The organism is Sphingomonas tabacisoli, assembly GCF_042678385.1.
Lineage (GTDB): Bacteria > Pseudomonadota > Alphaproteobacteria > Sphingomonadales > Sphingomonadaceae > Sphingomonas_B > Sphingomonas_B tabacisoli.
The window spans coordinates 756,105-867,034 of sequence record NZ_JBHUDY010000001.1; the positions used below are offsets into that span (position 1 = coordinate 756,105).

General features: G+C 66.5%; 108 protein-coding genes, 1 tRNA gene and 1 other RNA gene (2 of these 110 cut by a window edge). 54 read left to right on the plus strand and 56 right to left on the minus strand.

The features are described from left to right. Positions 1-247 carry the 5' end (the start) of an NUDIX hydrolase gene (locus tag ACFSCW_RS04240; RefSeq protein ID WP_380887223.1) on the minus strand. It extends 458 nt beyond the left edge of the window, so 247 of the gene's 705 nt are visible here — the first part of the coding sequence; the start codon lies at positions 245-247; its stop codon lies off the left edge, out of view. 117 nt (positions 248-364) lie between these two features. Here ACFSCW_RS04240 and ACFSCW_RS04245 point away from each other — a divergent pair, with 117 nt between their 5' ends. Further along, positions 365-493: a hypothetical protein gene (locus ACFSCW_RS04245; protein ID WP_380887225.1), complete on the plus strand. Its 129-nt coding sequence runs from the start codon at positions 365-367 to the stop codon at positions 491-493. A 357-nt stretch (positions 494-850) separates the two neighbouring features. Here ACFSCW_RS04245 and ACFSCW_RS04250 read toward each other — a convergent pair whose 3' ends face one another. Continuing rightward, positions 851-1,267, minus strand: a complete 417-nt coding sequence (locus tag ACFSCW_RS04250) for a hypothetical protein (RefSeq protein WP_380887227.1) — start codon at positions 1,265-1,267, stop codon at positions 851-853. 539 nt (positions 1,268-1,806) lie between these two features. Then, positions 1,807-1,896 (minus strand) — tRNA-Ser (locus tag ACFSCW_RS04255). 120 nt (positions 1,897-2,016) lie between these two features. On the opposite strand from ACFSCW_RS04255, the gene hspQ reads away from it, so the two are divergent. Beyond that, complete coding sequence (gene hspQ / locus ACFSCW_RS04260; protein WP_380887229.1) at positions 2,017-2,388, plus strand: heat shock protein HspQ; 372 nt, start codon at positions 2,017-2,019, stop codon at positions 2,386-2,388. 9 nt (positions 2,389-2,397) lie between these two features. Here hspQ and ACFSCW_RS04265 read toward each other — a convergent pair whose 3' ends face one another. The 3 genes from ACFSCW_RS04265 to thrB all read right to left on the minus strand — a co-directional run bounded on the left by ACFSCW_RS04265 (position 2,398) and on the right by thrB (position 4,732). Further along, the gene (locus ACFSCW_RS04265; RefSeq protein ID WP_380887231.1) at positions 2,398-3,186 is read right to left on the minus strand and encodes a Crp/Fnr family transcriptional regulator; all 789 of its coding nucleotides are present in this window, start codon (positions 3,184-3,186) and stop codon (positions 2,398-2,400) included. 164 nt (positions 3,187-3,350) lie between these two features. Continuing rightward, positions 3,351-3,797 carry a ribonuclease HI gene (rnhA, locus tag ACFSCW_RS04270; RefSeq protein ID WP_380887233.1) on the minus strand — a complete coding sequence of 149 codons (447 nt, stop codon included), beginning with the start codon at positions 3,795-3,797 and terminating at the stop codon, positions 3,351-3,353. Further along, positions 3,794-4,732 carry a homoserine kinase gene (thrB, locus tag ACFSCW_RS04275; protein WP_380887235.1) on the minus strand — a complete coding sequence of 313 codons (939 nt, stop codon included), beginning with the start codon at positions 4,730-4,732 and terminating at the stop codon, positions 3,794-3,796. The genes rnhA and thrB overlap by 4 nt, the downstream gene beginning before the upstream one ends. 98 nt (positions 4,733-4,830) lie before the next feature. On the opposite strand from thrB, the gene ACFSCW_RS04280 reads away from it, so the two are divergent. Beyond that, complete coding sequence (locus ACFSCW_RS04280; protein WP_380887237.1) at positions 4,831-6,903, plus strand: hypothetical protein; 2,073 nt, start codon at positions 4,831-4,833, stop codon at positions 6,901-6,903. A gap of 128 nt (positions 6,904-7,031) precedes the next feature. Next, positions 7,032-8,360, plus strand: a complete 1,329-nt coding sequence (locus ACFSCW_RS04285; protein WP_380887239.1) for a PEPxxWA-CTERM sorting domain-containing protein — start codon at positions 7,032-7,034, stop codon at positions 8,358-8,360. 61 nt (positions 8,361-8,421) lie between these two features. Here ACFSCW_RS04285 and rplL read toward each other — a convergent pair whose 3' ends face one another. Then, positions 8,422-8,805 (minus strand): 50S ribosomal protein L7/L12, encoded by a 384-nt coding sequence (rplL, locus tag ACFSCW_RS04290; protein WP_380887240.1) that lies wholly within the window; start codon positions 8,803-8,805, stop codon positions 8,422-8,424. A gap of 25 nt (positions 8,806-8,830) precedes the next feature. Then, positions 8,831-9,346: a 50S ribosomal protein L10 gene (gene rplJ, locus ACFSCW_RS04295; protein ID WP_380887242.1), complete on the minus strand. Its 516-nt coding sequence runs from the start codon at positions 9,344-9,346 to the stop codon at positions 8,831-8,833. A gap of 312 nt (positions 9,347-9,658) precedes the next feature. On the opposite strand from rplJ, the gene ACFSCW_RS04300 reads away from it, so the two are divergent. Continuing rightward, positions 9,659-10,660: a heme-binding protein gene (locus ACFSCW_RS04300; protein WP_380887244.1), complete on the plus strand. Its 1,002-nt coding sequence runs from the start codon at positions 9,659-9,661 to the stop codon at positions 10,658-10,660. 21 nt (positions 10,661-10,681) lie between these two features. Here ACFSCW_RS04300 and ACFSCW_RS04305 read toward each other — a convergent pair whose 3' ends face one another. From ACFSCW_RS04305 to rplK, 3 genes are all read right to left on the minus strand, one after another. Beyond that, a complete protein-coding gene (locus ACFSCW_RS04305; protein ID WP_380887246.1) occupies positions 10,682-10,930 on the minus strand; it encodes a hypothetical protein in 249 nt (82 codons plus the stop codon). Between the two features lie 142 nt (positions 10,931-11,072). Continuing rightward, positions 11,073-11,765: a 50S ribosomal protein L1 gene (gene rplA / locus ACFSCW_RS04310; protein ID WP_380887248.1), complete on the minus strand. Its 693-nt coding sequence runs from the start codon at positions 11,763-11,765 to the stop codon at positions 11,073-11,075. A 4-nt stretch (positions 11,766-11,769) separates the two neighbouring features. Further along, positions 11,770-12,201, minus strand: coding sequence for a 50S ribosomal protein L11 (gene rplK / locus ACFSCW_RS04315; protein WP_380887250.1), 432 nt, complete (start codon positions 12,199-12,201; stop codon positions 11,770-11,772). Positions 12,202-12,918: 717 nt separating this feature from the next. On the opposite strand from rplK, the gene ACFSCW_RS04320 reads away from it, so the two are divergent. Both ACFSCW_RS04320 and ACFSCW_RS04325 read left to right on the plus strand, forming a co-directional pair. Further along, entirely contained in the window at positions 12,919-13,278 is a 360-nt protein-coding gene (locus tag ACFSCW_RS04320; protein ID WP_380887252.1) for a DUF4440 domain-containing protein, read from the plus strand. Between the two features lie 257 nt (positions 13,279-13,535). Continuing rightward, positions 13,536-14,336 carry a phosphatase PAP2 family protein gene (locus ACFSCW_RS04325; protein ID WP_380887254.1) on the plus strand — a complete coding sequence of 267 codons (801 nt, stop codon included), beginning with the start codon at positions 13,536-13,538 and terminating at the stop codon, positions 14,334-14,336. On the opposite strand, the gene ACFSCW_RS04330 is transcribed toward ACFSCW_RS04325, so the two are convergent. The 7 genes from ACFSCW_RS04330 to ACFSCW_RS04360 form a co-directional block, all read right to left on the minus strand. Beyond that, positions 14,320-16,812, minus strand: a complete 2,493-nt coding sequence (locus ACFSCW_RS04330) for a TonB-dependent receptor (protein WP_380887256.1) — start codon at positions 16,810-16,812, stop codon at positions 14,320-14,322. The genes ACFSCW_RS04325 and ACFSCW_RS04330 overlap by 17 nt on opposite strands. Positions 16,813-16,916: 104 nt before the next feature. Beyond that, positions 16,917-17,897 carry an SGNH/GDSL hydrolase family protein gene (locus ACFSCW_RS04335; RefSeq protein WP_380887258.1) on the minus strand — a complete coding sequence of 327 codons (981 nt, stop codon included), beginning with the start codon at positions 17,895-17,897 and terminating at the stop codon, positions 16,917-16,919. A 71-nt stretch (positions 17,898-17,968) separates the two neighbouring features. Beyond that, positions 17,969-18,223, minus strand: a complete 255-nt coding sequence (locus ACFSCW_RS04340; protein ID WP_380887260.1) for an ATP synthase F1 subunit epsilon — start codon at positions 18,221-18,223, stop codon at positions 17,969-17,971. Between the two features lie 132 nt (positions 18,224-18,355). Next, entirely contained in the window at positions 18,356-19,825 is a 1,470-nt protein-coding gene (gene atpD / locus ACFSCW_RS04345; protein ID WP_380887262.1) for a F0F1 ATP synthase subunit beta, read from the minus strand. Between the two features lie 21 nt (positions 19,826-19,846). Then, positions 19,847-20,728 (minus strand): F0F1 ATP synthase subunit gamma, encoded by an 882-nt coding sequence (locus tag ACFSCW_RS04350; protein WP_380887264.1) that lies wholly within the window; start codon positions 20,726-20,728, stop codon positions 19,847-19,849. A 96-nt stretch (positions 20,729-20,824) separates the two neighbouring features. Next, the gene (atpA, locus tag ACFSCW_RS04355; RefSeq protein WP_380887266.1) at positions 20,825-22,354 is read right to left on the minus strand and encodes a F0F1 ATP synthase subunit alpha; all 1,530 of its coding nucleotides are present in this window, start codon (positions 22,352-22,354) and stop codon (positions 20,825-20,827) included. Positions 22,355-22,356: 2 nt separating this feature from the next. Further along, positions 22,357-22,911 (minus strand): F0F1 ATP synthase subunit delta, encoded by a 555-nt coding sequence (locus ACFSCW_RS04360; RefSeq protein WP_380890006.1) that lies wholly within the window; start codon positions 22,909-22,911, stop codon positions 22,357-22,359. A 340-nt stretch (positions 22,912-23,251) separates the two neighbouring features. Between ACFSCW_RS04360 and ada the strand changes: the two genes are divergently transcribed. After that, positions 23,252-24,319, plus strand: coding sequence for a bifunctional DNA-binding transcriptional regulator/O6-methylguanine-DNA methyltransferase Ada (gene ada, locus ACFSCW_RS04365; RefSeq protein WP_380887268.1), 1,068 nt, complete (start codon positions 23,252-23,254; stop codon positions 24,317-24,319). Between the two features lie 97 nt (positions 24,320-24,416). Here the strand turns inward: ada and ACFSCW_RS04370 are convergent, their stop codons facing one another. From ACFSCW_RS04370 to ACFSCW_RS04420, 11 genes are all read right to left on the minus strand, one after another. Then, entirely contained in the window at positions 24,417-25,955 is a 1,539-nt protein-coding gene (locus ACFSCW_RS04370; RefSeq protein WP_380887270.1) for a hypothetical protein, read from the minus strand. Positions 25,956-25,966: 11 nt separating this feature from the next. Continuing rightward, positions 25,967-27,469, minus strand: coding sequence for a S1C family serine protease (locus tag ACFSCW_RS04375; protein ID WP_380887272.1), 1,503 nt, complete (start codon positions 27,467-27,469; stop codon positions 25,967-25,969). A 121-nt stretch (positions 27,470-27,590) separates the two neighbouring features. Continuing rightward, on the minus strand, positions 27,591-28,457 hold the full coding sequence (locus ACFSCW_RS04380; RefSeq protein WP_380887274.1) for an alpha/beta fold hydrolase: 867 nt from the start codon (positions 28,455-28,457) through the stop codon (positions 27,591-27,593). A gap of 50 nt (positions 28,458-28,507) precedes the next feature. After that, entirely contained in the window at positions 28,508-30,676 is a 2,169-nt protein-coding gene (locus ACFSCW_RS04385; RefSeq protein ID WP_380887276.1) for a primosomal protein N', read from the minus strand. A gap of 46 nt (positions 30,677-30,722) precedes the next feature. Beyond that, positions 30,723-31,475 carry a phosphoadenylyl-sulfate reductase gene (locus ACFSCW_RS04390; protein ID WP_380887278.1) on the minus strand — a complete coding sequence of 251 codons (753 nt, stop codon included), beginning with the start codon at positions 31,473-31,475 and terminating at the stop codon, positions 30,723-30,725. After that, the gene (locus ACFSCW_RS04395; RefSeq protein WP_380887280.1) at positions 31,468-31,890 is read right to left on the minus strand and encodes a DUF934 domain-containing protein; all 423 of its coding nucleotides are present in this window, start codon (positions 31,888-31,890) and stop codon (positions 31,468-31,470) included. Before ACFSCW_RS04395 ends, ACFSCW_RS04390 begins: the two co-directional genes overlap by 8 nt. Continuing rightward, on the minus strand, positions 31,883-33,517 hold the full coding sequence (locus tag ACFSCW_RS04400) for a nitrite/sulfite reductase (protein ID WP_380887282.1): 1,635 nt from the start codon (positions 33,515-33,517) through the stop codon (positions 31,883-31,885). Before ACFSCW_RS04400 ends, ACFSCW_RS04395 begins: the two co-directional genes overlap by 8 nt. 1 nt (position 33,518) lies before the next feature. Further along, positions 33,519-33,815, minus strand: coding sequence for a DUF2849 domain-containing protein (locus tag ACFSCW_RS04405; RefSeq protein ID WP_380887284.1), 297 nt, complete (start codon positions 33,813-33,815; stop codon positions 33,519-33,521). Next, a complete protein-coding gene (gene cobA / locus ACFSCW_RS04410; RefSeq protein ID WP_380887286.1) occupies positions 33,812-34,573 on the minus strand; it encodes a uroporphyrinogen-III C-methyltransferase in 762 nt (253 codons plus the stop codon). The genes ACFSCW_RS04405 and cobA overlap by 4 nt, the downstream gene beginning before the upstream one ends. Before the next feature lie 94 nt (positions 34,574-34,667). After that, on the minus strand, positions 34,668-36,059 hold the full coding sequence (astD, locus tag ACFSCW_RS04415) for a succinylglutamate-semialdehyde dehydrogenase (protein ID WP_380887288.1): 1,392 nt from the start codon (positions 36,057-36,059) through the stop codon (positions 34,668-34,670). Positions 36,060-36,163: 104 nt separating this feature from the next. Continuing rightward, complete coding sequence (locus tag ACFSCW_RS04420) at positions 36,164-37,549, minus strand: protein adenylyltransferase SelO family protein (protein ID WP_380887290.1); 1,386 nt, start codon at positions 37,547-37,549, stop codon at positions 36,164-36,166. Positions 37,550-37,585: 36 nt separating this feature from the next. Between ACFSCW_RS04420 and ACFSCW_RS04425 the strand changes: the two genes are divergently transcribed. The 7 genes from ACFSCW_RS04425 (at position 37,586) to ACFSCW_RS04455 (ending at position 44,883) form a co-directional block, all read left to right on the plus strand. Continuing rightward, positions 37,586-38,449 carry an alpha/beta fold hydrolase gene (locus tag ACFSCW_RS04425; RefSeq protein ID WP_380887292.1) on the plus strand — a complete coding sequence of 288 codons (864 nt, stop codon included), beginning with the start codon at positions 37,586-37,588 and terminating at the stop codon, positions 38,447-38,449. A gap of 211 nt (positions 38,450-38,660) precedes the next feature. Then, positions 38,661-40,082 (plus strand): NAD(P)H-dependent flavin oxidoreductase, encoded by a 1,422-nt coding sequence (locus ACFSCW_RS04430; RefSeq protein ID WP_380887294.1) that lies wholly within the window; start codon positions 38,661-38,663, stop codon positions 40,080-40,082. A 171-nt stretch (positions 40,083-40,253) separates the two neighbouring features. Continuing rightward, a complete protein-coding gene (locus ACFSCW_RS04435) occupies positions 40,254-41,966 on the plus strand; it encodes a DEAD/DEAH box helicase (RefSeq protein ID WP_380887296.1) in 1,713 nt (570 codons plus the stop codon). Continuing rightward, positions 41,963-42,145: a hypothetical protein gene (locus tag ACFSCW_RS04440; RefSeq protein WP_380887298.1), complete on the plus strand. Its 183-nt coding sequence runs from the start codon at positions 41,963-41,965 to the stop codon at positions 42,143-42,145. The genes ACFSCW_RS04435 and ACFSCW_RS04440 overlap by 4 nt, the downstream gene beginning before the upstream one ends. 139 nt (positions 42,146-42,284) lie before the next feature. Further along, positions 42,285-42,689, plus strand: a complete 405-nt coding sequence (locus ACFSCW_RS04445) for a hypothetical protein (protein WP_380887300.1) — start codon at positions 42,285-42,287, stop codon at positions 42,687-42,689. Positions 42,690-42,720: 31 nt separating this feature from the next. Beyond that, positions 42,721-43,974 (plus strand): hypothetical protein, encoded by a 1,254-nt coding sequence (locus ACFSCW_RS04450; RefSeq protein WP_380887302.1) that lies wholly within the window; start codon positions 42,721-42,723, stop codon positions 43,972-43,974. Between the two features lie 36 nt (positions 43,975-44,010). Further along, positions 44,011-44,883 (plus strand): EamA family transporter, encoded by an 873-nt coding sequence (locus ACFSCW_RS04455; protein WP_380887304.1) that lies wholly within the window; start codon positions 44,011-44,013, stop codon positions 44,881-44,883. Positions 44,884-44,890: 7 nt separating this feature from the next. On the opposite strand, the gene ACFSCW_RS04460 is transcribed toward ACFSCW_RS04455, so the two are convergent. From ACFSCW_RS04460 to ACFSCW_RS04480, 5 genes are all read right to left on the minus strand, one after another. Further along, positions 44,891-45,178: a hypothetical protein gene (locus ACFSCW_RS04460; RefSeq protein WP_380887306.1), complete on the minus strand. Its 288-nt coding sequence runs from the start codon at positions 45,176-45,178 to the stop codon at positions 44,891-44,893. A 106-nt stretch (positions 45,179-45,284) separates the two neighbouring features. Continuing rightward, positions 45,285-45,677, minus strand: coding sequence for a 50S ribosomal protein L19 (gene rplS, locus ACFSCW_RS04465; RefSeq protein WP_380887308.1), 393 nt, complete (start codon positions 45,675-45,677; stop codon positions 45,285-45,287). Position 45,678: 1 nt separating this feature from the next. Further along, the gene (gene trmD, locus ACFSCW_RS04470) at positions 45,679-46,419 is read right to left on the minus strand and encodes a tRNA (guanosine(37)-N1)-methyltransferase TrmD (RefSeq protein ID WP_380887310.1); all 741 of its coding nucleotides are present in this window, start codon (positions 46,417-46,419) and stop codon (positions 45,679-45,681) included. Next, positions 46,416-46,790, minus strand: a complete 375-nt coding sequence (locus ACFSCW_RS04475) for a type II toxin-antitoxin system VapC family toxin (protein WP_380887312.1) — start codon at positions 46,788-46,790, stop codon at positions 46,416-46,418. Before ACFSCW_RS04475 ends, trmD begins: the two co-directional genes overlap by 4 nt. Next, positions 46,787-47,083 (minus strand): AbrB/MazE/SpoVT family DNA-binding domain-containing protein, encoded by a 297-nt coding sequence (locus ACFSCW_RS04480; protein ID WP_380887314.1) that lies wholly within the window; start codon positions 47,081-47,083, stop codon positions 46,787-46,789. The genes ACFSCW_RS04475 and ACFSCW_RS04480 overlap by 4 nt, the downstream gene beginning before the upstream one ends. A gap of 86 nt (positions 47,084-47,169) precedes the next feature. On the opposite strand from ACFSCW_RS04480, the gene ACFSCW_RS04485 reads away from it, so the two are divergent. Next, positions 47,170-48,087 carry an NAD(P)/FAD-dependent oxidoreductase gene (locus ACFSCW_RS04485; protein WP_380887316.1) on the plus strand — a complete coding sequence of 306 codons (918 nt, stop codon included), beginning with the start codon at positions 47,170-47,172 and terminating at the stop codon, positions 48,085-48,087. 140 nt (positions 48,088-48,227) lie between these two features. Further along, complete coding sequence (locus ACFSCW_RS04490) at positions 48,228-49,433, plus strand: L,D-transpeptidase family protein (protein ID WP_380887318.1); 1,206 nt, start codon at positions 48,228-48,230, stop codon at positions 49,431-49,433. Between the two features lie 4 nt (positions 49,434-49,437). On the opposite strand, the gene ACFSCW_RS04495 is transcribed toward ACFSCW_RS04490, so the two are convergent. After that, positions 49,438-50,160: a S8 family peptidase gene (locus ACFSCW_RS04495; protein WP_380887320.1), complete on the minus strand. Its 723-nt coding sequence runs from the start codon at positions 50,158-50,160 to the stop codon at positions 49,438-49,440. Positions 50,161-50,304: 144 nt separating this feature from the next. Between ACFSCW_RS04495 and eda the strand changes: the two genes are divergently transcribed. Further along, positions 50,305-50,916 (plus strand): bifunctional 4-hydroxy-2-oxoglutarate aldolase/2-dehydro-3-deoxy-phosphogluconate aldolase, encoded by a 612-nt coding sequence (eda, locus tag ACFSCW_RS04500; RefSeq protein ID WP_380887322.1) that lies wholly within the window; start codon positions 50,305-50,307, stop codon positions 50,914-50,916. Between the two features lie 97 nt (positions 50,917-51,013). Here eda and ACFSCW_RS04505 read toward each other — a convergent pair whose 3' ends face one another. After that, on the minus strand, positions 51,014-51,760 hold the full coding sequence (locus ACFSCW_RS04505; protein ID WP_380890008.1) for a prepilin peptidase: 747 nt from the start codon (positions 51,758-51,760) through the stop codon (positions 51,014-51,016). A 126-nt stretch (positions 51,761-51,886) separates the two neighbouring features. On the opposite strand from ACFSCW_RS04505, the gene ACFSCW_RS04510 reads away from it, so the two are divergent. From ACFSCW_RS04510 to ACFSCW_RS04520, 3 genes are read left to right on the plus strand one after another with little or no spacing between them, the layout of a single operon-like run. Next, positions 51,887-53,074 carry an acetyl-CoA C-acyltransferase gene (locus tag ACFSCW_RS04510; protein WP_380887324.1) on the plus strand — a complete coding sequence of 396 codons (1,188 nt, stop codon included), beginning with the start codon at positions 51,887-51,889 and terminating at the stop codon, positions 53,072-53,074. 2 nt (positions 53,075-53,076) lie between these two features. Beyond that, positions 53,077-53,595: a CinA family protein gene (locus ACFSCW_RS04515; protein ID WP_380887326.1), complete on the plus strand. Its 519-nt coding sequence runs from the start codon at positions 53,077-53,079 to the stop codon at positions 53,593-53,595. A gap of 4 nt (positions 53,596-53,599) precedes the next feature. Beyond that, the gene (locus tag ACFSCW_RS04520) at positions 53,600-54,991 is read left to right on the plus strand and encodes an RNB domain-containing ribonuclease (RefSeq protein WP_380887328.1); all 1,392 of its coding nucleotides are present in this window, start codon (positions 53,600-53,602) and stop codon (positions 54,989-54,991) included. Here ACFSCW_RS04520 and ACFSCW_RS04525 read toward each other — a convergent pair. Continuing rightward, positions 54,988-55,461 carry an SH3 domain-containing protein gene (locus ACFSCW_RS04525; RefSeq protein WP_380887330.1) on the minus strand — a complete coding sequence of 158 codons (474 nt, stop codon included), beginning with the start codon at positions 55,459-55,461 and terminating at the stop codon, positions 54,988-54,990. The two genes, ACFSCW_RS04520 and ACFSCW_RS04525, sit on opposite strands and share 4 nt — an antisense overlap. Before the next feature lie 77 nt (positions 55,462-55,538). On the opposite strand from ACFSCW_RS04525, the gene ACFSCW_RS04530 reads away from it, so the two are divergent. The 7 genes from ACFSCW_RS04530 (at position 55,539) to ACFSCW_RS04560 (ending at position 65,555) form a co-directional block, all read left to right on the plus strand. Continuing rightward, positions 55,539-56,507, plus strand: coding sequence for a 2-hydroxyacid dehydrogenase (locus ACFSCW_RS04530; protein WP_380887332.1), 969 nt, complete (start codon positions 55,539-55,541; stop codon positions 56,505-56,507). Next, positions 56,504-56,905 carry a GFA family protein gene (locus tag ACFSCW_RS04535; RefSeq protein ID WP_380887334.1) on the plus strand — a complete coding sequence of 134 codons (402 nt, stop codon included), beginning with the start codon at positions 56,504-56,506 and terminating at the stop codon, positions 56,903-56,905. The genes ACFSCW_RS04530 and ACFSCW_RS04535 overlap by 4 nt, the downstream gene beginning before the upstream one ends. A gap of 4 nt (positions 56,906-56,909) precedes the next feature. Further along, positions 56,910-57,596 (plus strand): dienelactone hydrolase family protein, encoded by a 687-nt coding sequence (locus tag ACFSCW_RS04540; protein WP_380887336.1) that lies wholly within the window; start codon positions 56,910-56,912, stop codon positions 57,594-57,596. Further along, complete coding sequence (locus ACFSCW_RS04545) at positions 57,586-59,262, plus strand: sulfotransferase (protein ID WP_380887338.1); 1,677 nt, start codon at positions 57,586-57,588, stop codon at positions 59,260-59,262. The genes ACFSCW_RS04540 and ACFSCW_RS04545 overlap by 11 nt, the downstream gene beginning before the upstream one ends. 110 nt (positions 59,263-59,372) lie before the next feature. Beyond that, positions 59,373-61,967 carry a TonB-dependent receptor gene (locus ACFSCW_RS04550; protein WP_417766386.1) on the plus strand — a complete coding sequence of 865 codons (2,595 nt, stop codon included), beginning with the start codon at positions 59,373-59,375 and terminating at the stop codon, positions 61,965-61,967. Between the two features lie 976 nt (positions 61,968-62,943). Beyond that, positions 62,944-65,157: a S9 family peptidase gene (locus tag ACFSCW_RS04555; RefSeq protein ID WP_380887340.1), complete on the plus strand. Its 2,214-nt coding sequence runs from the start codon at positions 62,944-62,946 to the stop codon at positions 65,155-65,157. Beyond that, positions 65,154-65,555 (plus strand): dihydroneopterin aldolase, encoded by a 402-nt coding sequence (locus ACFSCW_RS04560; protein ID WP_380887341.1) that lies wholly within the window; start codon positions 65,154-65,156, stop codon positions 65,553-65,555. Before ACFSCW_RS04555 ends, ACFSCW_RS04560 begins: the two co-directional genes overlap by 4 nt. On the opposite strand, the gene ACFSCW_RS04565 is transcribed toward ACFSCW_RS04560, so the two are convergent. Further along, entirely contained in the window at positions 65,542-66,321 is a 780-nt protein-coding gene (locus tag ACFSCW_RS04565) for a hypothetical protein (RefSeq protein WP_380887343.1), read from the minus strand. The genes ACFSCW_RS04560 and ACFSCW_RS04565 overlap by 14 nt on opposite strands. Before the next feature lie 287 nt (positions 66,322-66,608). Here ACFSCW_RS04565 and ACFSCW_RS04570 point away from each other — a divergent pair, with 287 nt between their 5' ends. The 6 genes from ACFSCW_RS04570 to ACFSCW_RS04595 all read left to right on the plus strand — a co-directional run bounded on the left by ACFSCW_RS04570 (position 66,609) and on the right by ACFSCW_RS04595 (position 72,206). Continuing rightward, positions 66,609-67,268 carry an energy transducer TonB gene (locus ACFSCW_RS04570; protein WP_380887345.1) on the plus strand — a complete coding sequence of 220 codons (660 nt, stop codon included), beginning with the start codon at positions 66,609-66,611 and terminating at the stop codon, positions 67,266-67,268. Between the two features lie 52 nt (positions 67,269-67,320). Further along, positions 67,321-68,151 (plus strand): MotA/TolQ/ExbB proton channel family protein, encoded by an 831-nt coding sequence (locus ACFSCW_RS04575; protein ID WP_380887347.1) that lies wholly within the window; start codon positions 67,321-67,323, stop codon positions 68,149-68,151. A gap of 84 nt (positions 68,152-68,235) precedes the next feature. Then, a complete protein-coding gene (locus tag ACFSCW_RS04580; protein ID WP_380887349.1) occupies positions 68,236-68,715 on the plus strand; it encodes an ExbD/TolR family protein in 480 nt (159 codons plus the stop codon). A gap of 14 nt (positions 68,716-68,729) precedes the next feature. After that, positions 68,730-69,155 carry an ExbD/TolR family protein gene (locus ACFSCW_RS04585; protein ID WP_380887351.1) on the plus strand — a complete coding sequence of 142 codons (426 nt, stop codon included), beginning with the start codon at positions 68,730-68,732 and terminating at the stop codon, positions 69,153-69,155. Between the two features lie 208 nt (positions 69,156-69,363). Next, the gene (gene hrpB, locus ACFSCW_RS04590; protein ID WP_380887353.1) at positions 69,364-71,892 is read left to right on the plus strand and encodes an ATP-dependent helicase HrpB; all 2,529 of its coding nucleotides are present in this window, start codon (positions 69,364-69,366) and stop codon (positions 71,890-71,892) included. A gap of 32 nt (positions 71,893-71,924) precedes the next feature. Beyond that, positions 71,925-72,206 (plus strand): ETC complex I subunit, encoded by a 282-nt coding sequence (locus tag ACFSCW_RS04595; protein ID WP_380887356.1) that lies wholly within the window; start codon positions 71,925-71,927, stop codon positions 72,204-72,206. A gap of 106 nt (positions 72,207-72,312) precedes the next feature. Here ACFSCW_RS04595 and ACFSCW_RS04600 read toward each other — a convergent pair whose 3' ends face one another. The 4 genes from ACFSCW_RS04600 to ACFSCW_RS04615 all read right to left on the minus strand — a co-directional run bounded on the left by ACFSCW_RS04600 (position 72,313) and on the right by ACFSCW_RS04615 (position 75,110). After that, on the minus strand, positions 72,313-72,864 hold the full coding sequence (locus tag ACFSCW_RS04600) for an NUDIX hydrolase (protein ID WP_380887358.1): 552 nt from the start codon (positions 72,862-72,864) through the stop codon (positions 72,313-72,315). Continuing rightward, positions 72,861-73,532, minus strand: a complete 672-nt coding sequence (locus ACFSCW_RS04605; RefSeq protein WP_380887360.1) for a TPM domain-containing protein — start codon at positions 73,530-73,532, stop codon at positions 72,861-72,863. Before ACFSCW_RS04605 ends, ACFSCW_RS04600 begins: the two co-directional genes overlap by 4 nt. After that, positions 73,532-74,395, minus strand: coding sequence for a TPM domain-containing protein (locus ACFSCW_RS04610; RefSeq protein ID WP_380887362.1), 864 nt, complete (start codon positions 74,393-74,395; stop codon positions 73,532-73,534). The genes ACFSCW_RS04605 and ACFSCW_RS04610 overlap by 1 nt, the downstream gene beginning before the upstream one ends. A 118-nt stretch (positions 74,396-74,513) precedes the next feature. Continuing rightward, positions 74,514-75,110: a LemA family protein gene (locus ACFSCW_RS04615; protein ID WP_380887364.1), complete on the minus strand. Its 597-nt coding sequence runs from the start codon at positions 75,108-75,110 to the stop codon at positions 74,514-74,516. Between the two features lie 127 nt (positions 75,111-75,237). On the opposite strand from ACFSCW_RS04615, the gene mscL reads away from it, so the two are divergent. From mscL to ACFSCW_RS04630, 3 genes are all read left to right on the plus strand, one after another. Then, complete coding sequence (gene mscL / locus ACFSCW_RS04620; RefSeq protein ID WP_380887366.1) at positions 75,238-75,666, plus strand: large conductance mechanosensitive channel protein MscL; 429 nt, start codon at positions 75,238-75,240, stop codon at positions 75,664-75,666. After that, positions 75,645-75,986: a transfer-messenger RNA gene (gene ssrA / locus ACFSCW_RS04625) on the plus strand. Before mscL ends, ssrA begins: the two co-directional genes overlap by 22 nt. 107 nt (positions 75,987-76,093) lie before the next feature. Continuing rightward, positions 76,094-76,414 (plus strand): hypothetical protein, encoded by a 321-nt coding sequence (locus ACFSCW_RS04630; protein WP_380887368.1) that lies wholly within the window; start codon positions 76,094-76,096, stop codon positions 76,412-76,414. Positions 76,415-76,504: 90 nt separating this feature from the next. On the opposite strand, the gene ACFSCW_RS04635 is transcribed toward ACFSCW_RS04630, so the two are convergent. Beyond that, entirely contained in the window at positions 76,505-77,932 is a 1,428-nt protein-coding gene (locus tag ACFSCW_RS04635) for a glycoside hydrolase family 28 protein (RefSeq protein ID WP_380887370.1), read from the minus strand. Positions 77,933-78,051: 119 nt separating this feature from the next. Between ACFSCW_RS04635 and katG the strand changes: the two genes are divergently transcribed. From katG to ACFSCW_RS04655, 4 genes are all read left to right on the plus strand, one after another. Then, positions 78,052-80,259, plus strand: a complete 2,208-nt coding sequence (katG, locus tag ACFSCW_RS04640) for a catalase/peroxidase HPI (protein ID WP_380887372.1) — start codon at positions 78,052-78,054, stop codon at positions 80,257-80,259. A 50-nt stretch (positions 80,260-80,309) separates the two neighbouring features. Continuing rightward, the gene (locus tag ACFSCW_RS04645) at positions 80,310-80,597 is read left to right on the plus strand and encodes a hypothetical protein (protein ID WP_380887374.1); all 288 of its coding nucleotides are present in this window, start codon (positions 80,310-80,312) and stop codon (positions 80,595-80,597) included. 96 nt (positions 80,598-80,693) lie between these two features. Continuing rightward, positions 80,694-82,181: an ATPase domain-containing protein gene (locus ACFSCW_RS04650; protein ID WP_380887376.1), complete on the plus strand. Its 1,488-nt coding sequence runs from the start codon at positions 80,694-80,696 to the stop codon at positions 82,179-82,181. Continuing rightward, positions 82,178-84,586: a PAS domain S-box protein gene (locus ACFSCW_RS04655; protein WP_380887378.1), complete on the plus strand. Its 2,409-nt coding sequence runs from the start codon at positions 82,178-82,180 to the stop codon at positions 84,584-84,586. The genes ACFSCW_RS04650 and ACFSCW_RS04655 overlap by 4 nt, the downstream gene beginning before the upstream one ends. Positions 84,587-84,590: 4 nt before the next feature. Here the strand turns inward: ACFSCW_RS04655 and ACFSCW_RS04660 are convergent, their stop codons facing one another. Further along, on the minus strand, positions 84,591-87,155 hold the full coding sequence (locus ACFSCW_RS04660; protein ID WP_380887380.1) for an HWE histidine kinase domain-containing protein: 2,565 nt from the start codon (positions 87,153-87,155) through the stop codon (positions 84,591-84,593). Continuing rightward, positions 87,155-87,697, minus strand: a complete 543-nt coding sequence (locus tag ACFSCW_RS04665) for a biliverdin-producing heme oxygenase (protein WP_380887382.1) — start codon at positions 87,695-87,697, stop codon at positions 87,155-87,157. The genes ACFSCW_RS04660 and ACFSCW_RS04665 overlap by 1 nt, the downstream gene beginning before the upstream one ends. A gap of 261 nt (positions 87,698-87,958) precedes the next feature. On the opposite strand from ACFSCW_RS04665, the gene ACFSCW_RS04670 reads away from it, so the two are divergent. Further along, positions 87,959-88,342, plus strand: coding sequence for a cupin domain-containing protein (locus ACFSCW_RS04670; protein ID WP_380887384.1), 384 nt, complete (start codon positions 87,959-87,961; stop codon positions 88,340-88,342). A gap of 69 nt (positions 88,343-88,411) precedes the next feature. Here ACFSCW_RS04670 and pnp read toward each other — a convergent pair whose 3' ends face one another. From pnp to thpR, 6 genes are all read right to left on the minus strand, one after another. After that, positions 88,412-90,790: a polyribonucleotide nucleotidyltransferase gene (gene pnp, locus ACFSCW_RS04675; protein ID WP_380887386.1), complete on the minus strand. Its 2,379-nt coding sequence runs from the start codon at positions 90,788-90,790 to the stop codon at positions 88,412-88,414. A gap of 237 nt (positions 90,791-91,027) precedes the next feature. Next, positions 91,028-91,297, minus strand: a complete 270-nt coding sequence (gene rpsO, locus ACFSCW_RS04680; protein ID WP_380887388.1) for a 30S ribosomal protein S15 — start codon at positions 91,295-91,297, stop codon at positions 91,028-91,030. A 14-nt stretch (positions 91,298-91,311) separates the two neighbouring features. Beyond that, positions 91,312-92,286, minus strand: coding sequence for a tRNA pseudouridine(55) synthase TruB (gene truB, locus ACFSCW_RS04685; protein ID WP_380887390.1), 975 nt, complete (start codon positions 92,284-92,286; stop codon positions 91,312-91,314). A gap of 7 nt (positions 92,287-92,293) precedes the next feature. Continuing rightward, a complete protein-coding gene (locus tag ACFSCW_RS04690; RefSeq protein WP_380887392.1) occupies positions 92,294-93,139 on the minus strand; it encodes a helix-turn-helix domain-containing protein in 846 nt (281 codons plus the stop codon). A gap of 50 nt (positions 93,140-93,189) precedes the next feature. Beyond that, entirely contained in the window at positions 93,190-95,463 is a 2,274-nt protein-coding gene (ptsP, locus tag ACFSCW_RS04695) for a phosphoenolpyruvate--protein phosphotransferase (protein WP_380887394.1), read from the minus strand. 55 nt (positions 95,464-95,518) lie between these two features. Then, a complete protein-coding gene (gene thpR / locus ACFSCW_RS04700) occupies positions 95,519-96,052 on the minus strand; it encodes an RNA 2',3'-cyclic phosphodiesterase (RefSeq protein ID WP_380887396.1) in 534 nt (177 codons plus the stop codon). 124 nt (positions 96,053-96,176) lie between these two features. On the opposite strand from thpR, the gene ACFSCW_RS04705 reads away from it, so the two are divergent. Further along, positions 96,177-96,902 (plus strand): Bax inhibitor-1/YccA family protein, encoded by a 726-nt coding sequence (locus tag ACFSCW_RS04705; protein ID WP_380887398.1) that lies wholly within the window; start codon positions 96,177-96,179, stop codon positions 96,900-96,902. Positions 96,903-97,013: 111 nt separating this feature from the next. On the opposite strand, the gene ACFSCW_RS04710 is transcribed toward ACFSCW_RS04705, so the two are convergent. Continuing rightward, a complete protein-coding gene (locus tag ACFSCW_RS04710; RefSeq protein ID WP_380890011.1) occupies positions 97,014-97,298 on the minus strand; it encodes a chorismate mutase in 285 nt (94 codons plus the stop codon). An 82-nt stretch (positions 97,299-97,380) separates the two neighbouring features. Here ACFSCW_RS04710 and ACFSCW_RS04715 point away from each other — a divergent pair, with 82 nt between their 5' ends. The 5 genes from ACFSCW_RS04715 to ACFSCW_RS04735 all read left to right on the plus strand — a co-directional run bounded on the left by ACFSCW_RS04715 (position 97,381) and on the right by ACFSCW_RS04735 (position 103,307). Continuing rightward, positions 97,381-98,394, plus strand: coding sequence for a polyprenyl synthetase family protein (locus tag ACFSCW_RS04715; protein ID WP_380887400.1), 1,014 nt, complete (start codon positions 97,381-97,383; stop codon positions 98,392-98,394). 49 nt (positions 98,395-98,443) lie between these two features. Further along, positions 98,444-98,836, plus strand: coding sequence for a hypothetical protein (locus ACFSCW_RS04720; RefSeq protein WP_380887402.1), 393 nt, complete (start codon positions 98,444-98,446; stop codon positions 98,834-98,836). 181 nt (positions 98,837-99,017) lie between these two features. Next, positions 99,018-101,312: a TonB-dependent receptor gene (locus ACFSCW_RS04725; protein ID WP_380887404.1), complete on the plus strand. Its 2,295-nt coding sequence runs from the start codon at positions 99,018-99,020 to the stop codon at positions 101,310-101,312. Beyond that, positions 101,312-102,064: a phytanoyl-CoA dioxygenase family protein gene (locus ACFSCW_RS04730; RefSeq protein WP_380887406.1), complete on the plus strand. Its 753-nt coding sequence runs from the start codon at positions 101,312-101,314 to the stop codon at positions 102,062-102,064. The genes ACFSCW_RS04725 and ACFSCW_RS04730 overlap by 1 nt, the downstream gene beginning before the upstream one ends. Positions 102,065-102,071: 7 nt before the next feature. Beyond that, positions 102,072-103,307, plus strand: a complete 1,236-nt coding sequence (locus ACFSCW_RS04735; RefSeq protein WP_380887408.1) for an MFS transporter — start codon at positions 102,072-102,074, stop codon at positions 103,305-103,307. Here ACFSCW_RS04735 and ACFSCW_RS04740 read toward each other — a convergent pair. Next, a complete protein-coding gene (locus tag ACFSCW_RS04740) occupies positions 103,304-104,299 on the minus strand; it encodes a LacI family DNA-binding transcriptional regulator (protein WP_380887410.1) in 996 nt (331 codons plus the stop codon). The genes ACFSCW_RS04735 and ACFSCW_RS04740 overlap by 4 nt on opposite strands. 123 nt (positions 104,300-104,422) lie before the next feature. Here ACFSCW_RS04740 and ACFSCW_RS04745 point away from each other — a divergent pair, with 123 nt between their 5' ends. Beyond that, complete coding sequence (locus ACFSCW_RS04745) at positions 104,423-104,596, plus strand: hypothetical protein (protein ID WP_380887412.1); 174 nt, start codon at positions 104,423-104,425, stop codon at positions 104,594-104,596. A 257-nt stretch (positions 104,597-104,853) separates the two neighbouring features. On the opposite strand, the gene ACFSCW_RS04750 is transcribed toward ACFSCW_RS04745, so the two are convergent. Beyond that, complete coding sequence (locus tag ACFSCW_RS04750) at positions 104,854-106,122, minus strand: MFS transporter (protein ID WP_380887414.1); 1,269 nt, start codon at positions 106,120-106,122, stop codon at positions 104,854-104,856. A gap of 130 nt (positions 106,123-106,252) precedes the next feature. Here ACFSCW_RS04750 and pgsA point away from each other — a divergent pair, with 130 nt between their 5' ends. From pgsA to ACFSCW_RS04765, 3 genes are read left to right on the plus strand one after another with little or no spacing between them, the layout of a single operon-like run. Further along, positions 106,253-106,825 (plus strand): CDP-diacylglycerol--glycerol-3-phosphate 3-phosphatidyltransferase, encoded by a 573-nt coding sequence (pgsA, locus tag ACFSCW_RS04755; RefSeq protein WP_380887416.1) that lies wholly within the window; start codon positions 106,253-106,255, stop codon positions 106,823-106,825. Then, entirely contained in the window at positions 106,825-107,082 is a 258-nt protein-coding gene (gene moaD, locus ACFSCW_RS04760; RefSeq protein ID WP_380887417.1) for a molybdopterin converting factor subunit 1, read from the plus strand. The genes pgsA and moaD overlap by 1 nt, the downstream gene beginning before the upstream one ends. Beyond that, on the plus strand, positions 107,079-107,516 hold the full coding sequence (locus ACFSCW_RS04765; RefSeq protein WP_380887419.1) for a molybdenum cofactor biosynthesis protein MoaE: 438 nt from the start codon (positions 107,079-107,081) through the stop codon (positions 107,514-107,516). The genes moaD and ACFSCW_RS04765 overlap by 4 nt, the downstream gene beginning before the upstream one ends. 135 nt (positions 107,517-107,651) lie before the next feature. Here ACFSCW_RS04765 and ACFSCW_RS04770 read toward each other — a convergent pair whose 3' ends face one another. Beyond that, the gene (locus tag ACFSCW_RS04770; protein WP_380887421.1) at positions 107,652-108,551 is read right to left on the minus strand and encodes a hydrogen peroxide-inducible genes activator; all 900 of its coding nucleotides are present in this window, start codon (positions 108,549-108,551) and stop codon (positions 107,652-107,654) included. Between the two features lie 131 nt (positions 108,552-108,682). Between ACFSCW_RS04770 and ACFSCW_RS04775 the strand changes: the two genes are divergently transcribed. Together ACFSCW_RS04775 and ahpD are read left to right on the plus strand one after the other, a co-directional pair. Next, positions 108,683-109,228 carry a peroxiredoxin gene (locus tag ACFSCW_RS04775; RefSeq protein ID WP_380887423.1) on the plus strand — a complete coding sequence of 182 codons (546 nt, stop codon included), beginning with the start codon at positions 108,683-108,685 and terminating at the stop codon, positions 109,226-109,228. A 62-nt stretch (positions 109,229-109,290) separates the two neighbouring features. After that, a complete protein-coding gene (gene ahpD, locus ACFSCW_RS04780) occupies positions 109,291-109,812 on the plus strand; it encodes an alkylhydroperoxidase, AhpD family (RefSeq protein ID WP_380887425.1) in 522 nt (173 codons plus the stop codon). Between the two features lie 3 nt (positions 109,813-109,815). Here ahpD and ACFSCW_RS04785 read toward each other — a convergent pair whose 3' ends face one another. Then, positions 109,816-110,930, minus strand: partial view of a YifB family Mg chelatase-like AAA ATPase gene (locus ACFSCW_RS04785; protein WP_380887427.1) — the 3' portion only. Its footprint extends 394 nt past the window's final position; only the last 1,115 of its 1,509 coding nucleotides appear in the window; its start codon lies off the right edge, out of view — the gene reads right to left on this strand; the stop codon is at positions 109,816-109,818.

Consider the following 110,930-nt stretch of genomic DNA (forward strand, 5'->3'; position numbering starts at 1 on the left):
CCAGGAACGTGGGCGGCATGCCTGCCTTGTCGCGCAGCACGCGCTGCGCGGCTTCGTCCAGGGTCTCGTCCATGGGGACGAAGCTTCCCGGCAGGGCAAACTGATGTATGAACGGGTGCTCGGTGCGCTCGACGAGCAGCACCTGCAAGGAGCGATCCCGGATCGTGAGCAGCACTAGGTCGACGGTCACCGACGGCCGCTCGAATGCGCTCGGGTCGTAGCTGGCGATAAAGTCTGATTCGTTCACAGACCGGCTTAGTTAGACGTAACAGAAATATAAGTCAAACACGTCTTTCTTTGCACCCCGCGCGATCGAGCGGCCGGATGGCAGCAGGGTCGTCAGTTTCAAGAACGGCTATGGCGCGTGGTCCGCACCTTCTCGATGATCCCGGAGGGCACCGGCACCCGAATCGAGATCCGATACTATGGCATCCAGGTGCCCGGCCCCTGGAAGCGTTGCGTTGGCCTGAAGCCGCCCAAGCAGGGCCCCTGAGTGGCCTATCCCACTCCCCCCATCGTCAACTCCTGGCTCGGAGGCGAGCATGAATCCAAGCGAATGGAACACTAAGCAGAGGACGACGGCCGTCGCCGTAGTGGTTATCTTTCTGTATTGCCTCGCCCACTTTCCCGCGTCTGATCCTAACTGGGGTTTCCTTTCCTGGGCCCTCATCTCGTTGATCGCAACGGTGGTCATCGTTGTGATATTCGCACTCGTCGTACGTGTTATCCGGTGGGTGCTCGCAGGTCGCGACAACGATTGGTGACGATGAGCGGCCAGAAATGTCAGCTTGCCCTGTGCTGTCGGATGCGCCTGCTCCTAGAGCGCCGCCTCAAAAGCCCGGCAGGACCCTCAGTCCTCTTCGTCATCGTTTTCGATCAATAGAGCGCCGGGAGCCATTTCGATAAAGGAGGCCTTAGGCTTGGGGAACGGCTTCAACCCATGTCTCTCGGCGTCCGACTTCGGCCGGAACGGCACAACGTCCTCCTGTAAGTGAATCCAGTTTCCCGTGACCGTGATGCAATGTTCCACGCTGGCCTCGGCTCGCTCGCCGGACAGCCGGGACTGCAGCTCTGCCAGTTCAGCCTTCAGCGCTCCAAACGTCGTGCAGTGCATGCGTTTTGGTCGGCCAAGACCGACCCGCGTGCTAAGGCGATCGAGCTTTTCCCATGCAGCCGCCTCCGAGCCGATTGCCTGATCTCGATAGCGTAGCTGGCTGCAAGTCCTACACATCCACTTTTCCATGCAAACAAGGACAGGCTTGTTCATTCGGCACTCTTCGCATACGAGCATGTTCCATGATCGCACATTCTTGAGGTTCTTCGATGTATAAATATCCAAGGATGCATGTACGCAACTTTCGTCCCACTCCGAATTCCAATGGGAATAGATCAAGAGACGCTTTCTCGTGTGCAGTTTTTCATCGGAATGGCCGAGGCGTACTCCATGAGTGGTGATCCATATACAACGCGATCTCCCGGTCTTAAGCGCCTTTGCTGCCTCAGCGGCCTTTAGGCGCGGGCGCGCTTCCAGGTAAGGCGGCCGATTGTCGTCATCGTCTTTGGGAGGCTTGATGGTCTCTCTTTTTTTATAGCGCGAAAGTGGTGCTCCGCAATATTTCGAAAACTCGGTCGAAATGTGGGCAGTTTGTCGTGAGGAGACCAATTCTGGCGATATGCGCTGTTCGTCATGGCTGCAGCCTTGCTCGCGCCACTTGCGGAGACGCGGAGACGTTCCGCTAAGTCGATGTAGAGCTTCCGCTTATTGCTGCAATGCGCCCCATCGGTGATCGGGGCAGCGCGACGGAATGGCGGAGAGGGTGGGATTCGAACCCACGGTACCGTTGCCGGCACGCCGCATTTCGAGTGCGGTGCTTTCGACCTCTCAGCCACCTCTCCGCGAGATGATCGGGCCCGTCGAACGCGGCCGGTCGAATGAAGCGGTGCCCCTAGCGGAACGGGACAGCACACACAAGCGTCTGCTTGCGTGAGGTCGCGCGCGACCTAAATAGGTGCGTAATGAACAGAACATCCGCCTTGCCAGACACCGGGATCGTGGCGCCGCCGATCGTCCATGCGCGCTTTGGCGTGGGGCAGGTGGTGCGGCACCGCTTATTCGATTTCCGCGGCGTCGTGTTCGATATCGACCCGGTCTTCGCCAATTCCGAAGAATGGTATCAATCGATCCCCGAGGATGCGCGGCCGCGCAAGGACCAGCCTTTCTATCACCTGCTCGCCGAGAATGCGGAGAGCAGCTACATCGCCTACGTCAGCCAGCAGAACCTGCTGCCGGACGATGGCGAGGAGCCGGTCAACCATCCGGCGATCGCCGGATTGTTCGAGGCGTTTCGCGACGGACGCTATCAGCTCCGCCGCGAGCACCGGCACTAGGCTCCGATCCTAGCCTGCCTTAGCATCGGTTACGCGCTGCGGCCGGGTGTCAGGCAGGACCGCGCGGAAGTGGTTCTGCACGGCTGAATAGCATTCGCACGCGCATTGCTCGATCGCGGCGCGGTCGAGGATCACCATGCGGCCGCGGCTATAGCTGATCAGTCCGCGTTCCTGCAGCACGCGCGCCACGCCGCTGACGGTGGTGCGCTGCACGCCCAGCATCTCTGCAAGATATTCCTGGGTGAGCGCGATTTCGTCCGAATCGACCCGGTCGTGCGTGGTCAGCAGCCAGCGGCATAGCCGCGCGTCGATCGCATGAAGGGCGTTGCAGGCAACGGACTGCATGGTCTGGGCGAGCAGCGTGTCGGCATAGCGGCTGAACAGATCGCGGATTACGATCGAGCGCTCCTTGGCGCTCTCCAGAGCTGCAGTCTCCAGCTTCAGCGCCGTGCCGCCGATCTGCACGACCGCGCGCGCAAAGGCAGGCTTGTTGCCGGCGCTGACGATGCCGCCGATCGCGCCTTCGCGGCCGATCGTCGCGGCTTCGACCGCCCGGCCGTCCGCCATCGTCACCACCAGCGAGGCGACCACGCCCGGGCCGGGGAAATAGGTGTGGGAAACGTCCTCGCCGGGTTCGAACAGCACATCGCCGCGTCCCAACAGCACGGCAGACATCGACGGTTCCAATATGGCCCGTTCGGCCGGCTTCAGACTTGCCAGCAGACGGTTGCCCGCAAACTGCAGCGCGACGTTCAGGGTAGCGACGTCGTTGCGCCCGTTGTTATTCTCGTTGCTCATTCCGCCCCCCGGCGTGGCTGGCCCCCCGCGGGCGCAACCCATTCTTGGCGTAACGATTATCGCCCCTTAGCTTACACGTCTGTCCGCAAGTCGACATATGAACAGACAATCATAATGTGTCTTATTGGCACAACATTTTAGATTAGCATCGGGGGCGGAACGAGTCACGGGCGCTGAGCGCGCGCCGCGTCACTTGCGAGCTTGTCTGCACGCTCGTTATCGGGGTGGCCGGCATGCCCCTTGACCCACGTCCATTCGATTCGGTGCGGCGCCGCCGCGTCGATCAGCGCCTGCCACAGATCGGCGTTCTTGACGGGCTTCTTATCGGACGTCTTCCAGCCGTTGCGCTGCCAACCCTTCAGCCAGCGCGTGAGTCCGTCCATCACATAGCGGCTGTCCGTGGAAAGCTGCACGCGGCAGGGGCGCTTGAGCGCGTTCAGCGCCTCGATCGCTGCGGTCAACTCCATGCGGTTGTTGGTCGTGAGCGGCTCGCCGCCCGACATATCGCGTTCGCGGTCGCCGAAGCGCAGCACCGCCCCCCATCCGCCCGGCCCCGGATTGCCCTTGCACGCGCCGTCGGTGGCGATCTCGACCAGTGGAAGTTCGTTCACAACGCCGCGTAGTGGTCGAGCCGCCGCAGAAAGGCGAGGGGGTCCTTGCGGGTAACAAGCGCATCGGCCGGCGTGTTCAGCCAGTCCCAGGCACGAGTCAGCAGGAACCGCAGGCAAGCGCCACGCGCGAGGGCAGGAAATGCGGCGCGCTCCTCGGGCCGCAGCGGATGCTCGGCCTCGTAGCCCGCAATCAGCGCGTCGCCCAACGCCGCATCGAACCGGCTGCCATCCGCGCTGAAGCACCAGGCGCTGTGGGTCACGGCAAGGTCCCAGGCGCGTATTTCGGTGCAGGAAAAATAGAAGTCGATCAGACCGGTCACCTTGTCGCCCAACATAAGAACATTATCGGGAAACAGATCGGCGTGGACCACCGCGCGCGGCAAATCGGTTGGCCAGTGAACATCGAGCCATGCAAGCTCGTCCGACACGCGCTTCCCCAGACCCGAAGCGATCGCATCGAGCTGAGGGCCGCACCGCTCAGCGAGGGCGTGCCACCCAGCCGGCCCCAGGCTGTTCGGCCGCTCCTGCGTAAAGGAGCGGAGCGCGACGTGCATTTGTCCGAGCGCGGCACCGGCGGCTCGCGCCTGCGCCGCCGTCGGGCGTGTGACCGAAACGCCAGGAAGGAACTCGATCAAACACGCGGGCCGGCCGGCGACGCGCTGGATCTGCACGCCGTCGCGGTCGCGCAGCGCACACGGCACCGGGTTACTGCTGGCCGCGAGATGATCGAGCAAGGCGATGAAGAAAGGCAGGTCGGCCTCATCGACCCGCTTTTCGTAAAGCGTAAGGATGAACCGGCTCTCCGTCGTGTCGACCAGATAGTTGGAGTTCTCGACCCCCTCGGCGATTCCCTTGGCGGACACCAGGGAGCCGACGCCGTAGCGAGCGATCAGCGCCGCCAGCTCTTCGGTCGGAACTTGGGTATACACGGCCATCGCTGCCCTGATCGCGGAGGCGTGGGAAAAAGGAAAGAGCGTTGGAGTCGCGATGTCCGCCGCAATCCTGTATGGTTGCGCGCGGGAGGAGCGGGCCGATGGCGTCTCGTGTCGTCGACAAGGAAGTCGCGCACTGCGTCTCGATTCGATGCTGGGGCGACTTTGCGATCGCGGATGCGCAAACCGGCGCGGAGGTCCGTCCGCGTGGGCGCAAGGCGCGCGCGTTGCTCGCCTATTTGGCGCTTCACCCCGGCAGGGCGATCAGTCGCGAAAAGCTGATCGGCCTGCTCTGGGGCGACCGGGCGGAAGAGCAGGCGCGGGGCAGCCTCAGACAAACGCTATTCGAGCTGCGAAGCCTGTCCCACGGCGATAATCCGCTGCTGCAGGTTGATCGCGAGACGATCGCGATCGATCCTGATGCTGTCGAGACGGAGATCGACCGGATGCAGGCGCTGCTCGATGGGGGCGATTTCGAGGGTTTGCTCGCCGCCTTGCCGCAGCCGGACGATACGCTGTTCGCCAATCTAGACGGGATCGACCCCGCGTTCGACGACTGGCTGCGGGTGGAGCGCGTGCGCCATCATGACGAGCTCGTAGCGATGCTCAGCGACGCTTCCGCAGGCGCCGTTGCGGCGGGCAAGTCGCGCCTCGGCCGAATCTTCCACGGCCGACTGACCGAGCTGGGTGAACGGCCGGAAGGGGATTTGCGGACGGAGGCAACGCCCCGGCAACCGGCCGCGCTCCTGCAGCCGCCCGCAAGGCAGGCGTATTGGCGAGCAGCGGCGATACCCGCGTTGCTTATCCTGACTGCGGGATTTGCAGGTTCCTCGGTCTGGTGGATGTCGCGTCCGTCGTCGGGCGCGGAAGCGCTCCATCAAGAGGCTTATGGCCTCTATGCTTCCGCTCGCGGGATGGTGCGAAAGAGGAACGCGGAGCTGAGGCCCGCGATCGAAATGCTTCGCCGTGCGGTTGCCATCGATCCCGAATTCGCGCCCGCTTGGGCCGAACTTGCGATTGCGACCGGAATGGGCGCGGAGGGGCAGCAGGCTCTGGAAGCCGAACGCCATGCGCGGCGGGCGCTTGCGATCGATCCCAATCTTGCTGATGCGCACGCCGCTTTGGGGATGATCGCCGAATTCCGAGGGCCTGAGGCGTTTGCCCATCTCAAACGCGCGGCCGAGCTCGATCCGCACAATGCTCAAATCCAGTATTGGCTGAGCAACTACTACGCAAACGAGCTGGATTTCGGGAACCGCTTGGCGGCGCTCCGCAAGACGGTAGCGATCGATCCATTCTGGCCGCGGGGCGTGAACGAAGCGGCGCTGGCCGCTTGGGATATGGGCTATCGCGACGAAGCGGCGCGGTATGTACAGCGTTTGACCCAGTCCGATCCTGCGGCGGCCTTCGATTGCGACTACAAGCTCGATCTCGCGGGCGGCAGCTATGCCGCCATTGCAAAAGGAATCGCGCAGAAGCGGCAGCAAGAGGATTTTCCCGCCGGAGCCGATGTGAAGCTCGGCAGCGTGCTGCTCATCCTGGGTTACTCCGAGCCGGCTCGGCTCCTGCTTCGTTTGCCGAAATATCAGTGGGAAGTCGCAGGGAATGGTCCGATCCTGCCCGCGACGTTCCGCCGGCTCGAGGCCAGCTCAACCATTGACCCGATCATCGCCAATCATTTGCTGATGATCGCCATGCAGCGTCTCCTTTTCGAGAAAAGGGGGGCGGAGATCGCTTCCGCGTTCGATGACGGCCGGGGGCAGATTGCCATGCTCGCCAGCGAAACTGCCGATCCCAGCTCGCTTGTCGAGTTTGCCCCCGACACGGCCCTCGCGCTGCGAAGCATCGGTCGGCACAAGGAGGCGAGCATCCTGCTGGGCAAAGCCGACACCTCCGTCCGAAAGGCGTTAGCGCGCGGGCCCGTGCCTGCCCATTTCCTGATGATGGCGGCGAAGCTCCGCGCGGTCCAAGGGCGGCGGGACGAAGCCCTTGCCTTGCTCAAGACCGCGGCCGATCGGGGCTGGCGATACGCCCCGCTTACGCCGCGGCCCGACCTTGCCGGCATCTATGCGTTCCGCGAACTCCACGGCGACCCCCGGTTCGAAGCCATCCGCCAGGAACAGCTCGATCATATCGATCGCGAGCGGCAGGCCGTCGGCGCCGTCCCGGTTTAGGACAAAGGCGACATAAAACACGCCGGTATCGCGATTTAACGGTCGCCTAACGCGCGAATAACGGTTTCGCGGACTGACGAGGCGCATCCCCTGAGTCGTGGCGGGGCCACAGTTCTAGGGAGATGAAGATGTATCAGGGGAAACTCCTGGCGGCAGCGGCCGTGCTTACCGGCTCGCTGGTGGCTCAGCCGGCCAGCGCTGCGGTCGGTGTGAGCGACGATGTCGTGCTGTATTGGAATCAGATCGCGGCGCAGACCGTGACCGGCTCGCCGGCGACGACGACGCGGCCGATCGCAATGGTCGGGGTGGCCATTCGCGATGCGGTCAACGCGACGCTCGGCTCGCCAAACTCGTCCTATCTCAGTCTACCGGGAACGCCGGGCGGCGACACGCGCGCTGCAGCCTCGGTGGCGGCCCGCAACCTGCTGGTCGCGCTGAACCCATCCCAGACGGCAGCCTATGACGCGGCGCTCTCTGCCAGCCTGGCGTTGGTTGCCGATGGTCAGGCCAAGACCGATGGCATGACGACTGGCGCGGCGGTCGCCACCGCAATGCTGGCGCGGCGCACCGGAGACGGTTCGGCCGCTGTCGTGAACTACACGCCGACTGGGCAGATCGGCCATTGGGCACCGACTCCGCCGGGCAATCTGCCCGGCGCGATTCCGCAATGGGGCGGTGTGGCGACCTGGCAAATCGGATCGCAGAACCACTTCCAGCCGCCACCGCCGCCGACGCTCGACAGCGCCGAGTATGCGGCCGCTTTCAACGAAGTGAAGGCGATCGGAGACGTCAACAGCGTGATCCGGACGGCGGACCAGACGGCAGCCGCGCAATTCTGGGCGACGCCTGGCGCTGGCGGCGTGCAACCTTGGGTGCTGACGGCGGTCGACATCGCCAAGCAAAAGGGCCTGTCGACGCTCGATGCCGCCAACCTGTTCGCCTTGCTGGAAGCGACTGCGGCCGATGTGACGATCGGGATCTTCCAGGCCAAGTATCTCTACGATTACTGGCGGCCGGTTACGGCCATCCGCATGGCCGATCTGGACGGCAACCCGCTGACCGACAAGGACGGCGCCTGGACGTCGCTGATCGTGGCGCCGAACCATCCGTCCTATGTCTCGGGGCACTCCGCCCAATCCGCGGCGATTACGACGGTGCTTGCCGGGGTGCTTGGAGACAACAACTCCTTCTGCATCACGTCGGGCGCGACCCGGTGTTGGAACACCTTTACCGATGCCGCAAACGAAGCGGCGAACAGCCGGTTGTGGGGCGGCATCCACTGGCGCTTCGACAACGAAGCGGGGCAGGCGCTTGGCCGCGCGGTCGGCGAGTTCGCGCTCAACCAGCATGTGTTCACGCCGGTGCCGGAGCCGGCGACCTGGGCAATGATGATCGCGGGCTTCGCGCTCGTCGGCGCCGGCCTGCGCCGCCGTGTGCTGCGCGTCGCTTACGCCTGAATTGAAAAGGGGCGGCCCGTTTCCGGACCGCCCCTCTTTTCTCTCGAAAGCTGTAAGTAGCTTACTTGAGTTCCACCGTCGCGCCGGCTTCCTCGAGCTGCTTCTTGAGCTTCTCGGCTTCGTCCTTGCTCACGCCTTCCTTGACGGCCTTCGGCGCGCCCTCGACGAGAGCCTTCGCCTCGGTCAGGCCGAGGTTGGTGATCGCACGGACTTCCTTGATCACGTTGATCTTCTTGCCGCCGTCGCCGGTCAGGATGACGTCGAATTCGGTCTTCTCTTCCGCAGCAGCGGCGCCGCCGCCGGCGCCACCAGCGGCCGGGGCCGCAACCGCGACCGCAGCGGCGGCCGAAACGCCCCACTTCTCTTCGAGCATCTTGGACAGGTCGGCCGCTTCAAGAACGGTCAGCGACGAAAGCTGGTCAACCAGCGACTGAAGGTCTGCCATGTGTATTCTCCGTATCTAGGTGAGTTTAAGCGTCTTCTTTGGCGGCGTAGGCGCCGAACACGCGCGCAAGCTGGGCGGCCGGGGCCTGGGCGATCTGCGCAAGCTTCGTCGCGGGTGCCTGGATAAGGCCCACGATCTTGGCGCGCAGCTCGTCAAGCGACGGCAGCGAAGCGAGTGCGGTGACGCCCGCCACGTCCAGGGCAGTCTCGCCCATCGCCCCGCCCACGATTTCGAACTTGTCGTTCGTCTTCGCGAAATCGACGGCCACCTTGGCAGCCGCGACGGGGTCGTTGGAATAAGCGAGGCCGGTCGGCCCGGTCAGCATCGTGCCGATGCTGGCATAGGGCGTTCCCTGGATCGCGATCTTGGCCAGGCGGTTCTTCGCCACCTGATAGCTGGCGCCGGCGTCACGCATCTTGTTCCGCAGGTCCGTGGACTGCTTGACGGTCATGCCCTTGCTGCGGGTCACGACCACCACGCCCATGGTGGACAAGGTGCTGTTCAGCTCTTCGACCAGCTCAGACTTTTGAGCTCGATCCATGCCATTCTCCTTTGTGACGCACGGAAACATTCCGTGCGCCGGCTCATTTGTCCGAGGGGAATGGTTCAACGGCGCAGCGGCCCGGCATGAAGCACGAGGCGGCGGCAGACCCGAATATCTCTTCCCCGTCTCGGCTGGAGATTAAGAGGGGAGCCCTCACCAGCTGTCTCGGACGGCACGACTGGAGCAAGCTCCAATCGAAGGGCGCGCCTATAGCGGGAATCGCGGCGAGGTCAAGGTTCGGGAACGGCTGGCGTTTACCGCTCGTTCGGCGCTAGACCGTAACGGAACAGGTTCAAATAGGGGAAAGACATGGCCGACACGCCCGCTTCCGAAACTCCGAAGCGCCGCCGCGCGACCAAGCCTGCCGCATCGACGGCCAAGAGCGGCGCGACAAAGACGGCACGCAAGCCTCGCAAGGCCGCCGCCGAGGCTCCTGCAGCCGAAGCGACGGCAACCCCCAAACCCAAGACGGCGCGCAAGCCGCGAGCGACACCTGCCGCCGCCCCTGCCGCTGAAACCAAGGCCGAGGCGCCGAAACCGGCTCGCAAGCCCCGGACGGCCGCTCCGAAGAAGGAAGCTGCGCCCAAACGTCAGCCGCGAAAGGCGGCTGCGCCGAAACCGTCCGAGGCCCCGAAGTCTGGTGTTTCGGCACCAGCCGTGGTCGAGAAGGCTGTGTCTGCCGTGAAGCGCGCCGTTCCCGAAGTGCCGCCGCGCGCCGGGCTGTTCGCCGCACTGGGTACGGCGGCGGTGGCGGCTGGCGCATTCTTCGTGTGGCGTGCTTCCCGCGCCGAGGAGCCACGCTATCAGACTGTCGAATCCGACGGGCCGATCGAAGTCCGCAAATATCCCGCGATGGTCACTGCGGGCACCGAACATCGCGGCGAGCGCCAGGCTGCGCTCAACGAAGGCTTCCGCACGCTTGCGGACTATATCTCGGCCAAGTCACGGCCGGGGAAGAAGATCTCGATGGCCGCGCCGGTGCTGTCGGACAGCGACGGCGACGGGAGCTGGCGGACGCGGTTCATCATGCCGGTGAACACGCCCCGGGCCGAGCTTCCGAGCGCGCCGCTGGGTGTCGAACTGACCTCGGAGCCCGCGCGGCGCGTCGCCGCCATGCGCTTCTCCGGCAGCGCCGACGATGCGACGCTGGCTTCGAAGGAAGGCGCGCTCAGGTCCTGGCTGCAGATTCGCGGCCTGCCAAGCGAAGGCAGGGCCGTGCACGCTTTCTACAACGCACCGTTCCTGCCGGGACCGATGCGCCGCAACGAAGTGATGATCGTGCTGAGCGAGGAAGGCGGCATGGGCCTCTGAGCCCTGCCGCCTGAGGCGCGATTACTGGCCCGAGGAGCTGCCCGACGAAGTGCGGCTGTCGAACTCGTCGCGCGAGGCGTCGGAGACCTTCTGCCACTGCTTGACGGTCATGCAGATCTTCTTGCCCTTGACCAGCGAACCCGTCTCGATCTGCGTGCGGCACACCTTTTTCTCGACGGGCTTCTCCGCAGGCGTGGCAGGCGCCTGGGCGGCGGGCGCCGCTTCCGGCGCGGCAGCGAGCAACAAGCTGGTCACAACATGAAGCAACATCGTGCTTTTCTCCATTAACTGACAAGGCTGATAGCAAGTCCGCCGGGGATTCGCAAAGGCGCGCGACGAGGCTGTCGCAATCCGGGACGAAGTTGCATTCAAGAAAAAGGCCGGGGGGAACCCGGCCTTTTCCGTTTGGGATTTAGACCGTCGCGACTTCCGCGACGTCGACCTTGATGCCCGGCCCCATCGAGGAGCTGACGGCCACCTTCTTGACGTACTTGCCCTTGGCGCCCGACGGCTTGGCCTTCACGACCGCATCGACCAGCGCGTCGAAGTTGGCGCGCAGGTCCTCGGCGGCGAACGATGCCTTGCCGATGCCGGAATGGATGATGCCCGCCTTTTCGACGCGGTATTCGACCTGGCCGCCCTTTGCGTCCTTGACCGCCTGAGCGACATTCATCGTGACCGTGCCGAGCTTCGGGTTCGGCATCAGGCCCTTCGGGCCCAGCACCTTACCGAGACGGCCGACCAGGCCCATCATGTCGGGCGTGGCGATGCAGCGGTCGAAGTCGATATCGCCGCCCTGCACGGTCTCGAGCAGGTCCTCGGCCCCGACGATGTCGGCGCCGGCCTCGCGGGCCTCGTCGGCCTTCGCGCCCTTGGCGAAAACGGCGACGCGGACGGTCTTGCCGGTGCCCTTGGGGAGCGTCACGACGCCGCGGACCATCTGGTCGGCGTGGCGCGGGTCGACGCCCAGGTTCAGCGCGACTTCGATCGTCTCGTCGAACTTGGCGGTGGCGTACTGCTTGGCGAGCGCGATCGCCTCGTCGACGCCGTGCAGCTTCTCCGCATCGACGGTCCAGGTCTTCTGCTTCTTGGTCAGCTTGGCCATGGTCTTAACCCTCCACCACTTCGAGGCCCATGGCGCGGGCGGAGCCTTCGATGATCTTCGTTGCTGCCGCGATGTCGTTCGCGTTCAGGTCCTTCATCTTCGCATTCGCGATGTCTTCGAGCTGCGAGCGCTTGATGCGCCCCGCAACCGCTTTGCCCGGCTCCTTGGAGCCCGACTTCAGACCGGCCGCCTTCTTCAGCAGATAGGAAGCGGGCGGGGTCTTGGTCTCGAAGCTGAACGAACGATCCGCATAGACGGTGATCACGGTCGGCAGCGGCGTGCCCTTTTCCTGATCGCCGGTCTGGGCGTTGAACGCCTTGCAGAACTCCATGATGTTGACGCCGCGCTGACCGAGCGCGGGGCCGATCGGCGGAGACGGATTGGCGGCGCCGGCCGGCACCTGCAGCTTGATATAGCCGGTGATTTTCTTAGCCATGTCACTCACTCTCTAGTGGGCTCAGAGCGCAACAGCACCCCGCCCGTTCAAGTTTAGCGGTACAGACGGCCGCCCGAAGACGGCCTCCCGCAGACTTCCACGCTGTCGCTTGGAAGCGGGCGCCCTTAGCGGAAAGCGTGTGCGAAGGGAAGCCCGCGTTTAGGACCGCATTATTTGCCGGCTTGTCGTCCAGGCAACAGACAGCTCCATCGCTCGGGTGTCATCTGGCGCCATGACACGCATCCACACCGCCCGGCACGACCGAACGCCTTTGGCTGCGCAGATCAACCGCAGCTGGCGCGCAATCGCGCGATCGGAAGCGCTGCTTGCCAGCACGAAATCCCTTGTAGAGACATCGCAAGGGAAGGGCGATCACACTCTCGCTTCAGCCCCAAGGGATCCGAGCGCGGAAGCGACCAAAAAAGCTGGCTAACCCTTGTTAGTGGCTCGGTGCGCGCAAGGAACTTCCGGCAGCCTATTCTCATTCAGCAGGCCCACAGAGGATCGAAATGGACCAAGGGCACCGCAGCAAGCTCACCGACCATTGCCGGCAATGGAGGATCGGAACGTGAGGCGCTCCATGCTCTGGAACATGGTTCTGGTGGCAGTGCTGATCTGCGCCTTCGGCTATGCCTTCGCCGTCAATACCGGATAGCCTTTGCTCGCAGGCGGCACCCGGCGGGTCTTGGCGCGTTCAGGCGATTGACGGAGATGAGAATGAATGACGATCGGGTCTGGGCGACCGAGCTGAGCCTCTGGAGAGGCGATGAGACCGTATATCGCAAGCGGATCGATCCGATGGCCCGTATGGCGCTGCCGTCGCCGCCTTTCATCTTTGCCGGGCAACAGGCAGTGAATGCCGTCCAGGCAACGCCCCATTGGTCGAACGTCGCGTTCGAAGACGGCACGATATCCCGCCCTCAATACGGGCTGATCGTGGTCGCCTACACCGCCCATGCGCAACGCGAGGCGGATGAAGCCTATGTGGCGCATTGCACCACGACCTATCGCCTGAACGACGCCGGTGAATGGCAAGTCATCCAACACCAGCAAACGCCGAAGACGGTCGTCGCCTAGATAGACCTACCACTCTCGATTCCGATAGAGAAGCCGGGTTCCATCCGCGCTAGAGCGTTTGAGTTAAACGCTTTTTCATGCCTGGCCCGCAAAGAGGCGCAAAGGGGTGCGCCATAGTTTTCGCGGTTCGTCATCAGGCCTGGATCGTTGCGCTCGGGTGCGCGCTGGCGGCTGCGCTTGCGCTGCGCCTGGTTGGGATCAGCATAGATTTTTCCGGCAGCAGCGGAACGCTTGTACTGATTGCCGCAGCCGCGCTGATGGGCGTGCTGCGCGACCGCTTCGAGCGCGAAGCAATCCGGCGGCTGATCGACGTTTTCCAGATGCTCGCGATGTTCGTGGTCGTCAGTTCTACAGGCTTGTTTCTCACCTATGCGGCGGCAGCGATCAGCGAGGGCTATCAGGACGAGCTGCTCGCTGGGGCAGACCGGGCGCTCGGCTTCAACTGGATTGGCCTCTATGATTTCATGGACCGCAACCGGTCGCTGATGATCGCGTCCAAGAAGATCTATTTCAGCATCTTCGCGTCGCCGATCCTGATCGCGATTGCGCACGGCGTCACGGGACGACGCGCCGGCTATCATCGCTTCCTGCTGGCGTTCGGCGTGGCGCTCGCCGTGACGAGCGCAGTCTTCATCCTGTTTCCCGCCCGTTCCGCCATTCCTTATTGGATCGGCCCCGACCCCTCCTATCCCGCCGCTGTCATCGACCAGCATGTGAAGGTGATCGACGCGCTGCGGTCGGGCCGGTTGACGGTGCTCGACCTGGAAAACGCGATCGGGCTGGTGAGCTTTCCCAGCTTCCACGCCGCCGCGGCCGTGCTGTTCGTCTGGGGATGCTGGCCGTTCCCCGTGCTGCGGCTGCCGGCCGTTACCCTCAACGTCGCGATGACCGGCACCGCGTTCGTCGAGGGCTCGCATTATCTGGTCGACATACTCGCAGGCGTGCTCGTCGCCTTGCTGGCGATCGCGCTCGTCCATGCGCGGATCGCCAGCAAGGTGCGCAGCCTGGCGCCCATGCTGCGCCAGAACCGCGTCGACAGTATCAGAACGAGAACTTGATCGTGCCGCCGAAGGTACGTGGATCGCCGGGCTGGCCGGCGATCAGGCCGGTGTTGCCGGGCGCCACCTGCAGCGTCTCGATATAATGCACGTCGAAGGCGTTGCGCATCCAGGTGAAGACGTCGAAGCCATCGCCTCGAAAGCCGACACGGAAGTTGGTGAGCGCATAGCCCTTCACGTCGGTATAGATCGAGGGCGAGGCATTCGAGTTCCAGTGCGAGCGGTAGTTGCCGTCGGCGCCGACATAGAGCTGACCGTCCTTGCCCAGCAGCGTTAAGGGCGTGTTGGCCTCGGCGCCGTAGGAGAAGGCCCATTTCGACACGCCGGGCAGGTGCTGGCCCGAGATATCGCATTGGCGCGGGCTGAGGGCGCCGGGGACGCCCGGCTGCGAGTAATCCGGCGTCGCGCCGGCCGGCTGGAACGTGCCGCCGGACAGCTCGGGCGGGCAGGGGGCGTCGACGAACTTCACATATTTGGCGTCGGTATAGGCGCCATTCGCATAGGCGGTGAAGCGTTCGCTGGTGCGGATCTTGAAATCCGCCTCGATGCCCTGCGAGCGGACCTTCTGGGCATTGGCGAGATAGCCGCGCACCGTGCCGAATTGGCCGCCGTTGACCGTCGCCTGGAAGTTCCTGATCTCGGTGCGGAAGATGCTGAGGTTGAAAGTCGCGAGGCGGTTCCAGAACGACGTTTTCAGGCCGACTTCATAATGGTTCACCGATTCCGGTTTCACCGTGCTGGCGCTCAGGTTCGGCGTGTTGTCGGCGTTGAGCGGCAGGCCGTTCTGGTTGATGCCGACAGTCTTGAAGCTCTTGGCATAGGTCGCATAGGCAAGAACGTCCCGCGCAATCTTGTAGTTGATGTTGAGATCGTAGCTGAAATTCCAGTCGCTGACCGAGGGCTCGGTGAGCTGTGGTTGGTAAATGCCGCACTGTGCGGCGAGGACAGAGCCCGCGGCGGGGGTGGGGGAGCAACTGATCACCTGACCCGCGCCGTTGGTGACGACGCGCTGATAGAAGCCCGTCTTCTTGTCGTAGTTCAACCGCGCGCCGGGCTGAATCGTCAGTTCGGGCGTGACCTTGTAGCTAACCTGGCCGAACAGCGCGGCGCTGGTGCTCTTGAGAAACTGTGTGTTCCGCGCGGTAAGGCCGCTGAGGATGGCGGGGTTGGTCGCTTGCGTGCCGGTCAGGCTCCATCGGCTGGCGTCGGATCCCTGCTGCTCGAGGCCCTGCGTGTCGATGCGCTGCTTGAAGCCGAACAGGCCGACGACGTAATCGATCTTCTCTCCCTCGTGATTGTAGCGGAATTCCTGGCTATACTGGTTCTGCTGCGAAGGATTGTTCGAGGCGGAGACGATCGACAGGCCGGTGAAGTCGCGATCGTTCTGGGGCTTCCAGTCCCAGAAGCGCCAGGCAGTGATCGACGTAAACGTGCCGCCGCCGACATCCCATTTCACCCGCAGCGAGGCGCCGCCGATCTTGTTGCCGGCCTGCAGCGGCGCATCCAGATCGGTCAGGCGATCATAGACGTTGCGGCTTGGCACGGCGTAATTTCGGCCCGGATTGGCGGCGTTGATCGCGGCGACGAGCGCGTCGTATTGACGGCTAAGCGCGCGCTGGGTGCGGCCGACACGGACGAACGCCGTGCCGCAGCATTCGGGGTCCTGCTTGCTGTAATCGCCCGAGAGCGTGATGCTGAGATCGTCATTCGGCTGGAACAGCAGCTCGCCGCGCAGGCCGAGATTGTCCTGCTCGTTGATCCAGCGCTTGCTGGTGACATTGTAGAGCGTGCCGCGGCGGCTGGTTGTGGCGACCGCGATGCGCGCGGCGATCTTGTCCGACAGCGGGCCCGAGACCGCGGCTTTCGCCTGCTTGTAGTTGAGGTTGCCCGCGGTGACCTCGGCATGGCCTTCGAAGTCGAAGGTCGGCTGGTTGGTGGTGATGTTGATCGCGCCGGCTGTGGTGTTTTTGCCGTAGAGCGTGCCTTGCGGCCCGCGCAGCACTTCCACCTGGGCGACGTCGAGGAAGTCGAAGGTCGCAGCGGCGACGCGCGAGTTGTAAACGTCGTCGACATAGATGCCGACGCCCTGTTCGAAGCCGTCGCTGGTCAGGCCGTAGGGTACGCCGAGGCCGCGGATGTTGACCGAGGTGTTGCGCGGGTTGGTCGTGTAGACCTGCAGCGTCGGCGCGAGCTGCTGCAGCTTCACGACGTTGAAGTTGCCGGTGGCCTCGATGCTGTCCCCCTTGATGACGGAGATCGCCAGCGGCACTTCCTGCGCGGTTTCCTGGCGGCGGCGGGCGGTGACGATGATCACGTCGCCGCGGCTGGGCTCCTCGGCGTCTGCAGCTGTGTCGCCCGAAGGCGCTTCGGTGGCCGTGGCCGCTGACGTGGCGGCGACTGGATCAGGCGCAGCGAAAGCCGCAGTGGACGAGCTCAGAAGCAATAGGGCAGCAAGCCGCGTGCGGCGAATCAGCATGGTGGTGTTCCTCCCGCCCCACATTCTCAACTAATGAGATAGAGTAAACGAGAGGAAAGCTTGCGCTGCTGATAACCGAGCTTGTGGCGAGCGCTGTCAGACGCTCAGGCAGGTGCGAGCCGCCCCTGCTGCCGCCGGATTGCCGCGCCCATCAGCAGGAAGCCGGCGAGCATCATCGCCCAGACGCGCGGCTCCGGCACGGCGGAGACGCCGAACTGGCCGGCGATACTGCGGAACAGCGCCGACTGCACGGCGGCGGTCGGGTGGGTGCCGTCGAACGAGAAGATGCCGGCGCAGTCGCTCGCCTGGGCCTGGAGCTGGATGCAGCTCAGGTCCGTGCGCAGCGGCGGCAGGCCGAGCGAGCCGGGATTGGCCTGCAATTGCTGGAAGAACTTCAGATAGCTGAAGCGGTAGAGATTGGTGTTCGCGTTCAGCGACAGGCCGTCGAGCGCGCTCTGCAGCTGGGCGTCGATCGTGAAGGCCTGCGGATCGGTGGCATTCGGGATGCCGGTGATCAGGATGTTGCGCGCGCCGAGATCGTTCAGCCGCTGCACCTGGCCGGAATAGGTGCTGACGATGGCGTTCACGTAATCGGCGCTGTTGGTGAAGGGCAGCAGCGCGTTGGCGTTGCCGGCCTGGAAGCGTTCCAGTGCGAAGATGTCGTTGCCGCCGGCGTTCAGGATGTAGAGCGCGTTTGGATCGGCCGCGCCACCTTTGGCCGCCGCATAGGTGCTGATCTGCAGCGTCAGGTCGGGGATGGTGTCGGTGGCGTCCGTGACGACGCGCGCGCCGCCGAAGCTGTAGTTGTTGCCGCCCTGCAGCGATGCGCGGGTGGGCGTGCCGAACAGCTCGAAGTTGATATAGTCGACATAGTCGTAGCCGTTGGTGAAGCGGCCGTTACGGTAGCCGAGCGCTGGATTGGGCGTCTTGTTGCCGGTCAGCGTCGCGATATTGCCCGCATCGACCAGGCTGTCGCCGAACACGTAAAGCGCGTCGAAGCTGTTGGGGGTCGCTGCCACGGCGGGCAGGGCGGAAGTCACAAGCGCGGCAGCAAACACGCCACGCATCAGGCGGTGCAGTTTCACGGCGTCCCTCCTTTGTTTGAGGGACGGAACGAAACCGGCAGCCGACCGGTTCCGTATGGTTAACAAAAATGTCAGTTGGCGCGTTCGGCCAGCACGGTCAGTCCGCGTTCGTTCACTTCCGCGAAGCCGCCTTCGACGCGGACGATCACCGGTTCCGCAGTCTGCGAGGCATAGACCTTGAGGTCGCCGTCGCGCAGCGTCGAGACGAGCGGCGCATGGCCGTGCAGCACGCCGAAATCGCCCTCGGTGCCGGGGACGGTGACCATATAGACTTCCTCAGAGCGGACGAGCTTTTCGGGAGTCACGAGTTCGAAGTGCAGGGGCATTTTGCTCTTCCTAGCCCCTCTCCTTCAGGGGAGGGGATGGGGTGGGGGTGTTTGGAGCGGTGCTGAGGCGGAGATTGCGCTCCGACTCTGCCCCACCCCAACCCCTCCCCTGAAGGGGAGGGGCTCTAGTCCTTACGCCGCTTCGGCCAGCTTCTTGGCCTTTTCGACCGCCTCGTCGATGCCGCCGACCATGTAGAACGCGGCTTCGGGAAGGTGGTCGTATTCGCCGTCGACGACCGCCTTGAACGACTTGATCGTGTCCTCGATCGCGACGAACTTGCCCGGGATGCCGGTGAAGACTTCGGCGACATGGAAAGGCTGCGAGAGGAAGCGCTGAATCTTGCGCGCGCGGGCGACGGTCAGCTTATCCTCTTCGGAGAGCTCGTCCATGCCGAGGATGGCGATGATGTCCTGCAGCGACTTGTACTTCTGCAGGATCGACTGGACGGCGCGCGCGGTCTCGTAATGCTCCTGGCCGACGGTGCGCGGCTCCAGCACGCGGCTGGTCGAATCGAGCGGGTCGACGGCCGGGTAGATGCCCAGCTCCGAGATCGCGCGCGAAAGCACGGTCGTCGCGTCGAGGTGGGCGAAGGAAGTGGCCGGGGCCGGGTCGGTCAAGTCGTCGGCGGGCACGTAGATTGCCTGCACCGACGTGATAGAGCCCTTGTTGGTCGAGGTGATCCGCTCCTGCAGCGCGCCCATGTCGGTGGCGAGCGTCGGCTGATAGCCCACGGCGGACGGGATGCGGCCCAAGAGCGCCGACACTTCCGAACCCGCCTGAGTGAAGCGGAAGATGTTGTCGACGAAGAACAGCACGTCCTGGCCTTCGACGTCGCGGAAATATTCGGCGATCGTGAGGCCCGACAGCGCGACGCGGGCGCGGGCGCCCGGCGGCTCGTTCATCTGGCCATAGACCAGCGCGACCTTGGAGCCTTCCGAGATCGCATTGCCCTCGGCGTCCTTGGCGATGACGCCCGCGTCGAGGAACTCGTGATACAGGTCGTTGCCCTCGCGGGTGCGCTCGCCGACGCCGGCGAACACCGAGGTGCCGCCGTGACCCTTGGCGATGTTGTTGATCAGCTCCTGGATCAGCACGGTCTTGCCGACGCCGGCGCCGCCGAACAGGCCGATCTTGCCGCCCTTCGCATAAGGCGCGAGCAGGTCGATGACCTTGATGCCGGTGACGAGGATCGAGCTGTCGGTCGACTGGTCGACGAACACCGGGGCCTCGGCGTGGATCGGCGCGGTGTCGGTATGGCCGACGGGCCCGCGCTCGTCGATCGGCTCGCCGACGACGTTCAGGATGCGGCCGAGCGTCTTCGGGCCGACGGGCACGCGGATCTGCGATCCGGTGTCGGTGACGGTCTGGCCGCGAGTCAGGCCTTCGGTCGAGTCCATCGCGATCGTGCGGACGGTGTTCTCGCCCAGATGCTGCGCGACCTCGAGCACAAGGCGGTTGCCGTTGTTCTCGGTCTCCAGCGCCGAAAGAATGGCGGGCAGGTGGCTGTCGAACGAAACGTCGACGACGGCGCCGATCACCTGGGAAATGCGGCCGACATTGTTCGTCGTCGCGGGCTTGTTGAGGGTCTGGGGCTCAAGCATCTTGTCTTCCTTCGGGCGAACTTACAGCGCTTCGGCGCCGGAGATGATTTCGACGAGCTCGGTGGTGATCGCCGCCTGGCGCGTGCGGTTGTACTGGATTGTCAGGCGGTTGATCATGTCGCCGGCGTTGCGGGTGGCGTTGTCCATCGCGGTCATCTGAGAACCGTAGAAGCCGGCCTGGTTCTCCAGCAGCGCGCGATAGATCTGGATCGCAATGTTCTTCGGCAGCAGATCGGCAAGGATCGACTCCTCGTCCGGCTCATACTCCACCGCGGCGATGCTCGACGAAGTTGAGGAAGTTGAAGTCGTCAGCGGCACCGGAATCAGCTGCTTGGCCGTCGGCTCCTGCACCAGTGCGGACAGGAACTTGGAGAAGAACAGGTGAGCGACGTCGAACTCGCCGGCCTCGTAGCGAGCGATCAGGTCCTGCGCGACCGCCTGGGCGTCGGCAAAGGCCGCCGACTTGGCGTGGCTCATGTCGTGATCGGCAAGCGTCTGCGTGGGGTAGTAGCGGTTGACCGCTGCCCGGCCCTTGCGGCCGAGGATGTAGAAGCGGACCGTTTTGCCAGCCTCGATCAGCTCGTCGGCCTGGCGGCGCGCGGCGCGGACGATGTTGGTGTTGAAGCCGCCGGCCAGGCCGCGCTCCGACGTCGCGACGACGATCAGATGCACATCGTCCTTGCCGGTGCCGGCGAGCAGCTTGGGTGAGGAGGCGCTGATCGTCACCTTGGAGGCGAGCGAGGCCATCACCGCCTCCAGCCGCTCGGCATAGGGACGGCCGGCCACCGCCGCGTCCTGCGCGCGGCGCAGCTTCGCAGCGGCGACGGTCTTCATCGCCTTGGTGATCTTCTGCGTCGACTTCACCGAGCCGATGCGGATCTTCAGAGCCTTGAGGCTGGCCATTCTAGTCCCTCAGATCGTCATGCCGGACTTGATCCGGCATCCACCTGCCTTTGAAGAAGGTGGACCCCGGACCAAGTCCGGGGTGACGGGTGTGATTCAAGCAAACGTCTTCGCGAACGCGTCCAGGGCGGCTTTCAGCTTGCCCTTGGTGTCGTCCGACAGGTCGCGCTCGTTGCGGATCGCTTCCAGCACGCCGGCGTGATTGTGGCGCAGGTCCGACAGCATCTCGCGCTCGTAGCGAGTCACGTCCTGCACCGCGACATTGTCGAGATAGCCGTTGGTGCCGGCGAAGATGGAGACGGTCTGCTCCTCGAACGGCATCGGGTTGAACTGCGGCTGCTTCAGCAGCTCGGTCAGGCGCGCGCCGCGGTTCAGCAGGCGCTGGGTCGAGGCGTCGAGGTCGGAGCCGAACTGCGCGAACGCCGCCATCTCGCGATACTGCGCCAGCTCCAGCTTGATCGAGCCCGAGACCTTCTTCATCGCCTTGGTCTGCGCGGCCGAGCCGACGCGGCTGACCGACAGGCCGACGTTGATCGCCGGGCGGATGCCCGCGAAGAACAGGTCGGTCTCGAGGAAGATCTGGCCGTCGGTAATCGAGATCACGTTGGTCGGAATGTAGGCCGACACGTCGCCGGCCTGGGTCTCGATGATCGGCAATGCGGTCAGCGAGCCGTTGCCGTTGGCGTCGTTCAGCTTCGCGGCGCGCTCCAGCAGGCGGCTGTGCAGGTAGAAGACGTCGCCGGGATAGGCTTCGCGGCCCGGCGGACGGCGGAGCAGCAGCGACATCTGGCGATAGGCCACCGCCTGCTTCGACAGATCGTCATAGACGATCACGGCGTGCATGCCGTTGTCGCGGAAATATTCGCCCATCGCGCAGCCGGTATAGGGCGCGAGGAACTGCAGCGGCGCCGGATCCGACGCAGTCGCGGCGACGACGATGGAATATTCCATCGCGCCATTCTCTTCGAGCATCCGCACGATCTGCGCGACGGTCGAGCGCTTCTGACCGACCGCGACGTAGATGCAGTAAAGCTTCTTCGACTCGTCGCTGCCCTGGTTCACCGTCTTCTGGTTGATGAAGGTGTCGATGGCGACGGCGGTCTTGCCGGTCTGGCGGTCGCCGATGATCAGCTCGCGCTGGCCGCGGCCGACCGGGACGAGCGCGTCCAGAGCCTTCAGGCCGGTCTGCACCGGCTCGTGCACCGACTTGCGCGGGATGATGCCCGGCGCCTTCACTTCGGCGCGGCGACGCTCGACGTTCACGAGCGGGCCCTTGCCGTCGATCGGGTTGCCGAGGCCGTCCACGACGCGGCCGAGCAGGCCCTTGCCGACCGGCACGTCGACGATGGTGCCGGTGCGCTTGACGGTGTCGCCTTCCTTGATGCCCGCGTCCGAGCCGAAGATCACGACGCCGACGTTATCGGCCTCGAGGTTCAGCGCCATGCCCTGGATGCCGCCGGTGAACTCGACCATCTCGCCCGCCTGGACGTTGTCGAGACCGTGGATGCGCGCGATGCCGTCGCCGACCGACAGCACCTGGCCGGTTTCGGAGACTTCGGCCTCGGTGCCGAACGAGGCGATCTGGTCCTTGATGACCTTCGAGATTTCTGCGGCGCGGATATCCATGTTCAGCCTTTCATCGCTTGCGCGAGGGTGTTCAAACGGGTGCGGATGGAGCTGTCGATCATCTGGGAGCCGATGCGGACGACCAGCCCGCCCAAGATGGAGGGATCGACGGTGAGTTCAACAGCGACGTCGCGGCCAAGGCGCTGTTTCAGCTGACTTTTCAACTGCGCGACCTGATCGTCGTCGAGCGGATGAGCGGAGGTGACTTCGGCGGTCGTCTCGCCGCGGTGACGGGCGGCCAGCGTGCGGAAGTTTCGGATCACCGCGCCGAGCTGGCCCAGGCGGCGGTTCTGCGCGAGCACCCCCAGGAACTTGGTGGTGATGTCGTCGAGGCCGAGCGCGCCGGCGGCAGCGCTCACGCCCTTTTCGGCGTCCGTGCGGCTGAGCACCGGGCTGGTGGTCAGGGTGCGGAAATCGTCCGACTGATCGAGCGCGGCGCGGAGCTTGCCGAGGCTCGATTCGACCGCTTCGATTTTCTTAGAATCGCGCGCGAGCTCGAACAACGCGGTCGCGTAGCGCCCCGAAAGGCTAGCCCCAATGCCGCCGGAATTCTCCACGCGCCCGATGTCCTCCAAGACGGATAAAATGGCCCTGCGCCAAAAGGGGCGCGCAAGCACGCCCGGCGAGGTCGCGGCGCGGTTAGCAAAGGGGGGCGGGGGATGCAAGGAGCGAAATCCTCCCCTCGCTGGCGAGGGGAGGGGGACCATGCGCCAGCATGGTGGAGGGGCCGCAGCGCAGCGAGGACCGCTGACCCTCTGCTTCGCTCCGGGCCCCTCCACCGCACTTCGTGCGGTCCCCCTCCCCTGCACATGCAGGGGAGGATCCTTTGAACGCAACCTCCGGGACGCCGATGATTCGTTCGGACGCTACATCCGCCTCATACCAATGGAGGCGATCATGGCTTATCTGACCGAAGAGCTAATGCGTGGACCCAAGACCGTGACAATGGACGACGATAGCTGCTGGGCGGCGGTGACGCGGCGCGACCGGGCCTATGACGGCCGGTTCGTTACCGGCGTGCTGACGACCGGCATCTATTGCCGGCCGAGCTGCGCGGCGCGTCATCCCCGGCGCGAGAATGTGCGCTTCTTCGCGACCGGCGAAGACGCGGCGGCGACGGGGTTGCGCGCCTGCCTGCGCTGCAAGCCGGACGAAGTGGCGCGGGACGCGGAAGCGGTCGCCCGGGCGATCAAGCTGATCGAGGCGAGCGAATCGGCGCCGTCGCTGGACGCGCTGGCCGAAGCGGTCGGCTATTCGCCGTTCCATTTTCACCGGCTGTTCAAGCGCGCGACCGGGGTGACGCCGGCCGATTATGTGCGAGCACGGCGCGCGGGGCAGATGGCGAAGAGCCTGGAGGCCGAGCCGCGGATCACCGACGCGATCTACGACGCCGGCTATTCGGGGCCGAGCCGCTTTTACGACGATGCGAAGCGCCGGCTGGGCATGACGCCGTCCGCCTGGCGCAACGGCGGCGCGGGCGAGACGATCCGCTGGGCGACGGCGGAGACCGATCTCGGCACGATGCTGGTCGCGGCCACGGCGAAAGGCATTTGCCGGCTGTCGTTCGACGAGGACGAGCAGGTGCTGGTGCGGCGCTTCCCCAAGGCGCGGATCGAGCATGGCGGTGCGGAGATGGCGGCGCTGGTGCAACGCACGGTCGCGGCGGTGAATGCGCCGGAGAAGCCGCATGATTTGCCGCTCGACGTGCACGGCACCGCCTTCCAGGAAGCGGTGTGGCGGGAGCTGCAGAGGATCCCGGCCGGCGAGACGCGCACTTATGCGCAGATCGCGGCGGCGGTCGGACGGCCGGCGGCGGTGCGCGCGGCGGGAACCGCGAACGGCGACAACAATGTCGCGGTGCTGATCCCCTGCCACCGCGTGATCCGCACGGACGGGACGCTCGGCGGATATGCGTACGGGCTGGAACGGAAGGCGGAATTGCTGCGGCGGGAGAAGGGTGCCTAGGCTTCGATGCACCTAATCGTCCATGTCGAGCGAAGTCGAGACACGCACTTTCGGCTCAGTGCGTCCCTCGACTTCGCTCGGGATGGACGGCCCTGGTTTACTTCGCCGCCGCCGTCTCCGCCTTCTTTTCCTCGCCCGCCGCATTCCACGTCTTCAGTCCGGCTGCCGCGCCGCCCTGATCGATCGCGGCGATAACCTTGCCGGCGAAGTCGGCCATCGGGCCGCCGTGCGGGCTATAGGCTTCGGCAGCGAGCACGGCGCGCGCGTCCGGTCCCTTGCCGTCGACCAGGAGCTGGTGACCGAGGATCATCCGCACCCCTTCGTCCTCGGGCGCCAGCATCGACGCGGCGCGGAGGCCGATCACGGAGTTGGGCGTCGGCTGAATGCCTTCGGCCGCGAAGCTGGTATAGAAATGGAGCAACGGCGCCGGCGCGTTCGGCTCGACGCGGTTGGCGCGCACGAACCAGCGGCGCGCCAGCTTCCAGTCGTCGGGTGTGGCCTTCGGCGTGTCCCTCAGCTTCGCGACCGCGACCCGGCCCTTGAAGATCAGCGCGCGGACATTGTCCGGCTCTGCGGCAAGCACCTTGTCTGCCGCCTTGTCGCAGGCGTCGAGATTGCCGGCGTCGATCTCGGCTTCGGCAAGCGCGAGCTGGACGAACGGGTCGTCGGGATAAGGCGCAGCGGCGGCGCGCGCGTCCTTCACGACTTCCTTGGCCGTGGCTTCGTCGACGCCGCGGCGTGAACGCATCATCACCGGCATGATCGCGTTCGCACCGGGCGACAGCTCGCGCACCTCGACCGGCGCATAGCGGATCAAATTGGCCGGCACGCGCCTGTAGGAGAGCTTGCTGTTCGAATAGCCGGTGAGCTCGCGATCCAGCTTGTCGAGGTCGCCGAACGCTTCCTTCGCGGCAGCGGGGCTGGGCGTGCCCTTGTTGATCGCCACCAGATATTTCGCGAGCTGGCCTTCGCGTTCCTTCGAGAAGGTCAGGTAATGCGTCAGCAGCCAGCCGCGGGCGTAGAGCGCCTCGACCAAAGAGCCGTTCAGCTTGCCCGAATCGGCGCTCATCAGCGCGGCGACGGGCACGGACGAATAACGAATGTCGAATGCGCGGTGCTGGGCGGGAAGACCAAGGTCGACCGACCCGTCAGCCACGAACCGCGCGGTCGAGTTGAACTCGGCATAGCCCTCGCTGAACCAGCGCGGGAAGGCCATCGGATAGTTCCGGAACATGAAATGGTGGGCATATTCGTGCAGCAGCACGATCTGCGCGTTCATGTCCCAGGTCGCGCCCGACCCAGCGCGGCGCGGCACGAAGGCGATCGAGTTGCCCGCGCGCCCGTCGTAAAAGCCGCCGACGCCCTGGGAGCCCTTGCCCATCATCTTCTGCACCGCCGCCATGTTGGCGACCTGGAACACGGTCAGCCGATTGCTGGGGCTGTCGGTGGTCTGCGGCAAATCGCGCAGCACGCGCATCGCGGCATCGAAGCGCTCAAGCTCGGTCGCGAACTCCTTCAGGACCTCGGGCTTGTCTTCGGAATAGACGATGAAATGGGCCGAGCGGGCCTCGCGCCAGGTCGCGCCCGCAGGCGCCGCCGCGGTCATGGAAGCAAGCAGCAACAGGAACTTACGCACCGATTCTCCCCCTATCTGGTCGCTGCTCCATCTTGCACATGACCGCAGGAATAGACCAGCCGCTCATTGGGGGCAGGGGGCAGCAGGTCGCGGACGGCGCGAGTCAGCTCGCCTGTCATGCGCGCGCCTTCGGCCGAGCAGCTCCGCGCCGGATATTTGGCCTGGAGCGCGCGGGCGGCGCCGAGCGTGTCCGCGGGCAGGAAATAGCGCTCGACCGTGTAGCGTAACGTCGCGGGATCGAAACGGCGGATCGCGGCCACTGCCTCGCGCGGAGACACGTCGGCGCGGACGAAGCGGTCGTCGTCCGGCGCGAAGGCGGTGTCGCCGGACGCGCAGCCATTCGCGCCCCAATCGAGCCGCGTGTCCTGCGGGTCGGAGACGGTGATGCGGCTGCGTTCGAGGTCGATGCGGCAGGCGTAGCGGCCCTCGGCGCTGGCCTGGGTGGATGCCTTGCGCGCTTCGGTGGCAAGGCGGAGATCGGCCTGGTCGAGATCGGGACGCGCCGCCCAGGCGATCGGGGCGCCGACCATCAGCAGCACCCCGGCTGCCCCGGCGGCGAGCGCCAGCCGGCGATCGTCCCGGCTCAGCAGCACGAATGCGCCGTTCACGAACATCGCGCCGAAGACGAGCAGCAGCGCCGCGATGGCGAGGCCCTTGTCGCGCTCGCCGAGGATCTGGTCGCGGAGCTTCTGGCGGCGGGCCGAGAGCCGCTCGCCGGCCGTGGCGGCGCGCATGCGTTCCTGCTCGGCGCGGGCATCCTCGCTGCGAGCGAGTCGCTCGTCGATCGTCGCCTGTTCGGCGCTGGTGCGGCAGGGCAGGCCGGTGGTGTGCGGGTGGACGCCGGCGCTGCGCAGGAACGGCACGATTTCCTTCACCGACACCGCGAAGGCGAACACGGCGTCGACCCCTTCGGAGTTGGAGACGAAGCTGTTGATGCCGACCACGCGCCCGCAGGAATCGACCAGCGGTCCACCCGAGTTTCCGCGGCCGATCGCGGCATCATGCAGCACTGTGTCGAAACGCTGCGACGAGGCGCCGCCCGAAACGTGGCCCCAGCTTTTGACGGGCGCCGCCGGGGTCACAAAACCCTCCGCGCTGAGCTCGCGCGCGCGGTCGACCGAATAGGGATAGCCAAGCGCTGCGACCGCGGCGCCGTCCGGAACCGGCCCGGTGGCGATTGTGGCCGGCTCGACGCGGCCGTCGACGAGCTGGATGAGCGCGAGGTCGCGCTGCGGCTGGTACGCTATCAGCTTGCCGGTGAAGCGCTTGCTGCCTTCGGACGGCACCACGCCGATGATCGCGTCGCCTTCCGCCGCGTCGGCGACGACATGGGCATTGGTGAGGATGCGGTCCGGCGCGACGGCGACGCCGCTGCCGGTCCCGATCGCCTGTGGTTCGCCTTCCTGCATCGCGACAACGACCACGCGCACCACGCTGCGCCCGGCCGCGGCGACGTCCAGATTGTCCTGCGCGTGGGCGGGGGTGGGGAGGGTGAGAACCGCCGCTATCAGCAACACCCACCCGGTTCGGGCTGAGCTTGTCGAAGCCCTCCCTTCCCTCTTCCTGCCTTTGGAAAAAAGAAGGGAGGCCTTCGACAAGCTCAGGCCGAACCGGGTTGAGGTTGCGCGCAGAACGTCAGTTTCCAAGGAACGCCTTCACATCCTCGGCGAACGCATCGGGTGCGTCGAGCATGATGAAGTGGGCGGACTTTGGGACGCGCTTCAGCGTGACGTTCTGCACGTCGGCATAGGCGGCCTTGTACACGGTATCGAGCTGGGCGTCGGTGAACGGCGCGCCGGCGGGCATCACGTAGAGAACCGTGGTCGGCGCCGTGATCGCCTTCAGCTCGGGGCGAAGATCGGTCACGATCAGCTCGGAAAAGGCGTTGGCGACTTCGTCCGGGTTGCTGGCGCGGCTGTCTTCCAGCGGGCCGGGGCGCTCGCTCGCGGTGTTGATCATGCTGGTGATCGTCCGCTCGCGCTCCGCGGCGCGTTCCTCTGCCGTCGCCTTGGCGGAGCGTGCCCGCATCGCGTCGGCAATCGGACGGACGCTATCCGCGGTGGCGGTCGGACCGCCGAACATCAGGCCGATGAACGGGTGCATATCGACCACCATCAGCTTGCCGACCTCTTCCGGGTGGCGCGCGGCGATCATCATCGCGATCGTGCCGCCCATCGAATGGCCGATCACCGCCGGTTTCCCAAGCTTTTCCTCGCGGATGTAGCGGGCGATCTCCTCGGCGACCGGCGCGACGACGGCGCCCTGCGCATTGCCGCCCGGCGGCGTCGCGCCCATGCCCGCGATCTGGACCAGGTGATAGCGATAGCCGGGGACCTTCTCGATCGTGCCTTTCCAGACCCGCGGACTGGAGGCGAGGCCGTGGATCAGCACGACGTCGGGGCCGGAGCCTTCGGTCGTAACGCTAATGCGATCCGACTGGAAAGCAGCGAACGCCGGGCTGGCGGCGAACATGGCCGCAGCGGCGAAAAAGGCGCGAAACATCAGGTCCCTCCCGGTTGTGCGGTCTGGATAGGGCAGCGCCGCGGCCGCCGCTAGAGGAAGCTGTACGGGTCCACGTCCACGGCGACGCGGACGCTGTTCGGCCAGTCGAGGCTGCCCAGCCAATCGCGGATCACGTCCTGCACGTCGAGGCTGCGGCGGGCGTGGACGAGGAGGCGGTGGCGGTGACGGCCGCGCAGCATCGCTAGCGGGGCGGGGGCGGGGCCGAAGACGTGCATGTCCTCGATGTGCGGCGCGGTCTTGCCGATCAGACGTGCGGTTTCCAGCGCAGCCTGGGCATTCTCGGAGGAGACGATGATCGCCGCCATGCGACCGAACGGCGGCGCGCCGGCTTCCAGCCGTGCCTCGGTCTCGGCGGCGTAGAAGCTTTCCGCATCGCCGCTGACCAGCGCCTGGATCACAGGCGCGTTCACCTCGTGAGTCTGGACGAACACGCGGCCGGGCTTGGTGCCGCGGCCGGCGCGGCCGGCGACCTGGGCGATCTGTTGGAAAGTCCGCTCCGCCGCGCGCAGGTCGCCGCCGGATAGGCCGAGATCGGCGTCGACCACGCCGACGAGGGTCAGGTTCGGGAAGTGATAGCCCTTGGTGACGAGCTGCGTGCCGATCACGATCGAGATCTCGTTCGCTTCCATCCGCGCGACGAACTCGGCGGCCTTGGCGGGCGACCAGATCGTGTCCGAGGTGACGATCGCGCGCGGGGCGTCGGGAAAGAGCGCCGCCACTTCGTCGGCGATGCGCTCGACGCCGGGGCCGCAGGCGACCAGAGAATCCTCCGCCTTGCATTCGGGGCAGAGCTCGGGCGGCTTCGCGATCAGGCCGCAATGATGGCATTGCAGGCGGTGGATCAGCCGGTGCTCGACCAACCACGCCGTGCAATTCGGGCATTGGAAGCGGTGGCCGCAATGGCGGCAGAGGGTCAGCGGCGCGTAGCCGCGGCGGTTGAGGAACAGCAGCGCCTGTTCGCCGCGTTCCAGTGTCTCCTCGATCGCATTGACCAGCGTGGGCGCGAGCCAGTGTCCGCGCGGCGGCGGGTCCTGCAGCAAGTCGATCGCCGCGATGTCGGGAAGCTGCGCGCCGCCGAAGCGGGCGGGGAGCTTTACTTCCTCATAGCGGCCAAGCTCGACCTGGTGGCGCGTCTCGATCGCGGGCGTCGCCGAAGCGAGGATCACCGGAATGTCCTCGAATCGGCCGCGCATCACGGCGGTGTCGCGGGCATGGTACTGGACGCCGTCTTCCTGCTTGAAGCTCGATTCGTGCGCCTCGTCGACCACGATCAGGCCGAGGTTCGAATAGGGCAGGAAAAGCGCCGAGCGGGCGCCAACGACTACTTTTGCGTCGCCGCTCGCGATCGCCCGCCAGGCGCGGCGGCGCTGGGACTGGCGCAGGCCCGAATGCCAGGCAACCGGCAGCTCGCCAAAGCGCGCGGCGAAGCGGCGCAGGAACGGTTCGGTGAGCGCGATTTCGGGGAGCAGCACCAGGCTCTGCCGGCCCGCGCGGAGGGCGGCGGCGATCGCCTCGAAATAGACTTCGGTCTTGCCGGAGCCGGTGACGCCGTCGAGCAGGAAGGGCTGGAAGCTTTTCGCCTCGACCGCCGCTACGAAGCGGTCCGCTGCTGCGACCTGCTCTTCGGTGAGTTCAGGCGGGGCGTGGTCGGGATCGGGCGGGGCGAAGGGCGTGTCGAGAGCGACTTCGATCGGCTCGATCGCGCCGGCCTTGCACAGCCCGCGGATGACCGCGTCGGACACACCTGCGATCAGCGCAAGCTCACGGATCAGCCCTTGCCGGTCGCCGATCCGCTCCAGCGCCTGCGCGCGCTGCGGCGTCAGCCGGTCCGGCACCAGCCCGGTCGCGCGATATTCGAGGACCGTGCGGCCGCCCTCCAGCGCCGACGAGGAAGACAGCGCCATGCGCAGCACCGCGGCCGGCGGGGCGAGATAATAGTTGGCGGTCCACTCGATCAGCCGGCGCAGCTCGGCCTTCAGCGCCGGCGCGTCGTACACGGCGAGCAGGTTGCGGAGCCGATTGTCGCCGACTTCCGCGTCGGAGGGCATATGCTCCGGCTCCCACACCACGCCGGTAAGCTGGCGGGGCCCAAGCGGGGCGACGACGATCGAGCCGGGCTCGACCTCCATCCCGCGCGGCACGCGATAGTCGAGCGGCCCTAGCGCGGGGTTGAGCAGGAGAACGCGGGCGCGGGACATTGCCTCGCGAGCTAGCGGCCCGCGCTCCGCTGGCAAGAGGGAAGCGTCAGAAGACCGGTTCGTCGCCGTCCGGCGTGTGGATGCCGCACTCGGTCTTGTCCCAGCCGCGCCAGCGGCCCGCGCGCGGGTCCTCCCCGGGCTTCACCTTACTGGTGCAGGGCGAGCAGCCGATCGATGGATAGCCCTGCGCCTCCAGCGGATGGCGCGGCAGCCGGTGCTCGTCGAAATAGGCGTTGAGCCGTGCCTTGTCCCAGTCGGCGAGCGGGTTGAGCTTCAGTCGACCTTCGTCGATCTCGAAGCGGGGCAGTGCGGCGCGGGTCTTACCCTGGAACGCCTTGCGGCCCGAAATCCAGGCATCGAACGGCTGCAGTGCGCGGCGGAGCGGGCGCACCTTGCGCAGGTCGCAGCACCCGTCGGGATCGTAGGACCAACGCAGGCCGGTCTTGTCGCTGGCGGCGAGGTCATAGGGATCGGGGCGGAAGACGCGCAGATCGGTGTAGCCGAGCCGCTCCGACAGCTCGTCGCGGTAGGCGAGCGTTTCCCCGAAAATCTTCTGCGTGTTGATGAAGATCAGCGGCACATCCTTGTCAACGGCGGCCACCATGTGCAGCAGCACCGCCGATTCCGCGCCGAACGACGAGACCACCGCGACCCGGCCCTTCAGTTCGGTCGTCAGCAGTTCTTGCAGCATCTCCGCGGTGCCGACGCCTTCGAACCGCGCGTTCAGCCGGTCGGCATCGGCCTGGGTAAAGGCCGGGCTCGTGTCGATCAGATCCAGTTTCCTTGCCACGCTAGCCATGACGCAACTTCCACACAGGGACCGCATGATCGGCGGCGGTCTGATAGAGATAAGGGAAACGGTTTAAGGATTCCTCGACCACCTTGGGGTCGAGCGGCTGCGCGGGCGCGAAGCTGTCGAAGCCGACACGGCGCATGAACAGGATTTGGTCGACGAGCACATCGCCTTCGGCGCGGAGCTCGCCCGTGTATCCGTTCTCGCGCAGGATCGCCGCCGCCGAATAGCCGCGGCCGTCGCGGAAACGCGGGAACGAAATCTCGACCAGCTTCAGCCGGCCGAAATGCGGGATCAGCTTGCGCACGTCCTCGCCCGCCTCGACGCGCACGGCATGCGCGTCGGACTGCTCGAGGAAAGCGTCGAGGGTGACGGCGGGCTCTTCGAGCGGCTCGTCGTTGCGGAAGCGAAGCTCAACCATAGATCGCCTCCTTGAACGGCTCGAAGCCGACGCGGCGGTAGGTATCGAGGAAGCGTTCGCCCGGCTCGCGGACAGCTCGGTATTTCTCGACCGCTCGCTCGACGGCGTCGACGACGCCATCCTCGCTGAAGCCGGGGCCGGTGATCTTGGCCGGGCTCGCATCCTCCGCACCCGATCCGCCGAGCAGGAGCTGGTAATTCTCCGTGCCTTTCCGGTCGACGCCCAGGATGCCGATATGACCGGCATGGTGGTGGCCGCAGGCGTTGATGCAGCCGCTGATCTTGATCTTCAGCTCGCCCAGGTCCTGCTGCCGATCGAGATCGGCGAAGCGTTCGGCGATCTTCTGCGCGACCGGGATCGAGCGCGCGTTCGCCAGGCTGCAATAATCGAGACCGGGGCAGGCGATGATGTCGGTGACGAGATCGAGATTGACGTCGGCAAGTCCCGCCGCGTCGAGCGCCTGCCACACCGCATGAAGGTCGCGCCTGGCGACGTGCGGCAGGACAAGGTTCTGGGCGTGCGTCGCGCGCAGCTCGTCGAAGCTGTAGCGCTCGGCAATGTCGGCGACGGCGTCCATCTGATCGGCTGAAATGTCGCCGCCGATGCCGCCCACTTTCTTCAGGCTGACGTTGACGATCGCATAGCCCGGCGCCTTGTGCGCCGCGGTCTGGCGATCGACCCAGAGCGCGAATTCGGGATCGGAGCGATCGATGTCTTCGGACAGCCCGGTCTCGAACGGCGGCGGCGCGAAATACGCGGCGATCCGGTCATACTCGGCCTGCGGAAAGTCGGTGCCAAGCTTCAGCACATGCGCGAATTCCTCCTCGACCTGACGGGCGAATTCCTCGGCACCGAGTTCGTGGACGAGGATTTTCATCCGCTGCTTGTGGATGTTGTCGCGCCGGGCGTGGCGGTTCCAGACGCGCAGGACTGCCTGCAGGTAGGAGAAGATCTGGTCGGTGGGGCAGAAGGCGCGGATCGGGTGCGCGAGGAACGGCGTGCGGCCCATGCCGCCGCCGGCGAACACCTCGAAGCCGATCTCGCCCGCGTCGTTCTTCACGATGCGGAGCGCGAAATCGTGCCAGCGCAGCGCCGCGCGGTCCTCCGCCGCGGCGGTCAGCGCGATCTTGAATTTGCGCGGCAGGTAGCTGAACTCGGGGTGGAACGTCGTCGCCTGGCGCAGCAGCTCGGCCCAGGGGCGCGGGTCCATGATCTCGTCGGCCGCAGCGCCCGCATATTGGTCGGCCGAGATGTTGCGGATGCTCTCGCCCGAGGTCTGGATCGCATGCATTTCGACGGAGGCGAGCTCGGCGAGGATGTCGGGCGCCTGCTCCAGCTTGATCCAATTGTACTGGAGGTTCTGCCGCGTCGTGAAATGGCCATAGCCGCGATCATAGGTGCGAGCGATGTGCGCCAGCTTGCGCATCTGCTTACCGTTCAGCGTCCCGTATGGGATCGCCACGCGCAGCATGTACGCGTGGAGTTGCAGGTAGAGCCCGTTCTTCAGCCGCAGCGGCTTGAACTGGTCCTCGGTCAGCTCGCCGGCGATGCGGCGGCGGACCTGGTCGCGGAATTCGTCGACGCGCGCATCGACGATCGCCTGGTCATATTGATCGTAGCGGTACATGTCAGATCACCCAGCTGCCGGCGTTCGGGTCGGCAGGTTTCAGCGTGAGGTCCGGGCGCACGGTCGGGCCGAGCGCGCGGATGCGGTCCTTGATATGCGCGGGGCGGGGGCCTTCGGGCGTCTCGATCGCCTCGATGATATAGGGATTGTTGACCCGCCGCGCGCCTTCCTCGCGGGTGAGGATCGCCTCGCCATGCTCGCCCACATCGACGGCATCCTCGACATGGCGCGACCAATAGCTGCCGGCCCACCAGGTCACGGCGCCCGTCGGCAGATCGTTTCCGGTGAGAATTTTCACGCCAGCTTCTCCGCCTGTTGGGCGAAGCGGGCGAGGCAATCGGCCGCATCCGAACGGTCGACGACTTCGCCGACGACGATGATCGCCGGGCTCTGCACGCGCTCGCGCTCCAGCATCCCGCCGAGGTCGGCGAGCAGGGAGCGCAGTGCGCGGGCGCCCGGGCGCGTGCCGTTCTCCAGCACCGCGACCGGCATGTCGGGCGAGACGCCGTCGGCGATCAGCTTCTCGGCAATGTCGGGCCCTGTCGCGACGCCCATATAGATGACGAGTGTGCGGCCCTTGCCGGCAAGGCCGGACCAGTCCTGATCGGTCAGCCCCTTGCATTGGCCGGCGACGAAGCTGACGGCGCTTGACAGTTCGCGGTGGGTGAGGGGCAGCATCGCTTCGGCGGCGCAGCCGAGCGCGGCGCTGACGCCCGGCACGACCTCGACCGGCACGCCGGCGGCACGGCACGCTTCGGCTTCCTCGCCGCCGCGGCCGAAAATGAAGGGGTCGCCGCCCTTCAGCCGGATCACCTTGTTGCCGGCCAGCGCTTCCTCGACGAGCAGCAGGTTGATCGCATGCTGGGCAAGCGTGTGGCGGCTGCGCTGCTTGGCGACCGAAATGCGCGGCGCCTCGCTCAGCGCCAGGATGCGCGGATCGACCAGCCCGTCATGAACGATCAGGTCCGCTTCGGCCATCAGTCGCACGGCCTTCAGCGTCAGCAACTCCGGATCGCCGGGGCCCGCGCCCACCAGATACACATGTCCTATGCTCATTTGGTGCAGATGGCGTGCTGACGGCGCTGTCACAAACCATCGATGCTTTCGCGCGGTTTAGCGCTGCTTTGTGCACCGCGGCGGTAGAGAAGGATCAGCGCAAGCCGATCGCGATGCTTGCCTCCGGCGCTGCCGCCTCGGTCGAGACGACGGGGTAGGCGCAATAGTCCGCTGCGTAATAGGCGCTCGGCCGGTGGTTGCCGGAGAGGCCGACGCCGCCGAACGGGGCTGCCGAGGAAGCCCCGTTGGTCGGGCGGTTCCAGTTGACGATGCCGGCCCGGGCACCCGCCCAGAAGCGGTCGAACAGCGCCTGGTCGCCGCCGATCAGCGAGGCGGAGAGGCCGTAGCGGGTGTCGTTCGCTTCTGCGATCGCGGCGTCGGAATCGGGCACGCGGATGAGCTGCAGCACGGGGCCGAACAGCTCGGCGTCCGGGCGGTCCGGCACGTCGGTCACGTCGATCAGCGCCGGCGTGAGGAACGGGCGATCGGCATCCGGCCGGTCGAGCGGGCGGATCACCCGTCCGCCGCGTTCGACGAGCGATAGGAAAGCTTCGATCAGAGCATCCGCAGCGTCGTTGTCGATGACGGGCCCGAGGAACGGCGGCGGATCGTCATGCGGCGCTCCGACGATCAGCCGGTCGATCAGCGCCTGCAACCGGCCAAGGAGCGGCTGCTCCGCGCCGTCCTGGACGATCAGCCGCCGCGCCGCCGTGCAGCGCTGGCCCGCGGTCATATAGGCGGATTGGACGATCAGTGTCGCCGCGGCGTCGAGGTCGCCCGCGTCCCAGACGATGATCGGGTTGTTGCCGCCCATTTCCAGCGCCAGAATCTTCTCCGGCGCATCGGCGAATTGGCGGTTGAGCGCGAGACCCGTCCTTGCGGAGCCGGTGAACAGCAGCCCGTCGATGTCAGGATGCGCGGAGAGCGCGCGCCCTTCCGCCGGGCCGCCGATCAGCAGCCGCGCGACGCCTTCGGGCACGCCCGCTTCATGGTACAGCCGGATCAGCATCTCGCCGCTCGCCGGCGTCTTTTCGGACGGCTTGAACACCACCGCGTTGCCCGCAAGCAACGCCGGAACCATGTGGCCGTTCGCGAGATGCGCGGGGAAATTATATGGCCCCAGCACCGCCAGCACGCCGTGCGGTTTGTGGCGCAGATGCGCGCCGGCGCCGAGGTCGCGGGTGCCGGTGCGCTCGGCATGGGCGCGGATCGAAATCTCGACCTTGTTGACGACCGTGTCCACTTCGGTGCGCGCTTCCCAGAGCGGCTTGCCGGTCTCGCGGGCGATCAGGTCGGCGAAAAGCTCCTTCCGCTCCTTGGCCAGATCGGCGAAGCGGCGCAACACCGCGATCCGCTCCGCAAGCGGCCGCCGCGCCCAGTCCGCCCAGGAGGCGCGGGCGGCAGCAACCTCGGCATCGGCATCGCCGATGGGCGCGCGCCACAGCTCGGCGCCGGTCGCGGGTTCGTAGGAAATCAGGTCGGTCATGGAACCGCCGTAACAAATCCTCCCCGGGACGGGGAGGGGGACCGGCGAAGCCGGTGGAGGGGGCCCCGAGCAAGGTCCAAGCAGTGGGCCCCCTCCACCACGCGCTATCGCGCGCGGTCCCCCTCCCCGTCCCGGGGAGGAACTGAACCCAGCGCTGCGCCCATCTCCCTCACCTGCGCAACCTTGGCGTGAAGCGCGGACCAGTCGTCGTCCTCCGCAATGCGTGCCCAGATCGCCTCGACTTCCTCGATGTGCATCGAGCAAGGTTCGCCCGACCAGAAGGGACGATCGAGGCTGCGCGCCGGGCGGTACGCTGCGATCCGCTCGCGGAACGGGGCGAACGCTTGGTCCGCATAGCCCTGACGCCGCAGCTCGCCGCCCGCCCAGTCGAAGAAGAAGCGGTCGATCTGCGTGCTGCTGCCGGCCAGTCCCTGCTCGATCGCCTGGATCAGCGCGATGTCCTCCTCTTCGCCGCGCGGCTGCACGCCCAGCCGCCACAGGAAGCGCTCGACCAACGCCGCGCGATACAGTTCGGGGAATCGATCCAGCTCGGCGATCAGCGCGTCGACCTCGGCGATGGTCCTGAACGCCCCGGCGAGCTGCACCGCGTCCCACTGGATCGCCTCGGCCTGCCGACCGAAGGCGTAGAGCCCGGCATGGTCGAAATAGGCGGCGGTGAAGCCCGGATCGAAAGTCGGCGTGAATCGCCACGGGCCGTAATCAAAACTTTCAGCGGTGATGTTGATGTTGTCGGAGTTGAGCACGCCGTGCACGAACCCGGCCGCCATATAGCTGGCGGCCAGCCGGGCGGTGCCTTCCACGACATGCCGCAACAGCTCCAGCGGATCGCTGCTCGCCGAGCCGAAATAAGTCCGCAGGCTGTAATCGACGAGTCGCCTCAGCTCCTCGTCGCTCTTCAGATACGCAAGCCGCTGGAAGCTGCCGATGCGGATATGGCCGTGGCTCATCCGCACCATCACCGCCGAGCGGGTAGGCGAGGGCTCGTCGCCGCGGTGCAGTTCCTCGCCGGTTTCGATCAGCGAGAAAGTGCGCGACGTATTCACGCCCAGCGCCTCCAGCATCTCGGTCGCGAGGATCTCGCGCACCCCGCCCTTCAAGGTCAGCCGCCCGTCGCCGAAACGGCTGTACGGCGTCTGTCCCGAGCCCTTGGTCCCAAGGTCCAGCCAGCGGCCGCGCGCGTCCTTCAACTGCGCAAAAAGGAAACCGCGCCCGTCGCCGATATCCGGATTGTACACGCGGAACTGGTGGCCGTGGTAACGGAGCGCAAGCGGCTGGGGCAGGTTGCCCGGCAGCGGCTCGAACCGCCCGAAATGCCGCACCCATTCTTCGTCGCTCAGACCCTCTAGCCCGACTTCCACCGCGGCGCGGTCGTTGCGGAAGCGCAGCACGGTTTTCGGGAAATCCGCAGCCTTCACCGGATCGGCAAGGAAGTCGGCGACGTCGAGGATGGGTTGCGGGGGAGAGGCCATGCCGCGATATGTGCGCGCAGGCTCAAGGGGACAAGCATGGCCGAATACACCGACGGCTTTTGGTGGAACGACGGCCTGAGGCTTCACTATCGCGACTATCCGGGCGGCGCCGATGGCCGGCCGCCATTGCTGTGCCTGCCGGGCCTCACCCGCAACGTCCGCGATTTCGAAGCATTGGCCAACCGGCTCGCGCCCGACTGGCGAGTCATTGCGGTCGATTTCCGCGGCCGCGGCGAAAGCGCGTTCAGCAAGAACCCCGCGTCCTACACGCCGCTGATCTATGCGCTCGATCTGCAAGCGCTTCTTCGCGAACTGGATCTCACCGCCTTCGTCAGCATCGGCACGTCCCTAGGCGGCCTCGTCACGATGCTGCTGGCCGGCAGCGAGCGCGACAAGATTCGCGGCGCCGTGTTCAACGATGTCGGCCCCGAAGTGGAACGGGCCGGAATCGCGCGCATCCGTGGCTATGTCGGGCGCAGCGGCAATTGGCCGACCTGGCTGCACGCCGCCCGCAGCCTCGCCGCCAGCCAGGGCCAGGCCTATCCCGATTATCGGATCGAGGATTGGCTGGCGATGGCGAAGCGCCTTTACCGCCTGTCTAGCAACGGCCGTGTAGTGATCGACTATGACCCGCGGATCGCGGAGCCGATGCGCAATGTCGCGGACGAGCCGGCGCCCGATCTTTGGCCGATGATCGGGCCATTGAAAGATGCGCCTGTGCTGGTCCTCCGTGGGGCTTTGTCGGACGTGCTGGCGCCCGCGACGGTCGAGCGGATGACGCAGGTGTTGCCGATGGCCGAAGCCGTCACCGTGCCGCGCGTCGGCCATGCGCCGACGCTCGACGAACCCGACGCCGTCGCCGCAATCGATCGCCTGCTCGCCAAGGTGCTGAAAGGCTGAACAAAAAAGGGCTCGCCGGGACAAGGGGGTGGGGAACCCGGCGAGCCCAAAATGTCTTGGCCTGTCCGATACTAACTGGCGGCAATGATTGAAGTTCCCCGCTTCGTCTCATTTTGGGACGAGAGCGCGGGAGCGTCACGCCCGCGCGTGCGTTTCGGTTGCAGCCAAGTTTCTTGTGCGATGAGGGAAATCCCTTGCTATAGGCCCCGCGATGAACGCAGCAACTATGGGATTTAAGGGCCTGAAGCCGATCGTGTACGCCGGGCGCGAAGTCTGGCCGTTGATCGAGGGCGGCAAGGGCGTCTCCGCGACCAACCACGCAAGCTCCGGCGCCTGGGCGGCGGCCGGCGGCATCGGCACCGTCTCGGCCGTCAACGCCGACAGCTACGACCCGACCGGCAAGATCGTGCCTCAGGTCTATCAGAGCCGCACCCGCCGCGAACGTCACGAGGAACTGATCCAGTTCGCGATCGACGGCGCCGTCGAACAGGTGAAGCGGGCCTGGGATATTGCCGGCGGCAAAGGCGCGATCAACATCAACGTGCTCTGGGAAATGGGCGGCGCGCAGCGCGTGCTCCACGGCGTGCTGGAGCGGACCCGCGGCCTCGTCGCCGGCGTCACTTGCGGCGCCGGCATGCCCTATAAGCTGAGCGAGATCGCCGCGTCCTACGGCGTCAATTATCTGCCGATCATCAGCTCGGCGCGCGCCTTCAGCGCGCTGTGGAAGCGCGCCTATTCCAAGGCTGCGGAGTGGCTGGCAGGCGTCGTGTACGAAGACCCGTGGCTCGCCGGCGGCCATAACGGACTGTCGAACGCGGAAGACCCGCTCCAGCCGCAAGATCCTTATCCGCGTGTGAAGGCGCTGCGCGAAACGATGCGGGCCGGCGGCATTTCGGATGACGTGCCGATCATCATGGCCGGCGGCGTCTGGTATCTGCGCGACTGGAACCACTGGATCGACAATCCGGAGCTCGGCTCGATCGCGTTCCAGTTCGGCACCCGGCCGCTGCTGACCAAGGAAAGCCCGATCCCGGACGACTGGAAGAATGCGCTGTTGACGCTCGAACCGGGCGACGTGCTGCTGCATCGCTTCTCGCCGACGGGCTTCTATTCGTCGGCCGTGCGTAATCCGTTCCTGCGCAACCTCGAAGCGCGCTCGCAGCGCCAGGTGCCGTTTTCCGGCGAGATGGCGGGTGATCATACCCACCAGCTCGATGTCGGCGTGAAGGGTAAGAATTTCTGGGTGACGCGCGGCGACCTGATGCGCGCGCGCGAATGGTACGGCCTTGGTTTCACCGACGCGCTGAAGACGCCGGACAACACGCTCGTGTTCGTGACGCCGGAGGAAAAGGCGATCATCCGCAAGGACCAGGCGGATTGCATGGGCTGCCTCAGCCAGTGCGCCTTCTCGTCCTGGGCCGACAACGAAACCAACTCGACCGGCCGTCTCGCCGATCCGCGCAGCTTCTGCATCCAAAAGACGCTGCAGGACATCGCCCACGGTGCGCCCGTCGACCAAAACCTGATGTTTGCCGGCCACAACGCCTATAATTTCAAGCGCGATCCCTTCTATTCGAACGGCTTCGTGCCGACGGTGAAGCAACTGGTGGACCGGATTCTGACGGGCGATTGATTCGCCGAAATCATAACTCACACCGTTCGGGCTGAGCTTGTCGAAGCCCCATCCTTGTTCTTTCTGGAATCTTCAAAAAGAAAGGGAGGGCTTCGACAGGCTCAGCCCGAACGGCACTTTGTGTCCAGGCGTGGTGGTTTTCATCGCTCGCCACCCCATTTAAGGCGCTTCATGTCCTTTTCCGATCTCCCGCCGCTGCTTGCAGAGGCACTCTCCGAACGCGGCTATCGCGAACCCACGCCGGTCCAGGCGGCCGTCCTCGATGAAGGCGCGCACGGCCGCGACCTGATCGTCTCCGCGCAGACCGGCTCCGGCAAGACCGTCGCCTTCGGCCTGTCCGCCGCGGGCGAGTTGCTGGAAGGCGATCGCGTCGCGCCGTCGCGCGAGCCGCTGCTGCTTGTGATCGCTCCCACGCGCGAGCTGGCGCTGCAGGTCAGCCGCGAGCTGACCTGGCTATACGGCAAGGCGGGCGGGCGGATCGCCACTTGCGTCGGCGGCATGGACGCGTCGAAGGAACGCCGAACACTGTCTTATGGCGCGCAGATCGTCGTCGGCACGCCCGGGCGCTTGCGCGACCATCTGGAACGCGGCGCGCTCGACCTGTCAGCCCTTCGTGTTGCGGTGCTCGACGAAGCCGACGAGATGCTCGACATGGGCTTCCGCGAGGACCTTGAGGAAATCCTCGACGCATCGCCCGCCGAGCGCCGCACCTTGCTGTTCTCGGCGACGATGCCCAAGCCGATCGTCGCGCTCGCCAAGCGCTACCAGCGCGACGCGCTCCGCATCTCGACGGTGGGCGAAGATCGCGGTCACGGCGACATCGCCTATCAGGCGCTCGCCGTCGCCCCGCCCGACATCGAACACGCGGTCGTCAATCTGCTCCGGCTCCACGAGGCGGAAACGGCGATGCTGTTCTGCGCCACGCGCGAGAATGTGCGGCATCTGCACGCGACCCTGGTCGAGCGCGGCTTCGCCGCCGTCGCGCTGTCGGGCGAGCACAGCCAGAACGAGCGCAACGCCGCGCTTCAGGCGCTGCGCGACCGCCGTGCCCGCGTGTGCGTCGCAACCGACGTCGCTGCGCGCGGCATTGATCTCCCGACCCTGAGCCTGGTGATCCATGTCGAGCTGCCGCGCGACGCCGAGACGCTGCAGCACCGTTCCGGCCGCACGGGCCGCGCGGGCAAGAAAGGCACCGCCGTGCTTGTCGTGCCGTTCCAGCGCCGCCGCCGCGTCGAATCGATGCTGCGCGGCGCGCGCATCCGTGCCGAATGGATCGACGCGCCCACGCCCGAGGCGATCCGCGCGCAGGATCGGGAGCGGCTGCTCGAAGCGTTGATGCAGCCGGTCGAGGTCGACGAGGAAGATCGCGCGATCGCCGCGCGCCTGCTCGCCGAACGCAGCGCGGAGGACATCGCCGCCGCACTCGTGCGCGCGCATCGCGCCTCGCTGCCGGAGCCGGAGGAACTGCTCGGCCAGGCGGCTGCGCAGGAACGCCGCGCCGAGCGGCAGGACGGGCACCGCGCTGGCTTCGACGACACGGTTTGGTTCCGCATCGACGTCGGCCGCCGCCATAATGCCGATCCGCGCTGGATCCTGCCTTTGCTCTGCCGCCGCGGCCACATCACCAAGGCCGAAGTCGGCGCGATCCGCATCCAGCCCAACGAAACCCAGTTCGACGTGCCGCGCGCCATCGCTGCCCGCTTCACGGCCGCATGGGCGCGCAGTGCCGACAAGGGCGATCCCGAAAGCAACATCGCGCTGGAGCCGCTGCAGGGCGGCCCCGCCCCGCACGCGCCGCGCAAGACTTACAAGCCGAAACCGAATATGCCGGGCCGCAAGCCGGGCCGTCCAGGTCCGCGCCCGCATGCGAAGGGGGCACGATGAGCGGCGAGAAGTTCGAACGGCACCGCCAGGCCTGGCGGCCCGACGAAATCCAGAAGCTCCATACGCTCGCCAAAAAAGGCATGGCGCTGAAAGCGATCGCCAAGGCGCTCACCCGCAGCGAGGAATCGGTCAAGGACCGCGCCAAACAGGACGGCCTCTCGATCGCCAAGCTGCGCTGATCGCGGCTTCGTCGCGGGAGGCGGCGGGTTCGTAGCGGGAACTGCGCCTTAGCCGCATTGTCCCACGCGCTCGTCTCCTCGGCCTCGTGCGGTATGTCCGTGCATTCTAGCGGCGCTCCCAATTGCTTGAGGAGCGATCATGCCGCGCATCGGACTCTATTTTCTCGGCCTTGCCTCGCTGTGCCTGTTGGGCGGCGTTTCGCTCGGCATGTACATGGGGATGGCGCACGACTTTCAGCTCGCCCCGGTGCACGCGCACCTGAACCTGCTCGGCTGGGCATCGCTCGCTCTCTTCGGCCTCAGCTATTGCGCGGTGCCGCAGCTCGCCGAGGGTTGGCTGCCGAAGCTGCATCTGCTGCTCTCGGGCGTCAGCGCGCCGCTGTTCCCGATCGGCATCTACTTCGCGATGCTGAAGGACAATGCGAGCCTGACGATGGTCACCGCGCCGATGTGGTTCCTGGGCGCTCTGACCTTCTCGATCATCGTCTGGCGCGCCGCGCTCCGCCGTGCGCCGTCGCCCGAGGAGCGGCCGGCGCTCGCCTGAACCGCATGAGCGGCCATGCGTATTGCCGCGCATGTCTCCTCGCTACAGCCTGTTCCCGAGCTTCTTCCTGTCGGGCTTCGAATGCTCGACGTTCGACTGGAAGAATGTCGGCCGCCGCGACCTCACCGCCGAGCTGCAGCATTACGAGCATGCCGACGAGGATTATGCGATGCTGGGCCCGGTCGGCATCGCGGTCGCGCGCGAGGGCATCCCCTGGCCGCTCGTCGATCATGGCCTGGGCAACTACGACTTTTCCTGCATCGACCCGTTCCTCGATGCGCAGCGGCGCCATAAGATCCTGCCGATCTGGGACCTCTGCCATTACGGCTATCCGGATGGCCTCGATCCCTTGTCCGAAGAGTTCGTTGTCCGTTTCGCCGCCTATGCCCGCGCGGCCGCCCGTTACGTCGCCGAGCGTGCGCATCATGGCCCGCTGTTCATCACGCCGGTCAACGAGCCGACCTTCTGGGGCTATATGGGTGGTGAATGGGCCTGGTCCGCGCCGTTCGGCCGGCACCGCGACTATCGCCGCCGTTTCACCAGCATGTTGGCGCGTGCCGACATCGCCGCGGTCAAGGCGATCCGGCAGGACCTGCCCGATGCGCGGATGGTCCATATCGACCCGCTGATCTGGGTCGTGCCGCCGCGCGACCGGCCCGACCTCGCCGAAGCCGCGCACAGCGAGAGCTTCGACGACGCCTATCTCGCCTGGGACATCATCGCCGGACTGCGCCATCCCCAATATGGCGGCAGCCTAGAGACGATCGATATTCTGGGCTTCAATAATTACAGCTTCGGCCAGATGGAATATCGCGAGCACGGCCCGCACAAGCCGCTGGAGCCCGGCGATGACCGCATCCGATCGGTCTGCGCGCTGGTGGAGGAGGCGTGGGCGAAATATCGCCGCCCCTGCATCATCGCCGAAACCTCGGGCCGCGGCGTCGGCCGTTCGGGCTGGCTGAACGACATCGCCACCGAAAGCCTCGCCGCGATCCGCCGCGGCGTCGACCTGCACGGCATCTGCTTGTTCCCCGCCGTCGACATGACCGACTGGCATACCGGCGAGTGGCTGCACATGGGGCTGGCCGATGTCGAGCGCCTGCCGAGCGGGCATCTGATGCGGATGCCTTGCGCGGCCTATATCGACACGCTGCACCGCTGGCAGCTCAAGCTGGAGCGCGCGACCAGTCTGGACGACGATCCCTACAGCGACCCGATCGACCTCGACCGGATCGCCCGCATCGCCGCCGACCACGGGATGGTTCCCGACGCCGATTGGAGCTGACTTGCGCATCGGGCGCCGCTGCCCGACACACGCGCCGTGCCGATCACGTCCTTCGCCCTCGTGGTGCTTGCCGCGATCACCCATGCGACCTGGAATCTGCTCGCGAAACGCGCCGCGTCCGTCGGGGCGCCGTTCGTGTTCGCCTATAATCTCGTCTCCTGCATCGCCTATGCGCCCTGGGCGCTGTGGCTGGTGGCGAAAGGCGCGCTGCCGCTCGGCTGGCCGGTCCTGATCTGCATCGCGGCGAGCGGGCTCATCCACCTCGCCTACAGCCTGACGCTCCAGCGCGGCTATCAGCTCGCCGACCTGTCGGTGGTCTATCCGGTCGCACGCGGGACCGGGCCGATGCTGTCGGCGATGGGCGCTTTTCTGCTGCTGGGGGAGCGGCCGAGCTATCTGAGGATCGCGGGCCTGCTCGCGGTGGTCGCCGGCATAGCGCTGATCGCCACCGATGGCCGGCTGAACGGCTTCGCCCGGCCGGCGGCACGCGACGGCGTGCGCTGGGGCGGAGCGACCGGCGCGCTGATCGCCGGTTACACGATCGTCGACGCCTGGGGCGTGAAGGCGCTGCTGATCCCGCCGGTCGTGCTCGACTGGTGCGCGAACAGCCTGCGTTTCGTCCTGCTCGCGCCGGCGATCATGCGCAACCGCCGCGTCGCGACGCAAGCAATGCGCGGTTACTGGCCGCTCGCGTTCGGCGTCGGGCTTCTCTCGCCAATCGGCTATATCCTCGTGCTGGGCGCGCTGAGCCTCGGCGCCCCTTTGAGCATCGTCGCGCCCGCGCGGGAGATGTCGATGATGGTCGGCGCGCTGTTCGGCATGCTGCTGCTGCGCGAGCGCGTTGGACCCGCGCGCCTCGCCGGCTGCGCGGTGATGGTTGCCGGCGTGCTGCTGCTCGGCGCGAGTTGAACGCGCCTCAGGCGGTCAGCGAAAAGGCGGAGCCGGGGGCGAGCGGCGCCTTGACATGCCCGCTCGCGGAATAGCCGGTGATCGCTGCCGCATCCGCCGCTTTCTTCAACGCCTCGACCTTGACCGGATCGACGCCGCGCCGGCTCGGATCGGTTGCCGCGTCGCGGTCGAACGGCCCGGACTGCGGATGCGCCGGATCGATGTGCCGCGTGGCCAGCGACACGTCCGCGCAGTTCATGCACGCAAAGCCGTTCACCTGCACGGGGGACGCATAATTGACGCCGCCGACTGCCATCGCACCGCTCCTGGTTCGGGCGACGCAGAATAGGGGCGAAACGCTAACGAAACGAAAAGGGCCGCCGGATCGCACCGGCGGCCCTTCGCATGTCAGGGTAGCGCGCTTACTCGGCGGCTTCGGCAGCCGCCGTCGGGCGCACGTCGCGGCGCTCGGCGATGCGGGCGGCCTTGCCGGTGCGGCCGCGCAGATAATAGAGCTTGGCGCGGCGGACGACGCCCTTGCGGACGACGTCGATCGAATCGATGTTCGGCGAATAGAGCGGGAAGACGCGCTCGACGCCTTCCCCAAAGCTGATCTTGCGGACGGTGAACGACGAGCCCATGCCCTTGTTCGCGCGTGCGATGCAGACGCCTTCATAGGCCTGGACGCGAGTGCGGTCGCCTTCGACGACCTTCACGCCGACGCGCAGCGTGTCGCCGGGGCGGAATTCGGGGATTTTCTTCGATTCGTTGAATCGGGCGATCTGCTCGGCCTCGAGCTGCTGGATCAGGTTCATGTCACTCGTCCCTAGTTCGTCGCCGCGCGCCAGAGGGCGGTTTGACCCGAGCGCCCTCATGGCGCTCCCAAAGGTCCGGCCGCCTTAGCCGTGTATCTGTCTCCGCCTGTTGTTTCCGCCAGGCGGCGATCTTCGCATGATCCCCCGATCGCAGCACTTCGGGGATCGTGCGCCCTTCCCAGTCGACTGGTCGGGTATAATGCGGATATTCGAGCAGCCCGCTTTCAAAGCTCTCCTCGACACCGCTGGAAGCGGCGCCCATTACGCCGGGAAGCAGCCGAATGCAAGCATCCAGCAACACCAGCGCACCGACCTCGCCACCGGAAAGTATATAGTCGCCGATCGAGACGGGCTCGACATCGCGCCCCTCGAAAATGCGCTCGTCGAACCCCTCGAACCGCCCGCACAGGATGGTGACGCCTGGCCCGTCGGCTAGCGCCCGGATTCTGCTCTGCGTGAGCGGCGCCCCGCGCGGACTCATCGCCAGCACCGGCGCATCCGGCTGCCGCGCCCGGGCGTGATCGATCGCGGTAGCCAGCACGTCCGGCTTCAACACCATGCCCGCGCCCCCGCCCGCAGGAGTGTCGTCCACCGACCGATGCTTGTCGGTCGCAAAATCGCGGATCTGCACCGAGTCGAGCGACCAAACGCCCTCGGACAGAGCGCGCCCGGCTAGGCTGAGACCGAGCGGCCCGGGAAACATCTCCGGGTAGAGCGTCAGGACAGTGGCGGCGAAGGTCACTTGGTCCAGTTCTTGACGCATAAGTCCGGGATGCCGGCGAAGTGACGTTCGTTCCGGGTGACCACCGTCAGTCCCAGTGAAATGGCATGAGCGGCAATGAGACGATCGTAGCTCCCGCGCTCAAACGGGAGGCTCGCATAGGCCATCGCCGCGCCTCCGTCGAAAGGGAGCACCGGAATATCGGCCAGGAACGCGTCCAGAATATCGATGGCCGGCGGCTTGCCTTTCATCGACCCATGGGCAACTTCGGCATAGGCGATTGCGGATGTGACCAGATCGTCTTCGTCACACTCCGCGAGCCGTTCGCGCAGCGAGGCTATGTCTCCGTCGATCGCAGCAATGATGACATTGCTGTCGAGCAGATATCTCAAAACTGCCCCTTCTTGTAGGCAGCCATCCAATCGGGATCTTCCCAAAGCAACGGACGATGTTCGAAAACGCGGTCTTCTGGAGCGATCGGCTTCAGGCCGAGATGCTTTCCGATCCCCCAGACCTTGTCGATGTTGAACTTGCGCTTTGGTCGATCCGCCGGCGCGACGATGAGGTTTCCGTCTTCCTCGCGGACCTTCATTTCCATGCCTTCCTTGATCCCCAAAGCCTTGGGCAACCGGAGGGCAATCGAGTTCCCTGATTTGAATGTCTTGGCAGGATATTCCTTACCCATCGCGATCTCCGTATATCCAGTATGTATATACGTCTATCCAGAGCAATCGCAAGGAACTTCCGCTCCGCTCGCGCCTTCGGTCGCCCATGCCTGACATGCTCGATTGCCTGATCGTTGGCGGCGGCCCGGCCGGCCTTACCGCCGCTATCTATCTCGCGCGCTTTCACCTTTCGATCCGCGTCGTCGATGCGGGGAGCAGCCGGGCGAGCTGGATTCCGTGCACGCGCAACCATGCCGGCTATCCGGATGGGATCGCGGGCAAGGACCTGCTCCAGCGGATGACAAGCCAAGCGCAAAAATATGGCGCGAAGATCGAATGCGCGCGGGTGACGCGGCTGGAGCGTATTCAGGACGGGTTCGAGGCCGAATGGGGCTCCGGGCCGGAACGCGCGCGAACCGTGTTGCTGGCGACAGGCGTCACCAATCGCCGCCCCCCGATGGACGAAGACCTTCATAACCAGGCGCTCGCGCGCGGGCTGATCCGCTATTGCCCGATCTGCGACGGCTATGAAGTCACCGACAAGCGCGTCGGCGTGATTGGCGACGACAGCCACGGAGTCGCGGAAGCGACCTTCCTGCGGGGCTTCACCGCGGACGTGACTCTGGTCGCTCCCGACAGCGCGCACCGCAAGCTGGGCGCGCAGGAATGGGATCGGCTGGACGAATACGGCATCGCCGCGGTCGATGGCCCTGTTTCGGACGTGCGGCTGGAGCAGGACGAGATCGTGCTCGTGACGGCGGGCGGCGAGCACCGGTTCGACAGCGTCTATCCCGCGCTCGGCTCCGACATTCATTCGAGCCTGGCGCGGATGGTGGGCGTCGATGTCGCGAAGGACGGCTGCATCGCCGTCGACGCGCATCAGCGCACCTCGGTGCCTGGCGTCTACGCCGCCGGCGACGTCGTGAAGGGCCTCGACCAGATCAGCCACGCGATGGGCGAGGGCGGTGTGGCCGCGACCACGATCCGCAACGATCTCGCGCGGGAAAAGCCGCTCCTCCGCTAAATCCGCGACGAAAATGACGCGCGACGCGACCGGGAATCTGGATTGTGTCGTGGTGCACTGAGCGGGATCGTCCGCTCGGTTAAGCAAGACCCAAGAGTGACGGGTCGCAGACAGTCACACGCCGACTTCGGAGACCCAGAATGTTCGCACCCCGTTTTGCGGGGCGGGGCCGTCGCGTCCTGCTCGCCACTGCTGCCGCCCTGACCGGCTTCGTCGTCGTCACAAGCGCAACGCCGCCCCTCGCCACTGCCGCCGCCGCTTCGGTCGAGCAGGCGCCCGCCGTCCAGCTCGGCCGCTGGTCGGAGGCGGTCGGCCGTGCGCTGCTGGCCGAAATCGCCGCGTCCGCCGATGAAGGCCTGGATCCCGCCGATTACCGGCAGGACGCGCTCGCCGACGAACTGCAGCGCACCGGCGGCGGCGAGACGTTCGATCGCTTAGCCGATGCCGCCGCCCTGAAGCTGGCGCACGACTATCTGCTGGGCACGGTCGAGAACAAGGCAGCTTATGACTGGCACATCGATCGGACCGACGGCGATCCGTCGCGGCTTGCGATGCAGCTCCGCCAGGCCGTCGCGACCGGGCAGGTCCAGCCCTGGCTCCGTTCGCTCTTGCCGCAGGATCCGCGCTACGCCGGGCTCCGCCGCGCCTATGCCGAGACGCCCGACGCGAATTTCGTGCTGCGCGGACGGCTGCGCGCCAATATGGAGCGCTGGCGCTGGATGCCGCGCGATCTGGGCCGCGATCACATCTATGTGAACGTGCCGAGCTACACACTGCAGGTGGTCGAGAACGGCCGCGCCGTCGCCGAGCATGTCGTCGTGGTCGGCGCCCGCGCGACGCCGACGCCGGCGATCGGCTATCCCGCCCAGTCGGTCGTGCTCAATCCCTGGTGGACGCCGCCCAAGAGCATCAAGGTTTCGGGGAAAGGCTTCGTCAACGATGGTGGCGCGCTCCGCCAGCCCCCGGGCCCGCGCAACGCGCTCGGCCGGGTCAAGATTGACCTTCCCAACCCACACGCCATCTACCTCCACGACACCCCGTCCAAACAGTTCTTCGCCAAGGAATCGCGCGCCTACAGTCACGGCTGCATCCGCGTGCAGGGTGCCGACCGGCTGGCCGCCGAGCTGGTCAAGCTCGATACCGGCAGCGACGCCGCGGTGACGGCCGGCCTCAAGAGCTACGCGACGCAGACCGTGAAGCTGCACGCGCCACGCCCGGTCTGGCTGGTTTATTTCACCGCCGACGTCGGTGCGGACGGCAAGCTCAGGCTGCTCGAAGACCCGTACAACCGCGATACCCGGCTGCTCGCCGCGCTCGAAAAGCCGGTGCAGATGGCGATGCGGTAAGGGCTTAGTGCGTGCCCTGCAGCGCCGCGACTTCCCGGCCCTTCGCCAGCACGCGCCGCGCGGTTTCGATCGGCGCGGCGAAGCTGGTGCCGGTGCCGAACACTTTCTGGCCGGCGGCGGAGACCGTCGGCACGTCCACGCCCTGCCGCCAGACATACAGATAGTCGTCGGCGTCGGGGCGATTGGTGCCCGTCCAGGGATTGCCGGCCATGTCAGTCGCGCCGACCAGCACCGCGCGCGGGAAGCCGGCGCGCGCCATCGCCGTGTTATCGGGATGATTGCGGCCGTTATTGCCCGCCGCCATCACCACGATGATGCCCTTGGCCGACGCGCGGCGCACGGCCTCGGTGATCGCGGGATCGTCGGCGAGCGCAAGCGAGAGATTGATCGCGTCAACGCCCAGGTCCACTGCCTTGTCGATCGCGGCGGCGATCGGCCTGGAAGAAGGCTGGCACGGCGGCGCGAAATGAGCCGGGCAGCCCGCGGGATCGTCGATGCGCAGCGACACGATGTCGACGCCACCTTGCGCTTCATGGTCGATGATCGTCGCGACCATCGTGCCGTGATCGTAGCGCGGCTGGAACGCCGGCCGACTTCCCGCCATATCGTATTCGCCGACCACGACGCCGGAAAGCGCTCCGGTGCGCGCGACGCCGCTGTCGATCACGGCGACCAGCGGCTTGGCAGAGGCGGAAACCGAGGCCGTCAAGGCCAGCAGGAACGGCAATAAGCGCAATCTAATCGACCCCCCGGTCGTAACAAACACGCGAATCCCCCCGGATTCGCGACACCAATATGTAAGCCGTTCCTACTTGGCGGAAGTGAAAATCACGCTAATCGCGACGAACCGATCGGCGCAGGAGCAAGGCATATGGACGACATCGAAACGATCATGCGGACCGCGCCGGTGATCCCGGTGCTGGTGCTGGACGATCCCGAATCCGCGGTCGCGATCGGCACGGCGCTGGTGAAGGGCGGGCTGCGGGTGCTCGAAGTGACACTCCGCACCCCACGCGCGCTGGAAGTCATGACGGCGATGACGAAAATTGATGGGGCGATCGTCGGCGCCGGCACGGTGCTGGACGACGCGCAGCTCGATCAGGCGCTGGACGCCGGAGCGCGCTTCATCGTCAGCCCGGGCCTGACCAAGCGTCTCGCCCAGGCCGCAAGCTCCCGCCGCGCCTGCTTCCTGCCCGGCGTGGCCAACGCGTCGGACATCATGCGCGGCCTCGATCTGGGCCTGAACCGGTTCAAATTCTTCCCGGCCGAAGCGAGCGGCGGACTGAAGGCGCTTCGCGCGCTCGCCGGCCCGTTCGGCGACGTCCGCTTCTGCCCGACCGGCGGCATCACTTTGGAAACCGCCCCCGAGTGGCTGGCCGAAAAAGCGGTGCTCTGCGTCGGAGGCTCGTGGCTCGTGAAGCCGGGCATGAGCACGGACGAGATCGAGGCGGCGGCGCGAAAGGCATCTGAGCTGCGCGCCTAGCCCCCGCTCCGTTCGGCCTGAGCTTGTCGAAGGCCTCCCTTCTTTCTGAGCATCGGAGGGAAAAAATGGGCTTCGACAAGCTCAGCCCGATCGGTGTTTAGGGCATTCCATTCTGAACAATCCACACCGGCCACGCCGCAACCGCCAGCAACGCGCCCAGCGGGATGCGCGTGACGGCGGTCACTTTCTCGCCGCGAAGCTGCGCCGTCACCACCGCGCCAATCCCGATCAGCCCCGCGATCAGCAGCACATAAGGCAGGGCCGCCCAGCCGAGCCACGCGGCGATCGCGCCGAACAATTTCGGGTCGCCACCGCCCAGCCCCTCGCGCTGGCGCATCGCGCGATAAAGGGCGCCGATCAGCCACAGGCTCGCAAACCCCAGCGCCAACCCGATCAGCCGCTCGTTGGGAAATGGCGGCAGCCCCGCCGCGCCGAGCGCGATCCCGAGCAGGGCGAGAAGGTACGTCACCCGATCCGGCAGCCAGAAATGCTCGACGTCGAGCAAGCCCAGCAGCAGCAGCAACCACCCGAACACCGCGCCTGCCACGCCCGCCGGCCCCGGCGCGACCGCGAGCGACACAGCGCCGATCAGCGCCGCCGCAACTTCGATCGCTAGATGGCGCCGGTCGATCGCGGCGGCGCATCCCGCACACCGCCCGCGCTGGACGAGGAAGGAGGCGATCGGCACCAGTTCCAGCAGCCCAAGCCTCTTGCCGCAGCGGTCGCAGGCCGAGCGCCCGCGCGTCGCCTGCCGCCCGGCCGGCCAGCGAATGGCGGCCGTCGCCAGGAAACTGCCCACGATCGCGCCGAGGATGAAACCGGCCGCCGCCCACCCCATAATCATCCCTGACACCTACCCGTCCATGCCGAGCGAAGTCGAGGCACGCACATTGTGAGTACAGAGCGTCCCTCGACTTCGCTCGGGATGGACGGTTATGGGGCTCGCGCACAGATTCACTCAGAGGTTCCAATGGCCACCGATCCCGTCGTCATCCTGTCCTATGCCCGCACCCCGATGGGGTCTTTCCAGGGTAGCCTCGCCGGCGCGTCCGCGACCGATCTCGGCGCGACTGCGGTGAAGGCCGCGGTAGAGCGGGCGGGCGTCGAAGTCGCGGATGTCGAGCGCATCTATATGGGCTGCGTGCTCCCCGCAGGGCTCGGCCAGGCGCCGGCGCGTCAGGCGGCGCTGAAGGCTGGACTGCCCAAGTCGGTCGAGGCGACGACGGTCAACAAGATGTGCGGCTCCGGCATGCAGGCGGCGATCATGGGCGCCGAAGCGCTCGCCGCCGGCTCGGTCGACCTGCTGGTCGCGGGCGGCATGGAGAGCATGACCAACGCGCCCTATCTGCTGCAGAAGCACCGCGGCGGCGCGCGCATCGGTCACGACAAGATTTTCGACCATATGTTCCTCGACGGCCTCGAGGACGCCTATGAGCCCGGCCGTGCGATGGGCAGCTTCGCCGAGGAAACTGCCGGCGAATATCAGTTCACTCGCGCCAATCAGGACGATTACGCAATCGCCTCGCTCACCCGCGCCCAGGCCGCCCAGACCAGCGGCGGCTTCGACCGCGAGATCGTCGCCGTCGAGGTGAAGGGCCGCAAAGGCGTCGAGACGATCGACAAGGACGAGCAGCCGCTGAAGGGCGACGCCTCCAAGATCCCTTCGCTGAAGCCCGCCTTCGCCAAGGACGGCACGATCACTGCCGCCAACGCTTCCTCGATCTCGGACGGCGCCGCCGCGCTGGTGATGACCCGCGAAAGCGTCGCCGCGTCGAAGGGGTTGAAGGCCGTCGCCCGCATCGTAGCCACTGCCGCCCATGCGCACGAGCCGGCGAAGTTCACCACCGCGCCCGTCAACGCGGTGAAGAAGGTGCTCGCCAAGGCCGGCTGGTCGGCCGAGGATGTCGACCTGTTCGAGGTCAACGAAGCCTTTGCCTGCGTCGCGATGATCGCGATGCGCGATCTCGGCATCGCGCATGAGAAAGTGAACGTGAACGGCGGCGCCACCGCGCTCGGCCATCCGATCGGCGCCTCGGGCGCGCGCATCATGGCGACCCTGATCGCGGCGCTGCAGAATCGCGGCCTCAAGCGCGGCGTCGCTTCGCTCTGCATCGGCGGCGGCGAAGCGACCGCCGTCGCGGTGGAACTGATCGACTAAGGATGGCCGGTGCCGAAACGCTGAGCGGCGCGCTGCCGTCCGAAGTCGAGGCGCTGGCGATCCGGGTGCTCGAGACCGCATGTGAAAAGGAACTCAAGCTCGCCACGGCCGAAAGCTGCACCGGCGGCCTGATCGGCTCGCTGCTGACCGACGTCGACGGTATGGGCCACGCGTTCGAGCGCGGCTTCATCGTCTATAGCGAGGAAGCCAAGGCCGGCATGCTCGGCTTCGATCGGGCGCTGATCGACACCCACGGCGCGGTCAGCAAGGAAGTCGCACTCGCGATGGCCGACGGCGCGCTGGCGCATAGCCGCGCCGACGTGGTCGTGTCGGTCACCGGATTTGCGGGCTCTGCCGGCCCGGACGACGAACCCGGCCTCGTCCATTTCGGCTGCGCCCGCCGCGGCCGGCCGAGCTTCCACCGCGAAGAGCATTTCGGCTCCGTGGGACGCGGCAAGGTGCGCGAGCAATCGACCCGCGTCGCGCTCGAAATGATGCTCGAAGCGATCGGCGGCGCCTGACGCAATGGCGGTGAAGACGCTTGTCGATCCCGGCCACGCGCTGGGTCCCGGCTTGGCGGCGATCCGCGCCCAGTTCGAGGTGCCGGCGACCTTCCCGCCCGAGGTGCTGGCGGCAGCGGAGGACGCTGCTAAGCGCGCTCCCACTGCGCACGCCGACCGCACCGGCCGGCCGTTCGTCACCCTCGATCCCGCCAGCTCGACCGATCTCGACCAGGCCTTCGCGATCGAGCGGGCAGGCGCCGACCTGCTGCTTCACTATGCGATCGCCGACGTCGCCTGGTTCGTCGACGATGGCGGCCCGATCGACGCCGAGGCGTGGAAGCGGGGCGAGACGCAATATCTGCCCGACGGCAAGGCCAGTCTCTACCCGCCGATCTTGAGCGAACTCGCCGCCAGCCTGCTCCCCGACGGCCCGCGCCCGTCCGTCATCTTCACCGTGCGCGTGAACCCGGACGGCGCGGTCGTCCTCGACGGCGTCGAGCGCGCCGTGATCCGCAGCCGCGCCAAGCTCGCTTATGAAACGGTCACGCCCGCCGATCTGCCGACGGACTTTGCCGAGCTGTCGGACCGGGTGCAGGCCGCCGAGCGGCGCCGTGGCGCCGCGCGGGTCGACCCGCCGGAGCAGGAAGTCTCGCCCGTGGGCAACGACCGCTTCCGCCTGACGTTCCGTCCGCGCCTCGAATCGGAAGAACGCAACGCCGCACTGTCGCTCGCCACCAATATGGCGGTCGCGGCGGCGCTGCAGGCGCACGGCACCGGCCTGTTCCGGGTGATGGCGGAGCCGGACGCGCGCGCGGTCCAGCGGCTGCGCAACACCGCCCGCGCTTTCGGTCTCGACTGGCCCGCTTCGGCCACGCTCAAGGATTTCGAGCGCGGTCTCGATGCCGCCAACCCACGCGACGTCGCCTTCATGTTCGCGGTCCGCCGCTCGGGGAACGGCGCCGGCTATGCGCCCTACCGGGAGGGCTTCGTGCCCTGGCATTCGGCGGTCGCCGCGACCTATGCCCATGCGACCGCGCCGCTCCGCCGGCTCGCCGACCGCTATGTGATCCGCGCCGCGCTCGCCGTCGCCAATGGCCAAGCCGTGCCGCCCGCCGTCACCGACGCGTTCGAGCGATTGCCGGCCGTCATGGCCCGCGCCGACGCGATCGCCGGCCGGATCGAGCGCGCCGTGATCGACTATGCCGAAGCGGTGATGCTCCAGGACCATGTCGGCGAAGTGATGGCCGCGGTCGCGACCGACATCGACGAGCGCGGCGCCCGCATCCAGCTCCGCGACATGCCCGTCGTCGCCCGCGTCGACGCCCACCATGTCGAGCCCGGCCAGACCCTCCAGGTCCGCCTGACTGCCGCCGACCCCGACCGCCGCACGATCACCTTCGCGCGCGTCAGCTAACGGGCGACGGCCTCGTCCGAACCCACACCCCACAAATGGCTCGCCTCGATCCAGCCGCGGCGGCCTTTCACGTCGAAATCGCACCAGCCGCTGGAGCAGCTTCTGAGCTTGCCGACCACGCCCGCTTCGGCGCGCCAGACGATCGGGGCGTTCGCGTCCGGCTTGGCGCGCATCGGCTGCACGCCGCCCGTGACCATGCCGGTCCGCTCGTCGGTCAGCATGTTCGCCTGCATCCAGCCCTGCGCACCGTCGGGGTCCTCGATCTTGCGCCAGGACGGGAAGATCGCGATCACTTTCACCGGCAATCCGGCGCGCTGATACTGCCACACTGCCGGGAAATTGCGGCCCGGCCCGGTGCGGATGCGCGCCTGGCTCGGCACGATCGACGCCCAGTAAGGCGGCTTCTTGTCCTGGGCCGGCGCTTCGGTGGCGATCAGCAAGGCGAGGGCGGCGAGAAGGGCAGTGCGCATCGCCTCTGATTGCCCCAGCGCGATTCGCGCATCAAGGCGCGCTTGACGCCTGTCCACAGCCTTGCCTAGCTCAGCGCATGCCTATCGCGCGCCCCCGCGTCGTCGTTACCCGCAAGCTTCCCGACATGGTGGAAGCGCGCATGCGCGAGCTGTTCGACGTAGAATTCGCCGTCGGTCCCGCGCTCGCCGCCGCCATCGCCGATGCTGACGTGCTGGTGCCGACCATCGTCGATACGATCGACGCGGACCTGATCGCGCGCGCCGGCCCGCGGCTGAAGCTGATCGCGAACTTCGGTGCCGGCGTCGATCATATCGACCTGAAAGCGGCGCGCGCCCGCGGCATCATCGTCACCAACACGCCGGGCGTCCTGACCGAAGACGCTGCCGACATGGCGATGGCGCTGATCCTCGCCGTCCCCCGCCGTTTGTCCGAAGGCGAGCGGCAGGTGCGCTCAGGCGCATGGAGCGGCTGGGGTCCGACGACGATGCTCGGCCGCCGTGTCAACGGCAAGGCGCTGGGCATTCTCGGCATGGGCCGCATCGGCCAGGCGATCGCGATGCGGGCGCGGGGCTTCGGCCTGCGCATCCACTATCACAACCGCCGCCGCCTGCCGCATGTGGTCGAGCGCGCCGTCGATGCCGTCTGGCACGAAGATCTCGACGACATGTTGACCGAGATCGACATCCTCTCCGTCAACTGCCCGCACAACGCCTCGACCCATCATCTGATCGACGCCGGCCGGCTCGAGCTGCTGGGCGCCGGTGGCTATCTCATCAACATCGCGCGCGGCGAAATCGTCGACGAGCCGGCCTTGGTCGATGCGCTGGAACGCGGCACGATCGCCGGCGCCGGCCTCGACGTTTTCGAGCATGAGCCCGCGGTCGATCCCCGCCTGCTCGCGCTCGATAATGTCGTGCTGCTGCCGCACATGGCCTCGGCGACGATCGAGGCGCGGCAGGCGACCGGCGAGAAAGTCATCGCCAACATCCGCATGTGGGCCGACGGCCACCGCCCGCCCGACCAGGTTCTTGAGGGCTGGGCATGAACGTCACCGGCGGCTGCCATTGCGGCAACATCCGTTTCGAAGCGGAGGTCGATCCCGCCGCCGTCAGCATCTGCCATTGCACCGATTGCCAGCGCCTGAGCGGCAGCCCCTATCGCGCTTCGGTCCGCGCCTCCGCCGACAAGGTGCGCTTCAGTGGCAGCGAGCCGGCCGCCTATGTGAAGACCGCGGACAGCGGCAATCGCCGCGTCCAGGCCTTTTGCACCCTTTGCGGCAGCCCGCTTTATGCGACCAGCGAGACGGACCGCAGCACGCTCAACCTCCGTCTCGGCGCGATCGACCAGCGCGCGGCGCTCGAACCGAAACGCCGCATCTGGCGCAAATCGGCGCTGCCCTGGTCCGAAGACGTGACCCACATTCCGGCCGCCGAGCGGGAGTAGAGCAATGGACCTGCGGCCGATCCCCTACGACTGCGAAGGCCAAAGCCTGACCGGCTGGCTGGCCGACGGCGGCGGCCCCGGCGTGCTGGTCGTCCATCAGGGCATGGGCATCACCGATCACAGCAAGGACGCGGCCGCCACGCTCGCGGAGAATGGCTACACCGCATTCGCGCTCGATATGTATGGCGCGACCGCGACATCGGTCGAGCAGGCGACCGGCCTGATGGGCGCGTTGATGGGCGACGCCACGCTCCTTCGCCGCCGCGCCCGCGCCGGCCTCGACCAGCTCGCGGCGCTCAAGAACGGCCCCCACGCAGTGCTCGGCTTCTGCTTCGGCGGCATCGTCGCGCTCGAAATGCTGCGGGACAAGGCGCCGCTCGCCTGCGCCATCGCCTGCCACCCAAGCTTCAAGAAGCCTGAAGGCTCGACCGGCCTGCCCGCTGGCAAAGTGCTGATGATGATCGGCGATCAGGACCCGATCATTCCGGCGGAGGACCGCGACGCCTTCCGCGCCGAGATGGACGAGGCCGGCGCCGACTGGCAGCTCCACGTCTTCGGCGGCGCCGGCCACAGCTTCACCGATCCCGCCGTCGATCGGCTGAACTATCCCGGCTTCCGCTACGACGCGAAGGCGAACGCCCGTGCGTGGGGGATGACGCTGGCGATGCTGAAGGAAAGCCTTGCCGGCTGATCCGCGGGAGCTTCGCGCCGAAGCCCGGCGCCTCCGCGCGGCTGGCGAGGACGACAAGGCCGGCCGGCTGGAACTGGCCGCGATCGACGCCTCAGTGGGTGATCCGGTGCTGATCGAAGCCGGCGCCGCGCTCTATTCCGGCGACCTTCGCACCGCCGAGCAGGTGCTTCGCGCGCGGCTGCGCGAGGACCCGTTCGACGTCGCCGCGATCCGGATGATGGCCGAGCTTGCCGGCCGCCTCGCCCGCTACCGCGATGCCGAGGCATTGCTCCGCCGCGCGCTGGAGCTTGCGCCCGGTTTCCGGCCGGCGCGCTCGAATCTGGCAACCGTCCTCCACCGCCAGAACCGTTCGGCCGAGGCGCTCGCCGTACTCGATACGCTGCTCGCCGACGATCCCGACAACCCGACGCACGAAAACCTCAAAGCCGCCGCGCTCGGCAGGATCGGCGAGTTCGACGAGGCGATCGAGCTTTATGAAAGCGTGCTCGCCAAAGCGCCCGACCAGCCGAAAATCTGGATGAGCTACGGCCATGTGCTGAAGACCGTCGGGCGTCAGCCGGACTCGATCGCCGCCTATCGCCGCGCCATCGCGATCCGCCCCGGCCTCGGCGAAGTCTGGTGGAGCCTCGCCAACCTCAAGACCTATAAATTCGACGATGCCGACATCGCCGCGATGCAGGCGGCGCTCGACGGGAAGGGCTTAAGCGACGAAGACCGCCTCCACCTCCATTTCGCCCTCGGCAAGGCGCTGGAGGATCGGGGCGAGGCCGAGCCCGCCTTCCGCCACTACGCGCAGGGCAATGCCATCCGCCGCGAGCAGGTCCCCTACGACCCGGCCGAAACCGCCGAGCAGGTCGCCCGCGCCAAGGCGATGTTCACCCCCGAATTCTTCGCCGCTCGCGCCGGCTGGGGCTGCCCGGCGCCCGATCCGATCTTCATCCTCGGCATGCCGCGCGCCGGCTCGACCCTGATCGAGCAGATCCTCGCCAGCCACTCGCAGGTCGAAGGCACGATGGAGCTGCCCGACATCCCCGCGCTCGCCGCCCGCATCGGCTCCGGCACCAAGCCGCTCGCCGACTACACCGCCGACGACATCCGCGCGCTCGGCGAGGAATATCTCGAGCGCACCCGCATCCAGCGCAAGACCGACCGGCCTTTCTTCATCGACAAGCTGCCCAACAATTGGGCGCATGTCGGCCTCATCAAGCTGATCCTGCCGAACGCGAAGATCGTCGACGCCCGCCGCCACCCGCTCGCGAGCTGCTTCTCCAACTTCAAACAGCATTTCGCCCGCGGCCAGAGCTTCACCTACGGCCTCGCCGACGTCGGCCGCTATTACGCGCTCTATGTCGAGCTGATGGCGCATTTCGACAGGGTGATCCCCGGCGCCGTCCACCGCGTCATCTACGAGCGGCTGGTCGACGACACCGAAACCGAAATCCGCGCGCTCCTCGAGGCGATGCGCCTGCCGTTCGAGCCCGCCTGCCTCCGCTTCTGGGAAACCGAGCGCGCCGTCCGCACCGCCAGCTCCGAACAGGTCCGCCGCCCGATCAACCGCGAAGGCCTCGAACCCTGGAAGCCGTTCGACCCCTGGCTCGATCCACTCAAAGCCGCGCTCGGTGACGTGCTGACCTGCTATCCCGACGTTCCGGGCTCCGTTGCATAAGCGCAACAGTTTCACACGAAAACGCATCACCGGCGCTGCCGCCTCTTTTACGGTTCCGTGAAACCGGGAAAGACTCGCTCCAGGACTTTCGCGTTCTGGGGAGAAGCGTGGTGCCTCGCAAAAATATTGCTCCGATGATCGCCGCCCTGCTGGGCAGCTCGATGCTGGCCGGCCCGGCGCTTGGCCAGACGCAGCCGGCGCCGCAGGCGGCCGCCACCGGCAACGAGGCGATCGGCGACATCATTGTCACCGCGCAAAAGCGCGAGGAAACGCTGCAGAACGTGCCGATCAGCGTGCAGGCGCTCGGCACACAGAAGCTGGAGCAGATGAACGTCTCCAACTTCAACGACTATACCAAGCTGCTGCCCTCGGTCGCGTTCCAGACCGCGACGCCCGGCACCGCGACCGTCTATATCCGCGGCGTCGCGTCCGGGGGCGACGGCAACCATTCGGGCTCGCTGCCTTCGGTCGGCTTCTATCTCGACGAGCAGCCGATCACGACGATCGGCGGCACGCTCGACGTCCATATCTACGACATCGCGCGCATCGAGGCGCTGTCCGGCCCGCAAGGCACGCTCTACGGCGCCTCGTCGGAAGCGGGCACGGTCCGCATCATCACCAACAAGCCGTCGACCGCCGGCTTCGAAGGCGGCTTCGACGTCGAGGGCAACACCGTGCGCAAGGGCGGGCAGGGCGGCAAGGTCGAGGGCTTCGTCAACGTGCCGTTGACCGAACGCATCGCCGTCCGCGCGGTCGGCTTCTACGAGCACGACGCCGGCTATATCGACAACGTCGCCGCCACTCGCAACTTTATCGGCGGCCTGTCGATCAACAATGCGAGGCTGGTGAAGAAAGACATCAACGATGTCGACACCTATGGCGGCCGCCTCGCGCTCGGCATCGACCTGTCGGACGACTGGACCGCGACCGCCTCGGTCTTCGGTCAGGAACAGAAATCGCACGGCTCGTTCGGCTATGACGCCAGCATCGGCGACCTGAAGGTCGCCCGCTTCTTCCCCGAGTTCAACAAGGACAAATGGTATCAGGCGGCCCTGACCGTGCAGGGCAAGATCGGCTCATGGGACCTGACCTATGCCGGCGCCTATATGGACCGGCGCCGCCACAGCGCGTCGGACTATACCGATTATGCCGAGGCCTATGACGCGCTCTATGCCGATTATGGCGGGCTCGCCGGCTATTTCTATTATCAGGACAATGCCGGCAACAATGTCGTGCCGGTCCAGCACATCATCGGCAGCGATCATTTCAAGCGCATCAGCCAGGAACTGCGCGTCTCGTCTCCCGCCGAGGAGCCGTTCCGCGTGGTCGGCGGCATCTTCTACCAGCGCCAGTCGAACCTCATCCATCAGGACTATCAGATCGACAAACTTGGCGCTGCCGTGTCGGTCAATGGCCTGCCCGGCACGCTCTGGCTCACCCAGCAGAAGCGCGTCGACCGCGATTATGCGATCTTCGGCGAAGCAAGCTGGGACATCACGCCGCGGCTGACGCTGACCGGCGGCTTGCGCGGCTATAAATTCGACAACACGCTGATCGGCTTCTTCGGCTTCGGCCGCAACCCGGCCTCGGCGTTTTCGGCGGGAGAGGGGGCCGATACGCGCCCGTTCACCGCTACCCCGTTCAACGCCGCCGGCTCGTCGCGTACCGGCGTGGCGGGTTGCTACACCACCACGGGCAAGACGCTGCGCAACGCGCTCGCCGCGGGCGAGACACCGACGCTGCTGCCCGCCGCGGTCGCCGGCGGACCCTGCACCGATCTCGCCGACGTCGTGAACGGCAAATTGGTGCCCAAGCGCACCAAGGACGACGGCTTCCTCTATCGCGTGAACCTCAACTGGAAGCCGGCGGACGGGAAGCTTCTTTACGCCACCTGGTCGAAGGGCTTCCGCCCCGGCGGCATCAACCGCCGCGCGACGATCGCACCCTACGCGCCGGATTTCCTGATCAACTACGAAGTCGGCTTCAAGACGACCTGGGGCAACACGCTCCGCTGGAACGGCGCCTTCTTCTGGCAGGACTGGAAGAAGTTCCAGTTCAGCTTCCTCGGGCAAAACAGCTTCACCGAGATCCACAACGGCCCCAATGCGCGGATTAAAGGCATCGAAACCGATTTCGCGTGGAACCCGGTGACCGGCCTGACGCTCTCGGGCAGCGCCGCCTATACCGATGGCAAGATCCGCAAGAATCTGTGCCTCTTCGACGATCCGACCTTCGCCTGCACTCAGCCCGGGCCAGGCGGCGAGGACAATCGCATTTCCTCGCCCAAGGGCACGCGCCTGCCGGTGACGCCCAGGTTCAAGATGAGCGCGACCGGGCGATACGAATTCCAGGCCGCGCCGGACGTGAAGCCCTATCTGCAGGCGACGGTGACCCATTCCAGCTCAGCCGCCTCGGATATCCGGGAGAGCGTCAACGGCTCGGCCGGCGTGATCTTCAACCCGCGGCTGCAGCTCGGCAACCTGCCCGCCTGGACGACGGCGGATTTCGCGGTCGGCGTCAAATGGAAGCAGTTCACCGCCGAAGCGTTCATCCAGAACGCCTTCGACGAACGCGCCCAGATCACCCGCTTCGTCCAATGCGGAAGCTGCTACCCTGCCGCCGGCGGCTTCCCCGGCTTCGGCCGCGCCTACGCCGTGGTGCAAACGCCGCGGACGATCGGGATCAGGGCAGGGTATCGGTTCTAGCGCGCTTCACCTCTCCCACAGGGAGAGGTCGAGTCGGGCGCAAGCCCGACCGGGTGAGGGGATCGGGAGCAGAATGTCGGAGTTCCGATCCCCTCACCCCGCTCGCGCAAGCGCGAGTCGCCCTCTCCCTATGGGAGAGGGGTCTGACAGCTCTCTACCCTTAGCGGACATTCCATCTCGATCATCGCCGCACCGATCGCCGTTTGCAGACCGTTTCCGGTGGCACTTCTGCGCCGATCTTTCTTAGAGCGACTCGGATCGCCGATGCGGATGTTACAGCGCCATCCAGACAATCCGCCTCCGGCAACAGTTGCACGAGTTTTGGGACGGCTGACGTTGCGCCTCCTCCCAGGTTACCCAGTGAGGCGGCTATCCACAGGCGAACAGCATCCTCCTGCGTGTCGAGGAGTGGGATAAGAAGGGCGGTTATGCTTGACGGCGCTGCCTGTGTTTTATCTGCGGTCAAGGTCGCGAGGTTCCGAGCTGCCTCAACCCTATCGCCGACCGTTTGCCCGGCTCGAACTTGCTCGACGGCCGCGACTATACGGTCCCACCTGCCTATGTCTTCCGCCGAGGCGAAGGATGTCGGCAGAGCCAACGCCACAGCGCTAAGGCTGTAGAGTAAAGATGTGGTCCGGAATGACATCCGCGCACCCTACCTTCCCAATGTCCGCAATGCATCAGTTGCGAACGAACATCTGTCCTACACCCCGACCGATCGGGCATATGCTCGTGGATGACCGAGCCTCGCTTTCGTGCGTCCTTCACGCCTTCCCGATCACCATCCGTCTCGGAACCTCCACGGCTCGGCTCTGCCCAATTCCAGCCAAACGCCTGCGATCACACGACAGTCCCGCATAAGTTCACGAAAAAGGCGCGTCACCCCTGGCACTTTGTGAACTTAAGCGCCCGTGTCTGGGCGCATCGCGCAATCGCGGCTTCCGCATTGCGCCTTCGGCATGGTAGCGGCGGGGGCATGATCCGCATCCTTGCCGCCGGTCTCGCGGCGCTTTCGCTCACTTCTCCGGTCATGGCCCAGCAGAACAAGCTCACGCTCGAACGCCTTTACGGCAATCCGCCGCTCTCAGGCCCCACGCCGCGGCTGTTGAAGCTGTCGCCGGACGGGCGCTGGCTGACCTCGCTGCGCAACCGGCCGGACGAGAAGGAGCGGTTCGACCTCTGGGCGCTCGACACCAGGACCGGATCGGAAAAGATGCTGGTCGATTCCAAGGCGTTCGGCACCGGCGCCGCGCTGTCCGAGGCCGAGCGGATGCAGCGCGAGCGCGCGCGCATCGCCGACCAGAAAGGCATCGTCGCCTATGACTGGAGCGCTGATTCGAAGACCCTGCTCGTGCCTTTGGACGGCGACCTTTATCTCGCCTCCCTGGACGGCAAGGTCCGCCGCCTGACCGACACGCCGACCAGCGAGCTCGACGGCACTGTCAGCCCCAAGGGCGGCTTCGTCTCCTTCGTCCGCGACCAGAACCTCGTCGTCCACGACCTCGCCTCGGGCAAGGAACGCGTGCTGACAGAGGGCGGCGGCGGTCCGGTGAGCTGGGGCACCGCCGAGTTCGTGGCCCAAGAGGAAATGCACCGCACGCGCGGCCATTGGTGGTCGCCCGACGATCGCTGGATCGCGGTCGAGCGCTCCGACGAAACCCCGGTCGCGATCGTCACCCGCGCCGCGATCGGCGCCGACGGCACGCGCGTGTATCAGCAGCGCTATCCCAAGGCCGGCACCGACAATGCCCTGGTCGAACTCCATGTGTTCGATGTTGCGAGCGGCCGCAGCACCAAGGTCGATCTCGGCACAAACCCCGACATCTATCTCGCCCGCGTCGACTGGACGAAGGACGGCAAGGCGCTGCTCTTCCAGCGCGAAAGCCGCGACCAGAAACGCCTCGACCTGCTCCGCGTCGATCCGGCCACCGGCAAGTCGGAAGTGCTGTTCACTGAGACAGCGAAGACCTGGATCAACCTCCACGACAATCTGAAGCCACTCGCCGACGGCAGCCTGCTCTGGACCTCGGAGCGCGACGGCTTCAGCCATCTCTATCGCTGGAAGGCGGGCAAATGGACCCAGCTCACCCACGGCGCCTGGCAGGTGAAGGATATGGCCGGCGCCGATGAGGCGAAGGGCCTCGCTTATGTCGTCGCCAATCGCGACACGCCGCTCGAATGGCAGCTCTACGCGGTGCCGATCGGCGCGGCGGGCGAGCCGAAGCGGCTGACCGATGCCGGATTCAGCAACGCGGTCGAGATGGACAAGGCGGCTGCCCACATCATCGTCACCCGTTCCAGTACGGCGCAGCCGCCGCAGACCTATCTTGCCAGTGCGAGCGGGCAGGGCCGCCGCTGGATCGAGGAGAACCGCGTCTCCGGCGATCATCCATACGCGCCGTTCGCCGCCACCGCGGTCGCGCCGAAGTTCGGCACGATCAAGGCCGCCGACGGCGTCACTGATCTCCATTACAAACTCTACGTGCCGACCGGTTTTGCCGGCCCACGCCCGGTGCTGCTCTGGGTCTATGGCGGCCCCGGCGCCGGGCGGCAGGTCGCGAACGAATGGATTCGCGACATCCCGCTCCAGCAATATCTGGTGTCGAAGGGCTGGGTGATTTTCTCCGTCGACAATCGCGGCACCCCCGATCGCGGCAAGGCGTTCGAGGACGCGATCTTCCATGCGATGGGCAGCGCCGAAGTCGCCGACCAGCTCGCCGGAGTCGCCTGGCTGAAGCGCCAGCCCTTCGTCGATCCCAGGCGGATCGCCGTCTATGGCTGGTCCTATGGCGGCTATATGACGCTGAAGCTGCTGGAGGCCGCGCCCGGCACCTTCGCGGCCGGCGTCGCCGGCGCGCCGGTCACGCGCTGGGAGCTGTATGACACCCATTATACGGAACGCTATCTCGGCGACCCGCGCACCGACGCCGCCGCCTATGAGAAGGCCGACGCGCTCACCAACGCGACCGCGATCAAGGACCCGCTGCTCCTCCTCCACGGCATGTCGGACGACAATGTCGTGTTCGACAACTCGACCGCGCTGATGGCGAAGCTGCAGGCCGCCGCCGTGCCGTTCGAGACCATGGTCTATCCCGGTTTCGGCCACGGCGTGCGCGGTCCCGGCGTCAGCGTCCATCTCTGGCGGACGATCGAGAACTTCCTCGACCGCGAAGTGGAGGCAAAGCGATGACCACGCCGCCCCGCCTCGACGGGATGGTGCCCGAAGCGCTCGCGCCGAAGAGCTTCCGCATCTTCCTCGAAGACTTCGACCTGCCGGTCGATATCGGCTTTCATGATTTCGAGATCGGCACGCCGCAGCGGCTGCTGGTCAGCGTCGATGTCTACGTCACGGCGGAAGCGTTCGCGAGCCAGGACACGCAGGCGGCGGCATGGAACTATGATTTCCTGCGCACCGAAATCCGCCGCATGACCGAAGGCCGGCGCTTCAACCTGCAGGAAACGCTGGCGCGAGAAATCTATGAGCTGATCGCTGCCCGCAAGGGCGTGACCGGTCTCCGCATCTCTACCCGCAAGCCCGACATCTATCCCGAGTGCGCCGGCGTCGGCGTCGAGATCAGCTCGTTCTGACGTTCCGGGTGCAGGCGCCGAGCTGCTGCAGCACATAGGCATAGTCGCCCCGCGCCGCCTCGGCGTTCGCGGCTTCCAGATCGGCGGTCGCTTCGGCCGGAAGCTGGCGCGGCAGCCCGCAGGCGAGCCGGTACCAAAGCAGCGTGTCGCGCTGCGGCGCCTGCGCGGCCTCGTCGACCACTTCGCCGAGCGCGACCGACCATTGCCGGTCCTGCCCCGGCCGGCTGAGCACGCTGATCGAGATCGGGCGATTGTCGCGCGTCGCAAGGAATATCTGCGTCTCGCCTTCGCCCGGGATCGATCCCGGCACATGAAAGGCGCTGGTGATGCCGGTGACCGGCGGCGCGGCGTCCGGGCGCACCCCTTCGGTCAAGATTGCCCGCACCCTTTTGTCGAGCTCCGGCGTCATCATCATCTGCGCATCGGGCGAGATGAGCTGCAGCACGCCGGGCTTACCAGCGATCGGCCGGGCCAGCAGCAGCACATGCCGGTTCTTCAGCTTCGGCACCTTGCCCTTCGCGTCCAGCGGCACGTCGGCCAGGTACTGGACGGCCGGCGGCACGTCCCCGGGCCCGCGAATCAGGGTGTTCGCGGTGGCCTCGACAAACAGCCGCGCGTGGCCGGCGGCGAGGTTCGGCGCCTGCTCCGACTTCAGCCGAATCGTGTCGGTCACCGTCGCAACCAGCGCGATCGGTGCGGCCAGCGCCCGATCGGCCAGGTCGGCATAGCTGTATTGAGGCGTCGGCAGGGCCGTTTGCGCCGCCATGTCCACCGGTGTCAGAAGAGCGATTGCCGTAACGGCAATCAGATAGGGGATACGCATCATTTCCTGCGCGTTACAGCCTTTGGAGTGACGCCCGCCAGCACAAAAGTGTCATAGCGGGACCGTATGTTGCGCGCGTCCGACAAAGCGTTTGCGTCATGTAATGACGGAGGATAGATACCCGGGCTTCGCCTTACGAATAATAACACGGGCGAAATGGACTGAATTGCGGTTTCAGGTCGGCGCTCCCTTCGCTCCAGCCTGGCCGAGAGAGGGAGTCTCGTTACTGAATGGCCTACGCTGACAAACAAGGCTTGAACGGTAGCAAGGTCGCGTCGATCGTAATTGTGATCCTGATCCACGCGCTGCTTGGCTACGCGTTCGTGACTGGCCTTGCGTTCAACGTCATCAAGAAGGTCGCGACCGACCTGAAGACGTTCGACGTCCAGGAGGAGCCGCCGCCCCCCGAGGAGCCGCCACCTCCGCCCCCACCCGACCAAAAGGTCGAGCCACCGCCCGTCGTGACGCCCCCGCCGATCGTACAGGCGCCGTCCGTGCAGGCACCGGTGATCATCGCGCAGCCTAACCCGCCGCCGGTCTTCGTGCCGTCGCCGCCGGCTCCGCCGCCACCGCCGCCGCCGCCCGTTCCGACCGTCTCCAAGGCGGCCGGTCCCAAGGGCGATCCCTCGCGCTTCGTGACGACGGACGACTATCCGCCGCGCGCGCTGCGTGAAGGCGCGGAAGGAACGACCCGGATCACATGGGACATCAACACGGAAGGCCGGGTCGAAAACTGCCGCGTCTCTTCGTCCAGCGGCAATGCCGATCTGGACGACGCCGCGTGCCGGGCGATGACTCGCAAGGGTCGCTTCTCGCCGGCGCTCGATCAGAGCGGCAATCCGATCAAGAGCACCCAGTCCCGCAACGTGAAATGGGTCATACCGAAGTAGTGGCAGTGCTGCGCTCAGCAGCGTCGATCGAACTATTCTAAAGGACTAACGCATGATCACTCAAATCGCTTTCCTTCAGGAAGCCGCAGCCGCCGCTCCGAAAGGCGAAAATCCCTACGGTCTTCTTCCCGCGCTCCAGCAGGGTGGTGTCATCGCCTGGTCGGTGTTCCTCATCCTGGTCGGCATGTCGATCTTCTCGTTCTACATCCTGTTCACCAAGCTCTTCGAACAGCAGAAGATCATCAACCAGGGCCGCAAGATGCGTGCCGGCTTCTGGAACATGACCAGCCTGAAAGAAGGCGCCAACAAGCTCGAGAAGAACTCGGCCTACCGCCAGATCGTCGACGACGCGATCACCGCGCAGGAACAGCATGGCAAGCTGACCGATCCGGTCGAAGCGCATGACTGGATGCACGGCTCGATCAACCGCAGCCAGGGCCTCATCAATTCGAAGCTCAACGGCGGCCTCGCCTTCCTGGCGACGGTCGGCGCGACGGCGCCGTTCATCGGCCTGTTCGGTACGGTTATCGGTATCTACCGCGCGCTCATCAAGATCGGCCTGGCCGGCCAGGCGTCGATCGACGCCGTTGCGGGCCCGGTCGGTGAGGCGCTGATCATGACCGCGCTCGGTCTGGCCGTCGCCGTGCCGGCGGTGCTTGCCTACAACTGGCTGCAGCGCCGCAACAAGGCGATCGCGGAAGACCTCTCGGCCTTCTCGAACGACGTGCTCGGCTACATGATGTCGGGCGGCAGCGTGAAGCCGTCGAGCCTGCGTCCGGCGACCGCGCCGGCCGGCGCCTCGACCAAGCCGGCGGTCAGCACGGCGAAGCCGACGACCACCACCACGGCTGGTCAGGTCGGCGGCGTTCAGCCGAAGGCCTAAGACGGACTGGCGGACGCCTGCTCCCTTATGGGCGTCCGCCACCCTCCGCCGGGGTCCCGGCGGATCAAGACAGGATAGGATCCTATGGCTTTTGCAGTTGGGGGTGACGACGATGTCCCCATGTCGGACATCAACACGACGCCTCTCGTGGACGTCATGCTGGTGTTGCTCATCATCTTCTTGATCGCGGTTCCGGTCGTGATCCAGACGATCCAGGTGAAGCTGCCGAACGTCCGCTTCGACCCGACGACGACCAAGCCCGAAAACGTCTCGCTCACCGTGCGCGGCGAAAAGGACGGCTCGTGCGGCGTCTATTGGGGTCTGACCAAAGTGAATGCGAGCGAGCTGCTCGACCGTGCGGTCGCGAAGCTCCGTCGCGAAATCGATCGCCAGGGCGGCCCGAACGCTCCCGGCCTCGAGCTTCCCGAAGCGCACATCCGCGGCGACGTGAACACGCCGTACCGGTGCATCGGCGGCGCGATCTACACGATGCAGTTGGCCGGCTTCAGCCGCGTCGGCTTCATCTCCGAGCCTCCTCCGGGCGGCAACGTCGTTCGCCTCTGATTTAGGAGTATCTCATGGCAATCAGTGGTGGCCGCGACGACGGCGAACCGATGGGTGAAATGAACACGACGCCGTTGATCGACGTCATGCTCGTGCTGCTCATCATGTTCATCATCACCATCCCGATCCAAACCCACGCGGTGAAGATCGACCTGCCGGTCAACAGCGACCAGAACACGCCGCCGCCGATCGATCCGATCAAGAACACCGTCTCGGTCGACCCGGCCGGCACGGTGACCTGGAACGGCTCGCCGATCGACATGGTGACGCTGCGCCTGTACCTCGACCGCACCCGCGCGATGAGCCCGGAGCCGGAACTGCACGTGCAGCCCGATCCCCAGGCACGCTATGCGGTGGTCGACAACGTCCTCGCCGTGATCAAGCGCTCGGGCGTGACCAAGATGGGCTTCGTCGGCAACGAGCAATATCGCGCGTTCTGACGTTCGCACGATCGAACCAAGGGGGCGGTGCCGAAAGGCGCCGCCCTTTTTGTTTCAAACCCTCTCCCCTCTGGGGAGAGGGCGACTCGCGCCTGCGGGCGCGAGCGGGGAGAGGGGCCTGGGCGCGATAGTCTCTGCCCCTCTCCCGGCTGAGCTGCGCTCAGCCTGCCCTCTCCCCGTTGGGGAGAGGGCTGTGTAACGACGATCCGTGCCCGAACTCCCCATCCACGCCGTCCTGCCCGATCTCCTCGCCGCCCTGCGCGAGCGGAGCAGCGCGGTCGTGGTCGCGCCGCCGGGCGCCGGCAAGACCACCGCCATCGCCCCGGCCCTGATCGACGAATCCTGGTGCACCGGCGAAATCCTGCTGCTCTCCCCGCGCCGCATCGCCGCCCGCGCCGCCGCCGAGCGCATGGCGCAGCTTGCCGGCGAACCGGTCGGCAAGACCTTCGGCTATGCCACCCGCATGGACGTGAAGCGCTCGGCCGCCACTCGCGTCACGGTCCTGACCGAAGGCATTTTCGTCAACCGCATCCAGGCCGATCCCGAGCTTGCCGGCGTCTCGGCCGTGCTGTTCGACGAGGTCCACGAGCGCAGCCTCGACAGCGATTTCGGCCTGGCGCTTGCCCTCGACGCGCAAACCGCGCTGCGCCCGGACCTCCGGCTCGTTGCGATGTCGGCCACCCTCGACGGCGCCCGCTATGCCGCGCTGATGGACGGCGCGCCGGTCATCGAAAGCCAGGGCCGCTCGCACCCGCTCGAGCTCCGCTATCTCGGCCGCGCCGCCGAAATCCGTATCGAGGATGCGGTGGCGCAGGCGATCCGTCGTGCGCTTCGTGACGAGGATGGCGGCGTGCTCGCCTTCCTGCCGGGCGTGGCCGAGATCGAGCGCACGGCGGAACGGATCGGCCCGCTTGCCGACAGCATCGTCCTCCACAAACTGCACGGCCAGATCGATCCCGCAGCCCAGCGTCTCGCCATCGCCCCGGCTGGCCCTTGCCAGCGCAAATTGGTGCTGGCCACGTCGATCGCGGAAACCAGCCTGACCCTGGACGGCGTCCGCGTCGTGGTCGACTCCGGCCTTGCGCGCCGCCCGCGCTACGACCGATCGGCCGGCATGACGCGCCTCGTCACCGAGCGCGCCAGCCAGGCCGCCGTCACCCAGCGCGCGGGTCGCGCCGCGCGGCAAACGGCGGGCGTCGCCTATCGGCTGTGGGAGGAAGCGGCAACCGCGGGCCTGCCGCGCTTCGACCCGCCCGAAATCCTCGAAGCCGATCTGTCGCCCCTGCTGCTCGCGAGCGCGATCTGGGGCGTCGCCGATTCGCGCATGCTGCGGTGGCTCGACCCACCCCCCGAGGCCGCCATCGCCGAAGCCCGCGCGCGCCTGACCGAGCTTGGCGCGCTGGAGGGGGAAGGGCGCCCAACCGACCATGGCCGCCGCGTCGCAGAACTGCCGATGCCGCCACGCATCGCGCACATGCTGGCCGAGGCCGAGCGGCTCGGCATGCTCGACCTCGCCGCCGAAGCCGCCGTCCTCCTCGCCGAACGCGGCCTCGGCGGCAACGACGCCGATCTCGACCTCCGCCTCCAGCGCTGGCGCACCGAACGCGGCAAGCGCGCGGAAGCGGGCCGGGGATTGGCGAGGCGGTGGGTGAATTTTGTTCAACCCTCTCCCCACCGGGGAGAGGGACGGTCGCGTAGCGGCCAGGGAGAGGGGGCGAGTCCCCAAGACAGCCCCTCTCCTGGCGTCGCTTCGCTCCGCCACTCTCTCCCCGGTGGGGAGAGGGTTGGGATGTGCATCGCCCTCGCTTACCCCGACCGCCTCTCCAAACGCCGCTCCGCCGACGGCGCCGACTGGATCAGCGCCGGCGGGCGCGGGTTCCGGCTCGATCCGGCCTCGCCGCTTGCCCGCGCCGAATGGCTCGCCGTCGCCGAAGTGCAGGGCGCCGCCGCCGGCGCGCGCATCCTCTCCGCCGCGCCGATCGAAGCCGAAGATGTCGAGGCGCTGTTCGCCGATCGGATCAAGACCGTCCGCCGCGTCCGCTTCGATCCCAAGACCGGCGCCGTCGCCGCAGTGCGCGAGCGCCGGCTGGGTGCGATCCGCCTCTCGTCGGGACCGGACGCCGCCGCCGACCCGGAAGAGATCGCCGCCGCCCTGCTCGAAGGCATGCGCGAACATGGCCTCGCGCTGTTGCCCTGGTCCGCCGCCGCCACACTCCGCACGCGCGCCGCCTTTGCCGGCATCGACCTGTCGGATGAGACACTCCGCGCTCGCCTCGACGAATGGCTGCCGCCCCTGCTCACGGGTAAGCGCCGGCTCGATGCCCTCGATCCCGGCGCGCTCACCCAGGCGCTGGAAATGCTGATCGGCTGGGACGCCAAACGCCAGATCGATGCCGTCGCGCCGTCGCACTTCACCTCCCCCGCGGGCAGCACGCACCCGATCGACTATGGCGCAGAGGCCGGTCCCACGGTGGAGCTCCGCGTCCAGGCGCTGTTCGGCCTTGCCGAGCACCCGACTGTCGGACGCGACCGCGTGCCGCTCGTCCTCAGCCTCACATCGCCCGCCGGCCGCCCGATCCAGACCACGCGCGACTTGCCGGGTTTCTGGCGCGGAAGCTGGTCAGCGGTCGCCAAGGAAATGCGCGGCCGCTACCCGAAGCATCCCTGGCCCGACGATCCGGCCGCCGCAGCGCCCACACTCCGGACCAAGGCAGCCGACGCGCGCGCGGGGCGTTGAGCCTGAAGCGCGCATCCATTACACGCTCCCGCATGTCCCAAGCCCGCATCTTCCAGCGTCCCAAGAACGCCACCCAGTCCGGCCGCGCCCGCACCGATGAATGGGTGCTCGAATATCTGCCGCGCGAGAAGACGCCGGTCGATCCGCTCACCGGCTGGAACGGCCTCGCCGACACCCGCGCCGAAGTGAAGCTTGCGTTCCCCACGCTGGATGCCGCCAAGGCTTATGCGGCCAAGCACGGCATCGACGCCTATGTCGTGCCCGCGCCGCAGCCTAAGCTGAAGCTGCAGGCCTATGCGGATAATTTCCGGTAATCTCCCAACCCTCTCCCCTCCGGGGAGAGGGCGACTCGCGCCTGGGGGCGCGAGCGGGGAGAGGGGGCCGGGCTCCGAGTGACGACTCGGCCCCTCTCCCTGGCTGCTACGCAGCCTGTCCCTCTCCCCGGAGGGGAGAGGGGTGGAGGATGCTCGCCGCCAGCAACAGCAGCATCTTCACGTCGATAAAGCACCCCTCCGCGCGCTTCCGCTCAACGAACGCCGGCACCTCGCCCATAGGCACGCGGTGCACGGTGATGCCTTCGCCCGCCTCGCCGCCGCCGTCGCCGGCCTTGGTCAGCCCGTGCGCCTTCACCAGCGTGAAGGTCTCGGAGACCATGCCGGGCGAGGAAGCGAACTCGCCGATCACTTCGATCCGCTCAGGGCGATAGCCGGTCTCTTCCTCCAGCTCGCGCGCGGCGGAGGCTTCGACCGTCTCGCTCTTGTCGATATCGCCGACCAGGCCGGCCGGCAGCTCCAGGCATGGCCCGCCGAGCGGCACGCGGTTCTGCTCGACCAGCAGCACATGACCGTCGTCGATCGCGATGATCACCGCCGCATGGATGTCGTTCGCGCGGCCGACGAATTCCCACCGTCCCTTGCGCTTCGCCTCGATGAATTTCCCCGCCCAGACGGTTTCGATCGGTTCCTGGCTCATAGCTGGATCAAACGATCCGGCAGCTCATTCGGGTCTTGGCCGGTATAGGGAAAATGCGCGGCCAGCACGTCGCCGATCTTGCCGACCGCCGCCGCCATGCCGTCGCCCGGCCGCCCGCCGCGCACGCCGTCCAGCAGCGCGACCATCGCCTCGCCCCATTCCTCGCCGGAGATCTTCGACTGGATGCTTTCGTCGGCGACGATTTCCGCCCGCCGTTCGGCGAGGCTCAGATAGAGCAGCACGCCGGTGCGGGTTGCGGTGCGCCGTTCGGTGCTGGCCTTGAAGACCATAATCGCGCGCCGCCGCACTCGCCGCGCCTTGGTTGCGCCCGGCGTCAGCGCCTGCTTGATCGCCGGAATCGCGAACAGGAAGCGTCCGATCAGGAACGCGACGGCGACTTTCAGCAGGACAATCGTCAGCATCAGCCTGAGCGGCGGCGGCTCGTCGCCCCACCCCTGGTGCAGCAGCGACGCGCCCCATTCCAGCAGCCCCGGAAAGGTCGCGAACAGCGCCAGCGGCAGCAGCGCCAGCAGCACGGCCCAGTGCAGCACCACGTCCGCGTAGCTGTCGGATTCGGGCGCCATCACCACCGCGATCTCGCCGTCGGTTTTCGCCTCCGCGTCGCGGATAGCACGCGCGACGGCTTCCTGGTCTTGAGGTCCCAGCATCACCAGCTCCCCGATGCGCCGCCGCCGCCGAACGAGCCGCCCCCGCCGCCGGTAAAACCGCCGCCGCCCCAGCCGCCCCCGCTGCTGCCGCCGCCCCAATCGCCACCTCCCCAGATCGAGCCACCCCGGCTGCGCGAGGCGCTGTCGGCAATCTCGCTCGCCGCCCACAGCCAAACCGGCCAGTTGCTGCCGCGATCGTATCGCCGCGCGCCCCACGGCCCCTTCCGCCGCCGGTGCGAGAGGATGATGAAGCCGAGCACGAACAGCCAGAAGATCAGCCCGATCGGAATGCCGCCGCCGGCATGGCGTTGAGCTTGCGTATGAGTGCGGTCGAATTCCTGGATGGCCTTGGCCTGCGCGGCCTTTGCCTGCTCGTCGGGCATGGAGAGCTGCTGGATGATCGCGTCTGTTCCCGCTTCGAGAGCCCCCGGAATATCGCCATTTGCTTTCAATGGCGGCATCATCTTGGTGTTGATGATGACGCTGGCGAACGCATCCGTCAGCACCGGCTCTAGCCCGTAGCCGACCTCGATGCGCGGGCCACGCTGGCCTGCCGGATTGTTCGGCGCGATGAATAGGATCACGCCATTGTTGACGTCCTTAAGGCCGACAGCCCAGGCCCGCCCAAGCTTGTACCCATAATCCTCGAGCGGATAGCCTTGGAGGTCGGCGATCGTGGCGACTACGAGCTGCCGCCCGGTTTGCTGTTGAAATGCCTCCAGCTTCTGCCGCAGCGCCGCCTCGCGATCATCGGGGATCACGTTTGCATCATCGACGACCAGTCCGGTGAACTTCGGAAAGGTTTGGGCAAGCGCGGGCGTGGCGAACAGCGCTAGTAGGACGACGACAAGAGCTGCCCACAAACTCCGTTCGGGCTGAGCCTGTCGAAGCCCTGCTCTTTCTTGCGGCGATAGAGAAAAAGAACAGGCCTTCGACAAGCTCAGGCCGAACGGGGCGTGGGACACGATGGAAGACTCGCGCTTACTTGCCGAAATCGACCGTCGGCGCCTGGTCCGCATTGGGCGTGGTCGCCTGGAACGGCACCAGCGGCTTGGCGCCATAGACCAGCTTGGCGCCGACCGCGTCGGGGAAGGTCCGGATGCGCGTGTTATACTCGCGCACCGCCTCGTTATAGTCGCGGATCGTGATGTTGATCCGGTTCTCGGTGCCTTCGAGCTGGCTCATCAGCGTCTTGAAATTCTCCTGGCTCTGGAGCTGCGGATATTGCTCCTGCAGTCGCTGCAGCGGCAGGATCGTCGCGGACAGCTTCGCCTGCGCCTCGTTGAAGCGGGCCATTGCCGCCGGATCGCTCAACTGGTCACCGCTCACCGTGATTCGCGTCGCGTTGGCGCGTGCTTCGGTGACGTCGGTCAGGATCTTGCCTTCGGAGGCCGCGGCGCCCTTGGCGGTCGCGACCAGGTTGGGGATCAGGTTCGCGCGGCGCTGATAGGCGGCCTGCACGTCGGCCCATTTGGCCTTCGCGACTTCCTCCGATGCCGGCACCGAGTTGATGCCGCAGGCGGAGATCGACAGCATCACGGCAGGGGCGGCAAAGGCGGCGAACAGGCGAGAATTCATCGATGGTCCTCCAGGTGTATTGCAGGGGGAATACAGCAGCGCCGCCGCCCCCGCAATCGGTCTTGCTTTCGGCTGCGTAACGGGGAAGTCTCGGCCCGCGTTCCACGGGGGGCAGGAGGGCTCGCCAATGTTCAAGGGTTTCCGGGATTTCATCGCGCGCGGCAACGTGCTCGATCTTGCCGTCGCGGTCATCATCGGTGCGGCGTTCGCGACGATCACGACATCGCTGACCGAAGACATCATCATGCCGATCATCAGCGCGCTGACCGGCGGCCTCGATTTCTCCAGCAAGTTCATCCTGCTGGGGCATGTGCCGGACGGCTATACCGGCTCGCTGACTGATTATCCCGCGCTCAAAAAGGCCGGCGCGGTGATGCTGGGCTGGGGCAAGTTCGTGACCGTGGTCATCAACTTCCTGATCCTGGCGTTCATCATCTACCAGCTCGTCCGCGCCGCCACGCGCATGCAAAAGCCCAAGGACGAAGCACCGGCCGCGCCGCCCGAAGAAGTCGCGCTGCTCCGCGAAATCCGGGACACGTTGAAGGCGCGCGGCTGACCGCCTATATCGGTGCTGCCGGTTTCGGCCGGCTATGGCGATAAACTGCGGCGTGTCATAGGCGCAGCGGACCCGGGGGCAGTACCCGGCGGCTCCACCAGAAGCTTCGCGCAAGCGATGCTCCTGACGGGGCCGAACCAGGATCGACGTGTGTTGAAAAGCGCAGCTTTCGCTCGGAATGGGACCACCGTGACGGCCCATACACAAGTGCCAACGACAACGAGGCGCTCGCAATTGCGGCCTAACCCAAGACCTCACGGTCTAGGTTAGATTCGACAAAAGCGCGGTTCGGGCCGCACCGGGCAACAGAAGCGGATTCCAGCGGTACGGGGAGCACCGGGCAACAGAAGCTCCCCACTTTCTCGCTTCCGAACGGAACGAATCCAGGGCCTTGCGCGCTCGGATTCACATAAGTTTGGAGTCTCCCATGCGACGGCATCTCATTGCTTTCTTGGTCCCCCTGGCGCTGGCCGCGTGCAGCGGCGGCGGCAAGGACAAGATCGCCGACAAGGTGGAGGATAATGCGAACAATCGCGCCGAGGCCATGGACGAAGCGGCCGACACGATGACCAACGCACTTCAGGCGAATGCCGTGGAGCAACAGGCGAACATCGTGCGCAGCGCCGGCCATGATCGCGCGGAAGCGATCCGCGAGTCGGATCTTCCCGCCGACAAGCTGACCGAAAATCAGAAGAATGCGATCGTCGCGGGCAAGGGCGTGGGAACGCCCGCGCCATCAAGGCGTTGACTCCGCGTCACTCGACAGGACCGAAAAGAAATCCCGAGGCTTCGGGTCGCACAGGCCGGCGTTTCTCACCGAAACGCCGGCCGCTTCGCGTCAGGGCACGCGTCGGATCGATCCGGCGAAGTCGCTGTCCAGGTCGACGACGTCTTCGAGCAAGACGTCAGGCCGCCGATCCGGCGCCACGTTGCGAAACCGCACGCCCTTCAGGCTGAGCCCTTCGACGTGGCGCGCGTAAAGCCCCGCTGCGGGCAGCGGTCCGAACATCGGCGCGTGCGGATAATCCCCTTCGGCTTCGGGAACGGAGGTCGGGGCCGCCGTGCCACCTCCCTGCATCGTGATGTCGATGTTGCTCAGCGACACGCCCCGCACCGGGTGGCCGGGAATACCCGTGATCGAAGAGGCGAGCGACCCACCGGTCGCGACGATATTCGCGAACTGCACGCCGCTCAACTTTCCGGGAACGGGCTTGGTCTGTCCGCGCCCGCGATTGCCGAGCCGCAGGAAGAAGGGTGTGGCGGCGTCGCGAATGACGATGTTCGACACGATAAGGTTCTCGAAACTGGCGCCGTCCACCATCGAGAAAGAGAGGCCCGCTGTCGGCGCGCGGTAGATCGCCGGCGCATGGTAGATCAGCGCGTTCGCAATCAGGATATCGCTGAAATCGCCTTGGCTTTCGGTGCCGATCTTGATGCCCTGATCGTCTGACGAGCAGATCACGCCGGACACGATGACGTTGCGCACGGGGGGCGTCGGGCGGCCGCGCCGCGCCGTCGTCTTCAGCACCACGCAATCGTCGCCGGCCTCGATATCCACGTCGCTGATCAGCACGTTGCTGCTCGAATCGATATCGATCGCATCGGTGTTGGGACCACGTCCGTCGTTGCGGATGGTGACGCCTCGAATGCGAATGTCCGACGATTCGAGCGGATGGATGGTCCAGCCAGGCGCGTGCCGGATCATGACGTTTTCGATCCTCACACCGACAGTGTCCACGGTCTCGATGAGGGGAGAGGGACGCGCCCTGCGTGCAATCCAGCCACGCTGGGGGTCGCTGTCCCAAAAGGCGCGGTCGTTGCCGTCGATCGTGCCGCCACCGTCGACCGCGACATCGCGCGCCTTCTCGGCATGGATCAGATGATAGGGGCCGTTGCCCTTGTTCTGCGTGCTTCCGTCGACGAAGATCGCCGGCACGTCGGTCGCGGGATACGGAGTGTAATCCTCGATGCGCGGCGAGCCCAGCAGGACAGCGCCGGGCGCGATCCGCAGAGTCACATGGTCCTTCAGTACGATCGTGCCACTGACAAAGGTTCCACCCGCAAGCAGCACGACGCCACCTCCGCGTCCGGCGCAGGCGTCGATCGCCCGTTGGATCGCACCGGTATCCAGCGTGCGTGCGTCGCCGCGCGCGCCATAGGCAGTCGCGGCGCAAATGCTGTCGGCCTGCTTTTCGGTCGCCGCCGCGACTGCAGGCGCGTTCCAAAGGCCCAGGGCAAGAGTCAGGCTCATGATTTCGCTCTTCATTTCGGCTCCGTAGCACCGCTTTGATCGAATTTCCGCGCGCTTCTGATGGAGTTTAATCGTTTCCCTCCGTGCTTCGGCGGCGCCTAATCTCTCTTCGACCCAGCAGAGGAGAGGACGACATGGACGCAGTGACAAGCGGCAGCCCCTTGAGCGATCCAGGCCGGGAGCCGGCAGCCCTCCGAACCCTGCTTGGCCGCACCAATCGCGACTGGTGGCCCAACCAGCTTTCCCTCGACATTCTTCATCAGCACGGCCGTTCCGGCAATCCGATGGGCGACGGCTTCGACTACGCGAAAGCGTTCAAGTCGATCGACTATCAGGCGCTGAAACGCGACCTCACTGCGCTGATGACCGACAGCCAACCCTGGTGGCCGGCGGACTATGGGCATTACGGCCCCTTCTTCATTCGCATGGCGTGGCACTCGGCCGGCACTTACCGCACCGGCGACGGCCGCGGCGGCGCGTCGTCGGGCACGCAGCGCTTCGCCCCGCTCAACAGCTGGCCGGACAACGCCAATCTCGACAAGGCGCGCCGCCTGCTCTGGCCGATCAAGCAGAAATACGGCCGCAAGCTCTCCTGGGCGGACCTGATGATTCTCGCCGGCAACGTCGCGATCGAATCGATGGGGGGCCCGACTTTCGGCTTCGGCGGCGGCCGCGAGGACGTTTGGGAGCCCGAGAAGGACATCTATTGGGGCACCGAGGAACTCTGGGTGAACCAGGGCTCGCCAACCCGCATCGATGAGGAAGCGGGCAGGGCGCTCGAAAACCCGCTCGCCGCGATCCAGATGGGCCTCATCTACGTCAATCCGGAGGGCCCCGGTGGCAACCCCGATCCGCTGCAATCGGCGCGCGACATCCGCGAGACGTTCGCCCGGATGGCGATGAACGACGAGGAGACCGTTGCGCTGACGGCCGGCGGCCACACCTTCGGCAAGTGCCACGGTGCCGGCGATGCGTCCAAGGTCGGCGCGGAACCGGAAGGCGCCGACATCGCCCAGCAGGGCCTTGGCTGGCAAAGCGGCCACCAGAGCGGCATCGGCGACGACACCATCACCAGCGGCCTCGAAGGTCCCTGGACGCCAACGCCGATCCAGTGGTCGAACAATTATTTCCGGATGCTGCTCGAATACGATTACGAGCTGGTGAAGAGCCCGGCCGGCGCGCAGCAATGGCAGCCCAAAAACCAGAAGCCGGAAGACCTGGCGCCGGGCGCGCACAGCCCGAACCGCCGCGTCCCGACGATGATGACGACCGCCGACATGGCGTTCAAGATGGACCCGAAATACCGGGAAATCTCGGAACGCTTCTACAAGAACCCGGCGCAGTTCGCCGACGCCTTCGCCCGCGCCTGGTTCAAGCTTACCCACCGCGACATGGGGCCCAAGGCCCGTTACCTCGGTCCGGAAGTCCCTTCGGAGGATCTGATCTGGCAGGATCCGATCCCCGCCGGTCCGAAGCTCGGCGAAGCCGATGTCGCCACGCTCAAAGGCAAGATTGCCGCCTCAGGCCTCAGCGTCGCGCAACTCGTCAAGACCGCCTGGGCGTCGGCTTCCACTTATCGCGACTCGGACAAGCGCGGTGGCGCGAACGGCGCCCGCGTCCGCCTCGCGCCGCAAAAGGACTGGGAGGTCAACGAGCCTGCCGAGCTCGCCAAGGTGCTGAAGGTCTATGAAGGCATCCAAAGCGATTTCGGCGGCAAGGTCAGCCTCGCCGACCTGATCGTGCTTGGCGGCAATGTCGGCGTCGAGCAGGCTGCGAAGGCTGCCGGCCACGACGTCGCCGTGCCTTTCACTTCGGGCCGCGGCGATGCGACCGAGGCGCAGACCGACGCGCACAGCTTCGAGCCGTTGGAGCCCAAGGCGGAAGGCTTCCGCAACTACCTTCAGACCCGCTTCAGCGTGCCTACCGAGGAGCTGCTCGTCGACCGCGCGCAACTGCTCGGCCTTACCGCGCCCGAGATGACTGTCCTCGTCGGCGGTCTGCGCGTTCTCGGCGCCAATCATGGCGGGTCGAAGCATGGCGTGTTCACCGACCGGCCCGGCCAGCTCACCAACGACTTCTTCCGCAACCTGCTCGACATGGGCACGGCCTGGAAGCAGGTCGAAAAGGGCGGCGACGAGGAATTCGTCGGTACTTGCCGCAAGACCGATCAGCAGAAATGGACGGCGACGCGAACCGATCTCGTGTTCGGCTCCAACTCGCAGCTCCGCGCGCTTTCCGAAGTCTATGCGGCCGACGATGCCGGCGAGACCTTCGTCAAGGAGTTCGTGAAGGCCTGGGCGAAAGTGATGAACGCCGATCGCTTCGATCTCGCCAAAGCCTGAGCTATAAGGTCCGCCGCGGCGTTCGCGCGCCGCGGCGGGAGCGGGAGAGGATGCACCGGCGGGATATCGACAGGCTCGATCCGTCGAGCGCCTATTGGGTGCCGGCGGTGGTATCGCCGATGCGCGACTGGTCTGGCGCGCCCGGCTGCCGTCGCGGCGCCCGTTTCCTGGTGAACTCGTCCACGCTTGCCGCCAGCCGCGACGAGTTCGATACCTTCGACAGCCAGCTCATGTGCCTCGAATGGATCATGAGCCACCGCGCCGACCTTCACCGCGCCCTTCCCGGCGGCGCCATCCGCGCGGTCCGCCTCGATCGCTGGCTGCTAGGGCTGGATTGAGGCGCGCGGCCTGCGCCAGATTCCGTTTTACCAACATCGATCAGTTCTTTACTGGCTGACGCCACGGCGCGGGGGCGACGTGGAGAAGACGACCGAATGACTGACCGCGAGGATGCGGCGTCGACCGGCATCAAGGGACTGGACGACACACTGGGCGGCGGCTTGGCCCGCGGCCGGCTATTTCTGCTCGAAGGCGCGCCGGGCACCGGCAAGACGACCGTCGGCATGCAATTCCTGATGGCAGGGGCGGCGGCTGGCGAGCCCTGCCTTTACATCACCTTGTCCGAAACCGACGGGGAGCTGCGTTCCAGCGCCGCCTCGCACGGTTGGGCGCTGGACGGCATCGACCTGTTCGAGCTGGTTCCCCCTGAAAGCCTGCTGGACGAAGAGCAGCAGCAGAGCCTGCTTTACTCTTCCGATCTGGAGCTGGGTGAAACGACCCGGCGCATCTTCGAAACCTTCGAGCAAGCAAAACCGAAGCGCGTGGTGCTCGACAGCCTGTCCGAGATTCGGCTGCTGGCGCAAAGCTCGCTCCGCTACCGCCGGCAGATTCTCGCGCTGAAGCATTATTTCGCGCGGCAGGACGCAACCGTGTTGATGCTCGACGACCTGACGGCCGACGTCAACGATGGCACGATGCACAGCGTGGCGCACGGTGTGATCCGTCTGGAAGAGCTTGCCCCGGAATATGGCGCCGAGCGGCGCCGGATGCGGGTCGTCAAATATCGCGGCCGGCGCTTCCGCGGCGGCTACCATGATTTTGCCATTGAGACGGGCGGCATCCGCGTCTTCCCGCGCCTCGTTTCCGCCGAGCACAAGTCCAGCTTTGCGCGCGATGTCCTCCCCAGTGCATCGCCCGAGTTGAATTCCTTGCTCGGGGGCGGTGTCGATCGTGGATCGAGCATCCTCGTCCTGGGACCTGCCGGCACCGGCAAATCGCTGCTCACGCTCACCTTCATTCAGCAAGCCGTCGCCCGGGGCGAGCGCGCGGCGATGTTCGTGTTCGATGAAGAAGTGGGCCTGCTGATCGAGCGCGCGAAAGGGTTGCGGATCGACCTCGCCGCGATGATGCAGGCCAAAACGCTGGTTCTCGAACAGATCGATGCGGCCGAGCTGACGCCTGGCGAGTTTTCCGAACGCGTGCGGAACTGCGTCGATGTGCACCAAGCGCGCACCGTCATTATCGACAGCATCAACGGCTATCAGGCGGCCATGCCGGGTGAGCATGCGCTCATCCTGCACATGCACGAACTGCTGCAGTTCTTGAACCGGCAGGGGGCGACGACTTTCCTGACCGTCGCGCAGCATGGTCTTGTCGGCGACATGCAGGCGCCGGTCGACCTCACTTATCTGGCTGACACGGTCATCCTGCTCCGTTATTTCGAAGCCACTGGCCGCGTGCGGCGCGCCATGTCCGTGATCAAGAAGCGCACGGGCTCGCATGAAGACACCATTCGCGAATACCGGATCGACAGCCGCGGCATCACCCTTGGCGAGCCGCTGACCAACTTCCACGGCGTGCTGCGGGGCGTGCCCACGCTGGTCGGCGACGGACCGCCCCTGCTCGAAGCGGCGGACGCTTGAAGCGGACGACCGTCTCCGAACGCGCGCTGGTGCTGGCCCCCGGGGGCCGCGATGCGGCCGTTGCTTGCGCCATGCTGCACGAAGCGGGGATCGACGCCGATCCCTGCTCCACGCTCGGATGCCTGCTCGAGGAACTCGACAAAGGCGCCGCCCTGGTTGTGGTGACGGAGGAAGCGCTCGCCACCTCGGACCTTCATCCGCTCTCCGGTTGGATCGAGAGCCAGCAGGAATGGTCGGACCTGCCGTTCGTGCTGCTGACCCAGCGCGGCGGCGGGCTCGAGCGCAACCCCTCGGCCAAGCGCTATCTCGACGTGCTCGGCAATGTCACCTTTCTCGAGCGCCCGTTCCATCCCACGACGCTCGTCAGCCTTGTCCAGTCCGCACTCCGCGGCCGCCTGCGGCAGTATGAAGCGCGCGCCCGATTGCAGGCGCTGCGCGATGGCGAGGAGCGCTACCGGACCCTGTTCAACTCGATCGACGAAGGCTTTTGCGTCATCGAGTTCGTCGACGGCCCGCACGGCCCCTTGAGCGACTATGTGCATGTCGAGGCGAACCCCGCCTATGAGCGGCACGCCGGCATCCCGAACGTGGTCGGGCAATATGTCCGCCAGATGGTGCCCGACGAAGCCGATGGCTGGGTCGAGCTGTACGGGAGCGTGCTTCGCACCGGCGAGCCGATCCGCTTCGAGCGCGAGCTGGTCGCGACCGGCCGGCATCTGGAGATCGCTGCGTCCCGCGTCGAACCCCCCGAACGACGGCAAGTGGCGGTACTGTTCCAGGACATCACGCACCGGCGCGAAGTCGAAGAAGCGCTCGCCGCCAGCGAAGCCAAATTCCGCGCGATCACCGATTCGATCGACCAGATGATCTGGTCGACGACGCCCGACGGCTATCACGATTATTTCAACCAGCGCTGGTACGACTATACGGGCGTGCCCGAAGGCTCGACCGACGGCGAGGCGTGGAACGGCGTCTTCCACCCCGACGACCAGGAACGCACCTGGGCTGTGTGGCGCCATAGCCTCACCACTGGCGAGCCCTATCATATCGAATACCGCCTGCGGCACCATTCCGGCCAGTATCGCTGGGTGCTCGGCCGAGCCTTGCCGGTGCGCAACGCGGCGGGGGAGATCGTGCGCTGGTACGGAAGCTGCACCGACATCGACGACGAAATCCGCGCCCGCGAAGTGCTCGCCCAGTCGCACGAGGAGCTGGAGCGTCTCGTCGCCGAGCGCACGGCCGAGCGAGAGATCGCGCTGGCCCAGCTCCACGAGGCGCAGAAGCTGGAGACGGTCGGCCAGCTGACCGGCGGTGTCGCGCACGACTTCAATAACCTGTTGACGCCGATTACCGGCGCGCTCGACCTGCTCAACCGCCGCGACAACGACGCTCGCACCGCCCGGCTGATCGACGGGGCGCTGCAATCGGCGGAACGCGCGAAGACGCTGGTGCAGCGGCTCCTCGGTTTCGCCCGCCGCCAGTCGCTCCAATCCCGCCCCGTGGACCTCGGCACCTTGGTCGAAAGCATGCGCGACCTGATCGCCAGCTCGATCGGCCCGTCCGTCGAGCTACACATCGCCGTCGCGCCCGACATGCCCCCGGCGCAGGTCGATCCCAACCAGCTCGAGCTCGCCGTCCTCAATCTCTGCGTCAACGCGCGCGATGCGATGCCCGATGGCGGCGTGCTGACGGTCGCGGTCGAGCAGGCCGTCGTCGGCCCGCACAGCACGCCCGGCCTTGCCCCTGGCGCCTATATCCGCATGTCGGTGATCGACACCGGCATCGGCATGGACGAATCGACGCTCGCCCGCGCGATCGAGCCCTTCTTCTCGACCAAGGAGATCGGCCGCGGCACGGGCCTCGGCCTCAGCATGGTGCACGGCCTCGCGGCCCAGCTCGGCGGCTCTTTCGCCCTTTCGAGCGTGCCGGGGGAGGGCACGCGCGCCGATCTCTACCTGCCGCTTGCGCCCGCCGGTGCGCATGCCGAGGGTGTGCGCCTGTCGGGCAAGACCGTCGATCCCGGTCAGCCGCTCTCGATCCTGCTCGTCGACGACGAAGAACTCGTCCGCGCCGGTACGGCGGAGATGCTCCGCGATCTCGGCCACACGGTAACCGAAGCCGCGAGCGGCCTTGAAGCGCTGGCGATCCTCGGCACGATCCCGACGCTCGATGCGGTCGTCACCGACTACATGATGCCGCGCATGAACGGCGCCGAGTTGGCCGAGCGGCTGCGCGAGCGCGTGGCCGATCTGCCCGTGCTCATCATCACTGGCTATGCCGGCGGCGATCTGGAGCTCGACTTCCCGCAGCTCGCCAAGCCTTTCCGCCAGGCGGACATCGCCGCGGCGCTGCGCCGGTTGACTGCCCGCGGCAGCAACATCGTCAGCTTCTCGCGCAAGCGCTGATTGGTCAGGCGCCGGTGGCGATCAGGCCCGCAACCGAACGGCCGACGATCTCCAGCGTGTAGGGCTTCTGGATCACTGTCCGGCCGCGATGCTGCTGCGGGATTTGCGCCTGCTCGCCATATCCGGTCGCGAACATGAAAGGGATTTTCAGCTCCAGCAGCCGGTCGGCGATCGGGAAGCTGTCGCCATTGCCCAGGTTGATGTCGAGAATGGCGAGCGTCGGCGGATCGCTTTCGATGAGGTCGAGCGCAGCCTCGACCGACGATGCCGTCATCACCGTTTCGGCGCCCAGCCGGTTCGCGATGTCTTCGGCGTCGAGCGCAATGATCAGGCTGTCCTCCACCAGCAGCAGCCGCTGGCCGGCGAGCACATGCGGCGGCGCGTCGGTCAGGCGGCCCGACGGAGCGACGGGGAACGTCACGATCGGCAGGCTGCTGGCGCCGGGCTGGGCGACATGGCGCTCGGGAATGCGGAACCGGGCTTCGATGCCTTCAGGCCGATAGTCGACGCTGGAATCGCCGCCCAGATCATAGGGCACCGACCGCGTGATGATCGTCGTGCCGAACCCTTGCCGCTTCGGCTGGGCGACAGTCGGCCCGCCGGACTCGGTCCAGGTCAGGCAGAGGTCGCCGCTTTCGTTGCGCTGCCAGGCGATCGTCACTGACCCTTGAGCAACCGAAAGGCTGCCATATTTGGTCGAGTTGGTGACCAGCTCGTGGAACACCAGCGCCATCGTCGAAAACGCCTGCGGATTGAGCAGCACCGGCTCGCCCTCGACATGGATGCGCTCCGCTTCATGCTTGAAAACCGCCGTCTCGGCGTCGATCAGCGCGCGCAGCGGCGCGGGCCCCCAATGGTCCTCGGTGATCTGGTTGTGGGCGCGGGCGAGCGCGTGGATGCGCCCGTCTATCATACCGACAAAGCCGCGCGTTTTCTCGTCGGTCGGCTGCGACTGACGGATCAGCCCGCGAATGACGCCCAGAATGTTGCGCACCCGGTGATTGAGCTCGGCAATGAGCAGTTCCTGGCGCGCATGCGCTTGCTGCCGCTCGGCCGAGGCGTCGTCGGCCAGCCGCAGCACAACCTCGATCAGCGTCGCGCGCAGTGTCTCGGCCACGCGTTCCTCGGATTGCGTGAACGGCAGCGAGCGGCCGCGCACCAGCTCCTTCCACTCGTCAAAGCTTTCGCGCGGGGTAAGCCGCGGCCCGTTCGGGCCGTAACTGACCGGCTTGTGCGGATCGCCCGCCCAGCGCACGGAGCGGATCATCTCCGACCGGAACAGCACGACATAATCGCGCGGCGAGCGCGAGATCGGAATCGCGAGCAGCCCCGACGCGGCTGGCGCGAACGGTGCCGCTTCTTCAATCAGGTCGCTGATGCGGTCGGTTGCGAAAACCCGGCCTGCCGCCGTCGCGTTCAGCGCGCGCACGATCCGGCGGAAAGCGTCGCTCGGCGGCGTCGAGCCGGAGAGCGCATAATTCCCCGCCAGCCACACGCCGACGCCGTCCGCCGGGATGGCATGCGTCAGGATGTCGGCCAGCCAGTCCGGATCGCGCAGCAGCGCTTCGTCCGATGCGACCGCGCCCAACAGTTGGTCGGAAATGTCCCGCGCGCGCCGCTCGAACTCGACGGTCTCCTTCCGCTCCCGGCTTTCCAGCCGCATCGAGAACATCTGTGAGAACAGCTCGCTCGTCGCGCGCCGCTCGAAGCTCGGCATTCGCGGCGAGTAATGGTGGCAGGCGAACAGCCCCCAGAGCTTCCCATCCACGATGATCGAGATCGACAGCGACGCTTCGACCCCCATGTTCTTCAGATACTCGATATGGATCGGCGACACCGATCGCAGCACGGACAGCGACAGGTCGAGCGGCTCGCCCTTCTCGTTGAGCTGCGGCACGACCGGCACGGGCGTCGCGTTCACGTCGGCGATCACGCGCAGCAGGTTGCGCATGTAGAGAATGCGCGCCTGTTGCGGGATGTCGCTCGCGGGATAATGCAGCCCAAGGAAGCGGCCGATACCCGCCTTGCACGCTTCTGCCACCACTTCGCCGGACCCGTCGGGCGCGAAGCGATAGACCATCACGCGGTCGAAGCCGATCAGCGCCCGAACCTGGCGCGCGCCTTCGCGGTAGAAGGCGTTCATCGTGTCGCACTGATCCAGCCGCGAGATCATCGCGCGGACGGTGCCGGTCACGTCGCCGGGCACGTCCTTTGCCGGCTCCGCCTCCACCACGATATTGTCGTTGGACAGGTGGATAGCGACATCGAAGCGCCGCCGGTCGCCCATCAGCGCGACGTCGAATTGCCGTTCCACCGCGTCCACGCCGCGCAGCAGGGTCACGCGGTTTCTCAGGTCATGGATCGCCTTGGTCGTGAAGAAGTCGGCAAGCGGCCGCCCGATCGCATCCTCGGGCGTCACGTGGAGGAAATCCGGCAGGTTCGCGGATGTTCGCGCCACGATCCAGTCCAGGGTCAGCGCGATCAGGAACCCGTTGGGCTGGATCGCGCCCAAGATGTGGATCGGCTCGCGGTCGCAATTGGTCAGGTCGACCTGCGGAGGGGCGTTCATCAACTCGCCTTCAGATAGCGGCGGCCGCTGCGTTCGAACGCGTCGAAAGCGGCATGGGCGGCGTCGATCGCCGATTGGCGTGCAGTGTCGCTGGTCAGCGACCGCTCCAGCACGTCGACAAGGCCGCGCCACAGGCTGGACGACCCCGGCTCGAGATAGGCCTGCGGAAATGCGGACGGCACGCTCCGCCGCAGATACGCCGCTCCCAGCCGCGAGCCTTCCAGCACATACAGCGTGCCCAATGCCGCCGCGTCGTTCGCCAAGGGGCGAACCGCCTCCGGCTCCGGCTCATCCAGTGCAAGCGCCGCCAGGTCGTCCCGCAGCCGATCCGCGCGCCGCCGCTCAGGCCAGTCCGCCAGCACACGCTCCGCAAAACCCGCATCCAGCGCCCGCTCCAGCGGCAGATGCGCCGCCGCCTGGGCAAGCAGGAATCGCCGATAGCTGATCGGATCGTTCAGATCGAAGCCCGAGAATATCTCGTCGACCCGGCGGTGATTGTCATTGGTGGCGGCACGCAGCCTGGCACGAACGTCTTGACGCATAAGCCCTTTTGGAAAGCTGGCCGACGCGCACGCAAGACCGTTGCAAGCCGGGAGATGGATGACCCCGCGCGCTAACGCAGGTTAGTCTCCGCCGGTTCCCTGCCGCATGCGAATAAACATGCCAAGAGCCTATCTCCTGCTCTGGCCCGCCTTGTCGCTCTCGCATTTCGCACTTAGGCTGATGTGCAGTTCCGTTGCGTCGCCGTCGGTGCGTTACGTCAATCCGCTCCTGGAAGGAGCGATTGTGGAGGGGAACTATTCATGACAGCCATCGCTCGGGCCGCGCTTGCGGCCGCCATTGTTGCATTCGCGTCCGCCGCCGCGCTCGCGCAGGACGCGGCAAAGGTCGACCCCAAACACTATAAGGTCTTGATCGACAACGCGCAGGTGAGGGTGCTGCGGATCCACTATGGCCCGCACGAATCGAGCGTGAAGCATTCCCATCCCGATGCCGTCGTCACCTATCTGACCGACGGGCGGACGAAGATGCTGCTCGGCAACGGGAAGACAGTGGTGAACACCGGCAAGAAGGGGGACGCCGTCTGGACGCCGGCGGGCGTTCACACGCCCACGAACATGAGCGACGTCCCGTTCGAGGCGATCCTGGTCGAGCTGAAACGGCCGGCCGCCCGCTCCGGAAAATAGCTCAAGCGAAAAAGGCCCCGCGGTTTCCCGCGAGGCCTTTTTGTTTCGGTCAGGCGCGAAGCCCGTCCCTTACTCGTCGCCGCCCTTCAGGAAGGCCGGCGCGAACTCGGGCTCGGGGCCTTCGTCGCGACCGCCTTCCGGACGATCGCGGCGCGGGCCACGATCGCCGCGGTCGCCACGGCCTTCGCCGCGCTCACCGCCGCCTTCGCGGCGCGGACCACGGTCGCGGTCGCCGCCACGGCCGCCATCGCGACGGCGGTCGCCGTCACGGCGGGGGCCGCGATCGCCACGATCGGCGCGCGGACCGCGGTCGCCGCCTTCACGCGGTTCGCGCGGGGGGCGGGTGTCTTCCAGCTCGGCGCCGGTTTCCTGATCGACGACGCGCATCGACAGGCGAACCTTGCCGCGGCCGTCGATCTCGAGGACCTTGACCTTCACTTCCTGGCCTTCGCTCAGGACGTCAGCGACGTTCGCCACGCGCTCGTTCTTGATCTCCGAGACGTGGACCAGGCCGTCCTTGCCGCCCATGAAGTTCACGAACGCGCCGAAGTCGACGATGTTGACGACCTTGCCGGTGTAGATCTTGCCGACTTCCGCTTCCTCGACGATGCCGAGGATCCACTTCTTCGCGGCCTCGATCTGCGAGAGGTCGGACGAGCTGATCTTGATCACGCCTTCGTCGTCGATGTCGACCTTGGCGCCGGTGGTGGCGACGATCTCGCGGATCACCTTGCCGCCGGTGCCGATGACGTCGCGGATCTTCGACTTGTCGATAGTGATCGTCTCGATGCGCGGGGCATGGGCCGACAGTTCCTCGCGGGTGTGGTCCAGCGCCTTCGCCATTTCGCCGAGGATATGCGCGCGGCCCTCGCTCGCCTGGGCAAGCGCGGTCTTCATGATCTCTTCGGTGATGCCGGCGATCTTGATGTCCATCTGCAGGGACGTGATGCCCTCGCTGGTGCCCGCGACCTTGAAGTCCATGTCGCCCAGGTGATCCTCGTCACCCAGGATGTCGGAAAGGACCGCGAAATCCTTGCCTTCCAGGATCAGGCCCATCGCAATGCCGGAAACCGGCCGCTTGATCGGCACGCCCGCGTCCATCAGCGCAAGGCTGCCGCCGCACACCGTCGCCATCGACGAGGAGCCGTTGCTCTCGGTGATGTCGGAGGTGACGCGGATCGTGTATGGGAACTCTTCCTTGGTCGGCAGCACCGCGTGCAGCGCCCGCCAGGCGAGCTTGCCGTGGCCGACGTCGCGCCGGCTCGGCGCACCGAAGCGGCCCACTTCGCCGACCGAATAGGGCGGGAAGTTATAGTGCAGCATGAAGTGCTCGTAATGGAGCCCGTTCAGCCCATCGATCATCTGCTCGGCGTCCTTGGTGCCAAGCGTGCAGGTGGCGATGGTCTGGGTCTCGCCGCGCGTGAACAGCGCCGAGCCGTGGGTGCGAGGCAGGAAGCCGGCGATCGCCTCGATCGGGCGAACCTGCTTCGTGTTGCGGCCGTCGATGCGGGTGCCGTCCTTCAGGATCGCCTGACGGACGATTTCGGCTTCCAGCTTCTTGGTGAGCTTGATCGCCGCCATCTGGTCCTGCGGCGATTCCTCGGTGAACGCCGCCTTCGCCTTGGCGCGGGCTTCGTTCAGCGCGTTGGAGCGCTGCGACTTGTTGGTCAGCTTGTAGGCCGCGGCGATATCGGCGCCGATCAGGTCCTTCAGCTTCTTCTTCATCGCCGACTGGTCGGCCTGCTCGGCCATGTCCCAGGGGTCCTTGGCGGCCTGCTCGGCGAGATCGATGATCGCCTGGATGACCGGCTGGAAGCCGCGATGCGCGAACATCACCGCGCCCAGCATGACGTCCTCGGACAGCTCCTTGGCTTCCGATTCGACCATCATCACCGCGTCGTGCGTGCCGGCGACGACCAGGTCGAGCTGGCCTTCGTCGATCTCGGCGTCGGTCGGGTTGAGCTGATACTCGCCGTCCTTGTAGCCGACGCGCGCGGCGCCGATGGGGCCGAGGAACGGCACGCCCGACAGAGTCAGGGCGGCGGAGGCGGCGATCATCGCCAGGATGTCGGGCTCGTTCTCGCCGTCATACGACATCACCTGCGCGATGCAGTTGATCTCGTTGTAAAAGCCTTCGGGGAACAGCGGGCGCACCGGGCGGTCGATGAGACGGGAGACGAGCGTCTCCTTCTCAGTCGCGCCGCGCTCGCGCTTGAAGAAGCCGCCGGGGATGCGGCCGGCAGCGGCGTATTTTTCCTGATAGTGCACGGTCAGCGGGAAGAAGTCCTGGCCTTCCTTGACCGATTTGGCGGCCGTGACCGCGCAGAGAACCACGGTTTCGCCGAGGGTCGCGAGCACCGCGCCGTCGGCCTGACGGGCAACGCGGCCCGTTTCGAGTGTCAGGGTTTTTCCGCCCCACTCGATCGATACAGTTTTCTTGTCGAACATTTGGTTTCCTTCATCCGCGGGACCTTCCCGCGGGGCCTGTGTGGGCCCCCACGAAAGTAATACTTTCGTGGGACCACGTGTGTGAGCCTTGTTGGCTCCGGGAGCTCAGCCTTATTGCCGCTCTCCCGTCACCCCGGCCTTGAGCCGGGGTCCCGCTTCCTTTCAGTAGAAGAAGCGGGATGCCGGATCGGGTCCGGCATGACGAAAGGGGCGACCCGAACGGGCCGCCCCTTGTCGTTATTTCCGAAGGCCGAGCTTCGCGATCAGTGCGGTGTAGCGCTCGGCATCCTTCTTGCGCAGAAAGTCGAGAAGGCTGCGGCGCTTGTTGACCAGCATCAGCAGACCGCGGCGCGAGTGATTGTCCTTCGCGTGGGTCTTGAAGTGCTCGGTCAGGTTCGAAATGCGTTCGGTCAAGATCGCGACCTGCACTTCGGGGGAACCGGTGTCGCCCGACGCGCGGGCATTGTCCTTGATCAGCGCTTCCTTGCGCTCTGCAGTGATCGACATCGTCGTCCTTTCGTCTAGAGGTTGAAGCCGCGCACGACCCGGAGCGTTCCGGCCTTGGCCTCCGCCAGCGCGACGGGCGTGTCGCCCAGCATCGCAAAGCATTGGCCATCGGGAGCGGCGATCCCGATCAATTGCTGACCCTGACGGAGCAGCCCTGCCTGATCGGGGGTGAGGGATAGAGCCGGGATGTCGTCCAGCCCCGCCCTCAACGGCAGGAGTATCTGTTCAAGGGCGCGCTCCTTAGCGAGCGCGTCCAATTTGTCCAGCGAAATCGCTTGGGCCAGCACGAACGGCCCGGCCTTGACCCGGCGAAGATAGGTAACGTGCCCCACCGTTCCAAGCGCACGCGCAATATCCCGCGCCAGCGAGCGAATATATGTGCCCTTCGAAACATGCGCGGTGAGAGTGACTTGCTCAAGAAAGAAGGAAGAGGCTTCGACAGGCTCAGCCCGAACGGAGTCTGGTAGGCCTGCTTCGCATATTTCACCCGTTCGGGCTGAGCTTGTCGAAGCCCTCCCTTCACTTCGCCCAAGCGCGTGAATGATGACCGAGCGAGACGCGAGCGCCACATCCTCACCCGACCGCGCCAGATCGTACGCCCGCTCCCCATCGACCTTCAGCGCCGAAAAAGCCGGCGGCACCTGTTCGATCGGCCCGGTGAACCGCGGCAGCACCGCCTCGACCTCCGCAACCGTCGGCCGCACGTCGGACGTCGCGACCACCTTACCCTCGGCATCCAGCGTATCGGTCTCCTCGCCGAACCGGATCGTGAACTCATACACCTTGTCGCTATCCAGCAGCCGCCCGGCGAGCTTCGTCGCTTCTCCCACGGCGACCGGCAGCACGCCCGACGCCAGCGGGTCGAGTGTTCCGCCATGCCCGACCTTCAGCTTCGGATAGCCCCCCGTCCGCAGCGCGCGCTTGACCGCGCTCACCGCCTGGGTCGAGCCGAGCCCCAGCGGCTTGTCGAGGATGATCCAGCCATGCACGCGAAAATCAGGGAGTCGGCGCCGCCGTCGGGGCAGGAGCGGGGGAGGGCGTCGCCGCCGGAACCACGGCCGGGGCGCCGGGCGCAGCCGCCCGTGCCTTCAGCGCATCGGCGCTGACGCCCACGCCCTTGATCCGCTTCTCGGGCTCGCCGAGCGGCGGCACTTCGACGCCGCCAACGGTCACTTTCAGCACGTTCGGCCGCCCGGTCATGATCGTCGGGCCATTGGCGTCCGCGGGCACGGCGTAGGTCTCGCCGGCCGCCATCTGCTTTTCGAACAGCCGCTTGCCGGTCGCGTCGCTGATCCGCAGCCACACGGTGTCGGTCGCCGTCAGCACCACAGGGCCGCCGGTCGGCGTCGGCGCGGCGGCAGGCGCCGCCGGCTTGGGCTGAACCGCCGCCGGCGTCGGCGAGGCCGTCACCACTTCCGGCGTCGTGTCCGATCCGCCGCGCAACGTCGCGCGCCACAGTGCATAGCCGCCCAGGATCAGCAGCGCGACGATCGCCGCGGTCCAGGCCAATGTCCGCGGCGGCACGCGCGCCGGATCGGCCGGCTCGAACGCCTGATATTCGGCGCGGGCACGCCCGCCATGCTCGAGCTGCGCGCGAACCGTCGCCGCGACCGCCACTTCGTCCGCCCCGACCGCTCGTGCATAAGCCCGCGCAAAGCCGACCCCGTAGGTGGCGGATGGCAGCGCGTTATAATCGTCGCGCTCGATCGCTTCGAGATGGCGCTGGGGAATGCGGGTCTTCGCCGCGACGTCGGACAAGCTCATGCCCGCCGCCTCGCGCGCGGCGCGCAGGTCGGCGCCAGCCGTTGGGCCACTCGCCGCCGCTTCGAACTCATCCACCATTACGCGCCCCTTTTTCCTTGGCTTGCGGCTGGACCGACCGCCTTGTCAACTCAGGCCAATTCCACTCCGTGCGCCTGCGCCCATTCGGTCAGCGCCTTGCGCATGTTCGGCGGCGGCTCGGAGAGCCAGCGCTCCATTTCGGGCTTCAGCTTGGCGAGATCGAGCGAGCGCACCATCGCCTTGACCGGCCCCACCGCGATCGGCGTGATCGACAGCCGCTCGATGCCCAGGCCGAGCAGCGCCATCGCCTCCAGCGTCCGCCCGCCCATTTCGCCGCAGATGGTGACGGGAACGCCCTTTTCCTTGGCCGGAACCGCGACCCGACGCAGGAAGCGCAGGATCGCCGGCGACAGCCAGTCATAGCGCTCGGCCAGCTTCGGATGCGCGCGGTCGGCAGCGAACAGGAACTGGGTCAGGTCGTTGGTGCCGATCGACAGGAAGTCGAGCTTGGGTAGCAACAGGTCGAGGCACTCGGCCAGCGCCGGCACTTCCAGCATCGATCCATAGCGGATCTGCGTCGGCAGCGCCCGGTGCCGCGATGTGATCCAGTCCCGCTGCGCCTCGAACAGCCGCTTCGCCTCGTCGAACTCCCAAGGCTCGGAGACCATCGGGAACATCACGTTCAGCGTCCGCCCCGCCGCCGCTTCCAGCAGCGCGCGGGCCTGCGCTTTCATCAGCCCGTTGCGCTCCAGGGCGACGCGCAGCGCGCGCCAGCCCATCGCCGGATTCTCCTCGCCATTCTCGTCGGACCGCATATAGGGCAACGCCTTGTCGCCGCCGATATCGACGGTGCGGAACACCACCGGACGGTCGCCGGCGGCTTCGAGCACGTCACGGTACAGCCGCTGCTGCCGCTCGCGCTGGGGCAGGGTGGCGGAGACGAGGAACTGAAACTCGGTGCGGAACAGGCCGATGCCGTCCGCGCCCGTCAAGTCCAGCGCGGCGGCGTCGTCGCGCAGGCCGGCATTGACCATCAGCGTGATGCGCTGCCCGTCCTTGGTCACCGGCGGCAGCGCGCGAAGGGCGGCGTAGGCGGCGCGGCGCTTGGCGCCCAGCGCCAGCTTCGCCTCGAACGCATCCTCCATCGTCTGGCTGGGCCGGACGTAGATGGCGCTCTGCCCGGCATCCAGCAGCAGGTGGTCGCCTTCGCCGATCAGCCGCCGCATGTCCTTGACGCGGCCCAGCACCGGCACGCCCATCGCCCGCGCGACGATCGTGACGTGCGCGGTCAGGGATCCTTCTTCCAGGATCACGCCTTTCAGCCGGCGGCGGTCATATTCCAGCAGCTCGGCCGGCCCCAGGTTGCGCGCGATCAGGATCGCGTCTTGCCTCAGGCCCATCTGCGCCGCGGTGCCGAGCTGGCCGGAAACGATGCGCAGCAGCCGGTTGGAAAGGTCTTCCAGATCGTGCATGCGATCGGCGAGCAGCGGGTCGTCGATCTGCCGCATCCGCATCCGCGTGCGCTGCTGGACGCGCTCGATCGCCGCCTCGGCGGTCAGGCCACTGTCGATCGCTTCGTTGATCCGCCTGGACCAGCCCTCGTCATAGGCGAACATCTTGTAGGTATCGAGGATCTCGGCCTGTTCGCCGCCGACGCCGAATTCGGCCTGTGCGGCCATGGTGTCGATCTGCTCGCGCATCTTGCCAAACGCCGAATAGACGCGCCGCCGCTCCGCCTCGATGTCTTCGGCAACGGTGTGTTCGATGGTGATGCGCGGCTGGTGATAGACGGCGATGCCGCGGGCCATGCCGTCGACCAGCTTCTGACCCGTCAGCCGGACGGGTGCCGTGGTCAGTGCGTGCGCCTTGTCGGATGCCGGGCCGTCGATCAGCCCGGCATTGGCGATCAGCTCGGACAGCACCATCGCCACCGTCTGCAGCGCCTCGATCTCGACATCCTCGTAGCGGCGCGGCTCGGTATGCTGGACGCAGAGCACGCCCACGGCCTGCTCGCGCCGGATGATCGGCACGCCGGCAAAGCTGTGGAACCGCTCTTCGCCCGTCTCCGGTTTGTAGGCGAAGTCCGGGTGCGCCGCCGCTTCGTCGAGGTTCAGCACTTCCACCCGGTCGGCGATCGATCCGACCAGCCCTTCGCCCAGCGCCAGCTTGGTGACGTGCACCGCTTCCTGGCTAAGGCCGCGGGTCGCGAACAGCTCCAGCGCGCCGTCGCGCAGCAGGTAGATCGAGCAGACCTCGCTGGACGTCGCCTCGCCGATGATGCTGACGACCTGGTTCAGCTTGGTCTGCGCATTGGCGCGCGACGCCATGACATCGTGCAGGCGGGTAAGGATTTCGCGCGCGGACGATGCGGTGCTGACGGGCATATCGGGGCTTGCTAGCAAAAGCCGGGCGGTGCGTCCCGCCAAAATGAACGAGCGCTCAGGAAAGAAGGTAACGCTGGACGAGCGCGTAGCTGGCGCCTTCGTGCCCCAGGTGACTCTCGTAAAGCCCGAACGCGGCGATCTCGAACGGCGGGCTGGCAAGGCCCGCATGATCCGCCAGGAACGCCTCGACGCCGCCGCTTTCGCGGCCGAAGCGGGCGAGGGTGATGTGCGGCAGATAGGCGCGCCGCTCCGGCTCCAGCCCGGTGCGGACCAGCGCCTGGTCGATCTTGCGGTGGAGATGGGCAAGCGGCTCGTGCGGCCGCACGCCGGCCCAGATCGCGTTGGTCCGCCCCCTGCTGCCGAACGACCCGACCCCCGCCACCGCCACGCTGACCGGGCTCGCGCGAACACTGTCCAGCACCGCAGCCGCATCCTCAGCCTGCCGCCCGTCGACTTCACCGATGAAGCGCAACGTGATGTGCAACTGCTCGTCATCCTGCCAGCGCGCGCCCTTGACGCCCTGCATCAGCCCCAGCAGCCGGCTGCGGATGTCGGCCGGCGGACGGATGGCGACGAACAGACGGTGCATAGGTGTTCTCTGGGCAATCCTTTGTAACAAAGTGTCGCTAGCGCCGGTTTCGCTTGAAAGACACCGGCGTTGAAACGATATTCGGCGCATCCGGCATCGTGCCGGGCAAAGGAGAGTAACTTCGATGGCAAACTGGACTGACCCCCGGGCGACCATTTCGGCGCCGTCGTCGGTCGGAGCCCGTGCCGACTATGACGTCGGTCTGCGGAGCTACATGCTGTCCGTCTACAATTACATGGCGTCGGGCGTGCTGCTGACCGGCATCGTCGCTTTGCTGTTCGCCAACTCGAGCTTCATCGTGCCGGTGCTGCAAAGCCCGCTGCGCTGGCTGATCATGCTGGCCCCCCTGGGCTTCGTGATGGTGCTGAGCTTCGGCATCAACCGCCTCTCGACCGGCACCGCGCAGGCGCTGTTCTGGGCGTTCGCGGCCGTGATGGGCCTGTCGATGGCCTCCATCTTCCTGGTCTATACCGGCACGTCGATCGCGCAGACCTTCTTCGCGACCGCCGGCGCGTTCGCGGGCCTCAGCCTGTGGGGCTACACGACCAAGCGTGACCTGTCGGGCTTCGGCACGTTCCTGATCATGGGCGTGTTCGGCATCCTGATCGCGATGCTGATCAACATCTTCCTGCAGTCGAGCGCGATGGCGTTCGCGATCAGCGTGATCGGCGTGCTGCTGTTCGCGGGCCTCACCGCCTATGACACGCAGCGCATCAAGAGCATGTACAGCTACGTTGCCGGCACCGATTTCGCCGGCAAGTCGGTGGTGATGGGCGCGCTGACGCTCTACCTCGACTTCATCAACATGTTCATGTTCCTGCTTCAGCTGTTCGGCGGCCGCCGCAACTAAGCCAGGCAGGATCGAGACGAAGAGGCCCGGCGGGGAAACTCGCCGGGCCTTTTCTTTGGCTCTCGTCACCCCGGCCTTGAGCCGGGGTCCCGCTTCTTCTTCGTCGCCGGTTCAGTCCTTCCCCTGCAGCTTCTCGTGGTGGCGGATCACTTCGTCGATGATGAAGCGCAGGAATTTCTCCGAGAATTCGGGGTCCAGATTCGCGTCCGCCGCCAGCCGGCGCAGCCGCTCGATCTGCCGCTCCTCCCGCCCCGGATCGGCCGGCGGCAAGCCTTCGGTCGCCTTGTAGGCGCCCACCGCCTGGGTGATCTTGAACCGCTCCGCCAGCATGAAGACAAGCGCGGCGTCGATATTGTCGATGCTCTCGCGATAACGTGCCAGCGTGTCGTCGGTCATCCGGTCCTCCGATTGTGCGCGCATCGTTTCCATGCCGAAGCGATGCTTGCAAGCTTGGCGTTGCCGCGCCACATGCCCGCGCATGAGCGCCACTCTCCACCGCCTCGACGCCGGCCCGGCGCCTTCGCTCGACCCGATGCTGCGCCTCGTCGCGCACGACATGAACGCCGTGAACAGCGTGATCCTCGGCCGCATGCAGTCGGACGTTCCGCTGATTCCGGAGCTTGCCGGCCATCTGATCGCCGGCGGCGGCAAGCGGATGCGGCCGATGCTCACGCTCGCTTGCGCAAAGCTGCTCGACTATCCCGGCACGCGTCATCACAAGCTCGCCGCCGCGGTCGAGTTCATCCACACCGCGACGCTCCTCCACGACGATGTCGTCGACGGGTCCGATCTGCGCCGCGGCCGCCGCACCGCCAACATCATCTGGGGCAATCCGGCGAGCGTGCTGGTCGGCGATTTCCTGTTCAGCCGCTCGTTCGAGCTGATGGTCGAGGACGGCAGCCTCCGCGTGCTCCGCATCCTCTCCAACGCCTCCGCCGTGATCGCGGAAGGCGAGGTCAACCAGCTCACCGCCCAGCGGCAGGTCGAGACCAGCGAGGAACGCTATCTCTCGATCATCCACGCCAAGACCGCGGCCCTGTTCGCCGCCGCCTGCCGCATTGCCGCCGTGGTCGCGGAACGCCCGGAGGCGGAGGAACTGGCGCTCGATGCCTATGGCCGCAATCTCGGCATCGCCTTCCAGCTCGTCGACGATGCGATCGACTATTCGTCGGACGAAGCGACGATGGGCAAGGGCGTCGGTGACGATTTCCGCGACGGCAAGGTGACGTTGCCGGTGATCCTCGCTTATGCCCGCGGCTCGACGGCGGACCGGGCCTTCTGGCGCGACGCAATGATGGGCCACAAAAGCTCGGACGCGGACCTCGTCCACGCCACGCAGTTGCTCCGCACTACCGGCGCGCTCGACGATACGCTCGCTCAGGCTCGGCACTACGGCCAGCGCGCGACCGATGCGCTCGGCGGCTTCCCGGCGAGCGCAGCCAAAAGCGCTTTGACCGAAGCCGTCGCCTTCGCAGTAGCGCGCGCCTATTGAGCGCCGGCGCTCAGCTTCGGTTCAGGTCGTGAAGACTAGGGAGAAGGGCATGACTGGTCGTCTGAAACTCGCTCTCGGCGCAGTGCTCGCCGCCGCTCTCCTCGCCCCTGCCGTCGCCGCGCCGCGGCTTTCGCCCGAAGCGCGGCTCGACAAGGCCATTGGCGATCGCGTGCCCGGCAAGCCCGTCTCGTGCATCAATCTGCGCGACATCCAGTCGAGCGAGATCATCGACAAGACGGCGATCGTCTACCGGGTCGGCAGCAAGCTGTACGTCAATCGCCCGCACGGCGCGAACTGGCTCGACGACGACGATATTCTCGTGACGAAGACGGTGACCGGCCAGCTTTGCCGGATCGACACCGTCACCCTGATCGACCGCACCTCGCGGTTCCAGCGGGGCTTCGTCACGCTGGCCGATTTCGTGCCCTACACGAGGCGCTGACGCTCTCCCACTGCTGCGCTGAGGGCAGGCCCCGCGGAGACTCCGCGGGGCCGCACTGATGCAGCCGCGCAACAATCCGGTAAACAAATGCTTTGCGGACCCGCCCCAGGCTTCCGCTTAGGCTGAAACTTGCTTACTGATTTATGACAGCGCTATCAAAGTAAATGGGTGGGGATCTCAAATGCGGCGTTTTCTTATAAATTCCAGCATCTTCGCGGTCGCGCTCGCGGCGACTCCCGCAATGGCTCAGGATGCGCCGGCGACGGCGGAGGCCGATACCGGCGGCTATGGCGACATCGTCGTCACTGCGCAGAAGCGCGAAGAGAACCTGCAGAGCGTGGCCGCCGCGATCAGCGTGGTCAGCGGCGAGCAGCTCGATCAGCGGGGCGTCGTCAACATCACGTCACTGCAGCAGCTCGTCCCGAGCCTCAACTTCAAGGACAGCGCGACGACGCTCGACTCCTCAGTCTTCCTGCGCGGCGTCGGCACGATCAATTTCTCGATCGCGGCAGAGCCGAGCGTCGGCTTCGTCGTCGACGGCGTCACTTATGCCCGCTCGGGCGAAGCGTTCGGCGACCTTTACGACATCCAGCGCGTCGAGGTGCTGCGCGGGCCGCAAGGCACCCTGTTCGGCAAGAACGCGTCCGCCGGCGTCATCAGCATCACCACGCGGCGCCCGGGCAACGAGCTCGGCGGCTTCGTCGAGGCGCAGGCCACGACCGACGAGGAATACAAGGTTCGCGGCGCGATCGACCTTCCGGTCAGCGAGAGCATCAAGACGCGCTTCACGGCCAATTACGGCCGCTTCGACGGCACTGTCCGCAACATCACGCTGAACCGCACCGTCAACGGCTATGAACGCTGGGGCGTGCGCGGCATGGTCGTGGCAGAGGCGACGCCGGCGCTGACCTTCACGCTGATCGGCGATTACCGCAGGCAGCACAGCGATTGCTGCGCCGAAGTGATCGGCACCGCCCCCGCAGGCGCACTGGCGGCCTCGCTCGCCGGCGTGAATCTCAAGGGCGACGAGACCCGGCAGATCCGCCAGAACACGCTCACCTTCACGCGTGAGACGAGCTGGGGCGTGTCGCTGCAAGGCGATCTCGATGTCGGCGCGCTCGGCACGCTGACCTCGATCACGGCCTATCGCAAATACCGGAACTTCGGAAAGCGCGACGGCGACTTCATCGACACGGTCTACAACATCGCCGGCGGCAACCAGCTCGACGATTTCGGCCCGCAGCCCTCCAAGACGTTCACCCAGGAAATCAGGTTGGCCTCGCCCGGCCACCAGACGTTCGAATATGTGGTCGGCGGCTTCTATTATAACGCCAAGCAGCAGCGCACGTTCGAGCGTGACGATATCGTCTGCTCGGCGACGACCTTGCCGCCGGTGGCGCCCGGCCTCGCGCCTTGCGCCGCCGGCTCGTCGACGCTCCGCTTCCCAAGCGCCGTCGGTACCTTCGGCTCGACGATCGAGAATTACGCGATCTTCGGCAATCTGACCTTCAACGTGAACGACTGGTTCCGGCTGATCGGCGGCGGCCGCTACACACATGACAATGTCGATGCCTTCAATCGCCGGACGCCGGCTACCAATGGCGGTGGCCCGGGCCTGCTGAACGTCGGCGCCGATTACAAGCTGCACACCAGCAACAACGACTTCTCGTGGCGGGCGGGCGCGCAGTTCGACGTGACCGACACCTGGATGCTCTACGGCACCTACAGCCAGGGCTATAAGGGGCCGGCGTTCAACGTCTTCTTCAACCAGAACGCCAACCAGCTCGCCCCGATCGCGGCTGAGACGGCGGACGCCTATGAGGCCGGCTCCAAATTCCGGACGGCGGACGGCACGTTTACGCTGAACACGGCCCTGTTCTACGCCAAGTATCACAACTTCCAGGCGAACAGCTTCGTGAACCTGAACGGCTCGGTGATCACCCAGCTCACCAACGCCGGCGACGTCTCGACCCGCGGCGTCGAGGTCGACGCGCTGCTGCGTCCGGCCCGCAATTTTACGCTCACCGGCGGCCTGGCCTTCACCGACGCGCATATCGACAAGTTCAACCTGCCGCCCAATTCGCCGCCCGGCTCCAGCACGCGCCAGGGCGAGCGTCTGCCGCTCGCGCCCAAGTGGAAAGGCAATCTCGGCGCGACCTGGAAGATCGAAACCGGCGGCTTCGCCGATATCGAACTGGGCAGCCAGCTTTCGATCACCAGCGATCAGGTCTCCTCGCTTGAGCCCAACCCGGTCACGCGCCGGGCGATCACGATCGACGGCTATGCGATCCTCGATGCGAACATCGCGCTCGTCGATCCGAACGGCGTGTGGCGCGTGAACTTCATCGGCCGCAACCTGACCGATCAAAGCTATGCGACGCTGATCACGACCGGCGGACCGGGCGGCAGCTTCCGCTATCTGCTGCCGCGCGACGTTGACCGCTATTTCGGCGTCAACGCGCGCTTCAACTTCTGATGGCGTTCGAGCAGCACTCGCGGCAGTTCGCCGAGCAGGGTTACGCCGTCTTCCCCGGCGCCCTTGCCGGCGAGCCGCTCGATCTGCTCCGCGCCGAATGCGACGCCTTCGTCGCGCGCGAGGACGCCCGGATGGATGCGCTGGGCGTCGACACGATCGGGATCAGCCACCGCGGCAAGCGCTACTTTGCGAACGAATGCCAGCGCGTCGCGCCGCAGCTCCGCTCGATTCTGTTCGGCGAGACGATGGCTGAAATCTGCCGCGCGACGCTGGGCAAGGACGCCTATTTCTTCTTCGACCAATATGTCGTGAAAGGCCCGGAAGGGGGCATGCCGTTTTCCTGGCACCAGGATTCGGGCTATGTCGTCGGCAATGGCGGCCCTTCCGATCACGCGCCCTATCTCACTTGCTGGTGTCCGCTCGACGACGCCACGGAAGAGAATGGCACGGTGCGGCTGATCCCGGGTAGCCACCAGAACGGTATCCTGCCGCACGACCGCCAGGTCGGCAGCAACGATCTGGTCGGCGCACCGGCCGAGGCGGAAGGGCAGATCGTCGAGGCGAAGGCGGGCGACGTCGTCGCTTTCTCCAGCCTCCTCCTCCACGCCACCGGCGCGAACCGTTCCGACCGCCCGCGCCGCGTCTATCTCGCGCAATACACGCCCGAGGCAATGCTGGACCCCGGCACGAAGCATCTGCGCCGCAACGCGATTCCCGTCCTGCGCTACGGCGAACGGGTGACGACCGGCTGATGCGGCCGTGACGCTCTCGCGCGGCCGCACGATCTTCCTGTTCGTGCTCGCCTTGAGCGCGACGATCCTGAACCTGATCGACCGCCAGATCATCTCGGTGCTCAAGCCGGACATTGCCGGCGACCTGGGCTGGAGCGACAATGATTACGGCACGCTCGCCGCCTGGTTCCAGGGCGCGGCGGCAGTCGCGTTCCTGTTCACCGGCTGGATCGTCGATAGGCTCGGCGTCAAATGGGCGAACCCGGTGGGCGTCGCGCTCTGGAGCGTCGCGGCGATGGCGCACGGCGTCGCGCGCAGCTTCGTCCAGTTCGTCCTCTGCCGCGTGGCGCTCGGCGCGACCGAAGCGATGGGCACGCCCGCCGCGATCAAGACCATCGCCGCGATCTTCGAGCCCGCGAAGCGCTCCTCTGGCTACGGCATGCTGAACGCGATCGGCAGTCTGGGCGCGATCGTCGCCCCGCTCGCGATCCCGTTCATCGCCGCCGCCTGGGGCTGGCGCTCGGCCTTCGTCATCGGCGGCGCGCTCGGCCTGCTCTGGGCACTCCTCTGGCTGCTCGCCACCCGTGGCCTCCGCTTCGACCAGGGCGAGCGCCCCACCGCCGCCCGCGGCCCCAGCATCCTCGCCGAACGCCGGAGCTGGGCGATCGCCATCGCCAAATTCCTGTCGGACGCGACCTGGTGGCTGATGCTGTTCTGGATGCCGGACTTCTTCAACCGCAGCTTCGGCCTGAAAGGCGTCGCCCTCGGCCCGCCGCTCGCCATCGCCTATGGCTGCGCGGCGGTCGGCGCATTGATTGCCGGCGCGATCACCACCCGGCTGCTCGCCCGCGGCCATAACATCGAGCGCGTCCGCAAGGGCGCGCTGTTCGTCGCCGCCCTGTTCGCGCTCCCCTTGCCCTTCGCCGACCTCGCCCACCAATACTGGCTGGCAGTCACGCTGCTCGGCCTCGTCATGGCCGCGCACCAGGCCTTCTCGTCCAGCCTGTTCACCCTGATCGCCGACGTCTCGCCGCCGGAAAAAGTCGGCCGCGTGACCAGCTTCGGCGCGTTCGCCGGCAATATCGGGGGCATGGTGATCGCGAAAGTCGCCGGCCTCGTCCTCGCCGCCGGCCTCGGTTACCTGCCGCTCTTCGTCTTTGCCGGCTGCTCCTACCTGCTTGCCGCCGGCGCGATCCAGCTGCTGCTGCCGCGCCTGCCGCTGGAAGGAGTGGGGGAGGGCGCCACGCTCGCCCCGGCGCACTAGGCCGGGCGCGGCCCCGTCGATGCCCGCTCGATCAGCTCGGCTGGCATCACCACGCGCTCGTCGGACCCCGAGAACAGCAGCTCCGCCGCTTTCTCCGCCATCTCGCGAATCGGCTGACGCACGGTGGTCAGCCCCGGCCACACCAGGCTCGCCAGGTCGGTATCGTCGAAGCCCGCGATCGAAAGCTGGCGCGGCACCCGCAGCGCCTGCTGATGCGCGACGCTCAGCACGCCCGCGGCCATGTCGTCGCTGCTCGCGAAGATCGCGGTCGGCCGCTCCTTCAGCGCCAGCAACTGCTCCGCCGCCGCCTGTCCCGACCGGAAATCGAACCAGCCCTGGCGGATCAGCGCGCCGTCACTGGTCACGCCGCACTCGCGCAGCGCGTTCAGATAGCCGTCGAGCCGCTGCCGGCTGACCGAAAAGCCCTCATGCCCCACGACAAAGCCGATGCGCCGGTGGCCCAGGTCGATCAGCTTGCGCGTCATCGCCCGCGCAGCACCTTCATTGTCGATCGAAACCGACGGGCCGCGATCGAGCTGCGCCCCCGGCGAGATCCGCACATAGGGCGTGCCCGCCCGCTCCAGCTCGTCGAGGACGGGCTCGTTGTCGGCAATGGGCGGCGTCAGGATCGCGCCGTCGAACCCCATCTGCCGGAAAAAGCCGAGCACATCCGCGCCCAGCTCGTCGGTCTCGGTCTCATAGGCATGGACGATCAGCCGCACGCCTTCCGCCGCGCATCGCCCGCGCAGGCCGCCGATCAAGCCGTGCAGATAATAGGGCCCGGGATTCGAGCAGACGAGCGCGATCTGGAAGGAGCGCCCGCCGGCCAGCGCGCGCGCCGCCTGGCTGGGCTGAAAGCCAAGCGCGGCCATCGCTTCTTCCACCCGCGCCCGGGTGGCGGGACGGACGTAGCGTTCATTGTTGATCACGCGGGAGACCGTCTTGATCGACACCCCCGCGGCCTGGCTCACGTCCTTGATATTCGCCCGCATGGCGGCGTTGTGGCGGATGCGGGCGCGCCCTGTCCAGCCTTGTCAGACCGTATCATTCCGGCACAGTTATTAACCACGTTGGGCGCGAGACAAATTCGTAAACGAAGCGTTAACTTCCGCATCATGAAACGCAGACTTGTCCTCAGCAACGAAGCCGCTCGCCATCCGTTTCGCCAGCGGCTTCCCCGTCCAACCCTCGGTGCGATCGAAGCCATGCGCGACGATTCCAACGACTTGCGCCTGTTCGCAGTCAGCTTCACCGCCTTCTTCGTCGCGATCTACGGCCTGTTCGGCTGAGCCAGCGGCGAACGCCCGCATGGCGTGGATGGCCGTCAGATTCCCTCTCCCATAGGGAGAGGGCGACTCGCGCGACGCGCGAGCGGGGTGAGGGGATCAGAGCTTCGACGTTTCACTCCCGATCCCCTCACCCGGACGCGCGACCGCGCGTCTCGACCTCTCCCTATGGGAAAGGTGAGTAAACGACCGCAGCGATCCGCAACCGACAGCGCCGATCCGCCGCATCTTGCGGGCAACGCGTGCCCGCCCGGCCTCCCTCAATCACACGCCAGATGCAGCTTCCACGCCAGCCACGCCGACACCACGCACATCGCCGCCACCATCAGCAACTGGTTCACCGCCGACACGCCCGCCGCGCTCAGCAGGAAGGCGAGCAGCGAGCCCGCTACCATCGCGCCCGAGTTGACGATGTTGTTGGCCGCGACCGTGCGCGCCGTCTGGTCCTTGTCGACCGTGGTGGTGAGAAACGCGTAGAGCGGCACCACGAACATGCCGCCCGTCACCGCGACCCCCAGTAAGGAACCGAGCAGCAGCACCGCGGAGGGATGCCGCACGAATTCCGCGATGTTGTAAAGCTCGCCCGGATGGTCGCCGACCCAGGTGCGCGCGACTGCATAGACCAGGAGCACGAACGCGCCCATCGCCACCACGCTGCCGGGCGCGTAGCGGGCGGAGACCTCACCCCGCAGCAGCCGGTTGATCGCGATCGAGCCGATCGCCACGCCCACCGAAAACACCGCGAGGAACAGGCTGGCGACTTGCTGGTCGGAGGTCAGCACGTTCTTCACCAGCGGCGGGAATTCGATGATCAGCACCGCGCCGATCGTCCAGAAAAAGCTGATCGAGCAGATCGCCAGGAACAGCCGCGGGATGTGCATCGTCGCGTTCACCAGCGTGATCGACGCGCGGATGATGTGCCAGTCGAACACATGCTCTTCGTGCATCGGCGGGGCAGGCGGAATCTGCCGCCCGGCAAGCCAGCCCAGGCCGGCGACGATCAGCACGATGATGGTCGTCTGCTGCGGCGTGATGAAGCCGGCCAGGATCGTGCCCGCCAGGATCGCGATATAGGTGCCGGCCTCGACCAGTCCGGTGCCGCCCAGCACTTCGTCGGAATGCAGGTGCTGCGGCAGGATCGCGTATTTGATGGGCCCGAAAAAGGTCGAATGCACGCCCATCGCCAGCACTGCCGCCAGCATCAGCGGGATCGACGGCAGCAGCAGGCCGGCGCCGCCGACCAGCATGATGCCGATCTCCGCCGTCTTCACGATGCGGACGATCCATGCCTTGTCGCGCGTGTCGGCAAGCTGGCCGGAAAGCGCGGACAGCAGGAAGAAGGGCAGGATGAACAGCCCCGTCGCCACCGCATTGAACTGCGTTTCGACCTTGGGATCCGAATAGACCTGATAGGTCGCGAACAGGACCATCGAGGTCTTGAAGACGTTGTCGTTGAAGGCGCCGAGAAATTGGGTCGTGAAGATCGGCAAGAAACGCCGTCGGCCGAGAAGCCGCAGGGAAGTCTGCATGAGGTACGGTGGCCGTGCCGTTAAAGCTGTGGGCGGGATTAGCGGTAAAGCGAAGGGGCGGGAAGGGGGGACGCCCGAAATGGGGATTGAGGTTCACCAAAGCCGCGAGCGGCGCTAAGCCTAGGATCGAATGCTGACCTTGCCGAACCTGTTGACGCTTTCGCGCATCTTCGCGGTGCCGATCCTGGTGTTCCTGCTCTGGTATCCGGATTGGCGCGTCGGCTATGCGATCGGCTTCGTGCTCTACTGCGTAGTCGGCATCACCGATTATCTGGACGGCTATCTCGCCCGCGCGCAAGGGACGGTGTCGAAGCTCGGGGTCTTCCTCGATCCGATCGCCGACAAGATCATGGTCGCGGCCGTCATCGTCATGCTGATCTCGACCGAGGGCGGCCCAGACGGACACCCGATGATCCATGATTGGGACGTGATCCCGGCGCTGATCATCCTGCTACGGGAAATCGCGGTCTCGGGCTTGCGCGAATTCCTGGCGCAGCTCAGCGTCTCGGTGCCGGTCAGCAAGCTCGCCAAGTGGAAGACGACGTTCCAGATGGTCTCGCTCGGCGCGCTGATCCTGGCCGGGGCAGTGCCGGACGTGCTCTGGGTGCATGCCGTCGGCCGCGTGTCGCTCTGGGCAGCGGCCGCGCTGACCCTAATCACCGGCTGGGACTATCTCCGCGTCGGCCTGAAGCACATGGATTGATGCCCCTCACCATTCTCTATTTCGCTTGGGTGCGCGAGCGGATCGGCGCTGGCGAAGAAGAGGTCCAGACGCCCTCCAGTGTCAGGACCGTGGCCGACCTGATCGATTGGCTCAGCCGGCGCGGCGATGGCTATCGCGCGGCCTTCGAAGACCTGAGCCGCATCCGGGCGGCCGTCGATCAGCAATTCGTGCCGTTCGATGCGCCGATCGTCGGCGGCGGCGAAGTCGCCTTCTTCCCGCCGGTGACCGGCGGATGATTGCGGTGTCGGTCCAGCGCGAACCGTTTTCGGTCGACGCGGCGCTGGCGCTGCTGGAAGCGCTCGGCGGCGGCGCGGTCGCCAGCTTCGTCGGGCTGGTCCGCGCCGATGACGGCGTCGAACAGCTCGCACTCGAACATTATCCGGGCATGACGGAAGCGGCGCTGCGCCGGCTGGCCGAGGAAGCGCGGGATCGGTGGTCGCTCGCTGGCGCGACGATCATCCACCGCGTCGGCCCGATGCACCCGGGCGACCGCATCGTGCTCGTCGCCACCTGCGCCCCGCACCGCAAGGACGCGCTCGAGTCCTGCGCCTACCTGATCGACCGCCTCAAAACCGACGCCCCCTTCTGGAAACGCGAAACCCGCGGGGGCGAGCAGAGCTGGGTGGAGGCACGAGCCAGCGACGAGGAGGCGGCGGAAAAATGGAACTAACAACCCTCTCCCCACCGGGGAGAGGGACGGCTGCGCAGCAGCCAGGGAGAGGGGCCGACACCCTGCGTGCCGACTCTGCCCCTCTCCCGGCCTCGCTGCGCTCGTCCACCCTCTCCCCGGTGGGGAGAGGGTTAGCTATCCTCCCGCCGCCTTCAACAAATCCGCGAGCAACCGAAAATCCTTCTCCCGCGGACTGTTCTTCCGCCAGATCAGCGCGATCTCCCGCGCCGTATGCTCCCCCTCCAGCGGTCGCGCGACGATGTTGGTGTGATCCAATATCCCTGCCGCGAGCGCCATTTCCGGTAGCATCGTCACGCCCAGGCCATTGTCCACCATCTGGACCAGCGTGTGCAGCGACGTGCCCAGCATCGTCGCCTGGGCGCGGATTTCCGGCCGGTTGCAGGCGGCGAGCGCATGATCGCGCAGGCAATGTCCGTCCTCCAGCAGCAGCAATTTGTCGGGATCGATCGCATCTGCGGTGACATGCTCCGGCGGCTCGCTCTCACCGCGAGGGAAAGCGACCATGAGCTGATCGTCGAACAGCACATCGCTTTCGACCTCGCCGCACGCATAGGGCAGGGCGAGCAGCACGCAATCGGCGCCGCCGCGGTTCAGCGATTCGCACGCCGCCGCGCTCGGCTCCTCCCTCAGATAAAGCTTCAACTCCGGCCGCTCCTTGCGGATGTGCGGCAAGATGCGGGGGAGCAGAAACGGCGCGATCGTTGGGATCACGCTCATCCGCATCTCGCCGGACAGCGGCTTGCCGGCGGCGCGGGCCAGGTCGGACAGTTCCTCCGCCTCGCGCAGCACACGTCTCGCCTTTTCGGCGATCTTCTCGCCCGTCGGCGTGAAACGCACCACACGCCGGGTGCGTTCGACGAGAGTGATCCCGATGAGCGACTCCAGCTCGCGCAGGCCCGCCGAGAGCGTGGACTGAGTGACGAAACAGGCGTCGGCGGCGCGGCCGAAATGTCCGTAATCATGCAGCGCGACCAGATATTGGAGCTGCTTCAGGGTCGGCAGGTAGGTGGTCACGATATTCGTCTCAGTCGATCAATATCGGAGAAATAATCTATTGGCTCAATGAAAGCCAGTCCCTATATGGCGCTTCGCAAGGGTGCCGCCCTGGCGCTCTTCGCCCCCATTCTTATTTTAAGGAGATCAACATGCTGACCGTCGGCGACAAGCTTCCCGCGCTCACCCTTCCCGTCCAGCAGGGCGCCTCGGCCCTTCCCGCCGGCGAGACGATCGATCTCGCCCAGACCAACGGCAAGTGGAAGGTCCTGTTCTACTGGCCGAAGGATTTCACGTTCGTCTGCCCGACCGAGATCGTCGGCTACGGCCAGCTGAAGGGCGAGTTCGCGGACCGCGACGCCGAGCTGATCGGCGCCTCGACCGACACCGCGCACGTCCACTTCGCGTGGCGCCGTTCGGACGCCGAGCTGGCCCAGGCCGATTTCCCCTGGATCGCGGACAACGGCGCCAAGCTCGCTTCCGAGCTCGGCATCTTGGATCGCAACGAGCATGTCGCCTACCGCGCGACCTTCATCGTCGATCCGGACAATGTGATCCAGCACGTGACGGTCAACGGCCTGAACGTCGGCCGCAACCCGCAGGAGACGCTCCGCGTCCTCGACGCGCTGCAGACCGACGAGCTCTGCCCGTGCAATTGGAACAAGGGCGAAGAAGTCCTGAATCCGATCGCGGCCTAAGCCTCTTCATCGGGCGCGGAGTCTTAAGGATTTCGCGCCCGAACTTTGTCCGGAGAACAAGAATGTCCCTCAAGGAATTTGCCGACACGCTGCCCGATTTCGCCAAGGACCTGCGGCTGAACGTCAGCTCTATCCTGAACGATCAGCTTCTGGGCGACCAGCGCAAATACGGCCTGCTGCTCGCGACCGCGCACGGCACCGGCTATCGCCCGCTCGTCGCGGCGGCTGAGGCCGAGGTCGATGGCAAGCTCAGCGCCGAAGCGGCGAATGCGGCCCGCGCCGCAGCGGCGGTGATGGCGATGAACAACGTCTATTACCGTTTCACCCACCTCGCCTCGAACCCGGAATATCGCACCATGCCGGCCAAGCTGCGCATGAACGTCATCGCCAATCCGGGTATCGACAAGGCCGACTTCGAGCTGTTCAGCCTCGCCGTCTCAGCCCAGAACGGCTGCGGCATGTGCATCGACAGCCACGAAAAAGTGCTCCGCCAGCACGGCGTGAACGCAGAGGCTGTGCAGACCGCGGCGCGTATCGGCGCGGTGATGACGGCCGTCGCGACGGTGCATTCGGCGCTGAACTGAGGCCTAGTTCCGGGGCGCCTGCCTTCGATAGCTGAGCGCCTCGGCCACATGGATGCGGCCGACCGTTTCCGAGCCTGCCAGGTCCGCGATCGTCCGTGCGACGCGCTGGATGCGGGTATAGCCTCGGGCGGAAAGCCGCATCGCTTCCGCCGCTTGTGCAAGCAGCTTGCGGCCGGGCTCGTCAGGCGTGGCGACGGCTTCAAGCGTGGCGCCATCCGCTTCGGCGTTGGTGCGCACGCCGTTGCCGTTGTAGCGCTGCGTCTGCACCGCCCGGGCGGCGCGCACGCGCTCCGCCACCTCGGCCGAGCCTTCGGTGGGCGGCGGCAGCACGAGATCGGCAGCACTCACCGCGGCGACTTCGACGTGCAGGTCGATGCGATCCAACAAAGGCCCTGACACCTTCGCCTGATAATCGGCGGCGCAGCGCGGCGCCCGGGCGCAGGCGAGGGCAGGGTCGCCCAGATGCCCGCACCGGCACGGGTTCATCGCCGCGATGAGCTGAACGCGCGCGGGAAAAGTCACATGCGCATTCGCCCGCGCGACGCTGACATTGCCGGTCTCCAGCGGTTGCCGTAGCGAATCGAGCACGGTGCGCTGGAACTCCGGAAGTTCGTCGAGGAACAGCACGCCCAGATGCGCGAGGCTGACTTCGCCCGGCTTCGCGCGGATACCGCCGCCGACCAAGGCCGCCATCGATGCCGAATGATGGGGCGAACGAAAGGGACGGGTGCGCGAGATTCGCCCTCCCTCCAGAGCACCGGCGACGCTCGCGACCATCGAGACTTCCAGCGCCTCGGTCGCGGTCAGCTCGGGCAAGATGCCGGGCAGGCAGGCCGCCATCAGCGACTTGCCGGCGCCTGGCGGACCGACCATCAAGAGGTTGTGGCCGCCGGCCGCTGCGATCTCGATCGCGCGCTTGGCGGTTTCCTGGCCCTTCACTTGACCAAGGTCCGGGCCGTGGTTGGGATCGTCGGCAAGGCCCGGTTCCGGCGACGGCAGCAATGCCGTCCCCCGCAAATGGTTGAGCAGGGCCAGCAGGTCGGGCGCCGGAATCACCTCGACCGATCCGGCCCAGGCCGCCTCGCCGCCCTGGCTTGCCGGGCAGATCAGGCCCAGTT

Coding starts and splice junctions, on each gene's coding strand:
- eda (WP_380887322.1), top strand. CDS start 50,305: ATGGACGACATCGAAACGATCATGCGGACCGCGCCGGTGATCCCGGTG.
- atpD (WP_380887262.1), bottom strand. CDS start 19,825: ATGCTTGAGCCCCAGACCCTCAACAAGCCCGCGACGACGAACAATGTC.
- ACFSCW_RS04650 (WP_380887376.1), top strand. CDS start 80,694: ATGACTGACCGCGAGGATGCGGCGTCGACCGGCATCAAGGGACTGGAC.
- ACFSCW_RS04570 (WP_380887345.1), top strand. CDS start 66,609: ATGGCCTACGCTGACAAACAAGGCTTGAACGGTAGCAAGGTCGCGTCG.
- ACFSCW_RS04765 (WP_380887419.1), top strand. CDS start 107,079: ATGATTGCGGTGTCGGTCCAGCGCGAACCGTTTTCGGTCGACGCGGCG.
- ACFSCW_RS04400 (WP_380887282.1), bottom strand. CDS start 33,517: ATGTACCGCTACGATCAATATGACCAGGCGATCGTCGATGCGCGCGTC.
- ACFSCW_RS04615 (WP_380887364.1), bottom strand. CDS start 75,110: ATGAATTCTCGCCTGTTCGCCGCCTTTGCCGCCCCTGCCGTGATGCTG.
- ACFSCW_RS04585 (WP_380887351.1), top strand. CDS start 68,730: ATGGCAATCAGTGGTGGCCGCGACGACGGCGAACCGATGGGTGAAATG.
- ACFSCW_RS04580 (WP_380887349.1), top strand. CDS start 68,236: ATGGCTTTTGCAGTTGGGGGTGACGACGATGTCCCCATGTCGGACATC.
- ACFSCW_RS04565 (WP_380887343.1), bottom strand. CDS start 66,321: ATGGCGGCGCAAACGGCCCTGCCGACGCCTCAATACAGCTATGCCGAC.
- ACFSCW_RS04325 (WP_380887254.1), top strand. CDS start 13,536: ATGGGCGTGCTGCGCGACCGCTTCGAGCGCGAAGCAATCCGGCGGCTG.
- ACFSCW_RS04285 (WP_380887239.1), top strand. CDS start 7,032: ATGTATCAGGGGAAACTCCTGGCGGCAGCGGCCGTGCTTACCGGCTCG.
- ACFSCW_RS04715 (WP_380887400.1), top strand. CDS start 97,381: ATGAGCGCCACTCTCCACCGCCTCGACGCCGGCCCGGCGCCTTCGCTC.
- katG (WP_380887372.1), top strand. CDS start 78,052: ATGGACGCAGTGACAAGCGGCAGCCCCTTGAGCGATCCAGGCCGGGAG.
- ACFSCW_RS04385 (WP_380887276.1), bottom strand. CDS start 30,676: ATGTCCCGCGCCCGCGTTCTCCTGCTCAACCCCGCGCTAGGGCCGCTC.
- ada (WP_380887268.1), top strand. CDS start 23,252: ATGGCTTATCTGACCGAAGAGCTAATGCGTGGACCCAAGACCGTGACA.
- ACFSCW_RS04725 (WP_380887404.1), top strand. CDS start 99,018: ATGCGGCGTTTTCTTATAAATTCCAGCATCTTCGCGGTCGCGCTCGCG.
- ACFSCW_RS04535 (WP_380887334.1), top strand. CDS start 56,504: ATGAACGTCACCGGCGGCTGCCATTGCGGCAACATCCGTTTCGAAGCG.
- ACFSCW_RS04750 (WP_380887414.1), bottom strand. CDS start 106,122: ATGCAGACTTCCCTGCGGCTTCTCGGCCGACGGCGTTTCTTGCCGATC.
- ACFSCW_RS04250 (WP_380887227.1), bottom strand. CDS start 1,267: ATGAACAAGCCTGTCCTTGTTTGCATGGAAAAGTGGATGTGTAGGACT.
- thrB (WP_380887235.1), bottom strand. CDS start 4,732: ATGGCCGTGTATACCCAAGTTCCGACCGAAGAGCTGGCGGCGCTGATC.
- ACFSCW_RS04775 (WP_380887423.1), top strand. CDS start 108,683: ATGCTGACCGTCGGCGACAAGCTTCCCGCGCTCACCCTTCCCGTCCAG.
- ACFSCW_RS04705 (WP_380887398.1), top strand. CDS start 96,177: ATGGCAAACTGGACTGACCCCCGGGCGACCATTTCGGCGCCGTCGTCG.
- rpsO (WP_380887388.1), bottom strand. CDS start 91,297: ATGTCGATCACTGCAGAGCGCAAGGAAGCGCTGATCAAGGACAATGCC.
- ACFSCW_RS04600 (WP_380887358.1), bottom strand. CDS start 72,864: ATGAGCCAGGAACCGATCGAAACCGTCTGGGCGGGGAAATTCATCGAG.
- ACFSCW_RS04555 (WP_380887340.1), top strand. CDS start 62,944: ATGATCCGCATCCTTGCCGCCGGTCTCGCGGCGCTTTCGCTCACTTCT.
- ACFSCW_RS04435 (WP_380887296.1), top strand. CDS start 40,254: ATGTCCTTTTCCGATCTCCCGCCGCTGCTTGCAGAGGCACTCTCCGAA.
- rplK (WP_380887250.1), bottom strand. CDS start 12,201: ATGGCTAAGAAAATCACCGGCTATATCAAGCTGCAGGTGCCGGCCGGC.
- ACFSCW_RS04440 (WP_380887298.1), top strand. CDS start 41,963: ATGAGCGGCGAGAAGTTCGAACGGCACCGCCAGGCCTGGCGGCCCGAC.
- thpR (WP_380887396.1), bottom strand. CDS start 96,052: ATGCACCGTCTGTTCGTCGCCATCCGTCCGCCGGCCGACATCCGCAGC.
- ACFSCW_RS04530 (WP_380887332.1), top strand. CDS start 55,539: ATGCCTATCGCGCGCCCCCGCGTCGTCGTTACCCGCAAGCTTCCCGAC.
- ACFSCW_RS04520 (WP_380887328.1), top strand. CDS start 53,600: ATGGCGGTGAAGACGCTTGTCGATCCCGGCCACGCGCTGGGTCCCGGC.
- ACFSCW_RS04395 (WP_380887280.1), bottom strand. CDS start 31,890: ATGGTTGAGCTTCGCTTCCGCAACGACGAGCCGCTCGAAGAGCCCGCC.
- ACFSCW_RS04265 (WP_380887231.1), bottom strand. CDS start 3,186: ATGAGCAACGAGAATAACAACGGGCGCAACGACGTCGCTACCCTGAAC.
- ACFSCW_RS04480 (WP_380887314.1), bottom strand. CDS start 47,083: ATGGGTAAGGAATATCCTGCCAAGACATTCAAATCAGGGAACTCGATT.
- ACFSCW_RS04390 (WP_380887278.1), bottom strand. CDS start 31,475: ATGGCTAGCGTGGCAAGGAAACTGGATCTGATCGACACGAGCCCGGCC.
- ACFSCW_RS04690 (WP_380887392.1), bottom strand. CDS start 93,139: ATGGTGGATGAGTTCGAAGCGGCGGCGAGTGGCCCAACGGCTGGCGCC.
- pgsA (WP_380887416.1), top strand. CDS start 106,253: ATGCTGACCTTGCCGAACCTGTTGACGCTTTCGCGCATCTTCGCGGTG.
- ACFSCW_RS04510 (WP_380887324.1), top strand. CDS start 51,887: ATGGCCACCGATCCCGTCGTCATCCTGTCCTATGCCCGCACCCCGATG.
- mscL (WP_380887366.1), top strand. CDS start 75,238: ATGTTCAAGGGTTTCCGGGATTTCATCGCGCGCGGCAACGTGCTCGAT.
- ACFSCW_RS04485 (WP_380887316.1), top strand. CDS start 47,170: ATGCCTGACATGCTCGATTGCCTGATCGTTGGCGGCGGCCCGGCCGGC.
- ACFSCW_RS04560 (WP_380887341.1), top strand. CDS start 65,154: ATGACCACGCCGCCCCGCCTCGACGGGATGGTGCCCGAAGCGCTCGCG.
- ACFSCW_RS04280 (WP_380887237.1), top strand. CDS start 4,831: ATGGCGTCTCGTGTCGTCGACAAGGAAGTCGCGCACTGCGTCTCGATT.
- ACFSCW_RS04605 (WP_380887360.1), bottom strand. CDS start 73,532: ATGCTGGGACCTCAAGACCAGGAAGCCGTCGCGCGTGCTATCCGCGAC.
- ACFSCW_RS04670 (WP_380887384.1), top strand. CDS start 87,959: ATGACAGCCATCGCTCGGGCCGCGCTTGCGGCCGCCATTGTTGCATTC.
- ahpD (WP_380887425.1), top strand. CDS start 109,291: ATGTCCCTCAAGGAATTTGCCGACACGCTGCCCGATTTCGCCAAGGAC.
- hspQ (WP_380887229.1), top strand. CDS start 2,017: ATGAACAGAACATCCGCCTTGCCAGACACCGGGATCGTGGCGCCGCCG.
- ACFSCW_RS04490 (WP_380887318.1), top strand. CDS start 48,228: ATGTTCGCACCCCGTTTTGCGGGGCGGGGCCGTCGCGTCCTGCTCGCC.
- astD (WP_380887288.1), bottom strand. CDS start 36,059: ATGACCGACCTGATTTCCTACGAACCCGCGACCGGCGCCGAGCTGTGG.
- ACFSCW_RS04305 (WP_380887246.1), bottom strand. CDS start 10,930: ATGTTGCTTCATGTTGTGACCAGCTTGTTGCTCGCTGCCGCGCCGGAA.
- ACFSCW_RS04450 (WP_380887302.1), top strand. CDS start 42,721: ATGTCTCCTCGCTACAGCCTGTTCCCGAGCTTCTTCCTGTCGGGCTTC.
- ACFSCW_RS04320 (WP_380887252.1), top strand. CDS start 12,919: ATGAATGACGATCGGGTCTGGGCGACCGAGCTGAGCCTCTGGAGAGGC.
- ACFSCW_RS04665 (WP_380887382.1), bottom strand. CDS start 87,697: ATGCGTCAAGACGTTCGTGCCAGGCTGCGTGCCGCCACCAATGACAAT.
- rplA (WP_380887248.1), bottom strand. CDS start 11,765: ATGGCCAAGCTGACCAAGAAGCAGAAGACCTGGACCGTCGATGCGGAG.
- ACFSCW_RS04540 (WP_380887336.1), top strand. CDS start 56,910: ATGGACCTGCGGCCGATCCCCTACGACTGCGAAGGCCAAAGCCTGACC.
- ACFSCW_RS04445 (WP_380887300.1), top strand. CDS start 42,285: ATGCCGCGCATCGGACTCTATTTTCTCGGCCTTGCCTCGCTGTGCCTG.
- ACFSCW_RS04380 (WP_380887274.1), bottom strand. CDS start 28,457: ATGTTTCGCGCCTTTTTCGCCGCTGCGGCCATGTTCGCCGCCAGCCCG.
- ACFSCW_RS04420 (WP_380887290.1), bottom strand. CDS start 37,549: ATGGCCTCTCCCCCGCAACCCATCCTCGACGTCGCCGACTTCCTTGCC.
- ACFSCW_RS04730 (WP_380887406.1), top strand. CDS start 101,312: ATGGCGTTCGAGCAGCACTCGCGGCAGTTCGCCGAGCAGGGTTACGCC.
- ACFSCW_RS04635 (WP_380887370.1), bottom strand. CDS start 77,932: ATGAAGAGCGAAATCATGAGCCTGACTCTTGCCCTGGGCCTTTGGAAC.
- moaD (WP_380887417.1), top strand. CDS start 106,825: ATGCCCCTCACCATTCTCTATTTCGCTTGGGTGCGCGAGCGGATCGGC.
- ACFSCW_RS04300 (WP_380887244.1), top strand. CDS start 9,659: ATGGCCGACACGCCCGCTTCCGAAACTCCGAAGCGCCGCCGCGCGACC.
- ACFSCW_RS04740 (WP_380887410.1), bottom strand. CDS start 104,299: ATGCGGGCGAATATCAAGGACGTGAGCCAGGCCGCGGGGGTGTCGATC.
- cobA (WP_380887286.1), bottom strand. CDS start 34,573: ATGAGCATAGGACATGTGTATCTGGTGGGCGCGGGCCCCGGCGATCCG.
- ACFSCW_RS04350 (WP_380887264.1), bottom strand. CDS start 20,728: ATGGCCAGCCTCAAGGCTCTGAAGATCCGCATCGGCTCGGTGAAGTCG.
- ACFSCW_RS04660 (WP_380887380.1), bottom strand. CDS start 87,155: ATGAACGCCCCTCCGCAGGTCGACCTGACCAATTGCGACCGCGAGCCG.
- ACFSCW_RS04505 (WP_380890008.1), bottom strand. CDS start 51,760: ATGATTATGGGGTGGGCGGCGGCCGGTTTCATCCTCGGCGCGATCGTG.
- ACFSCW_RS04720 (WP_380887402.1), top strand. CDS start 98,444: ATGACTGGTCGTCTGAAACTCGCTCTCGGCGCAGTGCTCGCCGCCGCT.
- ACFSCW_RS04425 (WP_380887292.1), top strand. CDS start 37,586: ATGGCCGAATACACCGACGGCTTTTGGTGGAACGACGGCCTGAGGCTT.
- ACFSCW_RS04430 (WP_380887294.1), top strand. CDS start 38,661: ATGAACGCAGCAACTATGGGATTTAAGGGCCTGAAGCCGATCGTGTAC.
- atpA (WP_380887266.1), bottom strand. CDS start 22,354: ATGGATATCCGCGCCGCAGAAATCTCGAAGGTCATCAAGGACCAGATC.
- ACFSCW_RS04645 (WP_380887374.1), top strand. CDS start 80,310: ATGCACCGGCGGGATATCGACAGGCTCGATCCGTCGAGCGCCTATTGG.
- rplJ (WP_380887242.1), bottom strand. CDS start 9,346: ATGGATCGAGCTCAAAAGTCTGAGCTGGTCGAAGAGCTGAACAGCACC.
- ACFSCW_RS04340 (WP_380887260.1), bottom strand. CDS start 18,223: ATGCCCCTGCACTTCGAACTCGTGACTCCCGAAAAGCTCGTCCGCTCT.
- rplL (WP_380887240.1), bottom strand. CDS start 8,805: ATGGCAGACCTTCAGTCGCTGGTTGACCAGCTTTCGTCGCTGACCGTT.
- ACFSCW_RS04630 (WP_380887368.1), top strand. CDS start 76,094: ATGCGACGGCATCTCATTGCTTTCTTGGTCCCCCTGGCGCTGGCCGCG.
- pnp (WP_380887386.1), bottom strand. CDS start 90,790: ATGTTCGACAAGAAAACTGTATCGATCGAGTGGGGCGGAAAAACCCTG.
- ACFSCW_RS04710 (WP_380890011.1), bottom strand. CDS start 97,298: ATGACCGACGACACGCTGGCACGTTATCGCGAGAGCATCGACAATATC.
- ACFSCW_RS04460 (WP_380887306.1), bottom strand. CDS start 45,178: ATGGCAGTCGGCGGCGTCAATTATGCGTCCCCCGTGCAGGTGAACGGC.
- ACFSCW_RS04745 (WP_380887412.1), top strand. CDS start 104,423: ATGAAACGCAGACTTGTCCTCAGCAACGAAGCCGCTCGCCATCCGTTT.
- ptsP (WP_380887394.1), bottom strand. CDS start 95,463: ATGCCCGTCAGCACCGCATCGTCCGCGCGCGAAATCCTTACCCGCCTG.
- ACFSCW_RS04575 (WP_380887347.1), top strand. CDS start 67,321: ATGATCACTCAAATCGCTTTCCTTCAGGAAGCCGCAGCCGCCGCTCCG.
- ACFSCW_RS04330 (WP_380887256.1), bottom strand. CDS start 16,812: ATGCTGATTCGCCGCACGCGGCTTGCTGCCCTATTGCTTCTGAGCTCG.
- ACFSCW_RS04595 (WP_380887356.1), top strand. CDS start 71,925: ATGTCCCAAGCCCGCATCTTCCAGCGTCCCAAGAACGCCACCCAGTCC.
- rplS (WP_380887308.1), bottom strand. CDS start 45,677: ATGAACCTGATCCAGCAGCTCGAGGCCGAGCAGATCGCCCGATTCAAC.
- ACFSCW_RS04515 (WP_380887326.1), top strand. CDS start 53,077: ATGGCCGGTGCCGAAACGCTGAGCGGCGCGCTGCCGTCCGAAGTCGAG.
- ACFSCW_RS04525 (WP_380887330.1), bottom strand. CDS start 55,461: ATGCGCACTGCCCTTCTCGCCGCCCTCGCCTTGCTGATCGCCACCGAA.